Raw genomic sequence first — 94825 nt, 5'->3', positions numbered from 1 at the left:
CGACGGTCGCGATGCCGCCCCCCTCCTCCCCGCCGCGGCGCCGGTCGCGCGTGCGTCGCGAAGGACTCACCGGCTGGCTGTTCATGGCCCCCTTCGCCGTGCTGTTCGCGGTCGTCTTCCTGATCCCCATCGTCGTGTCCGTGCGCTCCTCGTTCTTCGCCCAGGTACCTGCCGGCGGCGGACTGTACGGCGGAGGCGAGCTGGTGGACACCTTCGTCGGGCTCGACAACTTCGCCGCCGCCGCGACCGACGGCGCGTTCTGGCTGGGCATGGGGCGCGTGGTGCTGTACGCCGCGCTGCAGATCCCGGTCATGATCCTGGCCGCCCTTGCGCTCGCCCTGCTGCTGGACTCGTTCATCGTGCGGCGTCCCGCCCTCTTCCGCCTCGCGTTCTTCCTGCCGTACGCCGTCCCCGGCATCATCGCCGCGATGATGTGGCTGTACCTCTACACCCCCGAGGTCTCGCCGTTCCTTCCCTACCTCCCCCCGGGCACCGACCTCATGTCGCCGCAGACGATCCTGTTCTCGATGGCGAACATGACCACGTGGACCTACACGGGGTACAACATGCTCATCTTCCTCAGCGCCCTGCAGGCCGTGCCGCGGGATCTCTACGAAGCCGCGCGGCTCGACGGCGCGAGCGGGTTCCAGATCGCGACACGCATCAAGGTGCCCCTGGTGCACGGCGCCGCGCTGCTGGCGGTGCTGCTGTCGATCATCGGCACCATCCAGCTCTTCAACGAACCGGTGATCATGGAGGCCGCGAACTCGTGGATGGGCAAGGACTTCACCCCGATGATGCTCACCTACAACACCATGATGGGCGAGCTCTCGCCCTCGGGCAGCGGCCCCGCCTCCGCCTACTCCCTGCTCATGGCCGGAATCGCCGGAGCGCTCGCGATCGTGTACGCGCTGCTGCAGCGCCGGAAGGGCGACGCATGACCACCACCCGACTCATGACCGTCGCGCCCCGCGCCGCCCGCCGTGGCCGCCGCCGTCAGGACGCCGATGCGCCGCCGCCCTCGATCGCCCCCGGACCTGCGGCCCGCACCTTCGGCATCATCGCCCTGGTCGTCGCCGCGCTGTACTTCCTCGTCCCGGTGTTCTGGCTCGTCGTCGCCTCGACCAAGAGCAATGCCGACCTCACGTCGACCTTCGGGTTCTGGTTCGCCTCCCCGAACCTCGGCCCGAACTACGAGAGCCTCATGGGCTGGACCCAGGGCCTGTTCTGGCGCTGGGTCGGCAACTCCCTGTTCTACTCCGTGAGCGCCGGCGTGATCGGCACACTGTTCGCGGTGATGGCCGGGTATGCGATCGCGAAGTTCGCCTTCCCCGGCAAGAGGCTCGCGGTCGGCGTGATCATGGCGGGGCTGCTGCTGCCGGTCGCCCTGCTCACGGTTCCGCTCTACATCGAGTTCCACGCGCTCGGGCTCACGAACACGGTATGGGCGATCATCATCCCCTCGGCCGTGTCGCCCTTCGGCGTCTTCCTCGGCATGGTCTACGCGCAGTCGTCCGTGCCGACAGAGCTGCTGGAGGCCGCCCGGATCGACGGCGCGGGCGAGGCACGGATCTTCTTCACGATCGTGCTGCGGCTGCTGGGCCCGGCGATGGTGACCATCTTCCTGTTCATCTTCGTGGCGACGTGGAACAACTTCCTGCTGCCGCTCATGATGATCTCCAGTCCGGAGCTCAAGCCGGTCACGCTCGGCCTCTACGGGATGATGAGCTACTTCTCGCCCGACAAGGGGGCCGTGATGCTCGGGGCACTGCTCGGGGTGATCCCCCTGGTCGTGCTGTTCTTCACGCTGCAGAAGTACTGGCGCTCGGGCCTGGCCGCGGGTGCCGTGAAAGGCTGATTCACGCGACACCCGCGGTCGGGACCACTACTGGCGGAAGATCACTGTGAAGGCTCCCGTCACGATGAGCAGGATGAGAAGCACGATCCAGCCGACGAGGACCACCGCGTTGAGGACGATGCCCCAGACCGCGAGCGTGGTGCCGGCCGGTTCGCGTCGTTTGCCGATGATCCCGAAGATCAGCCCGAGGATGGGTACGACGAAGAGGAAGCCGCAGAGGACCGACACGATCCCCAACGCGAAGGAAGTCGTGCTCATCGTGCGTGGCTGGGGCACGGCCGCTTGAGGTGATGCTTCGTACATGAATCTCTCCATTCATTAGGTGACGACGCCGTTCTTCGACGATCGTCGGTGGATCCGCGGCCCGACCGCGAGCGGCTCTGCGCTCCGGTCGGACCTACGGACGCAGTAGTTGGGCGAGCGTGCCGGTCATCACGAGAACGGCGAGGGTCACGAGCCACCCGAGCAGCACGGCGATGTTGAGGCCGATGCCCCAGGCGGCGATGTCCTCCCCCTCGGGTTCTCGCTGCCGTGCACGCAAGCCCACGATGATGCCGATGAGGGGCGGGAACAGTGCGAAACCGCAGAAGACGGCGACGGCGCCGATCACGACGCACGAGATGCTGAGGGTTCGGTCGAGTGACGTCTTCGCGGGCATGGGGAACCGTTCGAGGAGGGGCGCGGACAGAAAGGAGCGTCCGTCGACGGAGGGCGACGGACGCGAATCCGATGCTACCATCGGGTAACACGTTACCTTGCGACGTGCCAGTATGCCCGCGGCAGACGGCAGACGCGAGCCGCGCCGCACACGGCGACGCGGGCGGCTCCTTCGAGAGCGTCCGTCAGGAGCCGATGAACTCCTCGGTCTCCCCGAACGACGGCGTCTCGCGGATCTCCACCGCCGAGCCCAGACCGTCGAGGTCGAGCACCACGACGTCGTTGCGCCCGACGCGCCAGAGCGGGGCGGGGGCGTACAGCGTCTCCTGCGGACCGACGCGCCAGTAGCGCCCGAGCAGGAAGCCGTTGAGCCACACGAAGCCCTTCCCGCCACCGGGGAACGCCAGCCACGCATCCAGCGGCTCAGCCACGTCGAAGGACGCGACGGCCACCCCCTCCGCGTGGTTCCCGACTGCCCCGCCGTTCCCACCCGACGCGCCATTCCGCCGGGTCGCGTCATCGACGCGTGCCGCGCCGTCCGAGCTCGCGCCGACGATCGCGACCGGCGCACTGTCCGGCACGATCCGGTGGGTCCAACCGTGCACGAAGCGCCGCCCGATCAGCACGCCGCGCATGATGCCCTTGCCCTCGCCGGTGTACGGCCCGTAGTTGATGCGCCCCAGGCTCTCCACCAGGATCGTCAGGCGTCCGGAGCCTCCGGCCGACGGCAGCGCGAGGGAGGTGTCCCCGTCGCGCGTGAGCACTCCGAGCCGCTGTCGGTCGAGGTGCACCACGGCGCGGTCGTGCAGTCCGTCGATCGTCAGGGTCGCCCCCTCCGGAAAGGTGACGGCAGCCTCGTAGGCCACGAGCCCGTCCTCCGCACCGAGCTGTTCGAACGTCTGCGGCTGCGGCGACTCCGCGTCGGCCGGCAGCGTCGCGAGCAGGTCGAGCAGCGACGCCGTCGGTCGCAGCGGGGCCGATGCCGCGGCCTGACGTCGAGGCTGGGCGGGAACCGGCGGCAGCTCGCCCGGATGGAACGGGGCGAACAGCGCGCGCACCGCGTGGAACTTCTCGCCGAGCGTGCCGTCCTCGCCGATCGGCGCATCCGAGTCGTAGCTGGTCACCGTCGGCTGCAGCACCCCGTCGTGGTTCGCACCGTTCCAGAACCCGAAGTTCGTGCCGCCGTGCGCCATGTAGAGGCTGACCGAGCCGCCCTCGTCGAGCAGCTCGCGCACCGTGCCGCCCATGCTGGCCGCCGAACGCACGTGATGCCGCTCGCCCCAGTGGTCGAACCACCCGCCCCACAGCTCGCTGCACATCAGGGCTTCCCCCGGGCGGCGCAGCGCCGCCGCGAGAGGGACGCCGGTGCCGAACGTGAACGTGGTCATGGCGCCGGGCACGCTGCCGTGCGCGATCATGTCGTCGGTGGTGCCGTCGGCGGTCGTGAGCATCTCCACCATGCCGCGGGCGCGCAGGCCGTCCCGCAGGTATGCGAGGTAGGCGTCGTCGCTGCCGAAGGAGCCGTACTCGTTCTCGATCTGGATCGCCACGATCGGCCCGCCGTACGCCGCCTGCAGCGGCACGAGCTGCGGGAGCAGCGCGTCGTACCAGGCGTCCACGGCGGCGAGGAAGTCGGGGGCGCTCGTCCGCAGCGCCGCAGCGCGACCCGAGAGCCAGAAGGGGATCCCGCCGTTCGACCACTCGGCGCAGATGTAGGGGCTCGGTCGCAGGAACACGTCCAGCCCGACCTCCCCCGCCAGACGGACGAAGCGTGCGATGTCCCGCCAGCCGTCGAAGCGCGGCTCGCCCTCGACGCGCTCGTGGAAGTTCCAGGCGACGTAGGTGTCCACCGTGTTCGCGCCCATGGCGGCGAGGCGCCGCAGCCGGTCCTCCCACTGGTCGGGATGCACACGGAAGTAGTGGAGGGAGCCGGCGAGGATCCGATGCGGGACGCCGCGACGCAGGATCTCGCCCGCTCGCCAGGCCAGCGCCGGCGTGCCGTCGGAAGGGGTGACGGCCGGCGGGGCCGCGGCGGCGGGCGAACCGTCCGCGGCTGCGGCGAGAAGGTCAGGCATAGCGCTCCCCACAGAATTGTTTGCGTTCACATTATCGCATCGTCGTCCGTCGTGCTCCGCGTCATTCCGCCGTTTGATCGCTACCATTGGGGCATGTCACCCCGCCGCCCCAAAGACGACCGCGCCCCGAGCCAGGTCGACGTCGCCCGCCTCGCCGGGGTCTCCACCCAGACCGTCTCGCGCGTGATGTCAGGGCAGGACAACGTGCGCCCGGAGACCGCCCGCCGCGTGCTCGCCGCCGTCGAGGAGCTCGGCTATCGGGTGCATGCGGCTGCCGCCTCCCTCGCCAGCGGCCGCACCCGCGTGCTCGGGGTGATCGTCGTCTCCACCGACCGCTACTCCTCGGCGGCCCTGGGCGTCGGCATCCAGCAGGCCGCCGCCGCGAACGGCTACACCGTGACGACCGCCGCCGTCGCCGACCACGCCTCGGATGACGCCTTCTTCGAAGCCTTCGACCGGCTGGAGCGCCAGGGAGCGGAGGGCATCATCCTCGGCGTCCCGATCGCGCTCGACAGCCCCGCCATGCGCGCCCGCACAGAGCGCACCCCCGCGACCCGCAGCGAGCGCACGTCCCTCGAACACGATGCGCCGCTCGCCGTCGACCAGCGCGCGATCGCCCGCCTCGCCGTCGAGCACCTGCTCGACCTCGGCCATGCCACGGTGTGGCACGTGTCCGGCGACGACTACTGGACGGAGACCGAGCAGCGCAGCGAGGCCTGGGAGCAGACGCTCCGCGACCGCGGCATCGTGCCGCCTCCCGTGATCCCCGCGGACTGGACCCCCGAATCCGGCTACCGGGCGGGACGCACCATCGCCGCGATCCCCGAGGCGACCGCGGTGTTCGTCAGCAGCGACGAGATGGCGTTCGGCCTCATCCGCGCGCTCCACGAGGCGGGGCGCAGCGTGCCGGAGGACGTCTCGGTGGTCAGCGTCGACGACATCGCCCTCGCCGCCTACGCCTCCCCCGCCCTCACCACGATCCGGCAGCCCTTCGAGGCTATGGGCCGCGCGGCGGCGCTGCGGCTGATCGCGCAGATCGAAGGGCGCGACCCCGTCGGCGACATGCCCTCGACCGAGCCGCAGCTCATCGTGCGGTCGTCGACGGCACCCCCGCGCGGGGCGCACTGAGCCGGCTCACCACGAGCCGTGCCGCCGCTCCCACTCGTCCTCGATCGTGCGACGGCGCCCCGCGACGATGCCCGCGGGGATCGACGCCACCAGCACCGCCCCGACCACGATCAACGGGACCTTCCACCCGCCGGTCGTGTCGTGCAGCAGTCCGACCAGCAGCGGGAAGACCGCGGCGATGGCGTAGCCGATGCTCTGCACGAACCCGCTCAGCGCCACCGCGCTCTCCGGCGTGCGGGCGCGGATGCTCAGCAGCACGAGGCTCAGCGGGAACATGATCGCCGTCAGGCCGAAGATGCTCACCCACAGCGGCAGCGCGACCGTCGGCGCCAGCAGCAGGCCGAGCAGTCCGACGAGACCGGCGCCGACCGCGACGAGGAACAGGGGGCGGGTCGCCTGGAAGCGCACCACCAGGATCGGCACGAGCATCGAGCACGGGAGGCCGATCAGCGCGAACAGCGAGAGCAGGAATCCGGCGGTCGCCGGGCTCACACCGCCGATGTCGACCAGCATCGTGGGCATCCACGCGAACGAGACGTAGGCCATGGTCGACGAGGTGCCGAACACAAGCGCCAGCGCCCACGCGAGCGGCAGCCGCCACAGGCGCGAGAATGCGCGCGGATTGGCCGGCACCGTGGTGATCGGGCCCGTCGAGGCGGCCACGGCGTCGCGGACGTCGTCCACTCCGTCCGTCGGGTCGGGGACGAGCAGCTCGGCGGGCACCGGCTCCGACGACCCCGTGCGGTGTCGCAGCAGCAGGGTGACCCAGGGCACGAGCGCGAGAGCCGCCATCACGCCCCACATCCCCAGCGACAGGCGCCAGCCGAACGTGTCAGCGACCGGCACGGCGACCAGCGGTGGCAGGAACGTCGACACCGCCATCGTGGTCGAGTACACCGTCATCATCACGCCGAGACGGTCGGGGAAGTACTTCTTCACCAGCGGCGGCAGCAGCACGTTGCCCGAGCCGACGCCCGCGAACACGATCGCCGTGGCACCCAGCAGGCTCGTCGAATCCACCGCGACCCCGCGCAGCAGCAGCCCGAGCGCCATCAACGCGATCGCGGTCACCGCCATCCGCTCCAGTCCGAACCGGCGCTCGAACAGCGGGGTGAGCAGACCGAACAGCGCGAAGCACACGGGCGGTGCCGCACCGATCAGGCCGACCACCACCGGAGACACCGGGAAGTCGTCCATCACATGGTCGAGCACCGGGGACAGCGAGGCCACCGCGGAGCGCAGCGAGAACGCGACCAGGACGATCCCGATCAGCGCGAGTGCCCGGCCCTGCCACAGCGGCCGTGCGCTCGGCGACGTCATGAGGTCTGCGACCCCTCCACCCAGGCGAGGTACTCGTCGGTGACCGTGCCGGTGACGTAGCGGCCGTCGAAGCAGCTCATGTCGAGGTCCTCCAGCGCGGAGCCCTCGGTGATTGCGGCTTTGAGATCCTCGACCTCCTGGTACACCAGGTGGTCGCAGCCCAGCTCCTCGGCGATCTCCGGGATCGTCCGGCCGTGGGCGATCAGCTCGTGACGCGAGGGCATGTTGATGCCGTACACGTGCGGGTGCCGCACGGGCGGCGCAGCGGAGGCGAACGTCACCGAAGCGGCGCCGGCATCCCGCGCCATCTGGATGATCTCCTTCGACGTGGTGCCCCGCACGATCGAGTCGTCGATCAGCAGCACGTTCTTGCCCTGGAACTCGGCCGACATCGCGTTGAGCTTCTGCCGCACGCTCTTCTTGCGCACCGCCTGACCCGGCATGATGAAGGTCCGGCCCACATAGCGGTTCTTGTAGAAGCCCTCGCGGTACTCGATGCCGAGCTTGCGGGCCACCTCCATCGCCGCGGGGCGGGAGGAGTCGGGGATCGGCATGACCACGTCGATCCTGTCCATGGGCACGTGCTTCGCGATCGTGTCGGCGAGGCGGTCGCCCATCCGCAGCCGCGACTCGTAGACCGAGATGCCGTTCATGATCGAGTCGGGGCGGGCGAGGTAGACGTACTCGAAGGCGCACGGCGCGAGGTGCGTCTCGGCGGCGCACTGCTTCGTGAACAGCTCGCCGTCGTTCGTGATGAACACGGCCTCGCCGGGCTCGACCTCCCGCACGACCTCGTAGTCGGCGTTCTCGAGCACCAGGGACTCGCTGGCCACGACCCACTCGTCGCGCCCCTCCTTGCCCGGCACGATCGACGGACGGCGGCCGAGGATGAGCGGACGGATGCCGAACGGGTCGCGGAAGGCGAGCAGCCCGTACCCGGCGATGACCGCGATCACCGCGTAGGCGCCCTCGATGCGCTCGTGCGTGCGCGCCACGGCCTCGAAGATGCGCTCCGGGTCGAGGTCGACCGTGGAGGTCGTGGCCTGCAGTTCGCCCGCGAGCACGTTCAGCAGCAGCTCGGTGTCGCTCGACGAGTTGAGATGACGGCGGTCGCGCTTGGCCATGTCGGCCGTGAGCTCACGGGTGTTGGTGAGGTTGCCGTTGTGGATGAGGATGATGCCGTAGGGCGCGTTCACATAGAACGGCTGCATCTCCTCCTCGCTCGACGCGGTGCCCTTGGTGGCGTAGCGCACGTGGCCGAGGCCGACGTTGCCGAGCAGCGCGCGCATGTCCCGCGTGCGGAACGCCTCGCGCACCATTCCCGGCGCCTTGGCGTTGTGCATCACGCCGTTGGACTCGGCCGTCGCGATGCCCGTGGCGTCCTGGCCGCGGTGCTGCAGCAGCAGCAGCGCGTCGTAGATGTCCTGATTGACCGGGGCTGTCCCCACCATTCCGACGATGCCGCACATGGGTGGTTACTTCGCTCCGTCCGCGTAGGCGCCGACCAGGCGCACCGCTCCGCCGTCGACGCCCTTGGCGCCCTCTTCGAACTCGCCGGACGGCCGTGCGCCGAAGCCGACGGTGCCGACCTGCCAGGAGTGCATGCCCTCCGCCTGCAGTGCGGCGACCGCCGCATCCGTCTTCTCGGCGGCGACCACCGCGAGGAACCCGATGCCGAGGTTCCAGGTGCCCTCGGCCGATTCCAGGGTGGAGCCGGCGATGTCGCTCAGCACGCGGAACACCGGGCTGGGCGACCACGAGGACCGGTCGACCTCGGCCCAGCTGCCCTGGGGCAGCACGCGCGCCAGGTTCGCCGCGATGCCGCCGCCCGTGACGTGGCTGAGCGCGTGCACGCCGCCGTCCAGCCGGTCGATCAGCCGCAGCAGCGGCAGCGTGTAGAGGCGGGTCGGCTCCAGCAGGGCCTCGCCCCACGTGCTGCCGAAATCGGCAGCGTTGTCGCCGTAGGAGATCCCGGCGCGGGTGATGATGTGCCGCACGAGGGAGTAGCCGTTGGAGTGCAGGCCGCTGGAGGCGACCGCGATCACCGCATCGCCGTCGTGCACGCGCTCGGCGCCCAGGATCGCATCGGCCTCGACCACTCCGGTCGCGGCGCCGGCGACGTCGTAGTCGCGCGGTCCGAGCAGCCCGGGGTGCTCGGCGGTCTCGCCGCCGACGAGCGCGGTGCCGGTGGCGGCACAGGCTTCGGCGATGCCGCGGACGATGTCGGCGATCCGCTCGGGGACCACCTTGCCGCATGCGATGTAGTCGGTCATGAACAGCGGCTTCGCGCCGACCACGACGATGTCGTCCACGACCATGCCGACGAGGTCCTGTCCGATCGTGTCGTGCTTGTCGATCGCCTGGGCGATGGCGACCTTGGTGCCGACGCCGTCGGTGCTGGTCGCCAGCAGTGGACGCCGGAAGTCGCGGAGGGCGCTGGCGTCGAACAGCCCGGCGAATCCGCCGACGCCGCCGAGCACCTCGGGGCCGTGCGTCGCGCGAACGGACGACTTCATCAGCTCGACGGCGAGATCGCCCGCAGCAGTGTCGACGCCGGCTTCGGAATAGGGGTTGGTGGGGGAGGCAGCCACCCGAACAGCCTACCGCCCGCCGACCGGTCGGATCTCCAGCGCTTCCGCGCCCTGGGCGGCCTCCCGCACCCGGAACCACATGGTGAGCTCCATCAGCGCCCGGCCGATCATGTCGTGGTCTCCCATGCGCAGATCGTCGAAGGAATCGCGGTACCCGTCGGCCATCCGCGGCTCGGCCGCCGTCAGGGTCTGGTACCCCATCGTCCAGTCGGCGAATCGGCGCTCGTGCAGCGGCTCGCGCAGGAGCACCCGCACATCCGTGTGCCGGGGATCGGTCGCGATCCGCGCCATCAGCGCCTCCACCTCGCGCTCCTCCCCTTCGAGGATCTGCACGAACTCGCCGTCGCGGTATAAGAGGAGACCGGTGATGTCGCGCGCCTCGTTGGCCGTGCGGCTCGTGTCGAGCAGCTGCGCGAGCTCCTGGTCGCCGAACGCCTGGGTCGCCGTGCTGCAGTAGACGAGCGAGAGCAGGGCATGGTCGGGAGTCATCCGATGCTCTCGCTTCCGGCGAGGCCGGCCTCGGGCCGTGCGTCCGTCGCCGCGGCGATGGCCGCGTGGTGGTCGGGGAAGTCGCCGATCACGCGGGACGCCGCGTCGAACGCGCGCCACAGGCCGCCCGGCTGCCGGTCGACGTAACCGAGGAAGGATCCGGCGCGGCTGCCGACGTAGAACCCGTCGGCGACGGCGGCCCACAGCGGTCTGGCGGACAGGGCGGAGACGGAATCCTCGTCCGGAGCGTCGAGGGTGTGCGATCGGGACATGGTCAGCACTGCCACGCGGTCGAGTCGAGCTTCATGGGACGACCATCCCACGCCCGGCTCACCGCGTCCACGGGCTTGCGCCCGCGACGCCCACCCGGTACGGGCCCGCTGCCGACAGCACGGCAGCGGGCCCGAGGGGAGGGCGGCAGGGCGAAGCGCTCAGCTCCCGCTCGCGGTGTCACGGGCGTCCTGCGCGGAGCCCTTGACCTCGTCGACGGCCTGCGTCGCGTCGTCCCTGATGTGCGCGGCGGCGCCCGCGGCCTCGTCCTTCACCGCGGCGAAGGCGTCCTGCGCCGGCTCCTTCAGGTCCTGGCCGATGGTCTTCGCGACGTCCGCCGCCTCGTCCATCAGCGGCTGGGCCTTCTCCTTGAGGTCGTCCGCGAGCTCCTTCTCCTTGTCGGAGGCGGGGATCACAGCGGCGATCACGAGCCCCGCCGCGAAGGCCATCAGCCCCACGGCGAGCGGGTTGCCCTGTGCCTTGGCGACCGTGCGTCGGCCGGCGTCGGCGACGGAGGACGACGCATCGCCCACCGCGCCGCCCGCATCGTCGGCGGCGCCCATCACCCGGTCGACGACGGAACGCGCCGCACCCTTGATCTTCTGCGTCTGCCGGTGCACGACCTTCGACGGGGTGACCTTGTCGGCCAGCGCATCGACGTCGCGGCCGAACTCGGCCCTGGTCCTCTCGATGTCGGCGCGGATCGCGTCGGGTGAATCGCTCATCGGTTCTCCTCATTCCTCTTCACGGCATCGGGGATCCGCTTCAGGGTGTCCACCGTGCGCGGAGCCCCCTCGATGCTCTTCAACTGCGTGCGTCCCATCAGGAACAGGACGAGGGCGATGACCGCCCAGATGACCGCGACAATCACGGCCGACCAGCCGAGACCCGTCACGTAGTAGCCGAGTCCCCACCACAGGGCGACCGACAGGAAGAAGACGGCCATCATGGCGCCGTATCCCGCCCCGCCGAGCATCCCCGCCCCGCGACCGGCGCGTGTGGCCGACTGCTTGAGCTCGGCCTTCGCGAGTTCCAGCTCCTGGCGCATCAGCGTCGACAGGTCGCTGGTCACCTCGCTGAGCAGGTCGCCCAGGGACGTGGTCTCGGCCTTCTGCTCCGAGGGTGTGGCGTCGGTCATGGTCGCTCCTCGTCGCCCGGAGCGCGGTTCGCCGCGTCCGTCCGGTCGTACAGCGGGGTGTCGCCGCGATCCTCGTCCCTGGTCACACCCCACGGCGCTGTGCCGGCGTCGATGCCGCTCATGCCGTCCGGGGCTCCGGGAACTGTGCCGTCCGTCGGCATCGGCGGCTCGCCCAGCGTGGTGCTGCCCGTGCTGCCTGCGGCGCCCGTGCCGCCCGCAGCTCCTGCCGCGCCGGGGACGGCCGCGGGTGTCGTCGCCGCGGGGGTGATGTCCGCGGTGGATCCCACACCCGAGAGCCCGGCGGCGCTCGACGCGGACGACCCTGTGCCGGCGCCGACACCGGCACCCCCGGCGGAGACCCCGGAAGCGGAACCCGACGTGCCGGAGGCCGAGTCGGCCGCGCTCTCCGAGAGCGCTCTGGTCAGCCGCCCGACCACGAGCCCTGCCACGGCCGCGACGGCGATGAACGTGCCCGGCTTGGCCCGCGCATACGACTTCACCTCCGTGAGCAGCGACCCCGGGTCGCGGTCGCCGATCCATCCGGCGATCCCCTGGATCCTCGTGGACGCCTGGCGCACCAGATCGGCCGCGACGCCGCCCTCGGCGCCGTCCGCCATGCTGCCCAGTTCCCCGCCGACCGATCGAAGCCCGTCCGCGACGCGGCGCTGCTGGACCGCCGCCTGCTCGGTCAGCTCGGCCCTCGTCTGGTGGTAGAGGTCACGCACCTGGTCCTTGGCCTCGTGGGCGACGGCGCCCGCCTCGGCCTTCGCGGTCTCGACGACGCCGGCGGCCTCGTCCTTCGCCGTGCCGGCAACTCCTGCCGCCTCGTGCGCGGCGGTCCTGACCGTGCCCGGCGACTCGTCCGTACCGCCGCCGACGGTCCCTTCTGCATTGCTCTGCGACATCGCTCTTCCTCTCGACTACCCGCCGACGAGCGCCGACGTGCAGGCAGGTCTACTCCCCGGCTCGGGGATTCCCGCGAGGGTTGACGCGGCTCGACGCGGGGTTTACCGTGCAGGGACTCGGAGCGCGGCACCTCGCCCGCCTACGATGGGCGCATGGCCGACAAGCCGCAGTGGCTCATCCGCGAAGACGCGAGCGTCTCGGTGCTCGTCGCGCTCGCGCTGCGGCAGTTGCTCGGGATCCGCTCGCCCGCAGACCTTCCCGCACTGCGCGACCTTCCGGTGCGCGCGCCCGACGCCGTCGACGCCTCCCCCGAGGTCGAGGCGCAGTGGCGGGACTACTGGGACATGACGGTCGAGCCGCGCGCGCACCGCTCCGGCGTGCCGCTCGAGCTGATCGACGGGTTCGACACGCTCGTGGCGCTGCCCGCCCTGGGCGCGGAGGAGCTCGCGGACGCGATCCGCCCGCATGCGCCGACCGCCCTGCGGTTCGCGCGCGCGGCCCACGACCGCTACGTCGGCTCGATGAAGAGCCACACCGGCGGCGACGCCTACCGGGCGTATGCGAGCGCGATCGCGGAGTTCGAGCGGGAGATCGGGCGGCGCGCCCACTCCTTCGAGCTGAACGTGCAGGTGCTGCCGCTGTCCCAGCGCGGGATCTGGTGGATCGGGGCGCTCTCGGTCGCGGTGACCGACGGGCTGCGGCGTGACGTCGTCGCGTTCGACGGAGCGATCCGCCCGGTCATCGCCGAGCTGGCCTGACGCTCAGTCCTCGTCGTCGACCACCGTCTCGCGGTCGACCCTGACGACGCGGTCGTGACGACGGGCGATGCGCTCCAGGACGAGCCCCGCCACCCCGCCGAGTGCCAGGCCGATCGGCACCGTCCACAGCAGGAGGAAGCCGAACACCTGACCGGGCGGGTAGACCACGTCGAGCGCCTGCGACTCGTCGTAGCTGCCGACCATCGTGAGGATGCCGGCGACGATCACCCCGAGGACGACGCCGATGCCCATGAGCACGCCGTACCGCGGCACACGGCGCACGGTCGCTTCGACGGTCTGGTGGGTATCGCGGGGGGACATGCCTCCATTCTCCCACGTCACGACGCCGCCCTCCCCCTGTTCCGCGGGAGGGCGGCGTCGCGGCGCTCAGAGCCGGGTCGTGGTCACCGCATCGTCCGACGCGCGGCGACGCCGGGCGATCAGCACACCGCCGCCGGTGCCGAGCGCGACCACCGCGAGCCCGGCGACGATCCACAGCCACACCGGGGCACCCTCCGTGCCGGCGGGCTCCGACGTCGCGGTCACGGCGGCGCTCGCACCCGACTCCGTGCCCCGCTCCTCCTCGGCCGCCGTACCGCACCCTCCGTCGACCGGAATGGATGCGGTCACCGGGTCGAGCTGCTCTCCCGCGGCGTAGGTGCCGAACGCCGCGGCCCCGGCCTCCGTCAGCGCGGTGGGCACTCCGTCGATGGCGAGGACGCCGTCCGCCACGGTCGCGTCATCGAGAGCGAACTCCGCCAGCCGCACGCCCTGCTGATCCACGACCTCCCCGGACTGCGTGGTGCCCGTCACGTCGAACACCAGGTAGCCGACGCGACCCGCCAGTTCGATGCGGGCATCCGCGAGAGTCGTGTTCAGGGCGCCCTCGTGACCCGTGAACGCGATGCTGCCGCCGAACGTGACGAGCCCGGACAGTGCCGCCTCGTCGAGGGTGCCGGTTCCGCCCTCCCACACGAAGTCGGGGTAGCGGTACTCGACGCCGGTCAGGGTCCAGCCGCCCTTCGCGATGCCCTCGATGTACGTCCGGAAGGACTCCTTGTACCCCCACTGCATCGTCGCGCCCTCGACGGTGCACGTGTCGATCGTGGCGGCGGTCCTGGCCAGCGTGAACGCGAGGCCGCGGTCGACCGATCCCTGGAACGTGAGCGTGTGGTCGCCGTCCTCCAGCGCCGCCGGTAGCGAACCCGACCAGGTCGCGACACCTGAGGCATCCGCCGTGACGGTGTCGAGCAGCACGGGCGTCGAGTACACGACGACGCGGATGCCCTCCTCGTGCGGCCGGAACCCGGCGGCCGTCACGGTCGCATCGAGACCCGCGGCGAGCGCGGCGAGGTTTAGCGCGTCGATCGCGATGCCTTCGGTGGCGGGCGGTGTCGCGGGGACCGGGGTGCGCGTCACGACCGTCGCGGCGGCCACCGTGCCGGTCGACCCCGATGGCGCCGCAGCGGCCGAGCCGATCGTGAACGTGACCGGGTCGAGCGTGGTGGAGTACCCCGCGAGCACGCGATCGCGACCGGCCGCCGTCAGCGTGGCCGGGGCGCCCGAATAGGTGACGGCGCCGTTGGCGGCGATGCGGGCGGCACGAGACAGGTCGAGCGTCGCGAACGGGACCGCAGCCCCGCCGCTGGTCACGAACACGGTCGCCGCTCCGGCCGAGGTCACGCGCACGACCGGGTCGGAGACGGTGACATCGAGCACGCCGTGGTGTCCGGTGAAGCGGACGGCACCGCGGTAGACGACGCTGCCGAGCCCCGTGCCGGTGTCGTAGTCGCCGCCGACGCTCTGCCCGAACTGGAACTGGCCCCCGGAGCGGGTGGCACCGCCGGACACCTGGATGGCACCCTGGGCGATCGGACCCGCGACGTAGTTCGCGAACGACGAGGAGATCGCCCAGCGCAGCGATCCGCCCGCGACGCTCGCCGGCGGCGTCGTGGGAGGCGTCGTCGGGGTGACGGGCGGCTTCGGCTCCGTCGGCTTCTCGTCGAGCAGCGCCTTCCACTGGTCCGCGGTGATGGTGACGGGGCCGCGCGCGTGGATCGTGTCCCCGCTCGGCATCGTGTGCTGCTTCCACACGATGACCTCGTAGGTCTTCGTGCGGTCGAGGTTCTTCGCGGCGGTCGTCAGGTCCACCGTGAACGTGCCGGCGTCGATCGTCCGCACGTACGTCATGGCGAGGAAGCCTCCGCTCGCGGTCACGCTCGATTCCGTGTCCGACTCGATCAGGGCGACGTACGCCCCCGTGACGCCGTCGAGCTTCGCGGTGGTCGCGGTGACCGTCAGGCCGTCCTGCGCGGTCGCGGTCTTCACCGCCGTGGTGAGCGTGGGGGCGATACGGTAGTCCAGCGCCACGCTCCGCTCCTGGTCGGGATTGGAGACGCCGCCCGCCGCGTAGGTGTAGACGCCGTAGGAGCCGGGCTTCGCCGGGGTGTCCTTGAGGGTGAGGGTGACCTGGAAGGACCCGTCGGCCGAGATGTCGACCCACTGCGCGCGGATCGCGGACTGGTACTGCGGCGGCACCTGGTCCAGCACGTCCTCGGCGAGAGCCCAGGACTGCGCCCCGACGGAGCGGCTGGACGAGGCGGCGCCCGTGGAGGGGTGCCAGTCCGCGCCGAAGTTGCCGAACACCACGTAGGTGCCCTGCGGTAGGTGCTTCGGGATGGGCACGCCGCGGCCACCGACGTTCGCGCTCGGGTCGTACCCGGTGCCGCGCACGACGATCCGGTCCCCCGCTGCCAGCGCGACGCCCGCGGCCGGGGTGGTGCCGTCGGCGAGGAACACCTCGATCGCCGCTGCGACCGTGCCGGGATCGGTGCCCGGGTCCGTGCCGGGGTCGGTACCGGGATCCGTGCCCGGGTCGGTGCCGGGATCCGTGCCCGGGTCGGTACCCGGGTCCGCGCCGGGGTCGGTACCCGGGTCGGTACCCGGATCCGTGCCGGGGTCGGTACCCGGGTCCGTGCCGGGGTCGGTACCCGGATCCGTGCCGGGGTCCGTGCCCGGGTCGGTGCCGGGATCCGTGCCCGGGTCGGTGCCGGGGTCGGTCGGGGTGGTGCCGAACAGCGCATCCCACTGCGCGGTGGAGACCGCGACGTCGCCGCGCCCGTAGATCGTCGAGGCGCTCGGATTCGAGTGCTGCTGCCACACGAGCACCTCGTAGCTCTTGGTGCGGTCGAGCGATCCCGCGGCGGCCGTCAGCGTGAAGCTGCTCGCTCCGCCCTGCACGCGCGGGAACGGCAGCGCGAAGGCCGCGTACCCGCCCGCGCCGCTCAGGCCGCTCTCGGTGCCCTTCACGATGAGCGCCGCATAGGCGCCGGACACGTCGGGGAGGCCGCTCGCCTGCACCTGCACGGTGAGGCCCGAGGTGCTCGCGGAGGTCACGGTGGGAGTCACGGTGCCGCCGGCCGCGTGTGCGGGGGGTGCGATCACCGCCCCGGCGGCGACGAGGAGGACGGAGATCAGGGCGGCGAGCAGGACGCGCAGGCGTGGGCTCGCGAGAGGTGCGATGGCTGTGTCGTTCACGATTCTCCACGGCTCTCCGGGCGCGATCGAGCGCGCTCCGGCGCAGCCGCATGGGCAGTCGGGCGAGGGACGAATGTTGGTTAGGCTCAGCTAAGTAAGCTGCGATTCCTGAGCGTAGGTCCGCTCTGTCACGTCCGTCAAGTTTTAGGTTAGCCTTGCCTAATGCTTCGCCTCTGCGCTCTCGTCCTCGCGGCTGCTCTCGCGGTCGGCCTCACGGCCTGCACCGTTCCCCGAGCCGGCGCCCCGGGGGCTGCGACGACGGATGAGTCCTGCCCGCAGGCCACCGCTCCCCTGGCCTCCCTCGCGCTCGTCGACGACGTCCGCACGGCACGCGGACCCTCGACCGCCTGCCTCGCCCGTCACGAGATCGCCCCCGTCGAGGACGACACCGCGCCCGCACTGCCCGTGACCGTCACCGACAGCGAAGACCGTGAGGTCGCGATCACCACCGTCGACCGCATCCTCCCGATCGACATCTCCGGCACGATCGCCTCGACCGTCTTCGCGCTGGGCCTCGGCGATCGCGTCGTCGGCCGCGACTCGTCCACGCTCTTCCCCGGGACCGAGCACCTCCCGGTGGTGACGAAGACCGGGCACTCCCTCAACCCCGAGGCGATCCTCGAGCTCGCTCCCACCGTGATCCTCACCGACACGTCGATCGGGCCGAAGGAGGTGCGCCAGCAGCTGCGCGACGCCGGCATCGCCGTGGTCGTGATCTCCAGCGAGCGCCGGCTCGACACGACCGGGGCGCTCGTGACCGAGATCGCCGCCGCCCTCGGCGTGCCCTCCCGCGGGCAGGAACTGCGCACACGACTCCACGACGACGTGCAGACGGCCGTGGCCGAGATCGCCGCGGTCGCGCCCCCCGCCGTCGAAGACCGTGCGCGGATGCTCTTCCTGTACGTGCGCGGCAGCGCCAACGTCTACTACATCTTCGGGGAGGACTCCGGGGCGGACTCGCTGATCGACGCGGTCGGCGGGGTCGACGTCGCCTCCGAGATCGGCTGGCAGGGCATGAAGCCGTTGACCGCGGAGGCGCTGGTCGCCGCGCGACCCGACGTGCTCGTGATGATGACGGACGGCCTCGAGTCCGTCGGCGGCATCGAGGGACTGATCGAACGGATCCCCGCCGTGGCGCAGACTCCCGCCGGCGCCAACCGCCGGGTGATCGACATGGCCGACGCCGAGATCCTCAGCTTCGGACCGCGGTCGGCCGACGTGATCGGCGCGCTGGCCCGCGCACTGTACGCCCCCGAGCCGACGACGTGAGCGGGGAGGTCGTCACCCCGACGCCGACCGGGCACCGGACGCTGCGCTTCACCCTCGTCGTTCTCGCGCTTCTCGTCGCCGTGGCCGTCACGTGCGCCGTCTCGATCACCAGCGGCCAGTACGAGCTGAGCCCCGCCGCACTCGTCGGAGTGCTGCTGCGCGGCATCGGCATCGACACGGCCTGGGCACCCGCCGCGGCGACCGACTACGGCGTGATCTACACCCTCCGCCTCCCGCGCGTGGTGCTCGGACTGCTGGTCGGGGCGGCGCTCGCGGTGTCCGGCGTGCTCATGCAGGCGATCTTCGGCAATCCGCTCGCCGACGCGGGCGTGGTGGGCGTGTCCTCGGGAGCAGCACTCGGCGCCGCCGCCAGCATCACCTTCGGCCTCGCCACCTTCGGCATGTGGACCACCCCCGTCTTCGCGTTCCTCGGCGGGCTCGTCGCCGTGTTCTCCGTGTACCTGATCAGCCGTTCGGGCGGCCGCACCGAGGTGGTCACGCTGCTGCTGACCGGGATCGCCGCCAACGCCATCGCCGGTGCCGGCATGGCCTTCCTCACGTTCCTCGGCACCACCTCGACCCGCGAGCAGATCGTGTTCTGGCAGCTCGGTTCGCTCAACGGCGCGCTGTGGTCGAACATCCAGGTGGTCGCACCGCTCGTCGCGATCGGCCTGGCCGTCGCCCTGATCGTGGCCCGCGGCCTCGACCTCTTCGCACTCGGCGAGCGCACCGCGCGCCACCTCGGCGTGAACGTCGAGCTGCTGCGGATCGTCGTGATCGTGACCGTGGCCCTCCTCGTGTGCGCGGCCGTCGCGTTCGCCGGGATCATCGGCTTCGCCGGGCTCGTGGTGCCGCATCTCATGCGGATGCTCATCGGCCCGGCGCACCTGCCCCTCGTGATCGCCTCGGCGCTCGGCGGGGCGCTGCTGATCGGTGTGGCCGATCTCGTCGCCCGCACGGCCGTGCCCCTCGCCGACCTGCCGATCGGCATGATCACCTCGCTCGTCGGCGGGCCGTTCTTCCTCTGGCTGCTCGTCCGGACGCGGCGCCGCGCGGGGGGCTGGGCATGACCCCCCGGCTGCGCGCGGACGGGATCACGGTCCGCGTCGGCGACACCCGCGGGGAGGCCCGTGGACGTGGTCGATCGATCCTCGACGACGCCTCCATCGATGTGCACCGGGGCGAGGTCCACGCGCTCATCGGGCCGAACGGCGCGGGCAAGTCGACCCTGTTCGGCGTGCTCGCCGGCGATGTGGCACCACGGTCCGGCCAGGTGCTGCTGGACGGGATGCCGATCGGATCGCTGCGGCCGCGCGTGCTCGCGCAGCGGCGCGGGGTGCTGCTGCAGGAGAACACCGTCACCTTCCCGTTCACGGTGGAACAGGTCGTGCGCATGGGCCGCGCCCCCTGGGCCCGGACGACGGCCTCAGCGGACGACGACGACGCGGTCGCTGCGGCTCTGGCGCACACCGAGGTCGCCGCACTCCGCGACCGTGTCGTTCCCTCGCTCTCGGGCGGCGAACGCGCCAGGGTCGCGCTGGCCCGCGTCCTCGCACAGCGCACCGGGATCCTCCTGCTGGACGAGCCGACCGCTGCGCTCGATCTCAAGCACCACGAAGACGTCATGCGGCTGATCCGCGCGCAGGCCGACGCCGGCGCCGCGGTCGCCGTCGTGCTGCACGACCTCAACGCCGCCCTCGCCCATGCCGACCGCGTGACCCTGCTCGCGGGCGGACGGGTGGCGGCGACCGGCACCCCGACCACGGTCCTCACCGCCGCGCGGATCGAGCAGGTGTACGGGCAGCCCGTCGACGTGCTCCCGCACCCGCTCACCGGGGTCCCGCTGGTGGTCGCGCGCCGCTAGGCCGGCGGCGTCGCGGCGCTACGCTGGAGGATCGCCCACCGGAGGTCCGATCTGCCATGCCGTCTGCGCCCGAACTGCTCGATATCGCCCTCGCCGCCGCCGCCGCGGGGGCCCATGAGCTCGCCGAGGCCCGCACGGCCAGGGACACCGCCGCCGATGCGCTGGGCGTTCGCACCAAGGGCGCCGCGGGCGATGTCGTCACCGAGGCCGACCTGCGGGCGGAGCGCGCGATCCGTGCCGTTCTCGCCGCGCACCGCCCCGACGACGAGGTGTCCGGCGAGGAGTACGCGACGACGGCCGGCTCGGCCGCCGAGCTGCGGTGGTCGATCGACCCGCTCGACGGCACCTCGAACGTGGTCCGCGGGCTGCCGCACTACGGCTCCTCGGTCGCCGTGCAGGACGTCCGCTCCGGGGCCTGGCTCGCCGGAGTCGTGCACGCCCCCGAACTGGGACACGTGTACGCGGCCGCGGCAGGGCACGGGGCCTTCCGTGAGACGGCGGGCGTGCGGCGACAGCTGCACGGGCCCGTCGAGGGGGCGACGCCGGTGCTGCTGGCCGTCGGCTTCTCCTACGACCCGGCACAGCGCGCGCGGCAGCTCGCCGAGCTCCCCGGGCTGATGTCCTCCTTCACCGATCTCCGCAGCGTGGGCTCGGCGGCCCTGGGCCTCTGCCTCGCGGCGGAGGGCAGCGTCGACGCCTTCATCGAGACCGACCTGTACGAGTTCGACTGGGCGGCGGGCGCGCTGATCGCCGAGGAGGCCGGGCTGATCGTGCGCCGCCCGCCCACCCGGCGGGGAGGCATCGCCGCCTTCCCGCCGCACCTCCCCCTCCCCTAGGACGCCGTCCCGCTCGCGGACTCCTCGAGCGCCAGCTCCTCCACGAACCGGGTGACGGCGACCGACCCGGGGTCGGCGTGGCCCACCGACCGCTCCTGCTGCCATCCCGCCCTGCCGCGGCGCGACTGCCACGCGGTGCTCTCGGCGACGGCCTCCCGCGCGGCGACCGCGACTCCGGCCGCGTCCGCGCCGGCATCCAGCGCCTCCGCGACGGGATGCAGGACGTCGATCACGGTCTTGTCGCCCCGTGCCGCGCCGCCCTGGGCGGCGATCCGCTCCGCGACGGCGCGCACCGCGGCGGCCAGCCCCGTGCGATCCAGGTGCGTGCCCTCGGGCGTCCGCTCGGCCGCTGCCAGGAGCCCGCTCCCGACGAGGGCGGCGAACGTGGACGGGTTCGCGGCCGCGAACGCGTCCCCCGCGGCACGCAGGAGGCTGCGAGCATCGGCGTCGTCCGGAAGCTGCTCCAGCGCACGGGCGATCGCGACGCTGCCGGCCGCGACCGTCACCCCGAGGTCGCCGTCGCCGAGCGCCGCGTCGAGCGTGCGCAGCTCCTCCCGGTGGGCCTCCATCCGCGGCAGCACGCGCAGCAGCCGCGCCCGCAGCGCGCTGGGCGACGCGGCGCGGGTGACCTCGACGGCTGCCGCGCCCTCGTCGGCGACGGCGACCGCGACGGCCGTCTCCCCGACCGGTGCACTGCCCTGGCGGAAGAAGGGGGAGCCCGCGGGGTCGCGCAGCAGCTCCTCCAGCTCGTCGTCGAGCTGCATGATCGACAGGGACGCCCCCGCCATCTCCAGGCTGGTGACGTACTCCCCGATCAGGCGATACCCGATCTCCACGCCGGCCTCCGCGAGAGTGCGGTGCACGCGCCGGTAGATCACGTACAGCTCTTCCAGCGGCGTCGCCCCGAGTCCGTTCACCAGCACAGCGACCCGGCGGCCCGCGGTGAGATCGAGCTCCGCGCCGAGCTCCGCCAGGAACCGATCCGTGATGGCATCCGCCGACTCCAGAGGGCCGCGGTGGCTGCCGCGTTCGCCGTGGATGCCGACGCCGATCTCCATCTCGCCCTCGTCGAGCGTGAACGTCTCCTCGCCGGCCGCGGGGAGCACGGTCGGCGACAGCCCGACGCCCATGGTCCTGGTCGCATCGGCCGCCTTCTGCGCCACCCGTGCGACCTCGTCGAGCGAGCCTCCGCGGTCGGCCATGGCACCCGCGACCTTGTACACCAGCACGAGTCCTGCGACGCCGCGCCGCGTATCGGCACGGTCGCGCGGCGCCGACTGCAGGTCGTCCGCACCGAGCACCGTGCGCACCTCGATGCCCTCCGCGCGACAGCGCTCCGCGGCGAGATCGAAGTTCAGCACGTCGCCGCCGTAGTTGCCGTACAGGTAGAGCAGACCGGCGTCGGAGTGCACCGCGACCGATGCGGCATGGATCTGCGCGGCACTCGGGGAGGAGAACACGTTGCCCACCGCGACGGCCGAGCACAGCCCCCGCCCCACGTAGCCGAGGAAGAAGGGCAGGTGGCCCGAGCCGCCGCCGGTGACGATGCCCACGCGTCCGGGGGCCGGCGCATCCGTCCGCGCGAGCGCCCGGCGGTCGGCGGTGACCGCACGCAGCTCGTCGGGATGCGCGAGCAGGATCCCTTCCAGGGTCTCGTCGACGAAGGTCTCGGGGTCGTTGATGATCTTGCGCATGTCAGCTCTCCTGTCCTGCGAGCAGCGGGTCGTACGTCGTCCGGTCGATCAGCACGCGCGCGTCCGCCTCGAGCCGCCCGGACGGGCGGAGGTCCTTCACGATGTCCCAGTGGATGGCCGACTCGTTCTTCCCTCCGCACTGCGGGTACGAGCGGCCGAGGGCGATGTGCACCGTGCCGAGGATCTTCTCGTCGATCAGCAGGTCGCCAGTCATGGTCTGCACGTGCGGGTTGGTGCCGATGCCCAGCTCGCCCACCCGGCGCGCGCCGTCCGCCTCCAGGATGCGCTCCACGAGGTCGAGGCCCCGCGTGGCGGACACCCGCTCAACCCGTCCCGCCTCGAACTCGAGCCGGAGGTCGGTGATCGTCGCCCCGCCGAACCAGAAGGTGCCGGGGAAGGTGATGTGCCCGTCCACGCCGTCCTCGACGGGAGCGGTCGCGACCTCGCCGTCCGGCAGGTTCGCCTCGCCCGCGAACGGCACCCACGTGCGTCCAGCGCAGTTCAGCCGCAGGTCCGTGTCCTCGTCGAGGATGCGGACGGTCGACACCGTGTCCAGCTCCGCACACAGCCGATCGAGATGCGCGCGATGCGCCGGCCAGTCCGCGAGGGTCCCCGCGAAGAACTCCTGTTCGAGCTGCGTCTGGGGCACACCGACCAGGGCCGCCCACTCCGGCGTCGGGATCCGCACGAGCGTCCAGCGGGTACCCTGCCAGCGGGCGGTCGACACCACACCCTTGCCCTCGCGCTGGAGGCTCAGCCGGGCGCCGTCGATCTCGGCCGCGGGCGGCTCCATGCCGCGGAACGACACGTGCACGTCCGCCCACTCCATCGACGCGAGCTCCAGCGGGGCGGCCGCCCGCAGCACCTCCTCGCTCGCGTGCGCCAGGGCGTGCCGGTCGTACCGCTCCTCGGCGAGCAGCACCTGGGGGACGCCGCCGCGCCGGTACACCTCCTCGACGAACGCGTCCACCGCGTCGAGCACCGACGAGGTCGTGGCGAAGACCGAGACCTTCGTCCCCTGCCCCACCTCGTTCACCGTCGCCAGATGCTCGGCCAGCTCCCGCCACCTGCTCATCGCTCTCCCTCCCTCACCGCGCGCAGCGCGCGGTACGTCTGCACATGCCGGTCCGCGTCGCGGAACCGTCCGTCCGTGCCCGGCCGCACCTCGTCCGAGAACGCCACCCAGCCCACCGCCTGCTCCTCCGTCACCGCGCCCGTGCCGATCGCGGCGAGCATGGCGTCGCCGTAGGCCGCACCCAGGGTGGCCGCCGTGCGCTGCGTCAGCCCGGTCAGGTCGCTCACGGTCTGCAGCAGCACCTCGTTGCGGGTCCCGCCGCCGACGGCGACCGCGCGCGGCTCGCCTCCGCCGGCCTCGAGCAGCGCGGACACGGCCTGCGCCACGGACGCGCCGACCCCCTCCACCACGGCCCTGGCGAGCTCGGCCCGCCCCGAGCCGAGGCTGAGCCCGGTGAACGCGGCGCGCGCGTCCGGGTCGTGCACGGGGGTGCGCTCCCCGCTGAAGTGCGGCAGGTGCAGCACGCCGTTCGACCCCGGGGGTGCCGCGCGGACGAGGTCCATCAGTCGCCCGAACATCGCGGTGTCGCCGTCGCCGTGGTCGAGCCCGAGCAGGTCGGCGATCCACCGGGTCGCGGTGCCGGCGGTCGAGGTCCCCGCGGCGAGCACGAAGCGCCCCGGCAGCGCGAACGGCGCCGCCCACAGCCGAGGGTCGACGTGCGGCTGCGCTGTCACGCGGATGAAGTAGCCGCTCGACCCGTACATGAGCATGAGGTCGTCCACGGCGACCACGGACGAGCCGACCGCCTCCGCCACCGCGTCCGTTGTGCCGACCATGACCGGGGTGCCGGCGGGGATGCCGGTCGCCGCCGCCGCCGCCGGTGTGACGGCGCCCGCCACCTCGGAGGACCACGCGAGCGGCGGCAGCTTCTCCGCCGGGATCAGGTCGGCGATGCCGTCCAGGTCCCACTCCTGGCGTGCGAGGTCGTAGCAGGGGTGGAAGTACCCGGCCGTGGCATGGTCGATCGCCACGCGACCGGTGAGCCGGGCCACCAGGTAGCTCTGGCTGGTGAGGTACCACCGCGTCTGCGCGGCGACCTCCGGCTCGTGCCGCTCGACCCACAGCGCCTTCGGGCCGGCGGACTGGCTGGTGAGAACGTTCCCGGTCCGACGGACGATCTCGTCGGCACCCAGGCGCTCCTCGAGCAGACCGATCTCCTCCGTCGCCCTGGTGTCGACGCCGTACAGGATCGCGGGCCGCAGCGGTCGCAGCTCGGCGTCGACCGGCAGCACGCACGGACCGATGGCGCTGCACGCGACCGCGGCGATCACGGCGTCGGGCACCGCGGCCCGCAGCTCCGCAGCGACGGCCACGACATCCGCCCACCACACGGCGTCGGCATCCTGCTCCACCCATCCGGGCGCCGGGGTGCTGATCCCGTGCCGGGCACGCGCCTCCGCGTGCACGACGCCCGCCGCGTCCACCAGCACGCCCTTGGTCTCGTAGGTGCCGACGTCGATGCCGAGGAACAGGTCCATCCGTGTGCGTTTCGCGGGCGCCGGTCAGGCGCGGGGGATCTCGGCGAGCGCGATCGTCTCGGTCTGGCTGCTCGGCGCCCGCCGTGGCCGTCGTCGCACCCGCACCTGGTCGAACACCATCACCGCGATCAGGATCACGCCCTGCGCGATGGCGTACTCGTACGCGGAGAGGCGGATGGCCGTGAAGCCCGACTGCACCACCTGCAGCACGAGCGTCGCGAGCACCACACCGGTCACGGTCGCGAAGCCGCCGGTCGGGTTCGTCCCGCCGAGCACCGCGATCACGATCACGAGCAGCACGTAGGACGTGCCGTAATCGGCGCTGGCCGTCGGGTTGCGCGACAGGAACACGAGCCCGGCGAGGCCGCCGAGGAGGCCCGTCGTGACGTAGGTGCCGTAGAGGACGCCGGTGCTGCGGATGCCGGAGTACATCGCCGCGGTGGGGTTCGCGCCCTGCAGCTGCGTCCGCCGGCCGAACGGGGTGCGCGTGATCAGCACGCCGATCAGCACCGCGACCACCAGGAACTCCAGGAAGAGGATCGGGATGCCGGCGACCGTGGACTGCCCGACGGACGACAGCACCGCCGGCGCGCCGTACAGCGTCTTGCCGCCGGTCCACACGATCGCGATGCCGTTGAAGATCTGCATGGTGGCGAGCGTCGCGAGGATCGGCGTGATGCCGACCGTGGCGATCAGGAAGCCGTTGATCGCGCCGGCGAGCACGCCGACGGCCACGCCGACCAGCGCGATGAGGCCGCCCAGGGACTCCGCCATCGCGGGGTCGCTGCTCGCGATCGCGGTGAACATCGTGCTCACCGTGATCGCGGACAGGTTCGCGATGGCCACCAGCGACAGGTCGATCCCGCCGGTGAGCATCGCGAGGGTCATCGCGATGGCCAGGATGCCGACCTCCGGGGAGGCGACCATCATGTTCTGCAGGTTCACCGGGTTCAGGAACACCCGCGGGTTCAGGATCGCGAACAGCGCGAACGCGAGCGCGAACAGCACGAGCATGCGGCCCACGCCGCGGTTCACGTGGATGCGGTCGAGCAGCGAGCGCACGGACCGGTCGACCTGGTCGTTCATCTCGCCGAACCGGCCTCGGGGTGTCGTCGATGGCATGGTCACTCCTTCACCGTGTCGAGGACGAACGTGCGCCGGGCGGCGCGGCGGGCCATCACGGCCTGGATGCCCACGCCGATCACCAGCAGGATCCCGACGGCGGCGCGCTGCCAGGCCGTCGGCACGCCCATCAGGATGAGACTGTTGTTGATGATCTGCACCAGCAGCACGCCGAGCACGGTGCCGGTCACGGTGCCGCGTCCGCCGAAGATGGAGGCGCCGCCGAGCACGACCGCGGCGATCACGTCGAGCTCGGTGCCCACGAGATCCTGCGGGTTGGCGCTGCGTCCGAGGACCACGTGGATCAGTCCGCCGATGGCCGCGATCGCGCCGACCAGCATGTAGAGCAGGATCTGCAGGCGCACGACCGGGAAGCCCGCGCGCCGTGCACCCTCCAGGTCGCCGCCCATCGCGTAGACGCCGCGGCCGAACATGGTGCGGCGCAGCAGGAACGAGGCGCCGATCACGAGCAGCACGACGGGCACGATCAGCATCGGCAGGTACGCGCGGGTCGACTCGATCGAGATGAGGTTCGCGGTGGAGAGCCACGACACGCTGCCCGGCAGCTCGGCGATGTAGCGGGAGCCGATGTAGGCCAGCAGCACGCCCTTGAAGATGCCCTGGGTGGCCAGGGTCACGATCAGGGTGGGCAGCCGGAAGCGCGCGATCACGATGCCGTTCACGAACCCGAGCGCCCCGCCGATCACGATGGCGATGACGAGGATGCCGAGCAGCCCGGGATCGAAGCTCCCGCCCTGGGCGAGGGTGACGGTCGTGTAGGCGGCGAAGATGCCGATCGCCGCGAACGAGACGTCGATGCCGCCGGAGATGATCACCAGCAGCACCGCGAGCGCGAAGACCATCGGCACCAGGGCCGACCGCAGGATCGAGAACAGCGTGTGCACCGTGAAGAACGCGGGGTTCACGGCGCACATCACGACCACGAGGAGGAGGATGATCCCGGCGAGCACGAGCTCGTTCGAGTGCCGCCCCAGGCGGGGGAGGCGGATGCGGGTGTCGGTGGCGCTCACGCGGCCATCACCTCCTGGATACGGGGGGCGGCGATCTCGTCGCCGGACAGTCGGGAGACGATCGCGCCGCGGCGCACCACGAGCACGCGGTGGCAGACGGAGACCAGCTCCGCCACGTCGTCCGAGATCATGAGCACGCCCATGCCGTCGCGCGCCGCGTCCCGCAGGATCTGCAGGATCTCCTCCTTCGAGCCGACGTCGACGCCGACGGTGGGCCCGTTGAGGATCAGCACGCGGGGTTTCGTCGCGAGCCACTTCGCCAGCACCACGCGCTGCGCGTTGCCGCCGGAGAGGGAGCGCACCGGGGCCTCCACGGTGGGCGCCTTGATGCGCAGCCGGGAGAACAGGCGCGAGATGGTCTCGGCGGTGCGGCGCCGGCTCAGCAGCACACGGCCGACCGCGTGCTGGTCGAGGGAGCCGGCGATGATGTTGTCCGAGATGGACTTGTCCAGGAAGAGCCCCTGCGTGAGCCGGTCTTCCGGCACGTAGCCGAAGCCGGCGTCGATCGAGGCGCGGATGCTGCCAGGGCGCACGCGGCGGCCATCGAGCGTGACGGTGCCCGCGCGCGGCGTCAGCAGCCCGAACAGGGCGTCGGCGATCTCGCCGCGGCCCGAGCCGAGCAGACCGGTGAGCCCGAGGATCTCCCCCGGCTGCAGATCGAAGGAGACGTCGGTGAAGGCGCCGGGGAGGTCGAGGTGCTCGACCCGCAGCAGCGGCGCCGCCTCCTCGTCCACGGGGACCACGACGCGCGAGTCGTCGACCGCGCGCCCCGTCATCGCCTGGGTGAGCGAGGCGACGTCGAACTCGGCGGCGGGCCCGCTGGCGACGAGCCGTCCCGAGCGGAGGACCGTGATGTCCTGCGAGACCTCCAGCACCTCGTCGAGCTTGTGGCTGACGAAGACGAGCGCGACGCCGCGCTGCTGCAGCCGCCGCACCAGGGCGAACAGGCGCTCCACCTCGGAGTGCGTGAGCGCGGTCGTGGGCTCGTCCATGAAGATGACCCTGGCGTCCTGCACCAGGGCGCGGCAGATGGCGGTCAGCTGACGGTCGGCGACGGAGAGCCGTTCCACGTCGGCGTCGAGGTCGAGGGTGAGCCCCAGCTCCTCGACGATGCGCTGCGCCTCCGGACGCCGGTTCTTCGCGCTGTACAGCTTCCGCCGCGCGGCGATGGCGGCGGGCAGCACGATGTTCTCCGCGACCGTGAGGTTGGGGAAGAGCGAGAAGTCCTGGTAGATGACCTGGATGCCGGCGCGGAGGGCCTGGGTGGGCGAGAGGTGCGTCATCGGCTCGCCGTCGAGCAGGATCTCCCCCGCCTCGGGCTTCTCGACCCCGCTGATGATCTTGATGAGGGTGGACTTGCCGCACCCGTTCTCTCCGGCGAGGCAGTGCACCCGCCCCGGGAGGAGGGTGAGGGCGACGTCGTCGAGCGCGACGACGCCGCCGAACACCTTCCGCACCCCCCGCACCTCGAGCACGGGCGTCGGGTGCGCCTGTTCTGCGTTCATGTTGTTCCTCCGGGGTGGGGCCGGCCTCGGGCGGCCCCACCCTGAGTCGTGGGGTGACGTCGGGTCAGAAGTCGTACTCGTCGACGTTGTCCTTGTCGACGATGACGGCCGCGTCGCCCACGAACACGTTGTCGAAGCCCTCGAGCTTGGTGAGGGAGGTGTAGCCCTCGATGCCGAGGTCGGTGCCGTCGGTGATCTCCTCGCCGTCGACGAGCAGCTGCGCGATCTTGAGCTGCGCCTTGCCCGCCATCGCCGGGTCCCAGAAGAAGATCTTGTCGATCGAGCCGTCGACGATGTACTTCTTGGCGACCGAGGGGATGCTCGTCCCCATCACGCAGACCTGGTCCTCCAGACCGGCCTCCTGCACGGCGCGGGCGATGCCGGCGACGTCGGTGCCCGCCGAGCCCTGGAAGCCCGCGAGGTCGGGGTACTTCGCCAGCAGCTCCTTGGCACGCTGGTAGGCGACGTTCTCGTCCTCCTTGCTCTCCACGGGCTCCTCGACCCGGGTCAGCTCGGGGTACTCGGCCTGCTGCTGGTCGTACGCGCCGCCGACCCAGTCCATGTGGGTCTTGGCGGTGAGGCCGCCGACGAACGACACGTACTGGCCGGTCTCGCCCATGCACTCCGCGAGGTTGTCCATGATCTGGGCCCCGTAGGCCCGGTTGTCGAACGCCTCGATGTCGATGTCGGCGTTCTTGATGCCGGCGGCTTCGTGGGCCACGACGACGATGCCCTGGTCCCTGGCCTGCTTCAGGACCGATTCCAGCGCCTCCGGCGAGTTGGGAACGACCGTGATCGCGGCGGGCGACTGCGCGATCAGGTCCTGGATGATCTGGATCTGCTTCTCCGGGCTGGCGTCGTCCGCGCCCTCCTGCCGCGCGTCGATCCCCGTCTCCTCGGCGAACTCGTTCACGCCGACCTCCATGCGGTCGAACCAGCCGACGCCCGAGATCTTGACGACGGTGACCATCGCCCCGCCCTCGGAGCTTCCGCCGCCCGACTCTCCGCCGCCCGTTCCGCCGCCGACCTGTCCGCAGCCGGCGAGGGCGAGCAGGGCCACGGCACCGAATCCGATGCCGGCAAGGACCTTCGTCTTACGCATGTTCCACTCCTTCGTGTCTGAGTCAGTGTTAGTTTCCACCACCCCCAGGGAGGAATGGGAAGAAATCTCAACGCTGTGGAACAGTAAAACGTGACGACGCCCGTTGTCAATGCGAATTCTCACAGCCGTTGCGCAACCGTTGCGCGCCGCATCCCGCCCGCACCCCGTCCCCGTCAGAGCGCGGGAACGGCCTCGATCTGCACGCCGGCGGCCCGCAGCCCCGCGAGGGCCGGATGGTCCACCGCGCCGTCCGTGACCAGCAGGTCGACCTCGCCGGGCCCCGCCACGTTCGTGAGATGGACGCGGCCGAGCTTCGAGGCGTCGGCGACGACGATCACCCGGTCGCAGGCCTCGATCGCCGCGCGCTTCACGGCGCCCTCCTCGTTGCTGTAGTCGGAGAGCCCGCGCTTGCCGTCGACGCCGGAGACGCCCATCACGTACACGTCGCAGTTGTAGCGCCGGAAGGCCTCGATCGACTCGGCGCCGACCAGGCTGAGCTCGCCGGGCCGGACCCGCCCTCCGGTCACGAGGATCGTGGTGTTCGGCTCGTCGTGCAGCTCCAGCGCGACCAGGATGCTCGGCGTGACCACGGTCAGTCCGAGACCCTTGCCGACGATCGCGCGGGCCACGGCGAGCGCCGTGCTGCCGCTGTCGAGCACCACGGTCTCGCCGTGGTTGAGGTGCGCGACGGCCGCGGCGGCGATGTTGATCTTCTCGCGCGCCCCCATCAGGGCGCGCGAGTTGAACCCCGGCTCGACGGCGGTGCCGTGCGCGGCGATCACACCGCCGGTCACGCGGCGCACGCTCCCGCGCTCCTCCAGCAGCTCCAGGTCGCGGCGGATCGTCATCTCCGAGACGTCGAACTCCAGCGCGAGGGCCTTGAACTCGGCCTCGCCGTCGGAGAGCACCCGTTGCTCGATCAACGCGCGGCGCTCGTGGGCTTCCATCCCTACCTCCTCGTGTGGCAGCTCCACCCTAGGCGACAACCTTGTGTGAATGAGTTACTTATGCTTTGCTCTTCGTGAATCTTTCACACTCACTGTGATCCATTCCGAAGAAACGAGGAAGACATGCCCAACTGGCTCCCGGAGGTGTTCGGCACGCAGAAGCCGATCGTGGCGATGCTGCACCTGGCCCCGCTCCCCGGCGACCCCGGCTACGACACCGCCGCCGGCGTCGCGGCGATCGTGGACCGCGCCAAGAGCGAGCTGGACGCGCTGCAGAGCGGCGGGGTGGACGCCGTGCTCATCTCCAACGAGTTCAGCCTCCCCTATCTCACGAAGACCGAGCCGATCACGGCGATCGCGATGGCTCGCATCATCGGCGAGCTGCAGTCCGACCTCGCCGTCCCGTACGGCGTGAACGTGCTGTGGGACGGCCGCGCCTCCATCGACCTGGCCACCGCGACCGACGCCGCCTTCGTGCGCGAGATCTTCACCGGCGTCTACGCCAGCGACTTCGGCCTGTGGAACACCAACGTGGGCGAGGTCGCCCGGCACCGGCACCGCATCGGCGCAGCCGGCGTGAAGCTGCTGTTCAACATCGTCCCGGAGTCGGCCGCCTACCTCGCCGAGCGGGACCTGGGCTCGATCGCACGGTCCACCGTGTTCGCCACGCAGCCGGACGCGCTGTGCGTGTCCGGCCTCACCGCCGGGGCGCCCACCGACACGCAGTCGCTCGCGATCGTGAAGGAGAACGCCGGGGACGTGCCCGTTTTCGTCAACACCGGAGTGCGGGCGTCGAACGTCGCCGATCAGCTCGCGGTGGCCGACGGCGCCGTGGTCGGCACCTACTTCAAGCAGGACGGCCGGTTCGAGAACCGGGCCGACCGCGCCAGGGTCGAGGAGCTGATGGGCGCGGCGAAGGCGTTCCGCTCGCAGCTCGCCTGACGCCCGCTCTCACGTCGAAGGCCGCCCGATCGGCAGCGACCGGGCGGCCTTCCGTGTGCGCGAGGCGCGCAGCAGCAGAACCGGGGACCGCGTCCGCGTGCCTGCTCGGCGCGAGGCCCAGCCGCAGCGACCGAGCGGCCTACCGCGGGCTCGCTCAGGCCCGCAGCGGCAGCAGCCGGAAGACGAGGGGCGTCTGCGGGCGCGCTCAGGCCCGCAGAGGCCGCAGCCGGAAGACGAGGGGCGTCCGTGCGCGCGCTCAGGGGCGCAGCGGCAGCACCGCGGTGAGGTCGGCCCTGGTGCCCGAGGCGTGGATGCGCCCCGCGGACTCCGCGTCCGCCCAGGCCTCGGCGCCCGTGGCCACCGCGATCCAGGTCGCCGCGTCCATCTCCACCACGTTGGGCGGAGTGCCCCGGGTGTGCCGGGGCCCCTGGATCACCTGCACCGCGCCGAACGGCGGCACCCGCACCTCGACGCTGTTGCCCGGCGCCTTCTCGTCGAGCAGCTGCAGCAGGTACCGCACGGCGGTGGCGAGCTCCGTGCGCTGCGGCTTCGCGCCCGCGGCCTCGGCGGCCCGCACGGCGTCGAGCGCCGCCCGACCGTCGATGATGTCGATCTTCCTCGCCATGCCTCCACCCTAGAACCGGGGCCCCGCGCACGTCAGCGGCCTAAGCTCGAACGCATGAGCATGCATCCCCAGGGCGCCCGCGCCGAGCTGCTCGCCGCTGTGGCCGACCACTCCTGGGGCGTGCCGATCCCGCCGCTCGCCGACCCGCAGAGCGCCCACGACGCCGCCGTGCTCATCCTGTTCGGCGTGCTCGACCGCATTCCCGCCACCACGCCGGACGCGGCCGTCGCGCGGGACCTCGACGTGCTGCTCCAGCGCCGCGCCCCGACGCTCTCCTCCCACCCCGGGCAGGTGTCGTTCCCGGGCGGCCGCGTGGACCAGGGCGATGCGGATGCCGTGGCCACCGCGCTCCGCGAGGCGCAGGAGGAGACAGGACTCGACCCCACCGGCGTGGAGGTGCTGGCCACGCTTCCCGTGATCCCCCTCGCCGCGAGCAACCATCTGGTCACGCCCGTGCTCGCGTGGTGGCAGTCGCCGTCGCGGGTGGTCGCCGTCGATCACGCCGAGACCGTGGAGGTGTTCCGCGTCCCCGTCGCACAGCTCCTCGACCCCGACATCCGGTTCACCTCGACGCTGTCGCGCCTGGGGCGCACGTTCCGCGGCCCGGCGTTCGACGTCGACGGCACGATCGTGTGGGGCTTCACGGCCATGGTGCTGGACGCCCTGTTCGACGCCGCCGGGTGGACGGTGCCGTGGGACGAGACGGACGAGCGCCCGATCGAGCTCTGAGCCCCGGCGTACACAACTCAGGAGAATCGGGGCCGACCCGACGCGACGCGCCGTCAGAACGCCCGCGTCTCACGCATCACTCCTGAGTTGTGAACGCCCGGCAGGCTGAAATCCGGCCGGAGCGCCTCGATAGGCTGGACGGGTGAAGATCCTCGTCCTCGGTTCCGGTGCCCGTGAGCACGCGATCATCCTCGCCCTCCGAGCGGAGGAGGCGGGCCACGACATCTTCGTGGCGCCCGGCAACGCCGGCATCGCCCAGGATGCGACCCCCGTGTCGGTGGACCCGCTCGACGGAGCCGCGGTCACGGCGTTCGCCAACGAGCACGCCATCGACCTGGTCGTGATCGGCCCCGAGGCCCCCCTGGTCGCCGGTGTGGCCGACGAGCTGCGCGCCCGCGGCATCCCCGTGTTCGGCCCCGGCCGCGCCGCCGCGCAGCTGGAGGGCTCCAAGTCGTTCGCCAAGCGGGTCATGGACGCCGCGGGCGTGCCGACCGGTCGCGCCGTGCGCGCCGCGAGCAGCGCGGAGGCCGAGGCGGCGTTCGACGAGCTCGGCGCACCCTACGTCGTCAAGGCCGACGGTCTCGCCGCGGGCAAGGGCGTCATCGTGACCGCCGACCGGGCGGCCGCGCTCGCGCACGCGGAGCAGTATCTGCCCGCCGGCCCCGTGCTCGTGGAGGAGTTCCTCTCCGGTCCGGAGGTCTCGCTGTTCTTCCTGAGCGACGGCGACACCGTGCGCGCGCTCAGCCCTGCCCAGGACTTCAAGCGTGCCCTCGACGGCGATGCCGGGCCCAACACGGGCGGCATGGGGGCGTATTCGCCGCTGCCCTGGCTCGCGGAGCAGTTCGGCAGCGAGCAGGAGTTCGTCGCCGAGGTCACCCGCGACGTGGCGCTTCCCGTGATCCGGCAGCTGGACGCCGAGGGCACCCCCTTCATCGGGCTGCTCTATGCCGGGCTCATCCTCACCCCGCACGGCGTGCGGGTGATCGAGTTCAACGCGCGCTTCGGCGACCCGGAGACCCAGGTCGTGCTGCCGCGGCTGTCGACCCCGCTGTCGCAGCTGCTGTTCGCGGCCGCCTCCGGCACCCTGGAGGACCAGCCGGAGCCGGTGTTCCGCGACGACGTGGCCATCACGGTGGTGCTGGCCAGCGAGGGCTACCCCGAGGCGCCGCAGACGGGTCGCCCGATCGAGGGTCTGGACGACGCGGCTGCCGTCGAGGGTGTGCGGCTGGTGCACGCGGCGACCGCGAGCCCTGACGCCCCCGGGGGCTCCCTCATCGCGACGGGCGGCCGTGTGCTGAACGTGGTCGCGGTGGCACCCGACTTCCGGACGGCCCGCGACCGTGCGTACGACGCGATCGGCCGCATCCGCCTCGACGGCGCGCACTTCCGCACGGACATCGCCGCGCAGGTCGCCGAGTAGGCCGGCCCCCGGCCCCGCCGGCCTCCTCGACCCGGGCGACCGCCGCCCGAGGGTGAGCCGACCTCAGCCCGCGGTCGCCGCGGCCAGAAGCAGCGCCTGCGCTTGATCGACCACTGCATGACGCTGCGCCTCGAACGCCTCTCCGCGCCCCGTGTCGTCGACGCCCGTGTAATCCGGCACCGGCGTGTGCAGGTGCCCGCCGCGCACATCGTCGCGCCCGAGGCCGATGCGAAGGCGGTTGGCGCGGTACATGCTCTCGTTCGAGAGGTAGGCACCTCCGCTGCCGCTGGCTGCGAGCGCATCCGGCGCCGGGGGCACGATGTCGCACGTCGTGTCGTCATCGCCTCGCGCCTCGGTCTTCGAGGTGCAGGCGATCGGGTTGAGCTTCACGGCGGACGGAGTGGTCCCCGCGGCGATCATCGCCTCGTACGGCAGCGTGGTCTCGATGAACTGCAGCGTCTTGGGCGGTTGCGGGAAGCCCGTCGCCGCCGGCACCTCTTCGCGGAATCCCTCGGGAGCGCCCTCGCCACGGTTGTCGGGCGCCCCGTCGCGGAACGCCCCCGCCCACTGCTCGATCGAGAATTCGGGGTAGACGCCCTGGCTGATCGTCGCGACGACATCCGCGTCGGCATCGCCCGGGGCCAGCACGGGCGCGTATGCGCGCTCCACCACGCCGCGGTCGAACTCCGCCCAGCTCACGGGGAGCATCACGGCTTGGAACACGACCGGCCCCTGCGGGGTGTCGATCGTGCGACCGTCGAGGTGCAGCGCGATCGCTCCGGAGGGGTTGCTGAGGAAGGGCTCCTTCTTCCAGTCGCCGAACGGGTCGAAGCCGCTCAGCATCACATGGCGGGCACCGTCCGCGGTGAAGGTGGCGTCGCCGTAGCCGCGGGAAGCGTACTCCAGGGCGTCGACGGCATCGGCCAGTCGGGCCCCGCGGTCGCCATGCCCGCCGGCCCAGTCCTCGAGAGCCACGCGCATGGTGAGCCGGGCCCAGTACAGACCGCGGTCCTCGTCCTTCGCCGCCGGGAGCTCGGCGATGGTGCCCTGGGCGGTGGCCACCGCGCGGGCCCACAGGTCCGTGCCCGCCTTCGTCGCCGTCTCGACGACCGTGTCCGGCTTCTCTCCCTTCAGCGCCGCGCGGAATCCGTCGACGATCTCGGCGAGCCCGGAGACCGCGATCTGCGCCGCCGCCACCTTCTTCGTCGCGGCCGCAGCGACACGCTGCTCCTCGGCATTGGGTTTCGCCGGCGAGGAGTCGGTGGCGGACGGCGAGGGCGAGGACGCCGGAGGAGAGCACGCTCCGAGCGCGATGGCTCCGACGACGAGGGCGGAGGCGGCGAGGGCGCGAAGCGGACGAGCGGGGTTCGGACGGTGCATGTGATCTCCTTCAGTCATTGTGACGTGTAACACGCTACTCAAGATGATCGCCAACGCTCGAAGACCCACCGTCCGGCGAGGGAGGTGGGTCTTCGTGAGATGCAGAGGAGCGTCTGCCGCGTCGACGCATCCCGACCTCAGAGCGTCGTCGAGGTCAGAGCACCTTCGACAGGAAGTCCTGCAGGCGCTCGTTCTTGGGGGCGCCGAACAGCTCGGCGGGCGCCGCCTCCTCGACGACCACGCCGCCGTCCATGAACACCGTGCGGTCGGAGACCTCGCGGGCGAAGCCCATCTCATGCGTCACCAGCACCATGGTCATGCCGCCCTCGGCGAGGTCGCGGATCACCTGGAGCACCTCGCCGACCATCTCGGGGTCGAGGGCGCTCGTGGCCTCGTCGAACAGCATGATCTCGGGGTCCATGGCGAGCGCGCGGGCGATCGCGACGCGCTGCTTCTGCCCGCCCGAGAGCGATGCGGGCTTGGCATCGGCCTTCTCCTGCAGCCCCACCCGCTCCAGCAGGGCGAGCGCCCGCTCGCGCGCCTGCGCCTTGGTCATGCGCCCCAGCTCGACGGGAGCCAGCGTGATGTTCTCCAGCACGGTCATGTGCGGGAACAGGTTGAAGTGCTGGAACACCATGCCGATGCGCTGGCGCACCTCGTCGAGCTTCACGCTCTTGTCGGTGAGGTCGACGCCGTCGACGATGACATGGCCCGAGGTGGGCTCCTCCAGCTTGTTGAGGCAGCGCAGCAGCGTCGACTTGCCGGAGCCGGAGGGGCCGATGACGGCGACGACCTCGCCGTCCGCGACCGTGAGGTCGATGCCCTGGAGCACCTCGTTGTCGCCGAAGGACTTGTGCAGGTCCCTGACCTCGATCTTGCTCATGCGTTGGCCTTCCTCTCGAGGCGGTTCGCGAGCAGCGTCAGCAGCGTGATCACGACGAAGTAGATGATGGCGACGATCGTCAGCACCTGTGCCGAGAGATACGTCGAGGCGATGATCTGGCGCGAGACGAAGGTCAGCTCGGCGAGACCGATGACGCTGATGAGCGAGGTGTCCTTCAGCGTGATGATGCCCTGGTTCACGAACGACGGGATCATGATCCGGAACGCCTGCGGCAGCACGACCTTCCGCATCGTCTTCCAGTGGCTCAGGCCGAGCGAGCGCGACGCCTCCGCCTGGCCGGGGTCGACCGCCTGGATGCCGCCGCGGATGATCTCCGTCATGTAGGCGCCGGTGTTCAGCGACAGCGTGATCGCTCCGGCCACGAACGGGTCGAACTTGAGGTCGGGGATCAGCTGCGGGATGGCGAAGAACACGAAGAAGGCCTGGATCAGGATCGGCGTTCCGCGGAAGACGTACACGTAGGCGGTCGCGATCCAGCGGAACGGCGCGAACTTCGAGATCCGCCCGAAGCCGAAGATGACGCCGAGGATGAAGGCCGCGACCACCGCGACGATCGTCGCAAGGATCGTGAGCCAGAGACCCTGCATGAGGGCGGGCCAGTACTTCACCGCGACCGAGATGATGTCGGTGGGCTGCGCCTCACCGGCGTCGTCGCCCGCGGCGAGGTAGGTGTCGACGATCTCCTCGTACTCGCCGGAGTCCTGCAGATTGGCGAGCCCGGCGTTGAACATCTCCAGGAGCTCGCCGTTCTGGCCCTTGTTCACCGCGAAGCCGTACTCGCCGCCGAGCGCGGGGTCTCCGACGAGACGGAAGCCCGAGCCCTGCTGGATGCCGTAGGCGAGGACGGGGAAGTCCTCGAAGTACCCGACGGCCTGCCCGGCCTTGACCGCGTCCACCATGTCCGTGGTGTCCTGGTACGGGGTGATGCGGAAGCCGTACTCCTCCTGGTTCTCCTCGGCGAAGGTCTGGCCCTGGGTGCCGGTCTTCACCGCCACGGTCTTGCCGTCGAGGTCGTCGAGGGACTCGATGTCGCTGGACTCGAGCACGCCGAGCTGCACACCGCTGGTGAAGTACGGGTCGCTGAAGTCGAACGTCTGCTTGCGCTCGTCGGTGATGGACATGCCGGCCATGACCGCGTCGACCTGGTTCGACTGGAGAGCCTGGACGGCGGCGTCGAAGCCCAGCTGGCGGATCTCCACCTCGAAGCCCTGATCCTCGGCGATCGCACGCAGCAGGTCCATGTCGATGCCGACCAGGTCGCCGCTCTCGTTCGTGAACTCGAACGGCGCGAAGGTGGTGTCGGTGCCGATCACATAGGTCTCGCCCTCGGCGGACGCGGGCGCCGCCCCGACGAGGAGAGCGCCGACGGCGATGAAGGCGGCGAGCGCGGTCGCGCCGGCGGTGCGCCCGAACCGGCGCAGGCGGCTCACCGCGGAGGATGGATTTCGGCTCACGACGAGTGCTCCTCGAGGGGTCGGAAGGGGCGACCCGGCGGCCGCCGACCATCCACCCTAACCCTGGGCATCCGCTGAGCACGCACCGGGGACGCTGGCGAAGTCGGCCGCACTCGCGTAATGAACGGCCCCTCTCCCCGTCTCTCCAGTGGGACCGGACGGGGCGGGAGGGTCCCGTGAAGGGATCGAGACACCAGGGGGAGTCCGTCATGCGTGCGACGGCGCACACGAGTTTCTACACCACGGAGGGCACCGCATCGGTCCTCGATGCGGTCCGGCGCATCGGCGCGAGGGCCGCCGGCAGCGAGGGGCCGGTGACCGACGAGCGGAGCGTCGTCTTCACGCGGCGCGGTGCCGTCTTCGCCGAGCGGCAGCGCGTGCGCGTGGTCGCGGCCCCCGTCGGGGCGGGGTCGGACGTGCGGATCGTGCTGGAGGGCAGGGCGAGCGGGCGCACTCCCACGCTGGGCGTGCGCAGGGCGGCTGACCGGCTCAGCCGGAGGATCCAGCTCGCCCTGCGCTGACGCTCAGGCGGTCGGCGCCGCGGGCGTGGTCTGCTGCGTCTGCTCCCCCGCGCGGTCGTAGCGACCGAGGAAGAGCGCGGCGATCAGGGCGACCACGATCACCGCGGCCGGGAGCAGGAGGGCCTGCGCCATGCCGGCGGCGAACCCCTCGGCGACCTGAGGCGGAAGGGATCCGCCGCCGCCGACACCCGCCGGCGCCTCGGCCAGTCCCGGGAGGTTCGCCTCCAGACGCGACTGCATGAACGCGGCGATCGACGCCGAGCCGATCACGGAGCCGATGGTCCTCGTGGTGTTGTAGATGCCGGCGCCCGCGCCCGCCTGGCGCGGCGGCAGCTTGCGCGTGGCGGTCGTCGCGAGAGGGCCCCACATGCCCGCGTTGCCGATGCCCATCAGCGCGGACGGCAGCAGGAACATCAGGATCGGCGTGTCCATCGTGGTCAGTGCCGAGTACCACAGCAGCGCACCGCCGACGCAGAGCAGACCGGGGATCAGGATGAGCCGCGGATCGACCCGGTCGAGGATCTTGCCGGCCACCGGCGCGAGCACACCCGAGAGCACCGCCATCGGGATGAGCAGCATCGCGGCCTCGGTCGGCGTGAGCCCGCGCGCGGTCTGCAGGAAGAACATCATCGGCAGGGACATGCTCGTGACGGTGAACCCGACCGCGGCGATCGCGACGTTCGCCCCGGAGAAGTTGCGGTCGCGGAACAGGGCGAGGGGCACGAGCGGTTCGCTCCGGGTCCGCGCCTGCTGCACGATGAACAGCGCCATCACCACGAGCCCGGCGATGATCAGGCCCCACACCGAGATGGGTCCCCAGATCACACCCCAGTCGAACTTCTCCCCCTCCTGCAGCCCGAACACGAGCAGGAACAGCGCGACGGCGCTGAGCACCACGCCCACCAGGTCGAAGCGGTGCGGGTGCGTCTTCAGGCGCGGCACGAGCACCCAGGCGAGCACGAACGCCACGACGCCGACCGGAAGGTTGACGAAGAAGATCCACTCCCAGCCCAAGCCGTCCACCAGCAGGCCACCGGCGAGGGGGCCGACCAGAGTGGCGACACCCGCCGTGGCTCCCCACAGCCCCATCGCGGCGCCACGGCGCTCGGGCGGGAAGGTGCGGGTGATGACGGCCATGGTCTGCGGCGTCATGAACGCGGCACCGAGCCCCTGCACCGCACGCGCCGCGATGAGTCCCTCCAGCGTGGTCGACAGACCGCACCAGAGCGACGCGAGTGTGAACACGGCGAGCCCGATCAGGTAGATGTTCTTCGGGCCGAAGCGATCGCCGAGCCGCCCGGTGATGAGCAGGGGCACGGCGTAGGCGAGCAGGTAGGCGCTGGTCACCCACACGACATTGTCGAGGTTGTTCGTCTCCGGGTCGAGCGCGGCCTTGATGGCGGGGTTCGCGACCGAGACGATCGTGGTGTCGACGAGGATCATGAAGAAGCCGATGACGAGCGCCCAGAGCGCCGGCCACGGGCTCTTGGGCGCATGACCGGCAGCGAACGGACCGGTCTGCGGCCCTGCGGTCTGGCGGGATTCGGTCATTGCTGTGCGGCCTTTCGCTGAGCGAGGTAGCGGTCGGAGTGGTCGAACGCGTCGGGTCCCCACGAGAGGGTGCCGCCGTCGAGCCGGGTGAGCAGGGAGTCGAGCCACCGCAGCTCCGCGGCGAGCAGCGCCTCCTGGCGCTCGACCTCGACGAGGACCTGGGCGGGGACGCCCTTGCGGTGAGCCTTGTGCAGCCCGTCGCGGTGCAGGGTGTGCGAGTCGGTGAGGGCCGTGCGACGCTCGCGCAGCAGGCCGATCACGTCGTCGCGATCGAGGTTGTGCGCCTCGGCGAGTGCGACACGGGCGTCGGTCTCGCGATCGATGCGCGGGAGCTCGCGGCGCACCCAGGCGAGCACGGCCTCGCGCCCGTCGTCCGTGAGCGTGTAGGTCGTGCGCTCCGGCCGGTTGCCGTCTCGGTCGATGCCGACCTCCTCCAGCAGCCCGGCCCTCTGGAGCCGGGCGACCGTGTGGTAGAGCGTGCCGTTCGTGACGGCGATCAGCCGGTCGTCGTGTCGTGCGCGCAGCAGGCGCACCATCTCGTAGGGGTGCATGTCGCCCTCGCGCAGCAGCGCGAGCACCATCACGCCCAGCGGCGTGAGGGTGGTCACCGGGTCCTTCGCCATGCTCCACCTCGATTAGTCCACGTGGACTATACGCCTCCGTGGGCCCGGGCGGCAAGCGCCCCCCTTGACTTCTGTGCGGGCGACGCGACGGGGACCGGGATAATGGGCGGGTGAGCACACCTTCCGCAGCCCCCGCGCCGAGCATCACCGGATGGCGACACCTCTACTCCGGCAAGGTCCGCGACCTCTACGCCTCGGAGGACCCGGCCGACACCCGCATCCTCGTCGTCGCGTCCGACCGTGTCAGCGCGTTCGACGTCGTGCTCTCCCCCGGCATCACCGACAAGGGCGCGCTGCTCACACGGCTCAGCCGCTGGTGGTTCGCACAGCTCGACGTGCCGAACCACCTCGCGGACGGCGAGCTCCCCGCCGAGGTCGCCGACCGTGCGATGCTCGCCCAGTCGTTGGAGATGCTGCCGATCGAATGCGTCGTGCGCGGCTACATCACGGGCTCCGGGTGGGCCGAGTACCAGGAGCACGGCACGGTGTGCGGCATCGCGCTGCCCGAGGGCCTGCACAACGGCGACCGTCTGCCGGAGCCGCTGTTCACCCCCGCCTACAAGGCCCCTCTGGGCGAGCACGACGAGAACATCACGTATGACCGCGTCGTCGAGCTCGTCGGGGCCGAACGCGCCGCGGAGCTGCGCGACACCTCACTGGCCGTCTACGCCCGCGCCGCCGCGATCGCGGAGGACAAGGGCCTGATCCTCGCCGACACGAAGTTCGAGTTCGGGGTCGACGCCGACGGCGTGCTGCGTCTCGCCGACGAGGTGCTCACGAGCGACTCCTCGCGCTACTGGGACGCCGAGTCGTGGCGCACCGGGACGACGCCGGCGGAGCGCATGGCGAGCTTCGACAAGCAGATCGTGCGCGACTGGCTCGCCGCGAACTGGGACAGGCAGGGCGAGCCGCCCGCGCTGCCCGATGACGTCGTCGCCCGCACCACCGCGCGCTACCGCGAGCTCATCGACCGCCTCGGCGCCTGACGCTCCCGTCGCCTCCTACTCCACCCGCCGCACGTCGGTGTGGGCGAAGTCGTCTCCCTTGAACAGCAGCGGCTGATCGCGACTGATCGCGAGTGCGTAGGAGAAGCAGTCGCCGTAGTTGAGGCGCGCGCGGCTGCCCGAGCCGCGGCCGAACCGAAGGTACGCATCGCCGGCGAGCCGCGCCTGGGCTTCATCGACCGGGATGACCTCAGCGTCCGCGCTCCAAAGCAGCGCATCGACTTCGGCCAGCGCTGGCGCTCCCACCTGCACGCCCGCGACGATGTACGCCTCGGTCAAAGTGGCGGCGGAGAGGGCCACCGACTCGCGCGTCATAAGCAGAGCGAAGCTCTCCGCCTCGGGCTCGCGCTTGAGAATGGCCATCAGCGCTGATGTATCGACGATCAACGCGGGAGGCCCTGCTCGTCGTACATCTCCTCCATGATCTCCTCGTAGCTCGGGCCGATGACGGGCAGTGCCTGGAAACGCGCGACCACGGCCTCGATCGCCGCCAGCTTGCGCGCGACCTCCGCCTCACGATCGTGCTCCAGCTCCGCGAGGCGACGACGCACCGCGTCTTCCACGGCGCCCGTCTGACTCTGGCCCGTGAGTTCCGCGAGGCGCCGCACCAGCTCATGGGTGGTCTCGTTCTTGATGTTCAGGCTCACGTCTACCATTCTACGGCCGCGTCTACCCTCGATTCCGGCGCTCAGGGAAAACTCAGGAATCGGTAGTGTTGCTCCAGCACTCCGCCCCGATCCCGAACCCCTGAGGAGCCCGCATGGCTTTGTGGAAGCTGCACGGAAACGGCCGCACGGTCGCCCCCGGCACCGTCGTCACCCCCGAGGAGCGCCTGAGCTGGCCCGCGACCATCGCCATCGGCGCGCAGCACGTGGTCGCCATGTTCGGCGCCACCTTCCTGGTGCCGACACTCACCGGCTTTCCCGTGTCGACCACGCTGCTGTTCAGCGGTCTCGGCACCCTGCTCTTCCTGCTCATCACGAAGAATCAGCTGCCCAGCTACCTCGGCAGCTCCTTCGCGTTCATCGCCCCCATCACGGCCGCCGTCGCCGCGGGCGGCACGGGCTCCGCGCTCGCGGGCGTCGTCGCGGTCGGCGTGCTGCTCACCATCGTCGGCCTCGTCGTGCAGTTCGCCGGGCTGCGCTGGGTGGACGCCCTGATGCCCCCGGTCGTCGCCGGCGCCATCGTCGCCCTGATCGGCTTCAACCTCGCGCCCACCGCCTGGAACAACTTCGCGCTGGACCCGGTGACGGCCACCATCACTCTCGTCGCGATCATCCTGTTCGCGGTGCTGTTCCGCGGCTTCCTCGGTCGCATCTCGATCTTCCTCGGCGTCGCGGTCGGCTTCGTCTGGGCCGCGTTCAACGGCTCGTTCGACGTGCCCAACGCACTCCGCGGCGACAAGACGCCCGCCGAGCTGATCGCCGAGGCTCCCTGGATCGGCCTGCCGCACTTCCAGCTCCCCGACTTCGTCGAGCCGGGCACCTGGTCCACCATCGCGATGTTCCTGCCCGTCGTGCTCGTGCTGATCGCGGAGAACGTCGGCCACGTGCGCGGAGTCGCCACGATGACGGAGGACCCGTCCATCAACAAGCACACCGGCCGCGCCCTGATCGCCGACGGTGTCGCCACCACGATCGCGGGCGGCTTCGGCGGCTCCGGCACCACGACCTACGGCGAGAACATCGGTGTCATGGCCGCGACCCGCGTGTACTCGACCGCCGTCTACTGGGTGGCCGGCCTGTTCGCGATCCTGCTCGCGTTCTCCCCGAAGGTCGGTGAGGTGTTCAACTCGATCCCGGCCGGGGTGCTGGGCGGCGCGACCACCGCGCTCTACGGGCTGATCGGCATCATCGGCATCAAGATCTGGGTCGACAGCCGCGTGGACTTCTCCCGCCCGGTCAACCAGTACACGGCCGCGGTGTCCCTCGTGATCGGCATCGCCGGGTTCTCGATGCAGCTGGGCGACTTCGCATTCGGCGGCATCGTGCTCGGCACGGTCGCCGCGCTGCTCATCTATCACCTGGGCAACCTCATCGCCCGCGCCCGCAAGACCGGCGCCGACGATCCGAAGCCGCTGGAGCCGGTAGGGCCGCTGGGCGGCGACCCCACCTGACCCCGTCCCGCGGCTCAGGCGATCGTCGCGAGGAGGGCGTCGGCGGAGAGGACGCTGCCGGTGTCGGCGCCGCGGGCGAGGGTGCCGGCACGGTGCGCGCCGACCGTGGTCTCCATCTTCATCGCGTCGAGGACGGCCACCGGCTCTCCCTCGGCCACTGCCGCGCCGTCGTCGACGAGCCACCGCACGAGCGTGCCCGGCGCGGGGACGCGGAGCTCCGCGGGGTCCGTCGCAGAGACGGGCGCCGCGACCTCCCCCGCCGACCGGCCGATGCCCGCCAGCAGCTCCGCGGGGAGGCCGAGCACGACGCGGCGGCCGTCGATCTCCACCGAGAACCGCTGCAGTCCGGAGGTCGGGGCGACCGCCGGCCGCGCCTGGGACTCGAGCGCCGGGAGCAGCGTCGTCTCGATCCACTGGGTGTGCACGGCGAAGGTCGCGGTCGCGAAGGCCGGGTCGTCGATCGCGCGGAGGTCGAACGGGATCACGGTGGCCGGCCCCTCGACCGACAGCTCGCGCAGCGCCCGACGCGCCCGGACGAGCGCCGCATCCCGCGACTCCGCGTGCACGATGAGCTTCGCGATCATCGAGTCGAACGCGGGCTGCACGGTGTCTCCCGCCTCGATGCCGCTGTCCCAGCGCACGCCGGGGCCTCCGGGCACGCGCAGCACGTCGACGCGGCCCGGGCTCGGCAGGAATCCGCGGCCCGGGTCCTCCGCATTGATGCGGAACTCGAACGCGTGACCGAGCGGGGTCGGGGTCTCGGTGAAGGACGGCCCCTCGCCGAACGCGATGCGGAACTGCTCGCGCACCAGATCGGTGCCGGTGACCTGCTCCGTCACCGGGTGCTCCACCTGGAGGCGCGTGTTCACCTCCAGGAACGAGATCGTGCCGTCGGCCGCGAGCAGGAACTCCACGGTGCCGGCGCCGCGGTACTGCACCTCGGCGCAGATCGCCCGCGCCGCGTCATGGAACTGCTCGCGCTGGGCCGCTGTGAGTCCGGGCGCCGGAGCCTCCTCGATGAGCTTCTGGTTGCGGCGCTGCATCGAGCAGTCACGGTCGCCCACCACGACCACACCGCCGCGTCCGTCCCCGAGCACCTGCACCTCGATGTGCCGCGGGCGCTCCAGGAACCGCTCCACGAAGCACTCGCCGCGACCGAAGGCCGCCACGGCCTCGCGCGTCGCCGCCTCGAATGCCGCCCCGACCTCGGACAGCTCCCGCACGACCTTGAGTCCGCGCCCGCCGCCGCCGAACGCGGCCTTGATCGCGATGGGCAAGCCGTGCTCCTCCGCGAAGGCCACGGCCTGCTCCGGGCCGGACAGCGGCTCGTCGGTGCCGGCGGCGAGGGGCGCGCCAACGCGCTGGGCGATGCGACGGGCCGTCATCTTGTCGCCGAGTGCGTCGATGCTCTCCGGCGAGGGTCCGATCCACACGAGACCCGCGTCCTCCACCGCACGTGCGAACGCCGCACTCTCCGACAGGAAGCCGTAGCCGGGGTGCACCGCATCGGCGCCGCTCCGTCGCGCCGCCTCGATCAGCGCCTCGATCGACAGGTACGTGTCCGCCGCGGTGTCGCCGCCGAGGGCCACGGCCTCGTCCGCGAGACGCACGTGCAGGGCATCCGCATCCTGATCCGCGTACACGGCGACCGAGACGTACCCCGCCTCGGCGCAGGCGCGCATCACGCGGACGGCGATCTCCCCCCGGTTGGCGATCAGCACAGTGGTCATGGGGTCTCCTTGACGGTGAAGCGCACGCGCACGCCCGGCGCGAGCTGGGCGGCGAGGTCGAGGCTGCGGTCGGTGAGCGCGCCGACGATGGGGTAGCCGCCGGTCAGCGGATGGTCGGGGAGGAAGAGCACGGGCTGCCCGTCCGGCGGCACCTGGATGGCACCCGTGACAGCGCCCTCGCTGGGCAGTTCGCCGCTGACCGCCCGCTCCAGGGGCGTGTCGCCGTGGAGGCGGATCCCGACCCGGTCGGAACGCGGGGTGACGGTCCATTCCTGCGCGGTGAGCACTTCGCGTCCGGCCGGCGTGAACCAGTCGTCGCGGGGCCCGAGCGTGATCTCGAGGTGCACGAGGTCGCCGGGGGCGGGCAGCGGTCGCGGCACGGACACCGGGTCGACCGAGGCCGCCGCGACCTCGCCGATGGGGACGACGGCACCGGCGGACAGCGGCTGCGGCCCGAGACCGGCGAGCGTGTCGGCCGCGCGACTGCCCAGCGCCGGATCGACGTCGAGTCCGCCGCGCACGCCGACGACGTAGCGCAGGCCCTGCTCCGGATGCCCGAGGGTGAGTTCGTCCCCGTCGACCGTCGCGAACGGGGCACCGTGCACGACCGGCCGCTCCACCCCCGCGGAATCGCTGAGGACGAGCGTGCCGAGCGCCCCCGCCACTGCGGCGACGCCGGCCCCGCGGAAGCGCAGCACCGCTCCGCCCACGCTCTCCAGCACCGCGGCCTCGGGAGGGTTGCCCACGGCGCGGTTCGCATCGTGCGACGCGGTCCGGTCGGCCACCCCGGACGCGGAGACCCCGAGGGCCGCATAGCCCGGGCGCCCGGCATCCTGCACGAGCAGCTGCAGCGACGCCCGCACGACCTCGACCGCAGCGGCGGCGGGCGCGGCGGGTTCAGCGGCGGGCGCGGCGGCGTCGGGCGCGGCAGCCAGCGCGGTCGCCTCCCGCTCCGCACGCACGAAGCGCACGCGGCGGCCCGGCGCGAGCAGGGCAGGCGGGTCGCGATCGATGTCCCACATCTCCAGGGCGGTGCGGCCGATGAGCTGCCAGCCGCCCGGACTCTCCCGGGGATACACGCCGCTGAACGCCCCCGCGAGCGCGACCGAACCGGCAGGCACCCGGGTGCGGGGCGACGATCGTCGTGGCACGTCGAAGAGCGGGTCGCCGCTGACGGCGTATCCGAAGCCGGGGGCGAAGCCCGAGAAGGCCACCCGCCATTCGGCGGCGAGGTGGCGCTCGACGAGCTCCTCCGCTGACACGCCGAGCAGGGCGGCGGTCTCGTCCAGGTCCTCTCCGTCGTATCGGACGGGGACCGTCACCTCTCCCGCGTCCGGGAGCTCGACGGCATCGGCCTCGGTCGCGGCCAGGATCTCGGCGAGCGCCGTGGCCGTCGTGCGGTGGGGGTCGAAGCGGACGAGCACCGTACGGGCCCCCGGGATGCGCTCGACCACGCCGGGGACGCCGTCCCAGGCGAGGTTCAGTCGCATGGCCTGCGCGAGGTCGTCGGCCTCGACGAGGAGCGCGCTGTCGGAGGCGGTGAGGATGCGCATCAGACCCGATACTCCGCATCCGGCACATCGGTGACGAACATGTAGCCCGGGGCGTGGGTGACCGCGAACGGCGGCTTCGAGGCCATGATCGCCGCCTGCGGGGTGACGCCGCAGGCCCAGAAGACCGGGAGCTCCCCGGGGCGGATCTCCGGGGCGTCGCCGAAGTCGGGCACCATCACGTCGGCGATGCCGAGGGAGGCCGGGTCGCCGATGTGCACCGGCGCGCCGTGCACGGCCGGGGTGCGTCCGGAGATCTGCACGGCATCGGCGACGCGGTCCGCCGGGATCGGACGCATCGAGACGACCATCTCCCCGCGCAGTCGTCCCGCCGGAGTGCAGTCCACCGCCGTCCGGTACATGGGCACGTTGCGCCCGAGCTGCTGATGACGGATCGGGATCCCTGCCTCCGCCAGCCCGGTCTCGAACGTGAAGCTGCAGCCGATGAGGAAGGCGACCAGGTCGGGATGCTCTGCCCACGCCGCCGTCGCGTCGGACACCTCCTCGACGAGCTCGCCGTCCCGCCAGACGCGGTAGCGCCCGATGTCGGTGCGGATGTCGCTGCCCGGTGCGAGCCGGGACTCCACCGCGCCCTGTTCGATCACCTCGAGGACCGGACACGGCTGAGGGTTGCGCTGCGCATACAGAAGGGTCTCGAAGGCCCAGTCGGCGGGCACGGCGATGAGGTTCGCCTGCGTCAGCCCGGGGGCGACGCCGCTGGTGGGGGCGGCGTGCCCCGCCCGGTGCGCGGCACGGGCGGCGCGCGCATCGGCGAGCTGGGCGGGGGTCGCGAGCACGGCCATGTCAGGCTCCGGCGAAGGGCGCGATCGTGATGCCCTCGGCTTCCAGCAGGCGCTTGGTCTCGGCGGCCATCGCGACGGATCCCGGGCTGTCGCCGTGCACGCAGATCGACTGGGCGGAGACGGCGACGTCGGTGCCGTCGATCGCCCGGATCACGCCGTCCGCGGCCAGGCGCACCATGCGCTCGGCGACCGCGACGGGGTCGTGCAGCACGGCGCCCTCCTCGGTGCGGGACACGAGCTGTCCGTCCGGCTGGTAGGCGCGGTCGGCGAAGGCCTCGGCGGCGACCGCGAGCCCTGCCCGCTCGGCGACGTCGAGCACCACACCGCCCGCGAGCCCGAGCAGCACGAGCGAGGGGTCGATCGCGCGGATCGCTGCGACCACGTCCTTCGACTGCCGCTCGTCGCGGGCGATGGTGTTGTACAGCGCGCCGTGCGGCTTGACGTACGACACCCGTCCGCCGACCGCCGCGGCGAGGCCGAGCAGGGCGCCGAGCTGATACTCCACGTGGGCCTGCAGCGTCGCGGAGTCGATGTCGACCTTCGTGCGCCCGAAGTTCTCGTAGTCGCGGTAGCCGGGATGCGCGCCGATCACGACGCCGCCCGCGACCGCCGCAGCGAGGGTCTCGCGGATGCCCTCCGGGCTCCCGGCGTGGAACCCGCACGACACGTTCGCACTCGTGACGATCTCGAGCATGCTCGCATCGTCGCTCACGACCCGGTCGGGGACGTTCTCGCCGAGGTCCGAGTTCAGGTCGATGGTCGCCATGACGTCACGCTCCGATTCCGAGGAAGGCGAAGATCGGGCCGATGGACACGGCCCCCATGTACCAGGTCAGCACGGTCACGACGGTACCGGCGACGAGCAGCCAGATCGGGTACTTGCGGTCTCCGAGCAGGTCGCGGCGGAACCAGCCGATGTACATGAAGACGGTCAGTCCGATCGGCAGGATGAGGCCGTTGAAGCCGCCGACGAAGACCAGGATCGCGGCGGGCGCCGTGCCGATCGCGAGGTACACCCCGAGCGACACGACGATGAACGCGACGGTCGCGAGCTGCAGCGGCCAGCCGCCGCGCAGCTTGGCGGTGAAGGTCGAGAGGAAGGTGGCCGACGTGTACGCGGCGCCGATGACGGAGCTGATCGCGGCGGCCCAGAAGATCGCACCGAAGATGCGCAGGCCCGCGTCGCCGAGCACGGCCCCGAAGGCCTGCCCCGCGGGGTTGGCGGCCTGCGAGGACAGGTCGAGGGCGACGCCCGATGCGACCACGCCGAGGATGGCGAGGAACAGCACGTAGCGCATGATGCCGGTCACGAGGATGCCGTTGGCTGCCGCCCGCATCACGGGCTTGGCGTACTGCGGTCCGACGTGACCGGAGTCGAGGTAGCGGTGCGCACCGGAGTAGGTGATGTAGCCGCCGACCGTGCCGCCGACGATCGTGGTGATGGTGGCGAAGTTCAGCTCGTCCGGCACGAAGGTCTGCCGCAGCGCATCCCCGACCGGCGGCTGCGCGATGATCGCGACGACGACCGTCATCACGATCATGCCGATGCCGAGCACGATCAGCACGACGTCCATCACCCTGCCTGCCTTCTTCACCAGGAAGATGATGATCGCCAGGGCCGCCGTGACGGCGCCGCCCAGCTTGGGATCGACCCCGAGGAGGGCGTTGAGGCCGAGCCCGCCACCGGCGATGTTGCCGATGTTGAACGCGAGGCCGCCGATCACGACCAGCACCGCGATGACATGACCGGAGAACGGGATGGCGCTGTTGGCGAGCTCGCCGGCGCGCTTGCCCGAGGACGTGATCATGCGCCAGACGTTCAGCTGCACGGCGATGTCGACGAGGATCGAGACGAGGATCGCGAAGGCGAAGGCGGCGCCCATCTGGGCGGTGAACGTCGCGGTCTGGGTGATGAAGCCGGGGCCGATGGCGCTCGTCGCCATCAGGAAGATCGCGCCGATGACGGCACTGCGCCCTGCGCGCTTCTTCGCGGTGGCGGCTCTGGCCTCGTCCTCAGGGGTGAGGGCGGCGGAGGACTGCTCGGACATAGGGGTTCCCATCGTCGTTGGTGGGCGTCGGATAGGCACCCAGTGTAGAACGGACCACGCCCGATTGTTCAACAATAATGTTTCCATCGTGCGACAGCCGCATTGCCATCTCGTACCGATCCCGGGCGGAGCGGCCCGGGCACCCGCCTACGATGAAGGCATGAACCAGCAGGGCCCGCTCGCCGACGTGCTCCGTCAGCGCATCATCGACGGCGACTTCGCCCCGGGCTCCCGCCTGTCCGAGTCGGCACTGGCCGAACGGTTCGACGTGTCGCGCAACACGCTGCGCGAGGCCTTCCGCGTGCTGGCGGAGCAGGGCCTGGTCGAGCACATCCCGCACCGCGGAGTCTCCGTGGCATCGCCGTCCATCGCCGACGTCGTCGACATCTACCGCGCCCGCCGCATCATCGAGTGCACGGCTCTGCGGCACTCCGAGCCCGAGCACCCGGCGGTGCAGCGCATGAAGGACGCGGTGGACGCCGCCGAGGATGCGGGGAGCCATGCCGCGCGCGACGACGCGGGCACGTGGCGAGCGGTCGGCAGCGCCAACATGGCCTTCCACGTGGCACTGGTCGACCTGGCCGACAGCCCCCGCCTCGCCCGCACCTATCGCAACGTCGCGGCCGAGTTGCGGCTGGCGTTCCTCAAGATCGACGATCCGCGGTCGCTGCACGAGCCGTTCGTGCGCAAGAACCGGGCCGTGCTCGACGCCTTCCTCACGCAGGGCGCCGCGGCGGGAGCCACGGAGCTCGAGCGCTACCTGGTGCAGTCCGAGCGCGTGGTGCTCGGCGCCTTCGCCCGGATGCACCTCGCCTGACCCCACGGGGGCACCGGGGCGCTGGGGCCGCCGGCTCAGTCGTGGGTCGCGCTCGTACGCAGGGAGGCTGTCGCCCGCGGACGCGGCTCCCCGTCGCGCGGAGGGTTCGGCAGCGGCATGGGCTCGGCGGGTGCGGGCAGCCCGTAGCGCTGGTGCAGCCAGCGGCGCGCGTCCTCGAGCGGGTAGGTGTCGCCGTAGACGCAGTACTTGACGAAGATCCCCTCGAGGGTGCTGCGCAGCATGATCTCCTCCAGCGCGGGATCCGCGGCGCCGCGGGCGCGGAAGACGGCACGCACGGCATCCTCGGCCGCAGCCACCGCCTCGGCGTGGCGCTGCTCCGACTCGGCGAACAGCCGGTGGGTCGCCGGTTGCTGCTGCATCGCGAGCACGGCCCGCTGCAGCGGCATCGCGAAGGCCGCAGCCATCAGGGTCCCGTCGATGATCGCGGCGAGCATCTCGTCGGGCGCGCCGTCGACGCGAGCCAGTCCGAGCACGGTCTCGAACCAGCGGTCGATGACGGCGCCGATGAGCTGATCCTTGCCGCCGAAGTGGTAGTTGACGAGGCCCTGCGCCACACCGGCGCGCGAGGTGATCTCGGCGACGCTCGCGCCGGCGACACCGCGTTCGCTGAAGGCCTCGATCGCCGCCTGGATGATGTTCTCGCGCGCACGCTCACGCGCCTGGCGGTTCTGCTCGTGGGTTCGAGCCATGGGACGACCACCTCCCGGAAGTTTTCCAGAATATCGGCGAGCGGTGTACCGTTTCCATTGAACGCTCATTCAGTTATTGCGTTCTGCGTGGACCACGTTCACCACGGCCGCGCGGGTGCGTCCCTGACCAGGAGGGGGCGCCAGGGCCGCATCCGCGCGCGCTCGATCGAAGCCGCCGGCCAGTCCGCACCGCCGTGCAACCCTCCGCCCGACCGCCGTCCTCAGGATCTGCACGGACCGGGGGCGCAGCGCGACGATGCTCAGGCCGAGGCGCGGACCACGAGCTCGGTCGGCAGGATGGTCGTCCGCGCTGGGTCCTCTCCCGCCAACCGCGACAGCAGTACGCGCGCCATCGTCTCCCCCTGCGCGTACATCGGCTGCCGCATGGTGGTCAGCTGCGGATCGGTCGTCAGCGCGACCGACGAGTCGTCGAACCCGACCAGCGCGATGTCCTCGGGCACGCGCACCCCCGCGGCCCGCAGCGCCGTCAGCGCACCCCTGGCCATCAGGTCGCTCGCCACGAAGATGCCGTCCGGCCGGTCGGCCGCCAGCAGCCGGCGGGCAGCCTCCGCGCCGCTCGCCTCGCTGTAGTCGCCCTCCTCCTCGGCCACCGGCGTGAGCCCCGCGTCGGCGAGCGCCGCCCGGAAGCCCTGCACGCGATCGGTCGAGGAGATCATCGTGAGCGGTCCCGAGATCGTGGCGATGCGCGTCCTGCCGATGTCGACGAGCCGCTGCGTGGCGACCTTCGCGCCCGCGACGTTGTCCACGTCCACCACGTAGTCGGCCTCGCCGCGGCGCACCGGACGCCCGCCGAAGACGACAGGGACGGCGTCCGCGATCCGGTCCACGAACGCGTCGCTCGCGTGATGCGACACGATCAGGGCGCCGTCGACACCGCCGTTGCGCACGAAGCTCGTCATCTTGTCGCCGGGGTCGTCGCTCGCGATCAGCAGGTTGAGCAGATAGTCGGAGCTGCCGAGCGCCCCGGTGATGCCCGCCACGATCGCCGCGAAGAACGGATCGCCGAAGAAGCGCGTGGTGTCCTCCGGGACGATCAGTGCGATCGCGTGCGTCTGCCGCGAGGCCAGCGAGCGGGCGGCGCGGTTCGGCACGTAGTTGAGCCTGTCGATCGCGGCGCGCACCGCGGCGAGCGCCTCCGGGCTCACCGCCGTCGAGCCGTTGACGACCCGCGACACCGTCGACCGGGACACGCCCGCCGCCGCCGCGACCTCTTCGATGGTCGCCCGGGGCGACATCAGCGCACGCTCTTCCATCGCCCTATTCTCACCGGTCCGCGGACTCGTGCCGTACCATCCGCCTGAAGAAGGCCCCCGCGCATCTCCGCGCGCACCCCGGCAATGGGCCACCCGATGCGGGCACGGTCGTCCGCCGGCTCCGGCCCGCGGACTCGTGCCGTACCATCCGTGCGGTCGCGCGCGGGCACGGTGCCGCGACCCCGTCAGAGGGCCCTGGCGGCGATCACCCGTGCGTACTCGCGACCGGAGTCCTTCACCGCCCGCTCCTGGGTGTCGTAGTCGACGCGCACGATGCCGAAGCGCTTGGCGTAGCCCCACGCCCACTCGTAGTTGTCGAACAGGGACCAGTAGAAGTAGCCGCGCACATCCACTCCGGCGTCCACCGCGTCGAGCACCGCGTCCAGGTGCCGCCGCAGGAACTCGGTGCGGTCCGCGTCGTGCACGCGCGTCTCACCCTCCTCGACCACGACCGTGTCGTCGTAGGCGGCGCCGTTCTCGGTGACGTACAGCACGGTGCCCGCGGGCTCCGCGTACTCGGTCCAGATGCGCTGCAGCAGCCGGGTCAGTCCCTCCGGCTGCACCTCCCAGCCCTGCGCGGTGCGCGGCAGCCCGCGCTCGACCGCGTGGATGCCGTCGGGCGCCGGGTGCGGGCTGCGGGTGACGTGTGCCGTCGCGGGAACGCTCGACGCGGGCGCCTCCTCCGGCGCCGTGCCCGAGACGAGGTCGCCGTGGTAGTAGTTCACGCCCTGCGTGTCGATGTGCTGGGAGATCGTGTCGAGGTCCCCCTCGTGCACCGCAGCCTCGAACCGTGCGACCGCGTCGGCGTCGACGGCGCGGATGTCCTCCACGATGTCCGCGGGGTAGGCACCGCGGTAGATCGGGTCGAGGAACCAGCGGTTGAACTGGCCGTCCAGGCGTCGAGCCGCGTCCACGTCGGCGGCGTCCGCGGGGTCGGCCGGGTCGACGACGGTGTGGTTCAGCGTGATGCCGAGGTTGAGGGACGCATCCCTCGACCGCAGCTCCTTCACGGTGGCTCCGTGCGCCAGCAACAGGTGGTGCGACGCGAGCAGCCCCTCGGCGACGCTGGTGTGACCGGGCGCGTGCTCGCCGCCCGTGTACGACAGGAACGACGAGCACCACGGCTCGTTGAGCGTCGTCCACACGTTCACACGGTCCCCCAGCGCGTCGTGCATGGTGCCCGCATACTCCAGGAAGCGGTCGACCGTGTCCCGGCTCGTCCAGCCGCCGAGCTCCTGCAGCGCCTGCGGCATGTCCCAGTGGTACAGCGTGAGCCAGGGCAGGATGTCGGCGGCGAGCAGCTCGTCCACCAGGCGCGAGTAGAAGTCCACGCCCGCTCGGTTCACCGCGCCGCCGTCCGGGCGCACGCGCGCCCACGAGGTGGAGAACCGGTAGGTCTGCAGCCCGAGCTCCTTCATGAGCGCCACGTCCTGCGGGTACCGGTGGTAGTGGTCGCACGCCACGTCTCCGGTGTCGCCGCCGACGACGGCACCAGGCACCCGGGCGAACGCGTCCCAGATGGATGCCGTCCTGCCGTCCTCGAAGGCGGCGCCCTCGATCTGGTAGGCCGCGGTCGCCGCGCCGAAGAGGAACTGCGAGGGGAAGGCACGCGTCATAGGGGTCATCCTTTCACCGCGCCGGCCATGATGCCACTGACCAGCTGCCGCCCCGCGACCACGAAGAGCACGAGCAGCGGGAGGGTCGCGAGCACCGCACCGGCGAGCACGATCGAGTAGTCGATGTAGTACCCGGACTGCAGCTGGCTGAGGGCCGTCTGCAGCGTCGGGTTCTGGGGGGAGAGCACGATCAGCGGCCACAGGTAGTCGGTCCATGCGGTCATGAACGTGAACAGGCCGAGGATCGCCATGGCCGGTCGCGCGGCGGGCACGCCGACCGTCAGGAAGGTGCGGAACTGGGTGGCGCCGTCGACCCTGGCGGCTTCGATCAGCTCGTCCGGGATCACGTCCACCAGGTACTGCCGCATGAAGAAGACGCCGAACGCGGTGACCAGCGTCGGCACGATGACGGCGCCGATCGTGCCGGTCCAGCCCAGCTCCCGCATCAGCATGAACAGCGGGATGATGCCGAGCTGCGTGGGGATCGCCATGGTCGCGATCACGAACACCATCAGACCGTCCCGCCCGCGGAAGCGCAGCTTCGCGAACGCGTACCCCGCGAGGGTGGAGAAGGTGACGACGGAGATCGTGATGATCGACGAGATCAGCACCGAGTTGCCGAGCGCGAGCCAGAACGGGATCGCGTCGAAGACCTTCGCGGCGTTCGCGAGGAAGTTGCCGCCCGGGATCAGCGGCAGCGTCTCACCGCGGGTGGCGTTGGTGCCGCTCGCGACCACGAACGACCACCACAGCGGGTAGGCGCTGCCGAGGACGAACGCGGCCAGCAGCCCGTAGGCGAGGAATCCGGGGCGGCTGCCGACGCCCGCGGTCCCGGTGGTCGCGCCGCGTCGGCGCCGGAGGCGCTCCGGCACGCTGAGGGCCTGGGTGGCGGTCATCGCGCCTCCTCCTCGGTCGTGATGGCGATCGTCGCGCCGGCTGCGGCCGCGGTCGCAGCCGTGCCGGCGGTGCGGGCGCGGCGTCGCGCGGCCCGGTTCCTCGGGGCGTCGCCGGTGGAGATCCGGCGCGAGATGAGGAAGTTGATCAGACCGATGCCGACGATCAGCAGGAACAGCAGGATCGCCACGGCCGAGGCCTCGCCGAGATCGCGACGGAAGAAGGCCAGCTCCCACAGGAACAGCACCGTGGTCTGGAACTGCCGGTCGCTGCCGCCGATGCCGCCCGCGGTGGACACGTCGAACAGCCGCGGCTCCGCGAAGATCTGCAGCCCGCCGATGGTCGCGGTGATGATCACGAAGATCAGCGTCGGCCGGATCGTGGGGATCGTGATCGAGAAGAAGCGCCGTGCGGAGCCGGCGCCGTCGAGGGCCGCGGACTCGTACAGGTCGCGCGGCACGGCCTGCATCGCCGCGAGCAGGATCAGGGCGTTGTATCCCGTCCACCGGAAGTTCACCATGACCGCGATCGCGAGATGGGACAGGACCGTGTCGTGCTTCCACTGCTGATCCGCGATGCCCACCAGGTTGAGCAGGTTGTTGGCCAGCCCGTCGGCCTCGTTGAAGATGCTCGAGAAGATGATCGCCACGGCGACCGGTGTCACCACGAACGGGATGAGCACGCTCATGCGCCAGAACGTCGGCGCCCGCAGCCCGCGGTCCAGCAGGTAGGCGATCACGAGTGCGACCGCGATCTGCGGGATCGCCGACAGCAGGAAGATGCTGAGAGTGTTGCGGATCGAGTTCCAGAACATGCCGTCGCCGAGGATCTCGACGAAGTTGCCGAGCCCGACGAAGTCGCCCTCGCCCTTCAGCAGGTCCCACTCGTGCACCGCGACCCACACCGTGTAGAGCAGCGGGAACAGCCCGACGAGGCCGAACAGCAGGAAGAACGGGGAGATGTAGAAGTACGGCGACGCGCGATGGTCGAACCGGGAGACGCGGGTGCGCCAGGAGCGGCGCGGCGGGGCGTCCGACGGGGCGGGGGCGGCGGTCTGCTGCTCCGCGGGCGGGGCGGTGAGGGTCATGTGCGTGTCCTTAGCCGGGAACCGGGCTTCGACAGGCTCAGCCACCCACGCCGGGGCCACTGAGCCTGTCGACGCGGAGATGATCAGCCGACCAGCTCGTTCAGCAGGCCGATGGCCTGGTCCCAGGCGCCCTGGGTGTCGGTCTCACCGCGGTCCAGGCTGCTCAGCGCCGGGCCGAACACGTTCTCCTGGATGACGGAGTCGTCGGCGCCCTTGAACTGCGCCACGACGCCCTTGGCCCGCTCGGCGAGGATCGCTCCGGTGGGGGCGTCGTTGAAGAACTCGTTCGGCGTCGCCTCCTCGGCGAGGGTCTCCTGAGCCTTCACCGTCGAGGGGAAGTTGCCCGCGGCGGCGGACTGCTTCACCTGCTGCTCGGGCTGCGTGAGCCAGTCCGCGAGCTCGGCCGCGGCCTCCTTGTGCTGCGAGGTCTCCGGGATGGAGAGGAACGCGCCACCCCAGTTGGCCGCGCCTCCCGGGAACACGTCCGCGAAGTCCCAGCCCGTGGAGGCGTCGCCGCCGCCGGCCTCGATCTGCCCCTGCACCACGCCGAGCATCCAGCCGGGGCAGACGAAGGTCGCGAAGGTGCCGTCGACGAACGACTTGCCGCCGTTCCAGTCCCAGGCGGTCTGCGCGGCGGACTGGCCGCCCTCGGTCGCGGCCCCGAGCAGCTCGAACCGCTGCTGCAGCTCGTCGTTGCCCTCGACGTTCAGCTCGCCGTCCGCCGTGTAGTAGCCCTCGTCGAGCTGGTTCACCATGGCGTTCCAGACGAAGCCGGAGTGGTCGTACCAGGCCTTGCCCGTCTTCGCGGTGTAGTCGGCGCCCACGGCGAAGTAGTTCTCCCAGTCGCCGTTCAGCAGCTCGGCGACGGACTCGCGGTCGCCGGGCAGGCCCGCGGCCTCGAACGCGGCGCCGTTGTAGCAGATGCCGCTCGGGCCGATGTCGGTGCCGTAGCCGATGACGCGACCCTCCGGGTCGGTGGCCTGGCCGTACTTCCAATCGACCCAGTCGCCCTTGCGGTCCTCGATGCCGTAGTCGCGGAGGTCCACGAAGGTGTCGGAGACGTCCATGATCGCGCCGAGCCAGCCCTCCTCGATCGCGACGATGTCGCTGAGGCCGGAGCCGGCGGCGATCTTGGTGAAGGCGTCGGTGCGGGCATTGCCGCCGGTGTCGATGTTGGTCGCCTCGATCTTGACGTTCGGGTGCGCCTCTTCGTACTCGTCGTAGAGGTCTTCGTAGCCGAAGGTGCCGAACGTGGTCACGGTCAGCGTGATCTGCTCGTCGGCGCTGCCTTCGTCGCCTCCGCCGCTGCCGGAGCAGCCGGCCAGGGCGAGGGCGGAGACGGATGCCACGGCGGCGGTCGCCAGGATCCGGGTGCGGGCACGTGTGTTCACGGGTCACTCCTTTGTGGTGGTCGTGCGGTGGTGGTGGTTCGGGGATTCATGGGAGCGCTCCCACGAACTTCGATGCACTCTATGGGAGCGCTCCCACGGCTGTCAACCCGACCTCGCCCCGGCGTCGGCCGCGCCCCATCCGTTCACAACTCAGGCAGAACCGCGCACTTACGCGGAGTACGGCCCGATTCCGGCCCTGCACCCCGTGTTTCTCCTGAGTTGTGAACGCGGCGTACCCTTGACCGGTGCCCGAAGCCACCCTGTCCCCCGCCCTCGCCCGCGCCGAAGCGCTGATCCGCAGCGTCCCCGACTATCCGGAGCCGGGCATCGTCTTCCGCGACATCACGCCGCTCCTCGCCGACGCCGAGGCCCTGCGGGTCACCACCGAGGCCATCATCGAACCCTTCGCCGGGCAGTTCGACGTGGTCGCCGGCATCGAGGCGCGCGGCTTCATCCTGGCCGGCGCGGCCGCCATCGCCGCCGGCGTCGGGCTCATCCCGATCCGCAAGGCCGGCAAGCTCCCCCGCCCTGCCGCCTCGGTGGACTACGCCCTCGAGTACGGCACGGCCACGATCGAGATGCACGACGACCTGCCCGCGGGATCCCGCGTGCTGCTGATCGACGACGTGCTCGCCACGGGCGGCACGCTCGCGGCCGGCCGTCAGCTGGTGCAGCGCCTCGGCAGCCACGTCGCGGGGATCTCCGTGCTGTTCGAGATCGACGGGCTCGGCGGCCGCGAGGCCATCGGCGACCTGCACACCGTCTTCCACTCCTGAGGACACCCGTTTCGAGGCCCGGGCTGTCGCCGACGCCGCGGCGCCGGGCCGCAGGCGAGACGGGCTCTCGACGACGGTCCGCGGTCTCGCCGGACGGATCCTCGCCGCGTATCGACGGGACGGGGAGCCAGTAGACTGGACCCGCCCGTCCACCCGCGACTCTTGGAGCCGTCATGCCCACCATCGTCGTCGACGTCATGCCCAAGCCCGAACTGCTCGACCCGCAGGGGAAGGCCGTCTCCGGCGCGTTCGCCCGCCTGGGTGTCGAGGGCTTCACCGACGTCCGCATCGGCAAGCGCTTCGAGCTCACGGTCGAGGGCGAGGTCACCGACGAGGTGCTCGCCGAGGCCAAGCGTCTCGCCGACGAGGTGCTGTCGAACGCCGTGATCGAGGACGTCGTGGGCATCGAGGTCGCAGAATGACGATCCGCATCGGGGTCGTCACGTTCCCCGGCTCACTCGACGACGTCGACGCGCAGCGCGCGGTCCGCATCGCCGGCGCCGAGCCGGTCGCCCTCTGGCACGGGTCGCACGACCTGGAAGGCGTCGATGCGCTCGTCCTTCCCGGGGGCTTCAGCTACGGCGACTACCTGCGCGCCGGAGCCATCGCCGCGCTCTCGCCGATCATGGCCGAGGTGAAGGACGCCGCCGCCCAGGGCATGCCCGTGCTCGGCATCTGCAACGGCTTCCAGATGCTCGTCGAGGCGCACCTGCTGCCCGGCGGCCTGATCCGCAACGGCCACCAGCACTTCGTGCGCCGCGATCAGAAGCTCACGGTCGAGAACGCCGACACCGCCTGGACCAACGCGTTCCGCAACGGCCAGGAGATCATCATCCCGCTGAAGAACGCCGACGGCGGCTACATCGCCGACGAGGAGACGCTCGACCGCATCGAGGGCGAGGGCCTGGTGGCGTTCCGCTACGCCGGGGTCAATCCGAACGGCTCGCTGCGCGACATCGCCGGCCTCACGAACGAGGCCGGCAACGTGGTGGGGCTCATGCCGCACCCCGAGCATGCCACCGAGCCGGGCTTCGGCCCGGACACGGCCGCTGCCATGCGCAGCGGGGTCGACGGACTCGACTTCTTCACGAGCGCGATCGCCGCCGTCGCCCGCGTCGCCGCCTGACGCGGTCGCGCGCTCAGCGCGTGGCGGGCAGCGCGAACGGGTTGTCGCCGGCCTCGGCCAGCAGGTACCAGGCCGTCGTCCCGGTGTGCAGACTCGCGTAGTAGAGGTCGCCGAAGCCCGAGTCCAGGCCGTCGGTCGAGGTCGCCACGATGCCCTTGCCGTCGCCGTTCGCCGCGTCACGCTGCGCCAGACGGACATCCGCGAGCAGCGCCTCGGCCTGCGCCGCGTCCCCCTCGGCTCCCCGCAGACGCAGCGCCAGGGCGAGGTGACCGCTGCCTTCGAACCAGGCCTTCGACACGTCCACGTCGCTGATCGACGGGCCGCGGTAGGGGCCGTCCGTCGCCATCAGGCGCGCGAGGGTCCAGTCCAGCGCCGCACCGTACCGCGGGTCTCCGGTGGCGAGCGCGCTCCACGTCTGCGCGTCGAGCGGGACCGGGCGGGTGTTGATCGTGCTGCCGTCGAGGAGCGTGCCGGTGTCGACGTGTCCGTCGGCGCTCTGCATCGCGGCGACGAATCCCGCCGCGACCGCGGCACGGTCGGACCACACGGCGTCGCCCGTGAGTGCAGCGAGCTGCGTGAAGAAGCCCGCCACGTCGCTGTTGTGCTCGGTGGACTTCCACGTCAGCGCGGCGCCGGTGTCGGTCTGCCCTCCCGTGTAGCCGTAGGGGGCGCGCGTCAGGTCGGCGGTGTTGGTCTGGATCCACTCGCCGATGCGCAGGGCGCCCTGCAGGTACTTCTGCTCTCCGGTGGCGTGGGACAGCCGCGAGAGCGCGAGCCCGACCCACGCCTGGTTGCCGGTGAACGAGCCGGGGCCGGTGATCTCCACGCGGCCCTGGCGGATGCCGTGCGGCTCGTAGGAGGCGCGGGTGCGTCCGTCCCCGATCGGGTCGTGCGCCTGCACGAAGAGCATCGTGTCGCCGATGGCGCGGGCGCGGCGCAGGTCGTCGGGGAGGCCGCGGGCGGTGTAGGCGATCACCACCAGGGCGTCGTCGTACACGAACGACGGCGTGAAGTCCCAGGTGGGGGTGGTGAAGAAGCCGCCCTGGTAGCTCCGCGGCAGGCAGCGCCCTGCGCCGTCGCAGAACTCATCGACCCTCGCGTCGAGGAACTCGTAGGCCAGGGCGACCGAGCGGGCGGAGTCGTCGGCCTCGGGGCCCGCGTCCTCGCTCGGCGCTCCCGCGTCGGACACCGCGGGGGCGGCGCCGGCGAACACGGCGCCGACGACGAGCGCGGCCACGACGACCCAGGGCGCAGCGCGACGGCCGGTACCGGACATGGGGTCCCCTCGATCGGAACCGCGCACGGGGGCGCGCGCGTGCGACCGGACAGGTCACCATCCCAGGGTTCTCCCCTCACGGCGTTCACTGAAGCGTCTTTCGGCCACTCCTGCCCGTCCGGATGTCGAGGTTCGAACGAGGTCGACGGGGTGCGCGACGGGCGGTGTCTTTCGGGCAGCCCTCTCCGGCCGGACATCGAGGGTCGCGCGACGCCGGGGATGCGAGCGGGGTCGCCTCCGGCTCGCCGGTCCCCGCCGCGCGCGTAGCAAAGCCGCGCGGAGGGTGCAAGGCGTTTGCCGGTCGCCGGAGACGGCGCGCAGCATGGGTGGCCAGTCCACGATCCCCCGGAAAGGACGAGCCATGTCCCGCGACCAGTACACCTTCACCAACCCGGCCGAGCTCTACGCCGACATCCAGCCGCAGAAGCAGCACATGCGCGAACCCGGCCTCGACGCCGACCTGACACCGAAGGCCGACCTCGGCGAGGAGACCTACCGCGGCACGGGGCGCCTGACCGGCCGCAAGGCCCTCATCACGGGCGGCGACTCGGGCATCGGCGCGGCCACGGCGATCGCGTTCGCCAGGGAAGGGGCCGACGTGGCGATCTCGTACCTGCCCGAGGAGGAGGAGGATGCGAGCCGCATCGCCGGGATCCTGCGAGAGGCCGGCGCCACGGTCGCGACGCTCCCCGGCGACCTCCGCGACCCGGAGTACTGCCGCACGCTGGTCGCCGAGGCGGTCGCGGCACTCGGCGGTCTCGACATCCTCGTCAACAACGGCGGCAAGCAGGTGTACCAGGAGACGCTCGCCGACGTCACGGACGAGCAGTTCGACGACACCTTCCAGACCAACGTCTACGCCATGTTCCGCATCACGAAGGCCGCGCTCCCGCACCTCCCGGCCGGTGCGACGATCATCAACACGACGTCGATCCAGGCGTACTCGCCGTCCGACATCCTCGTCGACTACGCCTCGACCAAGGCGACGATCAACGCGTTCACCAAGGGGCTCGCGCAGCAGCTCGCCCCGAAAGGGATCCGCGTGAACGCCGTGGCACCCGGACCCATCTGGACGCCGCTGCAGCCGAGCGACGGACAGCCGCAGGAGAAGATCGACCAGTTCGGTCAGGACACTCCGCTGGGCCGGATGGGACAGCCCGCCGAGCTCGCTCCGGCCTACGTGTTCCTGGCGTCGCCGGAGTCGAGCTACGTGATCGGCGAGACCCTGAACGTGAACGGCGGTATGCCCACGCCCTGAGCGCAGGCCGTCGCCGAACCGTTTCGATCCGCGCGCTGGCGGGAGTGTAAGCGTTTGCAGTAGCCTGTTGCGCATGGCACAGCTCGAACAGATCGCAGCCCCCGGTTCCGAGTGGTGGCGCAGCGCCGTCATCTACCAGATCTACCCCCGCTCCTTCGCGGACGCGTCCGGCGACGGCATCGGCGACCTCCCCGGCATCACGAGCCGCCTCGACGCGCTGCAGGAGCTGGGCGTCGACGCGATCTGGCTGAGCCCGTTCATGACGAGCCCGCAGCGCGACGCCGGATACGACGTGGCGGACTACCGTGACGTCGACCCGCTGTTCGGCACCCTCGCCGACTTCGACGAGATGCTGGCCGAAGCGCACGCGCGCGGCATCCGGGTGATCGTCGACCTCGTCCCCAACCACTCCTCCGACCAGCACCCGTGGTTCCAGGAGGCGCTGAAGGCCGGTCCCGGCAGCCCCGAGCGCGCCCGCTACATCTTCCGCGACGGCAGGGGCGAGAACGGCGAGCTCCCGCCGAACAACTGGGAGTCGGTGTTCGGCGGCGGCATGTGGCAGCGCGTGACCGAGGCGGACGGCACCCCCGGCCAGTGGTACCTGCACATCTTCGACGCGACGCAGCCGGACTTCGACTGGAACAACGAGGAGGTTCAGGAGGAGTTCCGCTCGATCCTGCGCTTCTGGCTGGACCGCGGCGTCGACGGCTTCCGGGTCGACGTGGCCCACGGCATGATCAAGACCGAGGGCCTGCCCGACTACACCCCGCCGACGGACGCCGACTCCATGGGCGGCGGCGAGGCGAACGTGCCCTACTGGGGCCAGGACGGCGTGCACGAGATCTACCGCGACTGGCACCGGGTGCTCGCCGAGTACGACGGCGACCGCGCGCTGTGCGGTGAGGCGTGGATGCCGACGCTGCAGCAGACCGCGCTGTGGGTGCGGCCGGACGAGATGCACCAGACGTTCAACTTCCCGTACCTGATGACACCGTGGGACGCGAAGGCCCTGGGCGACGTCATCCGCGAATCGCTGGACGAGTTCGGCGCGGTCGGCGCCCCCAGCACCTGGGTGCTGTCCAACCACGACGTGGTGCGCCACGCCTCGCGCCTCGCGCTGACCGCGGAGAACCCGCAGGGCGAGGGCATCGGACCGAACACCCCGGACAAGCCCGACACGACGATCGGCCTGGCCCGGGCTCGCGCGGCGACCACGCTGATGCTCGCCCTGCCCGGCTCCGCCTATCTGTACCAGGGCGAAGAGCTCGGGCTGCCCGAGGCCATGGAGATCCCGGACGAGTTCCGGCAGGATCCCACGTGGTTCCGCACGGGCGGCAAGCGTTACGGCCGCGACGGCTGCCGCGTGCCGCTGCCGTGGAACGCGGAGGCCCCCGCGTTCGGCTTCAACGACACCGGACTCTCCTGGCTCCCGCAGCCCGCCGACTGGGCGGCGTACGCGCGCGACGTGGAGGAGGTCGACCCCGCGTCGACCCTCGCGCTGTACAAGCGCCTGCTCGCCGGACGCCGCGAGTACGACTTCGGCACGGGCTCGCTCGTGTGGGAGGACGCGGGACCGGACGCGGTGGCCTTCCGCCGCGGCGAGGTGCACGTGCTCGCGAACCTCGGCACCGCCCCGCTCGAGCTCCCCGAGGGCGCCGTCGTCCAGCTCCGCAGCCAGCCCTTCGACGGCACCGCGGTCCCGGTCGACACGGCCGTCTGGTACACCACGGCCTGACCCCACCCGCTCCCGGATGAGCCGTGCCGCTCGCAGACACGGCGGCGGCACGGCTCATCCCGAGACAGAGGATCCCCATGGCGAGCATCGATGAGGTCGCCCGGCTCGCCGGCGTCTCCACGGCGACGGTCTCCCGTGCGCTCAGCGGGCGCGGGCAGGTGTCGGAGTCGGCCCGCGAGCGTGTGCGGGCGGCTGCGCAGTCCCTCGGCTATGTCGTGTCGTCCCGCGCGTCGAGCCTCGCGTCAGGGCGCACCCGCAACATCGGGGTCGTGGTGCCGTTCCTCGACCGGTGGTTCTTCAGCACGGTGCTTTCGGGGGTGTCCGCCGCGCTCATGCGCGCCGGCTATGACATCACGCTCTACAACATCACCGCGGATGAGGACGTGCGGCGGCACGTGTTCGACACGTTCCTGCGGCGGCAGCGTGTGGACGCGGTGATCGCGGTGTCGATCGAGCTCGACGAGGCCGAGACGCAGCAGCTGCTCGACCTCGGGCTGCCCGTGATCGCGATCGGCGGCCCCAACCCGAAGCTCGACACGCTCACGGTGGACGATGTGGCCGTGGCCCAGCTGGCGACGGAGCACCTGATCGGGCTCGGCCACACCGACATCGCGCACATCGGCGCCAATCCCGAGTTCGACATCGACTTCCACATCCCGACCAACCGCCGTCTCGGTTTCGAGAAGGCGCTGGCCACGGCGGGCATCCCGCTGAACCCGGCGTTCCTGGAGCCCGCGGATTTCACCGTCGAGGGTGGCTACCGTGCCGCCAAGCAGCTGCTGGGCCGCCCGGGGCCGCGGCCCACGGCGGTGTTCGCCGCCTCGGACGAGATGGCGATCGGGGCCCTGCTCGCCGCACGGGACCTGGGCTTCGGCGTGCCGGACGACCTCTCCATCGTCGGCATCGACGGCCACGAGCTCGGCGAGTTCTTCCGGCTGACCACGGTCGACCAGTTCCCGCTCGGGCAGGGTGAGCGCGCCGCCGACGCGGTCCTCGCGAAGCTCGCGGACCCGGAGGCCGTGCGCATCCCCTCCGCCCTGCCGTACGAGCTCAACGTCCGCGGGACGACCGCCCGTCTCCTCTGACCCGCGGGCGGGTCAGGCGATCGTCGCGTTCATAACTCCGGAGAAATCCGCCCTTGAGGCGCCCAGAGGGCCGATCCGGGGCCGATCCCGCCCGTTTCTCCGGAGTTATGAACGCGCGCGGCGCCCGCCGTCGACGACGGGCTGGCTCAGCCGTCGACCGCAGTCGCGTCGCGCCAGGTGCGGTACCCGCCGTCGAGGTTGCGCACGTCCCGGCCGTGCTGTCGCAGCAGCCGCGTCGCGATATGCCCGCGCAACCCGACCTGGCAGTGCACCACCAGCGGCCCGTCCGGCAGCTCGCCGAGGCGATCGCGCAGCTCGTCGAGCGGCACGTTGACCGCACCGGGGATCGCACCGTTCGCGTGCTCCTCGACCGACCTCACGTCGATCAGCGACGCGCCCTCCCGCAGGGCGTCGTCGAGTTCGTGCCACTGCACGGTCGGAGTGGTGCCTGTTCGGACGTTCTCGGCGACGTAGCCGAGGATGTTCACGGCGTCCTTCGCGGCGCCGAACTGCGGCGCGTAGGCCAGCTCGAGGTGCGCCAGCCCCGCGGCGGGCACGCCGGCCTGCATCGCGGTCGCCACGACGTCGATCCGCTTGTCCACTCCGTCGCGTCCGATGATCTGCGCTCCGAGGATGCGGTCCGTGGCCGGGTCGGCGAGCAGCTTCATCGACAGGGTCTCCGCGCCGGGGTAGTACCCCGCGTGCGACCCCGGGTGCACGTGCACGACGTAGTGGTCGCGGCCTGCGTCCCGCAGCTGACGTTCGCTCCACCCGGTCTTGGCAGCCGCGATGCCGAACGCCTGCACGATCCCGGTGCCGAGGGCGGGCCGCGCCGACTCCTCCCGTCCGGCGATGAGGTCGGCCACCATCCGCCCGTGACGGTTGGCGAGTCCTGCCATCGTGACCAGTGCCGCCCCTCCGCCCACGAGGTCGCTCTTCTCGACCCCGTCGCCGACGGCGAACACATCGGGCGCGCTGGTGCGGCAGAGCGCGTCGACGCTGATCCCCCCGGTCTCCCCGATCCGGATGCCGGCGGCGTGCGCGAGCTGCGTCTCGGGCATCACCCCGGAGGCCTCGACGAGCAGTTCCGCCGGCACCGTGGTCCCGTTGCTCAGCGTCACGGAGTCGGCTCCGGTGGTGGCGACCTCGACCCCGAGTCGCACGTCCACCCCCTGGCGCCTGACCTCGGCGAGCAGGGGCGCGGCCATCTCGGCGTCGAGCGGCGAGAGCAGCTGCGGACCGCGCTGCACGAGAGTCACCGCGGCTCCGCGGGCGACGAGGTTCTCGACGGCTTCCAAGCCGGTGTACCCGCCGCCGACGACGACGACGGGGAGACCGGGGCGCAGGGCGGCGTCGATCGCATCGGCGTCCTCGACCGTTCGGAGGCTGCGCGCGGTCAGCGCTCCCTGCGGCTCGTCGCGGCGCGGCCGGGCTCCGGTCGCGAGCACGAGCCGGTCGTACTCCTCGGTGGTGCGGCGACCGCTCACGAGGTCGACGACCTCGACCGTGCGCCGTGCGGTGTCGATGCGGACGACCTCATGGCGGACGTGCACGTCCAGCCGGAAGCGCCGGTGCAGCGACTCCGGAGTCTGCAGCAGAAGCTGCTCGCGCTCGGCGATCACGCCGCCCACGTAGTACGGCAGGCCGCAGTTGGCGTAGGACACCTCGGGGCCGCGTTCGTAGACGGTGATCCGCGCGGACTCGTCCAGCCGGCGCAGCCTGGTGGCGGCCGACATGCCTCCGGCGACGCCGCCGACGATGACGACGCGGAGCGGGGCCGCGCTCATCGGCGGAACAGCCGGGAGAACAGGCCGCCGGTCGACGGCTCGTCGGCGTGGCCGGCGCACCAGTCGGACCTCGGAACGGACAGGCGGACGGCCTCGACGTGCTGACCGCACCCCGCCCAGGTCGTCTTCCCGCAGGTTCGGCAGCGGACGGCTCGGCACATGTGTGACTCCTCTCGAATACCCCGGTGGGTATACCTCACTATACCCCCGGGGGTATGATGGTGTTCACAGCCGACGATCAGGAGCCACCATGACCACCACCGATGCCGAGACCCAGCGCAAGATCGTGAACCGCCTCAAGCGCGCGCAGGGTCAGCTGGCGGCCGTGATCACCGCCGTCGAGGCCGGCGGGGACTGCCGCGCCGTGGTCACCCAGCTCGCCGCCGTCACCTCCGCGCTCGACAAGGCCGGGTTCCAGATCATCGCCACCGCCATGAAGGACTGCCTGACCGACACCGCCCCGGAGTCGTCCGCCGACGCCGACGCCGCCGGAGTCTCCCTGCCCGAGCTGGAGAAGCTCTTCCTCTCCCTCGCCTGACCCGGCGCCCTCGCGCGTGTCCCGTCGCGAGGCTGACGCATCGCGCTCGCCTGACCGGCGCCGCGCGTGCCCCGTCGCGACGCTGACGCATCGCGCTCGCCGCTCGACGCGGCCGCCGACCTCACGCCCGCGGCAGGGATGTGAGCACGCGGATCTCAGAGAGCCGTGTCGTGCGAGACGGCGTGGAAGCGGCGGTCCACGTACACCAGGGGACGCGCCGTGCGCCCCGGCAGCACGTCCAGGACCTCGGCGATCACAACCGTGGAGGAGCCGACCGGGACGGTCTGGAGCGGGCGGCATCGCAGCGCCACCCTGGCCCCGGGCAGGTGCGGCTCGCCGGTCGGCAGCGTCGCCCAACCCTGTTCCGGGGTGAAGCGCTCGGAGCCGCTGACGGCGAAGCTCTGCGCGAGCGCCGAGTGCTCGTCGTCGATCAGGTGCACCACGAAGGTGTCCGCGTCGAGCAGGGCGCCCGCGCTGCCGGTGGCCCTGGTCACCGAGAACACGATCGCCGCGGGATCGACGGCGACGGATGCCACGCTGGATGCCGTGAGGCCGACCGGTCCGTTCTGGCTCTGCGCCGTGATGATGGCGACCCCCGCGGGGTGCGTGCGGAACGCGGCCTTGAGCCCCTCACCCACAGGGGTGGGCACGGGAGCGGCGGGATGCGGGGCGGTCGTGGCGCCGGAAGACTGGGGGGTCATGCGTGGATCTCCTGCGGGGGCAGCCCGGCGATCGGGGCGCCGTCGCCCTTCTACTGTAAAACCTCAAGAGCACTTGAGCTCAAATCGCGCGGATCCACGGAAGATCCACAGGGTCACGCGAGGCTGAACCCCGCGGACAGCAGCGTCTCCTCGCGTGAGCTCGGCCCCACCAGCAGCGAGAACTCCCCCGGCTCGATCCTCCGGACACCCTCCGCGTCCACGATCGTGCACGCCGCGACCGGCACCTCCAGGCGCACCCGCTCCGAGGCGCCGGGCGCGAGCTCGACCTGGCGGAACGCCTTGAGCTCCCTGTCGGTCCAGCTCACGCTCGTCACCTCGTCGCGCACATACGCCTGCACGGTCTCGCGCACCGGCCGCGCCCCCGTGTTGGACACGGTGACGTGCGCCACCACGGCGCCGTCCACCGCCGGCGCCGCGTCCTCCAGCTGCAGGTCGGCATACTCCACCGTGGTGTAGGAGCGGCCGTCGCCGAAGGCCCAGGCGGGCGCCTGGGTGAGATCCGCGTACCGATCGCCGTGCTGCCCGCGGATCTGGTTGTAGTAGGTCGGCTGCTGGCCCACGTGCCGTGCGAACGAGATCGGCAGCCGTCCGGACGGCTCCACCGCGCCGGCCAGGAGCTCACCCAGCGCACGGCCTCCCTGCATGCCGGGGTTCGCGGCCCAGATCACGGCGGCCGCGCGCTGCACCGAGGGCGGCAGCACCAGCGGCTTCGACGCGAGCAGCACGACCACCACCGGCGTGCCCGTGTCGATCAGGGCGTCGAGCAGGGCGTTCTGCCCGCCGATCAGCTCCAGCGTCGCCGTCGAGCGGCCTTCGCCCACGAGCTCGATGCGATCGCCGACCACGGCCACCACCACATCCGCAGAGACGGCCGCCGCCACGGCCTCGGCGATCAGGTCCGCATCCGGCTCGCACGGCTTCACCACGCGCGGTCGGGGCTGGTTGTCCGGGAAGTGCGTGCCCCGCGGGTCGTCCTCCAGCGTGAGGATGTCGGCGCCGCGGGCACGCGTCACGGACCATCCGTCCACCGCCCTGAGCCCGTCGAGCACGGTCGTGACCATCTCCCGCGGCTGTCCCTCGAGCCATCCCGCCTGCCCCGACCCTCCGGCCCAGTCGCCGAGCTGCGTCTGCGCGTCGTCGGCGAGCGGCCCCACGACCGCCACGGACAGCGGCGCCGTCGCGTCGAGAGGCAGGGTGCCGTCGTTCTCCAGCAGCACCAGCGAGCGCCGCGCGACGTCGAGGTTCAGCTCCGCGTGCGCGGCGGAGCCCACGACGGACTGGTCGGCACGCGGGAGCCGGGGGTCCTCGAACAGACCGAGCTCGAACTTGAGCGTGAGGATGCGGGCGACCGCGGCGTCGAAGGCGTCCTCCGCGAGCAACCCCTCCGCCACCGCCGCGAGCGCTCCCTCGAAGAAGCCGGGTGTGGTCATGACCATGTCGTTGCCCGCCCGCACCGCCGCCGCGGACGCCCTCGTGAGGTCGGGCTGCACGCGCTGCTCCCACACCATGCGACCCACGTTGTCCCAGTCGGTGATGAGCGTGCCCGTGTATCCCCACTCCCCGCGCAGCACGTCGCTGAGCAGCCACTCGTTGACGGTGATGGGCACGCCGTCGGTCGTCTGGTAGCCGAGCATGAAGGTGCGGCACCCCTCGCGGGCCACGCGCTCGAACGGCGGCAGGAACCAGGAGCGCAGCTTGCGGGGCGAGATGTCGGCCTCGCTCGCGTCACGCCCGCCCTGCGTCTCGGAGTACCCCGCGAAGTGCTTGGCGGTGGCCAGGATCGCGGTCGGGTCGTCCAGCCCGTCGCCCTGGTATCCGCGCACCATGGCCGACGCCAGCTCGCCGATGAGGAACGGGTCCTCGCCGAAGGTCTCGCCGACGCGGCCCCAGCGCAGGTCCCTGGCGATGCACAGCACCGGCGAGAACGTCCAGTGGATCCCGGTGACGGCGACCTCCTCGGCGGTCGCTCTGGCCACGCGCTCGATCAGCTCCGGATCCCACGTCGCCGCCATGCCGAGCTGGGTGGGGTAGATGGTCGCGCCCGGCCAGAACGAGTGGCCGTGGATGCAGTCCTCGCCCACGAGCAGAGGGATGCGGAGACGGGTCTGCGCGGTCAGTGCCGCCGCCTGCACCAGACGCTCGGGCGAGGTGTGCAGGATGGAGCCGACGTGCCGCCGCAGCACGTGATCCTCCAGGTCGTCCCTCGCATCGAGCTGCAGCATCTGCCCGACCTTCTCCTCCAGGGTCATCCGGGCCAGGAGGTCGGCGCGCCGCTCCGGGATCGGGACGGCGGGGTCCTGGTACGGGAGGGCAGGAGTGATCGGGTGGGGGGAGGTCATCGCTTCTCGTCCTGTCGGCGTGCGGGTCCGGGTCTCACATCCTCACCGATGCCGTGCCGGTTCGGGACGACCAGGCGCGCGGTTCGCGCGATCCGGCCTCGGCTCGCGGATCCGCCGGCCGGGTGCCGGGCTAGGCTCGGGCCATGGCCATCGACCTCGAAGCGCTCTACATCGACCTGCATCAGCATCCTGAGCTCTCCTTCCAGGAGACGCGCACGGCCGGCATCGCCGCACAGCATCTGCGCGAGCTCGGGCTCGACGTGGAGGAGGGCGTCGGCGTGACCGGCGTGGTGGGGGTGCTGCGCAACGGCGACGGTCCGGTCGTCTGGGTGCGCGCGGACATGGACGCCCTGCCGGTGGAGGAGCAGACCGGGCTCGCGTACGCCAGCACCGCCAAGGGCGTCGACCCCGCGGGCACGACCGTGCCTGTCATGCACGCGTGCGGCCACGACATGCACGTGACCGCGATGATCGGAGCCGTCGAGAAGCTCGTCGCCGAGCGCGAGGACTGGTCGGGCACACTCGTGGTGCTGATCCAGCCCGCGGAGGAGTACGGCGCCGGCGCCAGGGCCATGCTCGACGACGGCATCCTCGGCCGCTACCCGAAGCCGGACGTGGTGCTCGGGCAGCACGTGACCCCTCTTCCCGCCGGTGTCATCGGCGTGCGCAGCGGCACGCAGATGGCCGCGTCCGACGGACTCACCGTGACGCTGCACGGCCGCGGCGGGCACGGCTCCCGTCCGCACGCCACGATCGACCCCGTGGTGATGGCGGCGGCCACCGTCATGCGCCTGCAGACCGTCGTGTCGCGGGAGATCGATCCGCAGGGCGTCGCGGTGGTCACGGTCGGGTCGATCCATGCCGGGCTCAAGAACAACATCATCCCCGCTGAGGCGAAGCTCGAGCTCAGTCTCCGCTACCCGAACGAAGAGGTGCGCGACAAGGTGCTCGCGAGCGTGGAGCGCATCGTGCGCGCCGAGGCGACGGCGTCCGGCGCCGAGCGCGAGCCCGAGATCCGCACCGACCACACGCTGCCCGCCACGATCAACGACGACGAGGCCACGGTCAGGGTGACCGCGGCACTGCAGCGGGCGCTCGGCGAGACCGCGGTCATCGACCCCGGCATGTTCACCGGCAGCGAGGACGTGTCGTGGTTCGCACGCGACGCGGGCGTGCCGCTGGTGTTCTGGTTCTGGGGCGGCGTCGACCCCGCCCGCTTCGCCGAGGCGCTCGCCGCGGGCCGAGTCGAGCAGGACATCCCGACCAACCACTCGCCCTTCTTCGCGCCCGAGATCCACCCCACGATCGAGGTCGGCGTCACGGCGATGTCCGCCGCCGCCCGCGAGTTCCTGGGCTGAGCGACAGCGCGGCGTCGTACACCCTGAGCCCGAGTCGCGGCGCGGTGCGGCGACCGGGTGCGGCCACGCGTGCCGCCGCCGAAGGCGCGTGCTCAGATTCCGCGGACGGTGAGGCGCTCCCGCCCGAGCTCACTGCTGCGATTGCTGAGGCATCGCGCGCACAGCAGCTCCACGCGGCGCGGATGGCTTGCCCCGCACACGCAGTCGATCGTGACCCGCCACCGCGCCGGCGCCCCGCACGGCGTGGACGCACCCTGCTCGGAACCGGAGCTCTGGGCCGTGTGCGGGCACTCGCAGCGCGGCCCGTCGTCCAGGTCGGGCATCAGCGCCGGGTCGGTGTCGACGCGCAGGTCGGAGTGGTTCCCGGGAGCGGTCGAGGAGGGGGAGGCCATCGCGCCGATGCTTCCACACTCCCCCGCCACGCGCCAGGTCGCGCTCAGACCCCGACGATGCGGGGGGACGGCGGCGGAGGCGGCAGCTGGCGTCGGGGCACCCCGTGGGCCTCACGGTGCAGGCGCTCCATGCGGCTGTCGAGCTCGGCGGCGGCCTCGGCGGCGTCGCTCAGGCTCTGCACCAGGTGCGACGGCACGCGGTTGGAGAACTTGTAGTAGATCTTGTGCTCCAGACTCGCCCAGAAGTCCATCGCGATCGTGCGGAACTGCACCTCGACGGGCACGGACAGGGCTCCCGTCGACAGGAAGACCGGGACCTCGATGATCGCGTGCAGGCTCTTGTACCCGTTGGGCTTGGGGTGGGCGATGTAGTCCTTGACGGTGCGCACGGTCACGTCGTCCTGTGCGGTGAGCAGGTCGAACAGCCGGTACACGTCCGCGACGAAGCTGCACGTGACCCGCACGCCGGCGATGTCGGTGATGTCGGCGCGGATCCGGTCGAAGTCCGGCTCCTCGATGCCCTTGCGAGCGAGCTTCTCGACGATGCTGTCGGGCGACTTGAGCCGGCTCTTGACGTGCTCGATCGGGTTGTACGCGTGATCGTGGGTGAACTCGTCGCGCAGGATGGAGATCTTCGTCTCCACCTCCCGCATGCCGAACTCGTACTCGCGGAGGAACCGCTGCAGCTGGTCGCGAAGCTCCTTGGCCTCGTTGATCATCGCCTCGTCGACCGGGATCGCGCTCATGCCGTCGACGTTATCCATCCGTGATCGGAAACCGCTGTGGATATCGTCCCCCGCTCGCGGATCCGGTCGGAGGACCGCGCGCGGATCACGGCGCGGAGGGTGGCGAGGGCGCGGGCACCGCCTCGCGAGCGTCGACCAGGTCCTGGCCGGAGAGCAGACCCGGCAGGCCTCGCCCGTGCCGAGTGGTGAACAGCAGCACGACGGCGACGAGCATCAGCAGCGAGGACAGCGGCTCGAACACGCCGCCGAGCAGCGCCACCGAGCCGAGCCCGGCCACCCCTCCCGCCCAGCGCAGCAGCCGTGCGAGCGGCAGCGGAAGACGCGAGCCGGTGTACCGCAGCTGCACCGCCAGGTCGCCCACGGAGCGCCCGGTCGCGAGGATCAGCACGAGCCACAGCCCTGCCGCCGAGACGCTGCTGATCAGGGAGGCCACCGTGCCGTCCAGCACCACAGCCCTGTCCTGAATGACCACCGAGAACCACAGCTGCACGGCGACGCTCACCGTGGCGCTCACGAAGAAGAACGCGAGCCCGTCGCACAGCATCGCCAGGGCGCGACGCCCCCGCGTCACCTGCCGGGGCAGATCGGCGTCACCGCGGGCCCTCGACCCTCGCAGAGCGCGCGGCACGGCGAGAGCGAGGACGCTGCCCACGACCGCTCCGGTCGTGTTCGTCATGAGGTCGCCGACGTCGAAGAAGCGGTAGGCGCACGGGTAGAGGCCCCACACGCCGGTCAGCTGCGTGGTCTCCACCAGCAGGGAGAGGCCGAATCCCGTGATCAGCGCGACCAGCACGCCGCGACCCGCGATGACCCGCACGAAGAACCCGAGCGGGATGAACAGCAGCACGTTGAAAGCGAGCTGCAGGAACGCGGGGTGGCGGATCGGGTCGTCGGAGGCGAAGGCGCGCTGCAGCTCCGTCACGACCGACATCGGATCGGTGATCGCGCCGACGCAGCGGATGGCATCGGGATCGGGCAGCGGCAGCAGCGTGTAGGTCCAGATCGCCCAGAAGTAGATGAGGGCTGCGAGCCACAGCACGGTGCGGCCGAGTGTGAGCGCTCCGCGCCGCCGGTAGCTGATCGCCACGAACGGGACGAAGAGGAGGACTCCGAAGGCCACTCCGATCGCGATCGCGATGACCCCCAGAAACAGCTGATCCCCCATGGGTAAAATTCTACTCGACGCCCGTAAGGATTCCGTGAGGGACGGGTGCCCGAGCGTAGGGATTCCGTGAGGATCGCGTGAGGACGCTCCCGCCGGGCGTAGTGTCGCCGGACGTGTCAGAAGAAACCCGCCAGGGCGCCGATGCGCCGCCTCGCGCCAAACGCATCCTGATCGGCGACCCGCTCACGAGCGAACAGGTGGATGAGCAGCTGCTCCCGAAGCGCATGGCGCTGCCGATCTTCGCCTCGGATGCCCTGAGCTCCGTCGCCTACGCCCCGCAGGAACTCGTGATGATCCTGCTGATCGGCGGACTGACCTTCCTGTCGTTCACGCCGATCGTCGCCGCCGCCGTCGTGGTCCTGCTGCTCGTGGTGGTGCTCAGCTACCGGCAGCTGATCAAGGCCTATCCGTCGGGCGGCGGCGACTACGAGGTGGCGTCGAAGAACCTCGGCGAGATCCCCGGGGTGATCGTCGCCGCCGCGCTGCTCGTCGACTACGTCCTCACGGTCGCGGTATCGGTGGCATCCGGCGTCGACAACATCATCTCCGCGGTGCCCGGCCTCGACCCGCTCCGCGTGGAGCTCGCGGTCGGCTTCGTGATCCTCATCATCATCGTGAACCTGCGCGGTGTGCGCGAGGCGTCCCTGGTGTTCGCGATCCCCACCTACGTGTTCATCGGGTCGGTCGGCGTCATGATCGTCACGGGTCTCGCCCGCACCCTGCTCGGCGACGCCCCCGTGGCATCGAGCCACGACTTCTCCGTGCAGGCCGAGAGCCTGAGCCAGGCGGCCGTGATCCTGCTCATCCTGCGCGCCTTCTCGAGCGGATGCTCCGCGCTGACCGGTGTCGAAGCCGTGTCGAACGGCGTCCCCGCCTTCCGCGCCCCGAAGGTCCGCAACGCGCAGTCCACGCTCGTGCTGATGGGCACGATCGCCATCTGCCTGTTCTCGGGCCTCACCGCTCTGGCACTCATCACCGGGGTGCACTACGCCGAGAACCCGTGCGACCTGATCGGCTTCGACTGCACGACTCCGCAGCCGAGCCTGATGGCGCAGATCGCGGCCGCCACGTTCGGCGGCGGGAGCATCCCCTTCTTCATCGTGCAGGCCGCGACGGCGTGCGTGCTGCTGCTCGCCGCGAACACCGCCTTCAACGGCTTCCCGCTGCTGGGGGCCGTGCTGGCGCGCGACGGGTACGCACCCAAGTCGCTGAACACCCGCGGCGACCGGCTCGTGTTCTCGAACGGCATGATCCTGCTCGGCATCGCCGCGATCGCGGTGCTCGTGGTGTTCCAGGCGCGGCTGACCACGCTGATCCAGCTGTACATCATCGGCGTGTTCGTGTCGTTCTCGCTCGGGCAGATCGGCATGGTGCGGCACTGGCGGCGGATTCTGCGGGAGCCGGTGGGAGGAGCGCGCGACGGCGCCGCCGCCACGGACCGCCGCTCGGCGCGGGTCGGTCTCCTGATCAACTCCGCCGGGGCGACGCTGACCGTGCTCGTGCTGGTGATCGTGACGATCACGAAGTTCACGCACGGCGCGTACCTGGTGTTCTTCGCGATCCCCGTGCTCGCGTTCCTGATGATCGGGGTGAAGCGGTACTACCGCGATGTCGAGCACGAGATCGCGATCGACGACACGACGCGCTTCGGCGCGTCCGGCGACGTGGCGATCGTGCTCGTGAACCACCTGCAGAAGCCGGTCATGAAGGCCATCGACTACGCGATCGCCGCCAAGCACGACAAGACGCTCGCCGTGCACGTGGCCGTGTCCGCCGAGGATGCCGCGCGGCTGCAGCAGGAGTGGGCGGACCACCTCGTTCCCGTGCCCCTCGTGATCGTCGAGTCGCCGTACCGGTCCTTCGCGCAGCCGGTGACGCAGTTCATCCGCCAGTACCGCGAGAAGCACGGCTCCTCGGTCGTCACGGTGTATCTGCCGCAGTACATCGTCGGCCACTGGTGGGAGTCGTTCCTGCACAATCGTCGGGCGCGGCGCCTGGCCAACCAGCTGATGCTCGTGCACGGCGTCTCGATCACCCTGGTGCCGTGGCTGCTGGACTCGTCCGAGCTCATCTACGGTCGTCGCTCCCGCCCGCTACCCGGCCAGGAGCGGGCCGGGCGACCTGTCGTGGTGTCGGGCCGTCGCGCCCACCGGCCCGCCGGTCCGCCGTCCGGGAGCTGATCCCGCGGAGGTCGGCGATACCGACCCCCGGCGTTCCCCGCGTTCCCCCGGCGGCTGTGGCCGCGCGGGGGGAAGGTCAGCGGGCCAGCACCGCGCCGAGGATCGCTGACGCCTCCGCGAAGCGGGCGGGATCCGCATGGGCGAAGTTGAGCCGGACGTAGGGCCCGGCGGGCTCCGCGGGGAACCACTCGCCCCCTGGCGCCAGGATCAGACCGCGGACCTCGCACTCGCGCGCCACCTGACCGACGTCCGTTCCCTCGGGCAGCCGCACCCAGAGATTCAGCCCGCCCGCCGGCACGTGCGCCACGAGCGCGGTCGGCGCGTGGGCCGCGAGACTCGCGACGAGCAGGTCCCTGCGCGCCCGCAGCTCCTCGCGGAACCCGCGCAGATGCGTGCGCCAGGCGGGCTGCGTGACCACGTCCAGCGCCGCCGCCTGCAGCAGCCCGCTGACGTACATCGCCTCCGCAGCGCGGTCGGCGAGGATGCGCTCCCGCGCCGGCCCGCGCGCCACCACGGCCGCGACCCGCAGCGACGGCGACACGCTCTTCGTGAGCGAGCGCACGTAGATCACGTGGCCGTCGTCCACCGCACCGGCGAGCGGATGCGCATCCGCGTCGATGCCGAGGTCGTGAGCCCAGTCGTCCTCGATGAGGAACGCCCCGTGGCGTCGGGCGCTGTCGAGCACGGCCGCCCGTGTCGTGTCGAGCCACCGGCCACCGGTCGGGTTGGCGAACGTCGGCTGGGCGTAGAACGCGCGGGCGCCCGTCTGCGCGAACGCGCGCTCGACATCGTCGGGATCAGGGCCGTGCGGGCCGGACGGCACCGGCACGAAGGCGACCCCGGCCTGCCGCGCCGCCAGCAGCGCGCCCCAGTACGTGGGCGACTCGATCAGCAGGGGACGCCCTGCTCCGACGACAGCGCGGAAGATCGAGCTGAGACCGCTCTGGCTGCCGGAGATCACGAGGGCGTCGCGCGCGGAGGGCGGGGTGACTCCGGCCGGGGTCCCCGCCGCCAACTCGCTCGCGAACCAGGCGCGCAGCTCCGGCAGCCCGGCCGCCGGTGTGCGGGTGAGCGCGGATTCGGTGCGGGCCGCCCGGACGAGCGCCTGTCTGACCAGCCGTCCCGGCAGGAGCTCGGCCGCGGGGTACCCGGTGTGCAGGCCGATCGCCTCCGTGGAGGCGGTGCGCTGGGTCGACGAGAGTCCGGCGAGGTGCGCGGGCGCCGCCCCGAGCGCCGCCGTCTGCCAGTCGAAGTCCGCGGGAGCGGCAGGCCGAGGCGCGCGGACGAAGGTGCCGACGCCGGGGCGGGATTCGACCAGCCCGGCCCTGGCGAGCTGCTGCACGGCCCGCTGCACGGTCACTGGACTGGCGCCGTACTCGGCGACGAGAGCGCGGCTGGACGGGATTCTCGCACCGGCCGGTGCGGCGTCGATCCACCGCCGCAGCCCCTGCACGATCCGCTCGGTGCTATCCTGACCCATGACAGGACATAGTAGCGCTACTGCCCACGCGTCGACAGTGCTATCCCGCGCCGGCGTCGGCTGGGGGCTCCTCGGCGTCGCCGCCTTCTCCTTCACGCTCCCCTTCACGCGCATCGCGATCGGCGGGATGTCGCCGCTGTTCATCGGGTCGGCCAGAGCCGTGGTCGCCGCCGCACTCGCCGGCGTCGCGCTGCTGCTCACACGGCAGCCCCGCCCGACCGCCCGGCAGTGGCTGCGGCTGGCCGTCGTCGCCGGCGGTGTCGTCGCCGGGTTCCCGCTGCTCACCTCGTTCGCCCTGACCACGGCGCCCGCGAGCCACGCGGCCGTCGTCGTCGGTCTGCTCCCGGCTGCGACCGCGGTCGCCGTCGTCCTGCGCACGGGCGAACGGCCCCCGCGGTCGTTCTGGGTCTTCGCCGCTCTGGGCGCGGTCGCGGCGATCGGATTCGCGACGATGCAGAGCGGCGGACTCGGCAGCCTGCACGGTGCCGACCTGCTGCTGTTCGGGGCCGTGCTCGCCGCGGCGGTCGGCTACGCGGAGGGTGGACTGCTCGCGCGCGAGCTCGGCTCGTGGCAGACGATCGCCTGGGCCCTCGTGCTGTCCGCGCCGCTCATGGCCGTCCTGGCCGCGAGCACCGCAGCGGTCCAGCCGCCGCACGCGACGCCCGAGGAGTGGCTGGCATTCGGCTACCTCTCGGTGGTGAGCATGTTCCTCGGATTCATCGCCTGGTACCGCGGACTCGCGATCGGGCCGATGGCGCAGGTGAGCCAGATCCAGCTCGTGCAGCCGGTGATGGGCATCGCCTGGGCCGCGCTGCTGCTGCACGAGACGATCGGGTTGCCCACTGTGCTCGGCGGACTAGCCGTGATCGCGTGCGCCGCCCTCGCCGTCCGCACCCGCCTGGGCGGGTCCGCCCGCCGCACCCTCCGCCCTCGGGCGTGAGGTCGACCCCGCTCAGCCGCCGGCGAGCGCCAGCGCGAGCACCGCGAGGACGACCGTCGGGACGGCGGCGACGAGACCCCACAGCACGAAGCGGCTCCAGCGGATCTCCACGCCGAGCGCCGTGATGCGGTGATGCCACAGCAGGGTCGCGAGCGAGGCCCACGGCGTGATCAGCGGGCCGAGGTTCACGCCGATCAGCAGCGCCATGAGTGCCGTCGGATCGCCCGCGACCGGTTCGAGCACGAGATAGGCGGGCAGGTTGTTGATGGCGTTGGAGCTCACGGCGCCGAGGGCGGCGAGCCGGAGCAGGTCGCCGAACGAGCCGCCCGCGATCACGGAATCCGTCAGCGCATCGAGGGCGCCGCGCGCGTGCAGCGTCTCCACCAGCACGAACAGCGCCGCGGCGAGCGCGACGGCCTGCCACGGGACCAGCTTCCAGCGCAGCGCTCTGCGGCGGCGCACGGCGAACACCGCGAGCAGCGCGACGGCGGCGAGCGCGGCCGGGATCCACACTTCCTGCAGGAGTGCGAGCGCAGGCATGAGTGCGAGGAGGACCCCCGTCGCGGTCCAGAACAGCACCGGGTCGGCGGGGCGTCGCGGTGGTGGCGTCGCATAGGTCGAGAACACGGTGGCCCTGTGGCGCAGGGTGAGGATGAGCACGGGGACGAGCACGCCCACGAGCGTCGGCGCCCAGCTGAGCGCGAGGAACGCGCCGGGCCCGTCGCCGATCTGCCGTGCGGCCAGCAGGTTCGTGAGGTTCGACACGGGCAGCGCCAGGGAGGCGGTGTTCGCCAGCCACACGGTCGCCAGTGCGAACGGAATGGGCGGCACCCCGATGCTCTGCGCCAGCACGACCACCACGGGCGTCACGATCACCGCGGTGGTGTCGAGCGACAGGAACACCGTGCTCACCACCGCGAGCGCGATCACGAGCAGCCACAGCAGCACCACGCGGCCTCGACCCCAGCGGGCGAGCCGCTGCGAGACGACGTCGAACACCGCGGCGTCCCGCGTGAGCTCGGCGACGATCGTGATCGCCACCACGAAGCCGAGCACCGGGGCGGTCCGCGCGCCGAGCGCCGCCGCATCGGGTGCGGGCAGCACGCCGGCGAGCACGCACACGGCCGCCGCCGCGACGAGGACGAGCACGATGGCCGTCCCCGCACCGATCCGCGCCCGCCGCTCTCCCACCTCGCGAGCATAGGGCCGATCCGTGAGAAAGCCGCATGCATCCCGGGGACCGGCGTAGGGGAAGCGTGAGGATCGCCGGAAGCGCCGCGGCACGGGGGTTGTATCGGGGACGTGCTCGACATCATCTACCTCACGCTGACCCTGGCGCTCTTCGCCCTCGTCTCCCTCGTCGCCAAGGCGGTGGATCGCGCATGATCGTGTTCGAGATCATCGCCGCGGTGCTGGCCGTCGCCGCGATCGTGTACCTCGTGGTGGCACTCGTCTCCCCGGAGCGATTCTGATGGACGCGGGGATCCTGTTCGGCATCCTGCAGCTCACGGCCGTCGTGGTCGTGCTCGTGCTCGTGTACCGGCCGCTCGGCGACTACATCGCGCACGTCTACACCTCCGGACGCGATCTGCGCGTCGAACGCGGCATCTACCGCGTGATCGGCGTCGACCCGCGCTCCGAGCAGACCTGGCGTGCGTACGTGCGCAGCGTGCTGCTGTTCTCCGCGGTGGGCCTGCTGCTCGTGTACGGCCTGCAGCGCCTCCAGGCCTTCCTGCCCGCCTCCCTCGGCCTCCCCGCCGTGCCGGAGGGGCTGGCGTTCAACACGGCGGCCTCGTTCGTCGCCAACACGAACTGGCAGTCCTACGCGCCGGAGCAGACCGTGGGGTACACGGTGCAGCTGGCCGGGCTGACGGTGCAGAACTTTGCCTCGGCCGCTGTGGGACTCACGGTCGCGATCGCCCTCATCCGCGGGCTGGCACGCCGCGGCTCCGCCACGATCGGCAACTTCTGGGTCGACCTGGTGCGCGGGCTCGGTCGCCTGCTGCTGCCCCTGGCACTGCTCGGCGCCCTCGCCCTGCTCGCGGGCGGGGTCATCCAGAACGTCGCCGGATTCACCGACATCACCACCGTCTCCGGCGGCACGCAGACGCTCCCCGGCGGGCCGGTCGCGTCGCAGGAGGCGATCAAGCTGCTCGGCACGAACGGCGGCGGCTTCTTCAACGCCAACTCCGCGCACCCGTTCGAGAACCCGACGCCGTGGACGAACCTGCTCGAGGTGCTGCTGATCCTCGTGATCCCGTTCGCCCTGCCGCGCACGTTCGGGCGTCTCGTCGGCGACCACCGCCAGGGCTACGCGATCGTCGCCGTGATGGGCGCCATCTTCCTCGCCTCGACGCTCGCCCTGTCGGCCCTCGAGCTCGCCGGTCGCGGCACCGCCCCCGAGCTCGCCGGCGCGGCCATGGAGGGCAAGGAGCAGCGCTTCGGGATCCTCGGGTCCACGCTGTTCGGCAGTGCCAGCACGCTCACGTCGACCGGCGCCGTGAACTCGATGCACGACTCCTTCACCGCACTCGGCGGCATGATGCCGATGCTCAACATGATGCTCGGCGAGGTCGCACCGGGCGGAGTGGGCTCCGGTCTCTACGGGATGCTGGTCCTGGCGATCGTCGCGGTGTTCGTCGGCGGGCTGCTCGTCGGCCGCACGCCGGAATGGCTCGGCAAGCGGATCGGCCCTCGGGAGATGACGCTCGCCAGCCTGTACATCCTCGTCGTCCCCGCGCTCGTGCTGGGCGGCACGGCCCTGAGCTTCGCACTGCCGGGCATCCGGGAGGACGTGGAGTCCACGAGCATCCTCAATCCGGGCGTGCACGGCATGAGCGAGGTGCTCTATGCGTTCACGTCCGCCGCGAACAACAACGGCTCCGCCTTCGCCGGCCTCACCGCGAACACGCCCTGGTTCAACACGGCCCTCGGCATCGCCATGCTGCTCGGCCGCTTCCTGCCGATCGTGTTCGTGCTGGCGCTGGCCGGGTCGTTCGCGGCGCAGGAGCGCGTCCCGGCGACGACCGGCACCCTGCCCACCCATCGGCCGCAGTTCGTCGGCCTGCTCCTGACGGTCACTGTCGTGGTCACCGCCCTCACCTACTTCCCCGTGCTCGCACTGGGACCGCTCGCCGAAGGACTCGTCTGACATGACCCTCACCACCGCACCCGCCGCGTCGCAGGACGCCCCCGCGGCGACAGCCGCCGCGCCGCGCTCCTTCGGGCGGACGCAGCTCGTCGCCGCGCTGCCCGGCGCCCTCCGCAAGCTCGATCCCACGGCCCTCGTGCGCAACCCCGTGATGCTGCTGGTCTGGGTCGGCGCCGCGTTCACGACCGTCCTCGCGATCGCCGAGCCGTTCCTCGGCGGACCCGCCCCCTCCGGGGGAACCGCCGTGCCCGCCGCGTTCACCTGGGGCATCGCGGTGTGGCTGTGGCTCACCGTGCTGTTCGCGAACGTGGCGGAGTCCGTGGCCGAGGGCCGAGGCAAAGCCCAGGCGGCGAGCCTCCGCAAGACCCGCACCAGCACCATGGCCCGTCGCGTTGTCCGCTACGACGCCGCGAGCGATGCCGCCGCCGCGCACGCCGAGGTCGCCGAGGTGTCGTCGGCCGAACTCCAGCGCGACGACGTCGTGATCGTCGTCGCAGGCGAGCTGATCCCGGGAGACGGCGACATCGTCGCGGGCATCGCCACGGTCGACGAGTCGGCCATCACGGGCGAGAGCGCTCCGGTGATCCGCGAGTCGGGCGGCGATCGCAGTGCGGTGACCGGCGGCACGCGGGTGCTGTCCGACCGGATCGTCGTGCGGATCACCTCGAAGCCGGGGGAGACGTTCGTCGACCGGATGATCGCCCTCGTGGAGGGCGCCAGCCGTCAGCGCACACCGAACGAGATCGCGCTGAACATCCTGCTCGCGAGCCTCTCCATCGTGTTCGTGGTGGTGGTGCTGGCGCTCAACCCGATCGCGTCGTACGCCGCGTCCCCGGTGAGCATCCCGGTGCTGATCGCGCTGCTCGTCTGCCTCATCCCGACCACGATCGGGGCGCTGCTCTCGGCGATCGGCATCGCGGGGATGGACCGGCTCGTGCAGCGCAACGTGCTGGCGATGTCCGGGCGGGCGGTGGAAGCCGCGGGCGACGTCACCACGCTGCTGCTCGACAAGACCGGCACCATCACGCACGGCAACCGTCGGGCGCACGAGGTGCTTCCCCTCAACGGCACCACGGCGGAGGAGCTGCTGCGGGTCGCGGCGCTCTCCTCCCTGGCCGACCCCACCCCGGAGGGCGCCTCCATCGTGGAGCTCGCCGTCGCCCGCGGCCTCCGCGTGGAGACCCCCGCCGACGCCGTGGTGGTGCCGTTCACCGCGCAGACCCGGATGAGCGGGCTCGACCTCGCCGACGGCACCGAGATCCGCAAGGGCGCCGGCTCCGCGGTGCGCGCCTGGCTCGGGCTCGACGAGGACGCTGCCCTCACCGCACTCGCGGACGGGGTCGCCACCAGCGGCGGCACGCCCCTCGTCGTGGCGGTCCGCGCGCCGGGCGACCGCGGTCGTGTGCTCGGCGTCGTGCATCTGAAGGACATCGTGAAGGACGGTCTGCGCGAGCGCTTCGACGAGCTGCGCAGCATGGGCATACGCACGGTCATGATCACGGGCGACAACCCGCTCACCGCGAAGGCCATCGCCGCCGAGGCCGGAGTGGACGACTTCCTCGCCGAGGCCACCCCGGAGGACAAGCTCGAGCTGATCAGGAAGGAGCAGCAGGGCGGACGGCTCGTCGCGATGACGGGCGACGGGACGAACGACGCGCCCGCGCTCGCCCAGGCCGACGTCGGTGTCGCCATGAACACGGGCACGTCGGCGGCAAAGGAGGCCGGCAACATGGTCGACCTCGACTCCGACCCGACCAAGCTCATCGACATCGTCCGCATCGGCAAGCAGCTGCTGATCACGCGTGGTGCGCTCACCACGTTCTCGCTCGCGAACGACATCGCGAAGTACTTCGCGATCATCCCGGCGATGTTCATGGGCGTGTTCCCGGGGCTCGCGGCTCTGAACATCATGCAGCTGCACTCCCCCGCCTCCGCCGTCACCAGCGCGATCATCTTCAACGCGATCGTGATCGTGTTCCTCATCCCGCTCGCGCTGCGCGGCGTGACCTACCGTCCGGCGAGCGCCTCGCAGATCCTGCAGCGCAACCTCCTGATCTACGGCCTCGGCGGCGTGATCGCCCCGTTCCTCGGCATCAAGCTCATCGACCTCGTCGTGAGCCTCATCCCCGGCTTCTGACCCTCCGCACGAAAGGCACGCCCATGTCCTCCACCACCCGCACCACGATGCGCACCGCCGGGGTCGCCGTCCGCGCGATGCTCGTGCTCACCCTCGTGCTCGGCATCGGCTACACCTTCCTGGTCACCGGGGTCGGTCAGCTCCTCCTCCCCGCGCAGGCGAACGGCTCGATGCTGCCGGGCGACCGCGGCAGCGCGCTGATCGGTCAGCCGTTCACCGATGCGGAGGGCGAGGCGCTGCCGGAGTACTTCCAGCCGCGGCCCTCCGCCGCCGGGGACGGCTACGACGGCAGCGCCTCCGGAGGCAGCAACCTCGGCCCGGAGAACCCCGCCCTCGTCGACCTGATCGCCACGCGCAAGGCGGAGGTCGCCGCGCGCGAGGGCGTGGATCCGGACGAGGTCCCCGCCGACGCGGTGACCGCCTCCGCCTCGGGTCTCGACCCGCACATCAGCGTCGCCTACGCGCTGCTTCAGGTCCCGCGGGTGGCTGCCGCGCGCGACCTCCCCGAGGCCGAGGTGCGCGCGCTCGTAGAGTCTAGGATTCAAGGGCGGGATCTGGGGTTCCTCGGTGAGGAGCGCATCAACGTCGCGGAGCTCAACCTCGCACTCGACGACCGGGAGGGTGCATGAGTGCAGAGCGGACGCACCGCCCGGCGGAGCCGACGCGTCGCGGGCGGCTCCGCGTGCTGCTGGGCGCCGCGCCCGGTGTGGGCAAGACGTTCGAGATGCTCGCCGAGGGCCGCAGGCTCCGCGACGAGGGCCGCGATGTGGTGATCGCCATCGTCGAGACCCACGGCCGCGCGGCCACGGCAGCCCTCACGGCCGGGCTGCCCGAGGTCCCCCGGCGGGTGGAGGTGCACCGCGGCGTCGAGCTGACCGAGCTCGACCTGGACGCGGTGCTCGCACGGAAGCCCGAGATCGCCCTCGTCGACGAGCTGGCGCACACGAACAGTCCCGGATCGAGGAACCCGAAGCGCTGGCAGGACGTGTCCGCACTGCTCGACGCCGGCATCGACGTGATCACGACCGTCAACGTGCAGCACATCGAATCCCTCAACGCCGTGGTGGAGAAGATCACGGGCATCGCGCAGCAGGAGACGATCCCCGACGCGGTGGTGCGCGCCGCCGACGAGATCGAGGTCGTCGACCTCGCGCCGCAGTCCCTCCGCGACCGGCTGTCCGCGGGGCTCGTGTACCCCGCCGAGCGCATCGACGCCGCCCTCTCGAACTACTTCCGCCTCGGCAACCTCACGGCGCTCCGCGAGCTCGCGCTCCTCTGGCTCGCCGACGAGGTCGACAGCGCGCTGCGCAGCTACCGCGCCGAGCAGGGCATCGAGGGCGCCTGGCAGGCGCGCGAGCGGGTGGTGGTCGCGCTCACGGGCGGCCCCGAGGGTGAGACCCTGCTGCGCCGCGGCGCCAGGATCGCGGCGCGCTCCGCGGGCGGCGAGCTGCTCGCCGTGCACGTGACCGCACAGGACGGCCTGCGCGGCGAGGCCCCTGGCGCCCTGGCCGCACAGCGCTCGCTCGTGGAGTCCCTCGGCGGGACGTACCACCAGGTGGTCGGCGACGACATCCCCGGCACCCTGGTGGAGTTCGCGCAGGGCGTCGACGCGACACAGCTCGTGATCGGCGTCAGCCGCCGCGGTCGCCTCGCCGCCGCTCTGACCGGACCGGGCATCGGCGCGGAGGTCATCCGCCGCTCCGGCGACATCGACGTGCACATCGTGACCCACGCCGCGGCGGGCGGGCGGCTCACGCTCCCGCGGGTCACGGGCGGCGCACTGGGCTGGCGGCGGCAGGCTCTGGGCTTCGGGGTCGCCCTGGTGTTCGGCCCGCTGCTGTCCTGGCTGATGTTCACGTTCCGCAGCCCCGAGTCCATCACCGCGGAGGTGCTGGCGTATCAGCTGCTCGTTGTGGTCGTTGCCCTGATCGGCGGCATCCGTCCCGCCGTGTTCGCGGCCGTGCTCTCCGGCGTCACCCTCGACTTCCTGTTCGTCGCGCCGCTGTTCACCATCACGATCGCGCACCCGCTGCACGTGCTCGCGCTCACGCTCTACGTGATCATCGCGATCCTGGTGAGCCTGATCGTGGACCAGGCCGCCCGCCGCGCCAGGACGGCCCAGCGTGCCACTGCCGAGGCGGAGCTGCTGGCGGCGGTCGCCGGGAACGTGCTGCGCGGGGACAACGCGGTGCTCGCCCTCGTCAGCCGCACGAGGGAGGCGTTCGGGCTGAGCGGCGTGCGGCTGCTGACGCCCGAGGGTGCCGTGCTCGCGAGCGACGGAGAGCCGGTGCCGGACGGCCGAGCGACGACCATCCCGGTGGGCAGCGCGGGCGGCGGTCCCCGCGCGGTGCTGGAGCTGAACGGCGAACCGCTGGCTGGGCCGGAGCGGCGGCTGCTGGACGCCATCGTCGCGCAGCTCGCCGCGGCGATCGAGCACACGGATCTGCGGGCGACCGCGCGCGAGGCGGAGGCCCTGGCCGAGACCGACCAGGTGCGCAGCGCCCTGCTCTCGGCCGTGAGCCACGACCTGCGCCGGCCCCTCGCCTCGGCCGTGGCGGCGATCGGCGGGCTGCGCGGCTCGCACGCGCTCTCCCCCGCAGACCGCGAGGAGCTGCTGGCCACCGCCGACGAGAGCCTGGCGACGCTGTCCACCCTGGTCACCGACCTGCTGGACGTGAGCCGCGTGGAGGCGGGGGTGCTGGCGGTGTCGTCCTCGCGCATCGACGCCGCCGGTCCCGTGCTGGCGGCGGTGGACGAGCTCGGTCTCGGCCCGGCCGAGGTGGACCTCGCGCTCGACCCCGAGCTGCCGCCGCTGCACGCCGACCCGGTGCTGCTGCAGCGGGTGCTCGTGAACGTGCTGGCCAATGCGCACCGGCACTCCCCGGAGGGCACGAAGGTGCTGCTGTCGACGAGCCGACTCGGCGACCGCGCGGAGATCCGCATCGTCGACCGGGGCGCCGGTGTCGCGCCGGAGCGCCGCGACCGCATCTTCCAGCCGTTCCAGCGTTTCGGGGACACCGACAACACGACCGGCCTGGGGCTCGGGCTCGCCCTGTCGCGCGGGTTCACCGAGGGCATGGGCGGTACCCTGACACCCGAGGACACCCCCGGCGGTGGACTCACCATGGTCATCTCCCTGCCGCTCGCAGGGTCTTCCGACACGGAGGGGACGGAGTGAAGCTCCTCATCGCCGACGACGACCCGCAGATGGTGCGGGCGCTGCGGATCACCCTGGCCGCGCACGGCTATGAGGTGGTCGTCGCCGCGGACGGGGCGGCCGCGATCGCCGCCGCCGCGCAGGCCCACCCGGACCTCATCATGCTCGACCTCGGCATGCCGCGCCTCGACGGCATCGAGGTCATCCAGGCGCTCCGCGGCTGGACGAGCGTCCCGATCATCGTGGTGTCGGGGCGCACCGGCTCGGCCGACAAGGTGGAGGCTCTCGACGCGGGAGCCGACGACTTCGTCACGAAGCCGTTCCAGGTCGACGAGCTGCTCGCCCGTCTCCGCGCGCTGGCTCGGCGTGCCGTGAGCGCGAACGGCGAGTCGGTCGTCGCGTTCGGTGAGGTGGTGGTCGATCTCGCCACCAAGACCGTGACGCGAGCGGGCGCACGCGTGCACCTCACGCCCACCGAGTGGCGCATGCTGGAGCACCTGGCGCGGCACCCCGGTGCGCTCGTGACCCGGCAGGATCTGCTGAAGGAGATCTGGGGCAGCGCGCAGGTGTCGGACTCCGGCTACCTGCGGCTGTACATGTCACAGCTGCGCAAGAAGCTGGAGGACGAGCCCTCGTCTCCGGTGCACCTGCTCACCGAAGCGGGCATGGGCTATCGGCTCGTGCTCTGACGGCGGCGCAGCACCGCCACGACGGCGACCGCGACGAGCACCACGGCCACGACGATCGCGGCGATCGCGGTGGGTGTGCTCTCCGGCTCCCCGGTGAGGCGGCCGACCGCGAGCCAGCTGAGGCCCCAGGCGGTGGCGAGGGCCGGAGCGATCCGCCCCGTGACCCAGGCGCTCGCGGCGCCGATCACGAGGACCACGGCGAGCACCGCGACAGCCCAGGCGTCCGCCTGCGCGGCCCAGTCCTCGGGCGCGAGCTGGGTGAGCCAGGCGGCCGTGTTCGCGACCGTGGCGATCGTGACCCAGCCGAAGTGCAGGCCGTTGGCGCCGTCGGTGAGCGCGCGGTCGATCGCGTTGCGGGCGGGGAAGCGGCCGAGCACCACGATGATGCGGGCGAGCACGGCGAGCAGCAGCGCGATCACGAGCACGGTGAGCCACAGCGTCAGGTACCGCGCGGTCACCAGCCAGAGGCCGTTGAGCACCATCGACAGCGCGATCCACCCGCCGACGGCCTGCTGCCGCTCGTCCTGCCGCTGCGGCGGGAGGGCCTGCCAGACCGTGTAGGCCAGCAGGCCGAGATAGATCAGGGACCAGATGGAGAACGCGGGTCCTGCGGGCGCCAGGTAGGAGCCCTGGGCGGAGAGCGCCCCGCCCTGCAGTTCGTCCACCGAGTCGCCGCCGAATGCTCCGGCGCCGATGGCCGCGGCGACGAGCATGAAGACGGCGGCGGCGATGACCAGGCTCTGACGGGCGATGCCCTTCGTCGAACTCTCCATGACGGCACGATACGTCGCATCGACGAGCGCGACAGTGCCCTTGACAGGACGCCGGGAGATCACTAACCAGGTGAAACAAATCGACGCTGCCTGTCATCAGTCGTCAGGTAATATGTTACGTTTGACAGCACTGTGGCCGAGCGAAGGAGTGGCATGGTGAGGATCGCACTCGTCTGCGACTACGCGCTCGATCGAATCGGCGATGCGCAGGCGGTGGTCCTCCGGGAGGCCGAACTCCTGCGCGCGGCGGGCGATGAGGTCGTGATGATCGGCGCCGAGCATGCCGGAAGCGGCCCCCGCCCCGACCTGCCCGGCGAACAGCCCCTCCTCATCGCAGCGACCTGGCGCATCCCCGGAGTGGACATGCCGGCGGTGCGCAACAGCCGCGCCCTGCGCGCACGCCTCCGCGCCCTGTTCGTCGCGCGCGACATTGAGGTGGTGCACGTGCATTCGGAGTTCGGGCTGACCGCCGCGGCCGTACAGGTCGCGCAGGGGCTGAGCATCCCGGTCGTCCACACGGTGCACACGTTCTTCTGGCAGGGGCCGGATCTGCGCGGGCTCGATCCGCTCGCCGGCGCCGCCGTCCGGGGTCTCGCTCGCCTGCTGCGCGGACGGGCCCCGAGGGCGGAACCGCCGACCGCGACGCGAGCGGTGGCTGCAGCCGTGCACGGCGTCACGCTGGACGCCGCGATGGAGGCCGATGCCGTGATCTCCCCCTCGGCGCACCAGGCCGAGGCGCTGCGGATCGCCGGGCTGGCGGCGGTCGAGGTCGTGCCCAACCCGATGCCGCCCATGGTGATGCCCGGCGTACCGCTGCAGGCCATCGACGGCCCCCTGCGCATCCTCTGGGTGGGGCGCCTCACGCCCGAGTCCCGCGTGCTGGAGTTCCTGCGGGCGGTGGTGCGCGCGGGCGAGGATCTCCCGCCGGGGTCGCTCTCGGTCACGATCGTCGGCGACGGTCCGCTGCTCACGGAGGCGCGCGAGGTCGCGAAGACGGCGTCCACCGGCACCGGGAGCGCGATCCGGTTCCTCGGTCGGGTCGAGCCGGAGGGCGTCCAGACCCTCCTGCGCGACTCGCACCTGCTGGCCGTGACGTCGTTCGGGATCGACCCGCAGCCCATCGTGGTGACCGAGGCGTTCCGCGCCGCGCGCAGCGTGCTGTACGTCGATCCGCGGCTGCGCGAGGGACTGGCGGAGGCCGGGATCCTGTGCGGCTCGCCCGACGTGAAGGGCATGGCGGCGATGCTGCGCGAGCTCGCCCATCACCCTGGAATCGTGGTGGAGCGATCCGCGCGGACCGTCAGGGCAGCTCACCCGTTCCATCCGGAGCAGCACCTGCAGGGCATGCGCGACGCCTGGGACGCGGCGGCGCGTCGCGCGGCAGACGAGCCCTCGTGACGGCTCGCCGGTTCACGGCGTCCCGCGGCTGCGAGTCCCTAGGGTGGACCCATCGAGCGAGAACGACCGTTCTCACCGGAGCCGAAAGGACAGCACCATGGGCTACATCACCGTCGGGAACGAGAACAGCACCCCCGTCGAGCTCTACTACGAGGACCAGGGGGCCGGGCAGCCGGTCGTGCTGATCCACGGCTACCCCCTCAACGGCCACAGCTGGGAGCGTCAGACCCGCGAGCTGCTCGCCCAGGGGTACCGCGTCATCACCTACGACCGCCGCGGCTTCGGCCAGTCCTCGAAGGTCGGCACCGGCTATGACTACGACACCTTCGCCGCCGACCTGAACACGGTGCTCGAAACGCTCGACCTCCGCGACGTCGTGCTCGTCGGCTTCTCCATGGGCACGGGCGAGCTCGCCCGCTACGTCGGCCGCTACGGGCACGAGCGCATCGCGAAGCTCGCCTTCCTCGCCTCGCTCGAGCCCTTCCTGGTGCAGCGCGACGGCAACCCGGAGGGCGTCCCGCAGGACGTGTTCGACGGCATCGAGGCCGCAGCCAAGGGGGACCGCTACGCGTGGTTCACCGAGTTCTACAAGAACTTCTACAACCTCGACGAGAACCTCGGCACGCGCATCAGCCAGCAGGTCGTCGACGCCAACTGGAACCTCTCCGTCACCAGTGCCCCCGTCGCCGCGTACGCCGTGGTGCCGACGTGGATCGAGGACTTCCGCGGCGACGTCGAGGCCGTGCGCGCCGCCGGCAAGCCCACGCTGATCCTGCACGGCACGAAGGACAACATCCTCCCGATCGACGCCACCGCGCGGCGCTTCCGCCAGGCGGTGCCGGAGGCGGAGTACGTCGAGGTCGAAGGCGCCCCGCACGGGCTGCTGTGGACCCACGCGGACGAGGTCAATGCCGCGCTGAAGGACTTCCTCGCGAAGTGACCTTCCGCCCATCGCACGCGAACGCCCCCGGATCACATCGGGGGCGTTCGCGTGCGGACGGCTCGCGTGACCTCAGCCGCGCATGGCGACGCCGCGACGCCAGTAGCCCATGAACGCCACCTGGGAGCGGTCGACGCCGAGGTCCTTCACCAGGTGCCGGCGCAGCGTGGTGACCACGCCGCTCTCCCCCGCGATCCAGAAGTAGCGCCCTGCAGGATCGTCGTCGCGCGCGATCTCCTCGCCCAGCCCCGAGTACTCCGGCGTCTCCCACAGCAAGTCGTCGCCCTCGATGTCCGTCACCGCGATGTCGTCCGTGGCATCGGCATCCCCCAGGTGCTCGAGGACGGCAGGGATCAGGCGCAGGCCGTGCGGCTCTCCGGCGTCACGCGGCAGCCAGTGCACGTCCACACCGGAGGGCGCGTCGATGGCGAGCACGTCCGCCGGCGTCGGCACCTCGATGAACGCCACACCCCGCAGGCCGCGCGGCGCGTCCTCCAGGATGCGGGCGATCGCCGGGGCGGCCGTCTCGTCCCCCGCGAGCACGACCGAGGTGGCGGCTCCGGGTGCGTACTCCGCCCCGCCGTGCGCCACGACGCCGCGCCGGGGTCCGACCAGCCACAGCTCCTGCCCGACGGCGGCCGCACTCGCCCAGCGCGACGCCGGCCCGGTGAGTCCGGGCTCCAGGTGCAGCACGAAGTCGACGTCCACCTCGGTCGCGCCGTCGGCGGCCACCCGCAGCTCGCGGACCGAGTACGTGCGCATCGACCCGCGCTCCTCCTCCGGCACGGCCAGGTACGAACCCCACCAGTCGTACGTCGAGCGGTCGATCTCGGCGAGCACGCCGGACGCGGGCGGGAACACCAGCTTGATCCGGCTGTCGTACACCTCTCCCGGCGTGCCCAGCTCGTCCAGCTCCGCGCCGCCGAGCGTCACCCGCACGAACGAGGGGGACACGCGGTCCACGCCGCGCACCTCGGCACGGGTCAGGATGTAGGTCGGCCGCTCCGTCGTCGTGGCCTCAGCGGACATGATGCCTCCCGATGGGTGTGACCATCGGCTTGCCGGAGACCGGGTCGATGGTGATCTGATTGGGGAGGCCGAAGACCTCCTGCACGAGTTCCGCGGTGACGACGTCCTGCGGCGCGCCGATCGCGTGCACGCGGCCGTTCTTCATGGCCACCAGCTCGTCGGCGTACCGCGCGGCGAGGTTGAGGTCGTGCAGCACCATCACGATGGTGGTGCCGCGGGCGACGCTCAGGTCGGTGAGCAGGTCGAGCACCTCGACCTGATGGGCGACGTCGAGGAACGTCGTCGGCTCGTCCAGGAGCAGGATGTCGGTCTCCTGCGCCAGGGCCATCGCGATCCATACCCGCTGGCGCTGGCCGCCGGACAGCTCGTCCACGCTGCGGTCGGCGAGCTCGGTGATGCCGGTGGCGTCGAGCGCATCCGCGACCACCTCGTAGTCGTGCGCGCTCCACCGCGACAGCGCCCGCTGATGGGGATGACGACCGCGTCCGACCAGGTCGGCGACGGCGATGCCCTCCGGGGCGATCGGCGACTGCGGCAGCAGCCCGAGGATGCGGGCGACCTCCTTCGTCGGACGCTGCTGCACGGACTTCCCGTCGAGCACGACCTGCCCCTCCACGGGAGAGAGCAGCCGGGCCAGCGAGCGGAGCAGCGTCGACTTGCCGCAGCCGTTGGCCCCCACGATCGTCGTGATCCGACCGGGAGCGATCTGCAGGTCGAGCCCCTCGATCACGGTGCGGTCGCCGTAGGACAGCGTCACGCGTTCGGCGGACAGGCTGTGGGCGGCGGTCATAGCGAACCTCCGGAGCGGTTGGTGCGGATGAGCAGGTAGATCAGGTACGGCGCGCCGACGACCCCCGTGACGACGCCGACCGGGTAGCGGGTGCCGAGCGCGAACTGCGCGATCAGGTCGCCGCCCAGCACCAGCACCGCGCCGACCAGCCCGCTGGGCAGCAGCAGGCTCGCCCCGGGGCCCGTCAGGCGGGCGGCGATGGGGCCGGCCATGAACGCGACGAACGCGATGGGTCCCGTGGCGGCGGTCGCGAACGCCAGCAGCGTGACCGCGCCGAGGATGAGGAGCACCCGCGTGGCGCCGACCCGCACGCCCAGACCCGATGCGGAGTCGTCGCCGAGCTGCAGGGCGCCCAGCGCACGGCCCTGGGACAGCATCAGCGGCATGACGACGGCCGCGGCGATCGCCATCGGCAGCACCCGCTCCCAGGACGCGTTGTTGAGGCTGCCGGTGAGCCACTGCATCGCCGTCTGGATGTCCCAGTTCGCGGCGCGCGAGAGCAGGTAGGAGATGACGCTCTGCAGCATCGCCGCGACGCCGATCCCGATCAGGATCAGCCGGGTGCCGGCGAAGCCGCCCTTGATCGACAGCAGGTAGATGGCCAGCGCCGTCACCAGCGCCCCGGCGAGCGCGAGCAGCGAGACCAGCGGCCCGTTCAGCGAGAGCACGATGATGCCGAACACGGCGGCAGCGCCCGCGCCGTGCGAGATGCCGATGATGTCGGGCGACGCGAGCGGATTGCGGAGCATGGTCTGGAAGCACACCCCGGCCATGCCGAAGCCGAGGCCGGTCAGGATCGCCAGCACCGCGCGCGGCAGGCGGAGGTCGCCCACCGTGAAGGACGCCCCCGGCACGGTTTCGCCCAGGATCACGCGGATGACCTCGTCGAGCGGGTAGAACGTGTTACCGACCATGAGCGCGACGGCGAACAGCACCAGCACCACGACGCCCAGCGCGACGGTCGCGACGGCGTGCCTCCGATGTCGGGCCCGCCGCCCGGCGACCACCCTGGCGACGCGCGCAGTGGCCGGCTCCTCGGCCCGCGGGAGCGTGTGCTCGGTGTGCTCGGTCGTGCTCACAGCTCCCGCACCTTCTGACGGCGGACGATCCAGATGAAGAACGGGGCGCCGATGATCGCGGTGATGATGCCGACCTGGACCTCCTGCGACGACGGCGCGATCACGCGGCCCACGATGTCGCTCGCGGTCAGGAGCGCCGCACCGGCGACGGCCGAGAACGGCAGCAGCCAGCGGTGATCGGTGCCCACCAGCAGGCGGCACATGTGCGGGACGATCAGCCCGACGAAGCCGATGGGACCCGCGATCGCGGTCGCGGCGCCCGCCAGGATGACCGAGCCCAGCGCCGACACCATCCGGGTGCGCAGCACGTGCTCGCCGAGCCCGGTCGCCATGTCGTCGCCGAGCGCGAGCGAGTTCATCCCCCGCGCGCTCAGGAAGCAGATCAGCGCCCCCACTCCGAGCACCGGAGCGGTGAGCGCGATGCGCGGCCACTCCGCCCCGCCGACACCGCCGACTTGCCAGGACTGGAAGGTCTGCAGCAGATCGACCCGCGGCAGCATGACCGCGCTGATCAGCGAGGCGAACGCGGCCGAGGTGGCGGCACCGGCGAGCGCGAGCTTGAGCGGTGTGGCCCCGCCACGGCCGAGCGAGCCCACCGTGTAGACGAAGACCGCGGCCGCCGCGGCTCCCGTGATCGCGAACGCCAGCTGCCCGTACGGGTTGCTCAGCCCGAAGAACGCGATGCCGATCACCACGGCGAACGACGCGCCGTTGGCGATGCCGAGGATGCCGGGGTCGCCGATCGGGTTGCGGGTCACGGCCTGCATGGTCGCCCCGGCCAGGGCCAGAGCCGCACCCACCAGGAGAGCCAGCACTGTGCGCGGGATGCGCTTGACGACGGCCGCCTGGGCGATCGTGTCACTGTGCCCGGAGAGGGCGGCGAGGATGTCGTCGACCGAGACCGCGCGCACGCCGAACGACACCGACAGCACGGAGAGCA

87 protein-coding genes are annotated in these 94825 nt (G+C 71.6%); 33 read left to right on the top strand and 54 right to left on the bottom strand.

All coding sequences use genetic code 11. From position 1 onward, the window contains the following. Positions 1 to 11: 11 nt before the first annotated feature. Both M3C17_RS01745 and M3C17_RS01740 read left to right on the top strand, forming a co-directional pair. Positions 12 to 941 carry a carbohydrate ABC transporter permease gene (locus M3C17_RS01745; protein ID WP_259975926.1) on the top strand — a complete coding sequence of 310 codons (930 nt, stop codon included), beginning with the start codon at positions 12 to 14 and terminating at the stop codon, positions 939 to 941. Continuing rightward, positions 938 to 1858 carry a carbohydrate ABC transporter permease gene (locus M3C17_RS01740; RefSeq protein ID WP_259975921.1) on the top strand — a complete coding sequence of 307 codons (921 nt, stop codon included), beginning with the start codon at positions 938 to 940 and terminating at the stop codon, positions 1856 to 1858. Before M3C17_RS01745 ends, M3C17_RS01740 begins: the two co-directional genes overlap by 4 nt. A gap of 27 nt (positions 1859 to 1885) precedes the next feature. Here the strand turns inward: M3C17_RS01740 and M3C17_RS01735 are convergent, their stop codons facing one another. The 3 genes from M3C17_RS01735 to M3C17_RS01725 all read right to left on the bottom strand — a co-directional run bounded on the left by M3C17_RS01735 (position 1886) and on the right by M3C17_RS01725 (position 4590). Further along, positions 1886 to 2116, bottom strand: coding sequence for a DUF4190 domain-containing protein (locus tag M3C17_RS01735; RefSeq protein ID WP_259975920.1), 231 nt, complete (start codon positions 2114 to 2116; stop codon positions 1886 to 1888). Positions 2117 to 2255: 139 nt separating this feature from the next. Then, positions 2256 to 2516 carry a hypothetical protein gene (locus tag M3C17_RS01730; RefSeq protein ID WP_259975919.1) on the bottom strand — a complete coding sequence of 87 codons (261 nt, stop codon included), beginning with the start codon at positions 2514 to 2516 and terminating at the stop codon, positions 2256 to 2258. 184 nt (positions 2517 to 2700) lie between these two features. Next, entirely contained in the window at positions 2701 to 4590 is a 1890-nt protein-coding gene (locus M3C17_RS01725) for a beta-galactosidase family protein (protein WP_259975918.1), read from the bottom strand. A gap of 93 nt (positions 4591 to 4683) precedes the next feature. Between M3C17_RS01725 and M3C17_RS01720 the strand changes: the two genes are divergently transcribed. Next, entirely contained in the window at positions 4684 to 5718 is a 1035-nt protein-coding gene (locus M3C17_RS01720; RefSeq protein WP_259975917.1) for a LacI family DNA-binding transcriptional regulator, read from the top strand. Between the two features lie 6 nt (positions 5719 to 5724). Here M3C17_RS01720 and M3C17_RS01715 read toward each other — a convergent pair whose 3' ends face one another. The 8 genes from M3C17_RS01715 to M3C17_RS01680 form a co-directional block, all read right to left on the bottom strand. Further along, on the bottom strand, positions 5725 to 7038 hold the full coding sequence (locus M3C17_RS01715) for a CynX/NimT family MFS transporter (RefSeq protein WP_259975916.1): 1314 nt from the start codon (positions 7036 to 7038) through the stop codon (positions 5725 to 5727). Continuing rightward, entirely contained in the window at positions 7035 to 8507 is a 1473-nt protein-coding gene (gene purF / locus M3C17_RS01710) for an amidophosphoribosyltransferase (RefSeq protein ID WP_259975915.1), read from the bottom strand. Before purF ends, M3C17_RS01715 begins: the two co-directional genes overlap by 4 nt. Positions 8508 to 8513: 6 nt before the next feature. After that, positions 8514 to 9629, bottom strand: a complete 1116-nt coding sequence (gene purM, locus M3C17_RS01705; protein WP_259975914.1) for a phosphoribosylformylglycinamidine cyclo-ligase — start codon at positions 9627 to 9629, stop codon at positions 8514 to 8516. 9 nt (positions 9630 to 9638) lie between these two features. Beyond that, a complete protein-coding gene (locus tag M3C17_RS01700) occupies positions 9639 to 10118 on the bottom strand; it encodes a BLUF domain-containing protein (RefSeq protein WP_259975913.1) in 480 nt (159 codons plus the stop codon). Continuing rightward, a complete protein-coding gene (locus M3C17_RS01695; RefSeq protein WP_259975912.1) occupies positions 10115 to 10405 on the bottom strand; it encodes a hypothetical protein in 291 nt (96 codons plus the stop codon). Before M3C17_RS01695 ends, M3C17_RS01700 begins: the two co-directional genes overlap by 4 nt. Positions 10406 to 10549: 144 nt before the next feature. Next, positions 10550 to 11113, bottom strand: coding sequence for a DUF3618 domain-containing protein (locus M3C17_RS01690; protein ID WP_259975911.1), 564 nt, complete (start codon positions 11111 to 11113; stop codon positions 10550 to 10552). Beyond that, the gene (locus tag M3C17_RS01685; RefSeq protein WP_259975910.1) at positions 11110 to 11526 is read right to left on the bottom strand and encodes a phage holin family protein; all 417 of its coding nucleotides are present in this window, start codon (positions 11524 to 11526) and stop codon (positions 11110 to 11112) included. The genes M3C17_RS01690 and M3C17_RS01685 overlap by 4 nt, the downstream gene beginning before the upstream one ends. After that, positions 11523 to 12431, bottom strand: a complete 909-nt coding sequence (locus M3C17_RS01680) for a hypothetical protein (protein WP_259975909.1) — start codon at positions 12429 to 12431, stop codon at positions 11523 to 11525. Before M3C17_RS01680 ends, M3C17_RS01685 begins: the two co-directional genes overlap by 4 nt. 153 nt (positions 12432 to 12584) lie before the next feature. On the opposite strand from M3C17_RS01680, the gene M3C17_RS01675 reads away from it, so the two are divergent. Continuing rightward, positions 12585 to 13190 carry a zinc-binding alcohol dehydrogenase gene (locus tag M3C17_RS01675; protein WP_259975908.1) on the top strand — a complete coding sequence of 202 codons (606 nt, stop codon included), beginning with the start codon at positions 12585 to 12587 and terminating at the stop codon, positions 13188 to 13190. Between the two features lie 3 nt (positions 13191 to 13193). Here the strand turns inward: M3C17_RS01675 and M3C17_RS01670 are convergent, their stop codons facing one another. Together M3C17_RS01670 and M3C17_RS01665 are read right to left on the bottom strand one after the other, a co-directional pair. After that, positions 13194 to 13511 carry a potassium transporter Trk gene (locus M3C17_RS01670; RefSeq protein ID WP_259975907.1) on the bottom strand — a complete coding sequence of 106 codons (318 nt, stop codon included), beginning with the start codon at positions 13509 to 13511 and terminating at the stop codon, positions 13194 to 13196. 66 nt (positions 13512 to 13577) lie between these two features. Continuing rightward, positions 13578 to 16727: an HtaA domain-containing protein gene (locus M3C17_RS01665; protein ID WP_259975906.1), complete on the bottom strand. Its 3150-nt coding sequence runs from the start codon at positions 16725 to 16727 to the stop codon at positions 13578 to 13580. Between the two features lie 162 nt (positions 16728 to 16889). On the opposite strand from M3C17_RS01665, the gene M3C17_RS01660 reads away from it, so the two are divergent. The 4 genes from M3C17_RS01660 to M3C17_RS01645 are packed head-to-tail and all read left to right on the top strand — an operon-like array spanning position 16890 to position 20696. Then, entirely contained in the window at positions 16890 to 17996 is a 1107-nt protein-coding gene (locus tag M3C17_RS01660; protein ID WP_259975905.1) for a hemin ABC transporter substrate-binding protein, read from the top strand. Continuing rightward, on the top strand, positions 17993 to 19066 hold the full coding sequence (locus M3C17_RS01655; protein WP_259975904.1) for an iron ABC transporter permease: 1074 nt from the start codon (positions 17993 to 17995) through the stop codon (positions 19064 to 19066). The genes M3C17_RS01660 and M3C17_RS01655 overlap by 4 nt, the downstream gene beginning before the upstream one ends. Continuing rightward, positions 19063 to 19860, top strand: coding sequence for a heme ABC transporter ATP-binding protein (locus M3C17_RS01650; RefSeq protein WP_259975903.1), 798 nt, complete (start codon positions 19063 to 19065; stop codon positions 19858 to 19860). The genes M3C17_RS01655 and M3C17_RS01650 overlap by 4 nt, the downstream gene beginning before the upstream one ends. Before the next feature lie 56 nt (positions 19861 to 19916). Continuing rightward, complete coding sequence (locus tag M3C17_RS01645; RefSeq protein WP_259975902.1) at positions 19917 to 20696, top strand: inositol monophosphatase; 780 nt, start codon at positions 19917 to 19919, stop codon at positions 20694 to 20696. Here the strand turns inward: M3C17_RS01645 and M3C17_RS01640 are convergent. The 8 genes from M3C17_RS01640 to M3C17_RS01605 all read right to left on the bottom strand — a co-directional run bounded on the left by M3C17_RS01640 (position 20693) and on the right by M3C17_RS01605 (position 30650). After that, positions 20693 to 22390, bottom strand: a complete 1698-nt coding sequence (locus tag M3C17_RS01640; protein ID WP_259975901.1) for a dihydroxyacetone kinase family protein — start codon at positions 22388 to 22390, stop codon at positions 20693 to 20695. The two genes, M3C17_RS01645 and M3C17_RS01640, sit on opposite strands and share 4 nt — an antisense overlap. 1 nt (position 22391) lies before the next feature. Continuing rightward, positions 22392 to 23465 carry an aminopeptidase gene (locus M3C17_RS01635; RefSeq protein WP_259975900.1) on the bottom strand — a complete coding sequence of 358 codons (1074 nt, stop codon included), beginning with the start codon at positions 23463 to 23465 and terminating at the stop codon, positions 22392 to 22394. Beyond that, positions 23462 to 24943 carry an FGGY-family carbohydrate kinase gene (locus M3C17_RS01630; protein WP_259975899.1) on the bottom strand — a complete coding sequence of 494 codons (1482 nt, stop codon included), beginning with the start codon at positions 24941 to 24943 and terminating at the stop codon, positions 23462 to 23464. The genes M3C17_RS01635 and M3C17_RS01630 overlap by 4 nt, the downstream gene beginning before the upstream one ends. 24 nt (positions 24944 to 24967) lie before the next feature. Continuing rightward, entirely contained in the window at positions 24968 to 26065 is a 1098-nt protein-coding gene (locus M3C17_RS01625) for an ABC transporter permease (protein WP_259975898.1), read from the bottom strand. Between the two features lie 2 nt (positions 26066 to 26067). Continuing rightward, positions 26068 to 27096, bottom strand: a complete 1029-nt coding sequence (locus M3C17_RS01620) for an ABC transporter permease (RefSeq protein ID WP_259975897.1) — start codon at positions 27094 to 27096, stop codon at positions 26068 to 26070. Beyond that, a complete protein-coding gene (locus tag M3C17_RS01615) occupies positions 27093 to 28601 on the bottom strand; it encodes a sugar ABC transporter ATP-binding protein (protein ID WP_259975896.1) in 1509 nt (502 codons plus the stop codon). Before M3C17_RS01615 ends, M3C17_RS01620 begins: the two co-directional genes overlap by 4 nt. 64 nt (positions 28602 to 28665) lie before the next feature. Next, positions 28666 to 29703 (bottom strand): autoinducer 2 ABC transporter substrate-binding protein, encoded by a 1038-nt coding sequence (locus M3C17_RS01610; RefSeq protein WP_259975895.1) that lies wholly within the window; start codon positions 29701 to 29703, stop codon positions 28666 to 28668. A gap of 173 nt (positions 29704 to 29876) precedes the next feature. After that, complete coding sequence (locus M3C17_RS01605) at positions 29877 to 30650, bottom strand: DeoR/GlpR family DNA-binding transcription regulator (protein ID WP_259975894.1); 774 nt, start codon at positions 30648 to 30650, stop codon at positions 29877 to 29879. A gap of 123 nt (positions 30651 to 30773) precedes the next feature. Here M3C17_RS01605 and M3C17_RS01600 point away from each other — a divergent pair, with 123 nt between their 5' ends. Beyond that, positions 30774 to 31592 (top strand): BtpA/SgcQ family protein, encoded by an 819-nt coding sequence (locus M3C17_RS01600; RefSeq protein WP_259975893.1) that lies wholly within the window; start codon positions 30774 to 30776, stop codon positions 31590 to 31592. Between the two features lie 256 nt (positions 31593 to 31848). On the opposite strand, the gene M3C17_RS01595 is transcribed toward M3C17_RS01600, so the two are convergent. After that, positions 31849 to 32217 (bottom strand): sterol carrier family protein, encoded by a 369-nt coding sequence (locus tag M3C17_RS01595; protein WP_259975892.1) that lies wholly within the window; start codon positions 32215 to 32217, stop codon positions 31849 to 31851. A 54-nt stretch (positions 32218 to 32271) separates the two neighbouring features. Between M3C17_RS01595 and M3C17_RS01590 the strand changes: the two genes are divergently transcribed. Both M3C17_RS01590 and purD read left to right on the top strand, forming a co-directional pair. After that, a complete protein-coding gene (locus M3C17_RS01590) occupies positions 32272 to 32946 on the top strand; it encodes a CoA pyrophosphatase (protein ID WP_259975891.1) in 675 nt (224 codons plus the stop codon). A 142-nt stretch (positions 32947 to 33088) separates the two neighbouring features. Further along, a complete protein-coding gene (gene purD / locus M3C17_RS01585) occupies positions 33089 to 34366 on the top strand; it encodes a phosphoribosylamine--glycine ligase (RefSeq protein WP_259975890.1) in 1278 nt (425 codons plus the stop codon). A 63-nt stretch (positions 34367 to 34429) separates the two neighbouring features. On the opposite strand, the gene M3C17_RS01580 is transcribed toward purD, so the two are convergent. From M3C17_RS01580 to M3C17_RS01570, 3 genes are all read right to left on the bottom strand, one after another. After that, positions 34430 to 35746: a hypothetical protein gene (locus M3C17_RS01580; protein ID WP_259975889.1), complete on the bottom strand. Its 1317-nt coding sequence runs from the start codon at positions 35744 to 35746 to the stop codon at positions 34430 to 34432. 154 nt (positions 35747 to 35900) lie between these two features. After that, positions 35901 to 36629 (bottom strand): amino acid ABC transporter ATP-binding protein, encoded by a 729-nt coding sequence (locus M3C17_RS01575; RefSeq protein ID WP_259975888.1) that lies wholly within the window; start codon positions 36627 to 36629, stop codon positions 35901 to 35903. Continuing rightward, the gene (locus M3C17_RS01570) at positions 36626 to 38104 is read right to left on the bottom strand and encodes an amino acid ABC transporter substrate-binding protein/permease (protein WP_259975887.1); all 1479 of its coding nucleotides are present in this window, start codon (positions 38102 to 38104) and stop codon (positions 36626 to 36628) included. The genes M3C17_RS01575 and M3C17_RS01570 overlap by 4 nt, the downstream gene beginning before the upstream one ends. A 209-nt stretch (positions 38105 to 38313) precedes the next feature. Between M3C17_RS01570 and M3C17_RS01565 the strand changes: the two genes are divergently transcribed. Then, a complete protein-coding gene (locus M3C17_RS01565) occupies positions 38314 to 38625 on the top strand; it encodes a hypothetical protein (protein ID WP_259975886.1) in 312 nt (103 codons plus the stop codon). A 3-nt stretch (positions 38626 to 38628) separates the two neighbouring features. Here M3C17_RS01565 and M3C17_RS01560 read toward each other — a convergent pair whose 3' ends face one another. Together M3C17_RS01560 and M3C17_RS01555 are read right to left on the bottom strand one after the other, a co-directional pair. Further along, the gene (locus tag M3C17_RS01560; protein WP_259975885.1) at positions 38629 to 40176 is read right to left on the bottom strand and encodes a DHA2 family efflux MFS transporter permease subunit; all 1548 of its coding nucleotides are present in this window, start codon (positions 40174 to 40176) and stop codon (positions 38629 to 38631) included. After that, positions 40173 to 40799 (bottom strand): PadR family transcriptional regulator, encoded by a 627-nt coding sequence (locus tag M3C17_RS01555; protein WP_259975884.1) that lies wholly within the window; start codon positions 40797 to 40799, stop codon positions 40173 to 40175. Before M3C17_RS01555 ends, M3C17_RS01560 begins: the two co-directional genes overlap by 4 nt. A gap of 110 nt (positions 40800 to 40909) precedes the next feature. On the opposite strand from M3C17_RS01555, the gene M3C17_RS01550 reads away from it, so the two are divergent. Further along, complete coding sequence (locus M3C17_RS01550) at positions 40910 to 41785, top strand: phosphoribosylaminoimidazolesuccinocarboxamide synthase (RefSeq protein WP_259975883.1); 876 nt, start codon at positions 40910 to 40912, stop codon at positions 41783 to 41785. A 15-nt stretch (positions 41786 to 41800) separates the two neighbouring features. Here M3C17_RS01550 and M3C17_RS01545 read toward each other — a convergent pair whose 3' ends face one another. Then, positions 41801 to 42190, bottom strand: a complete 390-nt coding sequence (locus M3C17_RS01545; RefSeq protein ID WP_259975882.1) for a type II toxin-antitoxin system VapC family toxin — start codon at positions 42188 to 42190, stop codon at positions 41801 to 41803. Beyond that, complete coding sequence (locus tag M3C17_RS01540) at positions 42187 to 42450, bottom strand: type II toxin-antitoxin system VapB family antitoxin (RefSeq protein ID WP_259975881.1); 264 nt, start codon at positions 42448 to 42450, stop codon at positions 42187 to 42189. Before M3C17_RS01540 ends, M3C17_RS01545 begins: the two co-directional genes overlap by 4 nt. A 113-nt stretch (positions 42451 to 42563) precedes the next feature. Here M3C17_RS01540 and M3C17_RS01535 point away from each other — a divergent pair, with 113 nt between their 5' ends. Continuing rightward, positions 42564 to 43919 carry a uracil-xanthine permease family protein gene (locus tag M3C17_RS01535; RefSeq protein ID WP_259975880.1) on the top strand — a complete coding sequence of 452 codons (1356 nt, stop codon included), beginning with the start codon at positions 42564 to 42566 and terminating at the stop codon, positions 43917 to 43919. Between the two features lie 14 nt (positions 43920 to 43933). Here the strand turns inward: M3C17_RS01535 and M3C17_RS01530 are convergent, their stop codons facing one another. The 5 genes from M3C17_RS01530 to M3C17_RS01510 are packed head-to-tail and all read right to left on the bottom strand — an operon-like array spanning position 43934 to position 50050. Further along, the gene (locus M3C17_RS01530) at positions 43934 to 45649 is read right to left on the bottom strand and encodes a biotin carboxylase N-terminal domain-containing protein (protein WP_259975879.1); all 1716 of its coding nucleotides are present in this window, start codon (positions 45647 to 45649) and stop codon (positions 43934 to 43936) included. Continuing rightward, on the bottom strand, positions 45646 to 47202 hold the full coding sequence (locus tag M3C17_RS01525; protein ID WP_259975878.1) for an urea amidolyase family protein: 1557 nt from the start codon (positions 47200 to 47202) through the stop codon (positions 45646 to 45648). Before M3C17_RS01525 ends, M3C17_RS01530 begins: the two co-directional genes overlap by 4 nt. Then, positions 47202 to 48002, bottom strand: a complete 801-nt coding sequence (locus M3C17_RS01520; RefSeq protein ID WP_259975877.1) for a putative hydro-lyase — start codon at positions 48000 to 48002, stop codon at positions 47202 to 47204. Before M3C17_RS01520 ends, M3C17_RS01525 begins: the two co-directional genes overlap by 1 nt. Before the next feature lies 1 nt (position 48003). Then, on the bottom strand, positions 48004 to 48768 hold the full coding sequence (locus M3C17_RS01515) for a LamB/YcsF family protein (protein WP_259975876.1): 765 nt from the start codon (positions 48766 to 48768) through the stop codon (positions 48004 to 48006). A gap of 4 nt (positions 48769 to 48772) precedes the next feature. Then, positions 48773 to 50050 carry an NRAMP family divalent metal transporter gene (locus M3C17_RS01510; protein ID WP_259975875.1) on the bottom strand — a complete coding sequence of 426 codons (1278 nt, stop codon included), beginning with the start codon at positions 50048 to 50050 and terminating at the stop codon, positions 48773 to 48775. A gap of 160 nt (positions 50051 to 50210) precedes the next feature. On the opposite strand from M3C17_RS01510, the gene M3C17_RS01505 reads away from it, so the two are divergent. After that, positions 50211 to 50867: a GntR family transcriptional regulator gene (locus M3C17_RS01505; RefSeq protein WP_259975874.1), complete on the top strand. Its 657-nt coding sequence runs from the start codon at positions 50211 to 50213 to the stop codon at positions 50865 to 50867. 35 nt (positions 50868 to 50902) lie between these two features. On the opposite strand, the gene M3C17_RS01500 is transcribed toward M3C17_RS01505, so the two are convergent. The 6 genes from M3C17_RS01500 to M3C17_RS01475 all read right to left on the bottom strand — a co-directional run bounded on the left by M3C17_RS01500 (position 50903) and on the right by M3C17_RS01475 (position 57839). Further along, positions 50903 to 51577: a TetR/AcrR family transcriptional regulator gene (locus M3C17_RS01500; protein ID WP_259975873.1), complete on the bottom strand. Its 675-nt coding sequence runs from the start codon at positions 51575 to 51577 to the stop codon at positions 50903 to 50905. A 260-nt stretch (positions 51578 to 51837) separates the two neighbouring features. Next, positions 51838 to 52833, bottom strand: coding sequence for a LacI family DNA-binding transcriptional regulator (locus tag M3C17_RS01495; RefSeq protein WP_259975925.1), 996 nt, complete (start codon positions 52831 to 52833; stop codon positions 51838 to 51840). Between the two features lie 203 nt (positions 52834 to 53036). Beyond that, the gene (locus M3C17_RS01490; protein ID WP_259975872.1) at positions 53037 to 54467 is read right to left on the bottom strand and encodes a glycoside hydrolase family 1 protein; all 1431 of its coding nucleotides are present in this window, start codon (positions 54465 to 54467) and stop codon (positions 53037 to 53039) included. Positions 54468 to 54472: 5 nt separating this feature from the next. Then, complete coding sequence (locus M3C17_RS01485; protein ID WP_259975871.1) at positions 54473 to 55363, bottom strand: carbohydrate ABC transporter permease; 891 nt, start codon at positions 55361 to 55363, stop codon at positions 54473 to 54475. Further along, entirely contained in the window at positions 55360 to 56448 is a 1089-nt protein-coding gene (locus tag M3C17_RS01480; protein ID WP_259975870.1) for a carbohydrate ABC transporter permease, read from the bottom strand. The genes M3C17_RS01485 and M3C17_RS01480 overlap by 4 nt, the downstream gene beginning before the upstream one ends. Before the next feature lie 83 nt (positions 56449 to 56531). After that, a complete protein-coding gene (locus M3C17_RS01475; protein WP_259975869.1) occupies positions 56532 to 57839 on the bottom strand; it encodes an ABC transporter substrate-binding protein in 1308 nt (435 codons plus the stop codon). A 245-nt stretch (positions 57840 to 58084) separates the two neighbouring features. Here M3C17_RS01475 and M3C17_RS01470 point away from each other — a divergent pair, with 245 nt between their 5' ends. The 3 genes from M3C17_RS01470 (at position 58085) to purQ (ending at position 59741) form a co-directional block, all read left to right on the top strand. Continuing rightward, positions 58085 to 58615, top strand: a complete 531-nt coding sequence (locus tag M3C17_RS01470; protein ID WP_259975868.1) for an adenine phosphoribosyltransferase — start codon at positions 58085 to 58087, stop codon at positions 58613 to 58615. Positions 58616 to 58788: 173 nt separating this feature from the next. Continuing rightward, complete coding sequence (gene purS / locus M3C17_RS01465; protein ID WP_259975867.1) at positions 58789 to 59037, top strand: phosphoribosylformylglycinamidine synthase subunit PurS; 249 nt, start codon at positions 58789 to 58791, stop codon at positions 59035 to 59037. Beyond that, entirely contained in the window at positions 59034 to 59741 is a 708-nt protein-coding gene (gene purQ / locus M3C17_RS01460) for a phosphoribosylformylglycinamidine synthase subunit PurQ (RefSeq protein ID WP_259975866.1), read from the top strand. The genes purS and purQ overlap by 4 nt, the downstream gene beginning before the upstream one ends. A 13-nt stretch (positions 59742 to 59754) precedes the next feature. On the opposite strand, the gene M3C17_RS01455 is transcribed toward purQ, so the two are convergent. Next, positions 59755 to 61017, bottom strand: coding sequence for a hypothetical protein (locus M3C17_RS01455; protein ID WP_259975865.1), 1263 nt, complete (start codon positions 61015 to 61017; stop codon positions 59755 to 59757). Positions 61018 to 61378: 361 nt separating this feature from the next. Here M3C17_RS01455 and M3C17_RS01450 point away from each other — a divergent pair, with 361 nt between their 5' ends. From M3C17_RS01450 to M3C17_RS01440, 3 genes are all read left to right on the top strand, one after another. After that, positions 61379 to 62275 carry an SDR family oxidoreductase gene (locus M3C17_RS01450; protein WP_311198415.1) on the top strand — a complete coding sequence of 299 codons (897 nt, stop codon included), beginning with the start codon at positions 61379 to 61381 and terminating at the stop codon, positions 62273 to 62275. 73 nt (positions 62276 to 62348) lie between these two features. Then, a complete protein-coding gene (locus M3C17_RS01445) occupies positions 62349 to 64010 on the top strand; it encodes a glycoside hydrolase family 13 protein (protein WP_259975864.1) in 1662 nt (553 codons plus the stop codon). Between the two features lie 77 nt (positions 64011 to 64087). Next, positions 64088 to 65095, top strand: coding sequence for a LacI family DNA-binding transcriptional regulator (locus M3C17_RS01440; protein ID WP_259975863.1), 1008 nt, complete (start codon positions 64088 to 64090; stop codon positions 65093 to 65095). 146 nt (positions 65096 to 65241) lie between these two features. On the opposite strand, the gene M3C17_RS01435 is transcribed toward M3C17_RS01440, so the two are convergent. Then, complete coding sequence (locus M3C17_RS01435; protein WP_259975862.1) at positions 65242 to 66882, bottom strand: FAD-dependent oxidoreductase; 1641 nt, start codon at positions 66880 to 66882, stop codon at positions 65242 to 65244. Between the two features lie 250 nt (positions 66883 to 67132). Between M3C17_RS01435 and M3C17_RS01430 the strand changes: the two genes are divergently transcribed. Then, entirely contained in the window at positions 67133 to 67420 is a 288-nt protein-coding gene (locus M3C17_RS01430; RefSeq protein WP_259975861.1) for a metal-sensitive transcriptional regulator, read from the top strand. A gap of 155 nt (positions 67421 to 67575) precedes the next feature. Here the strand turns inward: M3C17_RS01430 and M3C17_RS01425 are convergent, their stop codons facing one another. Continuing rightward, the gene (locus M3C17_RS01425) at positions 67576 to 68121 is read right to left on the bottom strand and encodes a flavin reductase family protein (RefSeq protein ID WP_259975860.1); all 546 of its coding nucleotides are present in this window, start codon (positions 68119 to 68121) and stop codon (positions 67576 to 67578) included. Between the two features lie 113 nt (positions 68122 to 68234). Further along, positions 68235 to 70481, bottom strand: coding sequence for a glycoside hydrolase family 3 N-terminal domain-containing protein (locus M3C17_RS01420; protein WP_259975859.1), 2247 nt, complete (start codon positions 70479 to 70481; stop codon positions 68235 to 68237). Between the two features lie 143 nt (positions 70482 to 70624). On the opposite strand from M3C17_RS01420, the gene M3C17_RS01415 reads away from it, so the two are divergent. Beyond that, a complete protein-coding gene (locus tag M3C17_RS01415; protein WP_259975858.1) occupies positions 70625 to 71839 on the top strand; it encodes an amidohydrolase in 1215 nt (404 codons plus the stop codon). Between the two features lie 92 nt (positions 71840 to 71931). On the opposite strand, the gene M3C17_RS01410 is transcribed toward M3C17_RS01415, so the two are convergent. The 3 genes from M3C17_RS01410 to M3C17_RS01400 all read right to left on the bottom strand — a co-directional run bounded on the left by M3C17_RS01410 (position 71932) and on the right by M3C17_RS01400 (position 74142). Beyond that, entirely contained in the window at positions 71932 to 72231 is a 300-nt protein-coding gene (locus M3C17_RS01410; RefSeq protein WP_259975856.1) for a hypothetical protein, read from the bottom strand. 44 nt (positions 72232 to 72275) lie between these two features. Next, the gene (locus M3C17_RS01405) at positions 72276 to 72977 is read right to left on the bottom strand and encodes a GTP pyrophosphokinase family protein (RefSeq protein WP_259975855.1); all 702 of its coding nucleotides are present in this window, start codon (positions 72975 to 72977) and stop codon (positions 72276 to 72278) included. Positions 72978 to 73062: 85 nt separating this feature from the next. Further along, positions 73063 to 74142 carry a VanZ family protein gene (locus M3C17_RS01400; protein WP_259975854.1) on the bottom strand — a complete coding sequence of 360 codons (1080 nt, stop codon included), beginning with the start codon at positions 74140 to 74142 and terminating at the stop codon, positions 73063 to 73065. 224 nt (positions 74143 to 74366) lie between these two features. Here M3C17_RS01400 and M3C17_RS01395 point away from each other — a divergent pair, with 224 nt between their 5' ends. Continuing rightward, the gene (locus M3C17_RS01395) at positions 74367 to 76322 is read left to right on the top strand and encodes an APC family permease (protein WP_396819492.1); all 1956 of its coding nucleotides are present in this window, start codon (positions 74367 to 74369) and stop codon (positions 76320 to 76322) included. 76 nt (positions 76323 to 76398) lie between these two features. On the opposite strand, the gene M3C17_RS01390 is transcribed toward M3C17_RS01395, so the two are convergent. Then, positions 76399 to 77802 carry a PLP-dependent aminotransferase family protein gene (locus tag M3C17_RS01390; RefSeq protein WP_259975853.1) on the bottom strand — a complete coding sequence of 468 codons (1404 nt, stop codon included), beginning with the start codon at positions 77800 to 77802 and terminating at the stop codon, positions 76399 to 76401. Between M3C17_RS01390 and M3C17_RS01385 the strand changes: the two genes are divergently transcribed. After that, positions 77801 to 78742, top strand: coding sequence for a DMT family transporter (locus M3C17_RS01385; RefSeq protein ID WP_259975852.1), 942 nt, complete (start codon positions 77801 to 77803; stop codon positions 78740 to 78742). The genes M3C17_RS01390 and M3C17_RS01385 overlap by 2 nt on opposite strands. A gap of 12 nt (positions 78743 to 78754) precedes the next feature. On the opposite strand, the gene M3C17_RS01380 is transcribed toward M3C17_RS01385, so the two are convergent. Continuing rightward, positions 78755 to 79933: an SLC13 family permease gene (locus M3C17_RS01380; protein WP_259975850.1), complete on the bottom strand. Its 1179-nt coding sequence runs from the start codon at positions 79931 to 79933 to the stop codon at positions 78755 to 78757. 191 nt (positions 79934 to 80124) lie between these two features. Between M3C17_RS01380 and M3C17_RS01375 the strand changes: the two genes are divergently transcribed. Genes M3C17_RS01375 through M3C17_RS01350 form a run of 6 tightly spaced genes read left to right on the top strand, consistent with a single transcriptional unit; the run spans position 80125 to position 87876 of the window. After that, a complete protein-coding gene (locus M3C17_RS01375) occupies positions 80125 to 80214 on the top strand; it encodes a potassium-transporting ATPase subunit F (protein ID WP_259975849.1) in 90 nt (29 codons plus the stop codon). Further along, positions 80214 to 81893, top strand: a complete 1680-nt coding sequence (gene kdpA, locus M3C17_RS01370; RefSeq protein ID WP_259975847.1) for a potassium-transporting ATPase subunit KdpA — start codon at positions 80214 to 80216, stop codon at positions 81891 to 81893. Before M3C17_RS01375 ends, kdpA begins: the two co-directional genes overlap by 1 nt. 1 nt (position 81894) lies before the next feature. After that, positions 81895 to 84030: a potassium-transporting ATPase subunit KdpB gene (kdpB, locus tag M3C17_RS01365; protein WP_259975846.1), complete on the top strand. Its 2136-nt coding sequence runs from the start codon at positions 81895 to 81897 to the stop codon at positions 84028 to 84030. Positions 84031 to 84053: 23 nt separating this feature from the next. Next, positions 84054 to 84659, top strand: a complete 606-nt coding sequence (gene kdpC, locus M3C17_RS01360; protein WP_259975845.1) for a potassium-transporting ATPase subunit KdpC — start codon at positions 84054 to 84056, stop codon at positions 84657 to 84659. After that, a complete protein-coding gene (locus M3C17_RS01355) occupies positions 84656 to 87208 on the top strand; it encodes an ATP-binding protein (RefSeq protein ID WP_259975844.1) in 2553 nt (850 codons plus the stop codon). Before kdpC ends, M3C17_RS01355 begins: the two co-directional genes overlap by 4 nt. Further along, positions 87205 to 87876 (top strand): response regulator, encoded by a 672-nt coding sequence (locus M3C17_RS01350; RefSeq protein ID WP_259975843.1) that lies wholly within the window; start codon positions 87205 to 87207, stop codon positions 87874 to 87876. The genes M3C17_RS01355 and M3C17_RS01350 overlap by 4 nt, the downstream gene beginning before the upstream one ends. Here M3C17_RS01350 and M3C17_RS01345 read toward each other — a convergent pair. Further along, the gene (locus M3C17_RS01345) at positions 87858 to 88649 is read right to left on the bottom strand and encodes a tryptophan-rich sensory protein (RefSeq protein WP_259975842.1); all 792 of its coding nucleotides are present in this window, start codon (positions 88647 to 88649) and stop codon (positions 87858 to 87860) included. The two genes, M3C17_RS01350 and M3C17_RS01345, sit on opposite strands and share 19 nt — an antisense overlap. Before the next feature lie 153 nt (positions 88650 to 88802). Here M3C17_RS01345 and M3C17_RS01340 point away from each other — a divergent pair, with 153 nt between their 5' ends. After that, positions 88803 to 90047, top strand: a complete 1245-nt coding sequence (locus tag M3C17_RS01340; RefSeq protein ID WP_259975841.1) for a glycosyltransferase family 4 protein — start codon at positions 88803 to 88805, stop codon at positions 90045 to 90047. A gap of 97 nt (positions 90048 to 90144) precedes the next feature. Beyond that, positions 90145 to 90987 (top strand): alpha/beta fold hydrolase, encoded by an 843-nt coding sequence (locus M3C17_RS01335; protein ID WP_259975840.1) that lies wholly within the window; start codon positions 90145 to 90147, stop codon positions 90985 to 90987. A 72-nt stretch (positions 90988 to 91059) separates the two neighbouring features. Here the strand turns inward: M3C17_RS01335 and M3C17_RS01330 are convergent, their stop codons facing one another. The 4 genes from M3C17_RS01330 to M3C17_RS01315 all read right to left on the bottom strand — a co-directional run. Further along, positions 91060 to 92016 (bottom strand): siderophore-interacting protein, encoded by a 957-nt coding sequence (locus M3C17_RS01330; protein ID WP_259975839.1) that lies wholly within the window; start codon positions 92014 to 92016, stop codon positions 91060 to 91062. After that, a complete protein-coding gene (locus M3C17_RS01325; protein WP_259975838.1) occupies positions 92006 to 92806 on the bottom strand; it encodes an ABC transporter ATP-binding protein in 801 nt (266 codons plus the stop codon). The genes M3C17_RS01330 and M3C17_RS01325 overlap by 11 nt, the downstream gene beginning before the upstream one ends. Beyond that, a complete protein-coding gene (locus tag M3C17_RS01320) occupies positions 92803 to 93885 on the bottom strand; it encodes an iron ABC transporter permease (protein ID WP_259975837.1) in 1083 nt (360 codons plus the stop codon). The genes M3C17_RS01325 and M3C17_RS01320 overlap by 4 nt, the downstream gene beginning before the upstream one ends. After that, a partial coding sequence (locus M3C17_RS01315) for a FecCD family ABC transporter permease (RefSeq protein WP_396819466.1) occupies positions 93882 to 94825 on the bottom strand: 944 nt, incomplete at its 5' end. The genes M3C17_RS01320 and M3C17_RS01315, both read right to left, overlap by 4 nt.

The sequence above is a fragment of the Microbacterium sp. p3-SID336 genome, assembly GCF_025143365.1.
Lineage (GTDB): Bacteria > Actinomycetota > Actinomycetes > Actinomycetales > Microbacteriaceae > Microbacterium.
The sequence above is the reverse complement of the archived record's forward strand: the minus strand, read 5'-3'. Positions and strand labels throughout refer to the sequence as shown.

Bases quoted from the DNA above. Each gene is read 5' to 3' on its own strand.
- M3C17_RS01745 (WP_259975926.1), top strand. From the start codon at position 12: ATGCCGCCCCCCTCCTCCCCGCCGCGGCGCCGGTCGCGCGTGCGTCGC.
- M3C17_RS01740 (WP_259975921.1), top strand. From the start codon at position 938: ATGACCACCACCCGACTCATGACCGTCGCGCCCCGCGCCGCCCGCCGT.
- M3C17_RS01735 (WP_259975920.1), bottom strand. From the start codon at position 2,116: ATGAGCACGACTTCCTTCGCGTTGGGGATCGTGTCGGTCCTCTGCGGC.
- M3C17_RS01730 (WP_259975919.1), bottom strand. From the start codon at position 2,516: ATGCCCGCGAAGACGTCACTCGACCGAACCCTCAGCATCTCGTGCGTC.
- M3C17_RS01725 (WP_259975918.1), bottom strand. From the start codon at position 4,590: ATGCCTGACCTTCTCGCCGCAGCCGCGGACGGTTCGCCCGCCGCCGCG.
- M3C17_RS01720 (WP_259975917.1), top strand. From the start codon at position 4,684: ATGTCACCCCGCCGCCCCAAAGACGACCGCGCCCCGAGCCAGGTCGAC.
- M3C17_RS01715 (WP_259975916.1), bottom strand. From the start codon at position 7,038: ATGACGTCGCCGAGCGCACGGCCGCTGTGGCAGGGCCGGGCACTCGCG.
- purF (WP_259975915.1), bottom strand. From the start codon at position 8,507: ATGTGCGGCATCGTCGGAATGGTGGGGACAGCCCCGGTCAATCAGGAC.
- M3C17_RS01700 (WP_259975913.1), bottom strand. From the start codon at position 10,118: ATGACTCCCGACCATGCCCTGCTCTCGCTCGTCTACTGCAGCACGGCG.
- M3C17_RS01690 (WP_259975911.1), bottom strand. From the start codon at position 11,113: ATGAGCGATTCACCCGACGCGATCCGCGCCGACATCGAGAGGACCAGG.
- M3C17_RS01685 (WP_259975910.1), bottom strand. From the start codon at position 11,526: ATGACCGACGCCACACCCTCGGAGCAGAAGGCCGAGACCACGTCCCTG.
- M3C17_RS01680 (WP_259975909.1), bottom strand. From the start codon at position 12,431: ATGTCGCAGAGCAATGCAGAAGGGACCGTCGGCGGCGGTACGGACGAG.
- M3C17_RS01675 (WP_259975908.1), top strand. From the start codon at position 12,585: ATGGCCGACAAGCCGCAGTGGCTCATCCGCGAAGACGCGAGCGTCTCG.
- M3C17_RS01670 (WP_259975907.1), bottom strand. From the start codon at position 13,511: ATGTCCCCCCGCGATACCCACCAGACCGTCGAAGCGACCGTGCGCCGT.
- M3C17_RS01660 (WP_259975905.1), top strand. From the start codon at position 16,890: ATGCTTCGCCTCTGCGCTCTCGTCCTCGCGGCTGCTCTCGCGGTCGGC.
- M3C17_RS01650 (WP_259975903.1), top strand. From the start codon at position 19,063: ATGACCCCCCGGCTGCGCGCGGACGGGATCACGGTCCGCGTCGGCGAC.
- M3C17_RS01645 (WP_259975902.1), top strand. From the start codon at position 19,917: ATGCCGTCTGCGCCCGAACTGCTCGATATCGCCCTCGCCGCCGCCGCC.
- M3C17_RS01640 (WP_259975901.1), bottom strand. From the start codon at position 22,390: ATGCGCAAGATCATCAACGACCCCGAGACCTTCGTCGACGAGACCCTG.
- M3C17_RS01635 (WP_259975900.1), bottom strand. From the start codon at position 23,465: ATGAGCAGGTGGCGGGAGCTGGCCGAGCATCTGGCGACGGTGAACGAG.
- M3C17_RS01630 (WP_259975899.1), bottom strand. From the start codon at position 24,943: ATGGACCTGTTCCTCGGCATCGACGTCGGCACCTACGAGACCAAGGGC.
- M3C17_RS01625 (WP_259975898.1), bottom strand. From the start codon at position 26,065: ATGCCATCGACGACACCCCGAGGCCGGTTCGGCGAGATGAACGACCAG.
- M3C17_RS01615 (WP_259975896.1), bottom strand. From the start codon at position 28,601: ATGAACGCAGAACAGGCGCACCCGACGCCCGTGCTCGAGGTGCGGGGG.
- M3C17_RS01610 (WP_259975895.1), bottom strand. From the start codon at position 29,703: ATGCGTAAGACGAAGGTCCTTGCCGGCATCGGATTCGGTGCCGTGGCC.
- M3C17_RS01605 (WP_259975894.1), bottom strand. From the start codon at position 30,650: ATGGAAGCCCACGAGCGCCGCGCGTTGATCGAGCAACGGGTGCTCTCC.
- M3C17_RS01600 (WP_259975893.1), top strand. From the start codon at position 30,774: ATGCCCAACTGGCTCCCGGAGGTGTTCGGCACGCAGAAGCCGATCGTG.
- M3C17_RS01595 (WP_259975892.1), bottom strand. From the start codon at position 32,217: ATGGCGAGGAAGATCGACATCATCGACGGTCGGGCGGCGCTCGACGCC.
- M3C17_RS01590 (WP_259975891.1), top strand. From the start codon at position 32,272: ATGAGCATGCATCCCCAGGGCGCCCGCGCCGAGCTGCTCGCCGCTGTG.
- M3C17_RS01580 (WP_259975889.1), bottom strand. From the start codon at position 35,746: ATGCACCGTCCGAACCCCGCTCGTCCGCTTCGCGCCCTCGCCGCCTCC.
- M3C17_RS01575 (WP_259975888.1), bottom strand. From the start codon at position 36,629: ATGAGCAAGATCGAGGTCAGGGACCTGCACAAGTCCTTCGGCGACAAC.
- M3C17_RS01565 (WP_259975886.1), top strand. From the start codon at position 38,314: ATGCGTGCGACGGCGCACACGAGTTTCTACACCACGGAGGGCACCGCA.
- M3C17_RS01560 (WP_259975885.1), bottom strand. From the start codon at position 40,176: ATGACCGAATCCCGCCAGACCGCAGGGCCGCAGACCGGTCCGTTCGCT.
- M3C17_RS01555 (WP_259975884.1), bottom strand. From the start codon at position 40,799: ATGGCGAAGGACCCGGTGACCACCCTCACGCCGCTGGGCGTGATGGTG.
- M3C17_RS01535 (WP_259975880.1), top strand. From the start codon at position 42,564: ATGGCTTTGTGGAAGCTGCACGGAAACGGCCGCACGGTCGCCCCCGGC.
- M3C17_RS01530 (WP_259975879.1), bottom strand. From the start codon at position 45,649: ATGACCACTGTGCTGATCGCCAACCGGGGGGAGATCGCCGTCCGCGTG.
- M3C17_RS01525 (WP_259975878.1), bottom strand. From the start codon at position 47,202: ATGCGCATCCTCACCGCCTCCGACAGCGCGCTCCTCGTCGAGGCCGAC.
- M3C17_RS01520 (WP_259975877.1), bottom strand. From the start codon at position 48,002: ATGGCCGTGCTCGCGACCCCCGCCCAGCTCGCCGATGCGCGCGCCGCC.
- M3C17_RS01515 (WP_259975876.1), bottom strand. From the start codon at position 48,768: ATGGCGACCATCGACCTGAACTCGGACCTCGGCGAGAACGTCCCCGAC.
- M3C17_RS01510 (WP_259975875.1), bottom strand. From the start codon at position 50,050: ATGTCCGAGCAGTCCTCCGCCGCCCTCACCCCTGAGGACGAGGCCAGA.
- M3C17_RS01505 (WP_259975874.1), top strand. From the start codon at position 50,211: ATGAACCAGCAGGGCCCGCTCGCCGACGTGCTCCGTCAGCGCATCATC.
- M3C17_RS01500 (WP_259975873.1), bottom strand. From the start codon at position 51,577: ATGGCTCGAACCCACGAGCAGAACCGCCAGGCGCGTGAGCGTGCGCGC.
- M3C17_RS01495 (WP_259975925.1), bottom strand. From the start codon at position 52,833: ATGTCGCCCCGGGCGACCATCGAAGAGGTCGCGGCGGCGGCGGGCGTG.
- M3C17_RS01490 (WP_259975872.1), bottom strand. From the start codon at position 54,467: ATGACGCGTGCCTTCCCCTCGCAGTTCCTCTTCGGCGCGGCGACCGCG.
- M3C17_RS01485 (WP_259975871.1), bottom strand. From the start codon at position 55,363: ATGACCGCCACCCAGGCCCTCAGCGTGCCGGAGCGCCTCCGGCGCCGA.
- M3C17_RS01480 (WP_259975870.1), bottom strand. From the start codon at position 56,448: ATGACCCTCACCGCCCCGCCCGCGGAGCAGCAGACCGCCGCCCCCGCC.
- purS (WP_259975867.1), top strand. From the start codon at position 58,789: ATGCCCACCATCGTCGTCGACGTCATGCCCAAGCCCGAACTGCTCGAC.
- purQ (WP_259975866.1), top strand. From the start codon at position 59,034: ATGACGATCCGCATCGGGGTCGTCACGTTCCCCGGCTCACTCGACGAC.
- M3C17_RS01455 (WP_259975865.1), bottom strand. From the start codon at position 61,017: ATGTCCGGTACCGGCCGTCGCGCTGCGCCCTGGGTCGTCGTGGCCGCG.
- M3C17_RS01450 (WP_311198415.1), top strand. From the start codon at position 61,379: ATGTCCCGCGACCAGTACACCTTCACCAACCCGGCCGAGCTCTACGCC.
- M3C17_RS01445 (WP_259975864.1), top strand. From the start codon at position 62,349: ATGGCACAGCTCGAACAGATCGCAGCCCCCGGTTCCGAGTGGTGGCGC.
- M3C17_RS01440 (WP_259975863.1), top strand. From the start codon at position 64,088: ATGGCGAGCATCGATGAGGTCGCCCGGCTCGCCGGCGTCTCCACGGCG.
- M3C17_RS01435 (WP_259975862.1), bottom strand. From the start codon at position 66,882: ATGAGCGCGGCCCCGCTCCGCGTCGTCATCGTCGGCGGCGTCGCCGGA.
- M3C17_RS01430 (WP_259975861.1), top strand. From the start codon at position 67,133: ATGACCACCACCGATGCCGAGACCCAGCGCAAGATCGTGAACCGCCTC.
- M3C17_RS01425 (WP_259975860.1), bottom strand. From the start codon at position 68,121: ATGACCCCCCAGTCTTCCGGCGCCACGACCGCCCCGCATCCCGCCGCT.
- M3C17_RS01420 (WP_259975859.1), bottom strand. From the start codon at position 70,481: ATGACCTCCCCCCACCCGATCACTCCTGCCCTCCCGTACCAGGACCCC.
- M3C17_RS01415 (WP_259975858.1), top strand. From the start codon at position 70,625: ATGGCCATCGACCTCGAAGCGCTCTACATCGACCTGCATCAGCATCCT.
- M3C17_RS01410 (WP_259975856.1), bottom strand. From the start codon at position 72,231: ATGGCCTCCCCCTCCTCGACCGCTCCCGGGAACCACTCCGACCTGCGC.
- M3C17_RS01405 (WP_259975855.1), bottom strand. From the start codon at position 72,977: ATGAGCGCGATCCCGGTCGACGAGGCGATGATCAACGAGGCCAAGGAG.
- M3C17_RS01400 (WP_259975854.1), bottom strand. From the start codon at position 74,142: ATGGGGGATCAGCTGTTTCTGGGGGTCATCGCGATCGCGATCGGAGTG.
- M3C17_RS01395 (WP_396819492.1), top strand. From the start codon at position 74,367: ATGGCGCTGCCGATCTTCGCCTCGGATGCCCTGAGCTCCGTCGCCTAC.
- M3C17_RS01385 (WP_259975852.1), top strand. From the start codon at position 77,801: ATGACAGGACATAGTAGCGCTACTGCCCACGCGTCGACAGTGCTATCC.
- M3C17_RS01390 (WP_259975853.1), bottom strand. From the start codon at position 77,802: ATGGGTCAGGATAGCACCGAGCGGATCGTGCAGGGGCTGCGGCGGTGG.
- M3C17_RS01375 (WP_259975849.1), top strand. From the start codon at position 80,125: ATGATCGTGTTCGAGATCATCGCCGCGGTGCTGGCCGTCGCCGCGATC.
- kdpA (WP_259975847.1), top strand. From the start codon at position 80,214: ATGGACGCGGGGATCCTGTTCGGCATCCTGCAGCTCACGGCCGTCGTG.
- kdpB (WP_259975846.1), top strand. From the start codon at position 81,895: ATGACCCTCACCACCGCACCCGCCGCGTCGCAGGACGCCCCCGCGGCG.
- kdpC (WP_259975845.1), top strand. From the start codon at position 84,054: ATGTCCTCCACCACCCGCACCACGATGCGCACCGCCGGGGTCGCCGTC.
- M3C17_RS01355 (WP_259975844.1), top strand. From the start codon at position 84,656: ATGAGTGCAGAGCGGACGCACCGCCCGGCGGAGCCGACGCGTCGCGGG.
- M3C17_RS01345 (WP_259975842.1), bottom strand. From the start codon at position 88,649: ATGGAGAGTTCGACGAAGGGCATCGCCCGTCAGAGCCTGGTCATCGCC.
- M3C17_RS01340 (WP_259975841.1), top strand. From the start codon at position 88,803: ATGGTGAGGATCGCACTCGTCTGCGACTACGCGCTCGATCGAATCGGC.
- M3C17_RS01335 (WP_259975840.1), top strand. From the start codon at position 90,145: ATGGGCTACATCACCGTCGGGAACGAGAACAGCACCCCCGTCGAGCTC.
- M3C17_RS01330 (WP_259975839.1), bottom strand. From the start codon at position 92,016: ATGTCCGCTGAGGCCACGACGACGGAGCGGCCGACCTACATCCTGACC.
- M3C17_RS01325 (WP_259975838.1), bottom strand. From the start codon at position 92,806: ATGACCGCCGCCCACAGCCTGTCCGCCGAACGCGTGACGCTGTCCTAC.